Source organism: Paraburkholderia sp. PAMB 6770 (genome assembly GCF_057748135.1).
Window position 1 is genome coordinate 280,851 of sequence record NZ_CM173238.1, and the last position, 113,199, is coordinate 394,049.

General features: G+C 68.4%; 98 protein-coding genes, 1 other RNA gene and 1 pseudogene (2 of these 100 running past the window's edge). 44 read left to right on the plus strand and 56 right to left on the minus strand.

From position 1 onward, the window contains the following. From edd to AC3AP7_RS01430, 4 genes are all read left to right on the plus strand, one after another. A protein-coding gene (edd, locus tag AC3AP7_RS01415; protein ID WP_475766311.1) for a phosphogluconate dehydratase crosses the window boundary here: on the plus strand, positions 1-478 show its end. 1,394 nt of this gene lie to the left of the window's left edge; only the last 478 of its 1,872 coding nucleotides appear in the window; its start codon lies beyond the left edge, outside the window; the stop codon is at positions 476-478. Between the two features lies 1 nt (position 479). Further along, positions 480-1,121, plus strand: a complete 642-nt coding sequence (gene eda / locus AC3AP7_RS01420; RefSeq protein ID WP_475766309.1) for a bifunctional 4-hydroxy-2-oxoglutarate aldolase/2-dehydro-3-deoxy-phosphogluconate aldolase — start codon at positions 480-482, stop codon at positions 1,119-1,121. Positions 1,122-1,506: 385 nt separating this feature from the next. Next, positions 1,507-2,868 carry a GntP family permease gene (locus AC3AP7_RS01425; RefSeq protein WP_475766307.1) on the plus strand — a complete coding sequence of 454 codons (1,362 nt, stop codon included), beginning with the start codon at positions 1,507-1,509 and terminating at the stop codon, positions 2,866-2,868. 9 nt (positions 2,869-2,877) lie between these two features. Further along, entirely contained in the window at positions 2,878-3,372 is a 495-nt protein-coding gene (locus AC3AP7_RS01430) for a gluconokinase (protein ID WP_475766304.1), read from the plus strand. A gap of 103 nt (positions 3,373-3,475) precedes the next feature. Here the strand turns inward: AC3AP7_RS01430 and purB are convergent, their stop codons facing one another. Continuing rightward, positions 3,476-4,864 carry an adenylosuccinate lyase gene (gene purB, locus AC3AP7_RS01435; RefSeq protein WP_475766302.1) on the minus strand — a complete coding sequence of 463 codons (1,389 nt, stop codon included), beginning with the start codon at positions 4,862-4,864 and terminating at the stop codon, positions 3,476-3,478. Positions 4,865-5,031: 167 nt separating this feature from the next. Here purB and AC3AP7_RS01440 point away from each other — a divergent pair, with 167 nt between their 5' ends. The 3 genes from AC3AP7_RS01440 (at position 5,032) to AC3AP7_RS01450 (ending at position 8,518) form a co-directional block, all read left to right on the plus strand. Then, positions 5,032-5,988, plus strand: coding sequence for a LysR family transcriptional regulator (locus tag AC3AP7_RS01440; RefSeq protein ID WP_475766300.1), 957 nt, complete (start codon positions 5,032-5,034; stop codon positions 5,986-5,988). A gap of 194 nt (positions 5,989-6,182) precedes the next feature. Next, positions 6,183-7,487 carry a Glu/Leu/Phe/Val family dehydrogenase gene (locus AC3AP7_RS01445; RefSeq protein ID WP_475766297.1) on the plus strand — a complete coding sequence of 435 codons (1,305 nt, stop codon included), beginning with the start codon at positions 6,183-6,185 and terminating at the stop codon, positions 7,485-7,487. Positions 7,488-7,792: 305 nt separating this feature from the next. After that, complete coding sequence (locus AC3AP7_RS01450; RefSeq protein WP_475766295.1) at positions 7,793-8,518, plus strand: amino acid ABC transporter ATP-binding protein; 726 nt, start codon at positions 7,793-7,795, stop codon at positions 8,516-8,518. 111 nt (positions 8,519-8,629) lie between these two features. Here the strand turns inward: AC3AP7_RS01450 and AC3AP7_RS01455 are convergent, their stop codons facing one another. Beyond that, positions 8,630-9,553 carry a class II glutamine amidotransferase gene (locus AC3AP7_RS01455; protein ID WP_475766293.1) on the minus strand — a complete coding sequence of 308 codons (924 nt, stop codon included), beginning with the start codon at positions 9,551-9,553 and terminating at the stop codon, positions 8,630-8,632. Positions 9,554-9,594: 41 nt separating this feature from the next. Here AC3AP7_RS01455 and AC3AP7_RS01460 point away from each other — a divergent pair, with 41 nt between their 5' ends. From AC3AP7_RS01460 to rnpB, 4 genes are all read left to right on the plus strand, one after another. Further along, a complete protein-coding gene (locus tag AC3AP7_RS01460; RefSeq protein WP_475766291.1) occupies positions 9,595-9,786 on the plus strand; it encodes a hypothetical protein in 192 nt (63 codons plus the stop codon). Beyond that, positions 9,783-10,844: a dihydroorotase gene (gene pyrC / locus AC3AP7_RS01465; protein WP_475766289.1), complete on the plus strand. Its 1,062-nt coding sequence runs from the start codon at positions 9,783-9,785 to the stop codon at positions 10,842-10,844. Before AC3AP7_RS01460 ends, pyrC begins: the two co-directional genes overlap by 4 nt. 77 nt (positions 10,845-10,921) lie before the next feature. Next, complete coding sequence (locus AC3AP7_RS01470; protein WP_475767846.1) at positions 10,922-11,743, plus strand: DUF3025 domain-containing protein; 822 nt, start codon at positions 10,922-10,924, stop codon at positions 11,741-11,743. A gap of 69 nt (positions 11,744-11,812) precedes the next feature. Continuing rightward, positions 11,813-12,224, plus strand: an RNA gene (gene rnpB, locus AC3AP7_RS01475) — RNase P RNA component class A. Between the two features lie 65 nt (positions 12,225-12,289). Here the strand turns inward: rnpB and AC3AP7_RS01480 are convergent. Then, positions 12,290-12,712 (minus strand): OsmC family protein, encoded by a 423-nt coding sequence (locus AC3AP7_RS01480; RefSeq protein ID WP_475766287.1) that lies wholly within the window; start codon positions 12,710-12,712, stop codon positions 12,290-12,292. Between the two features lie 608 nt (positions 12,713-13,320). Between AC3AP7_RS01480 and rplM the strand changes: the two genes are divergently transcribed. The 3 genes from rplM (at position 13,321) to erpA (ending at position 14,741) form a co-directional block, all read left to right on the plus strand. Beyond that, entirely contained in the window at positions 13,321-13,749 is a 429-nt protein-coding gene (gene rplM / locus AC3AP7_RS01485; protein WP_475766284.1) for a 50S ribosomal protein L13, read from the plus strand. 11 nt (positions 13,750-13,760) lie between these two features. Then, complete coding sequence (gene rpsI / locus AC3AP7_RS01490; RefSeq protein ID WP_475766281.1) at positions 13,761-14,153, plus strand: 30S ribosomal protein S9; 393 nt, start codon at positions 13,761-13,763, stop codon at positions 14,151-14,153. 222 nt (positions 14,154-14,375) lie between these two features. Further along, entirely contained in the window at positions 14,376-14,741 is a 366-nt protein-coding gene (erpA, locus tag AC3AP7_RS01495) for an iron-sulfur cluster insertion protein ErpA (protein ID WP_475766279.1), read from the plus strand. 112 nt (positions 14,742-14,853) lie between these two features. Here erpA and AC3AP7_RS01500 read toward each other — a convergent pair whose 3' ends face one another. Then, positions 14,854-15,987, minus strand: coding sequence for an anhydro-N-acetylmuramic acid kinase (locus AC3AP7_RS01500; protein ID WP_475766277.1), 1,134 nt, complete (start codon positions 15,985-15,987; stop codon positions 14,854-14,856). Positions 15,988-16,212: 225 nt separating this feature from the next. Here AC3AP7_RS01500 and tyrS point away from each other — a divergent pair, with 225 nt between their 5' ends. Genes tyrS through AC3AP7_RS01515 form a run of 3 tightly spaced genes read left to right on the plus strand, consistent with a single transcriptional unit; the run spans position 16,213 to position 18,619 of the window. After that, entirely contained in the window at positions 16,213-17,460 is a 1,248-nt protein-coding gene (gene tyrS / locus AC3AP7_RS01505) for a tyrosine--tRNA ligase (protein ID WP_475766274.1), read from the plus strand. Further along, positions 17,457-17,915, plus strand: coding sequence for a D-aminoacyl-tRNA deacylase (dtd, locus tag AC3AP7_RS01510; protein ID WP_475766271.1), 459 nt, complete (start codon positions 17,457-17,459; stop codon positions 17,913-17,915). The genes tyrS and dtd overlap by 4 nt, the downstream gene beginning before the upstream one ends. Before the next feature lie 32 nt (positions 17,916-17,947). Continuing rightward, positions 17,948-18,619 carry a histidine phosphatase family protein gene (locus tag AC3AP7_RS01515; protein WP_475766269.1) on the plus strand — a complete coding sequence of 224 codons (672 nt, stop codon included), beginning with the start codon at positions 17,948-17,950 and terminating at the stop codon, positions 18,617-18,619. Positions 18,620-18,624: 5 nt separating this feature from the next. Here the strand turns inward: AC3AP7_RS01515 and AC3AP7_RS01520 are convergent, their stop codons facing one another. From AC3AP7_RS01520 to AC3AP7_RS01560, 9 genes are all read right to left on the minus strand, one after another. After that, complete coding sequence (locus AC3AP7_RS01520) at positions 18,625-19,557, minus strand: oxygenase MpaB family protein (RefSeq protein WP_475766266.1); 933 nt, start codon at positions 19,555-19,557, stop codon at positions 18,625-18,627. Positions 19,558-19,600: 43 nt separating this feature from the next. Continuing rightward, entirely contained in the window at positions 19,601-20,665 is a 1,065-nt protein-coding gene (ruvB, locus tag AC3AP7_RS01525; RefSeq protein WP_475766263.1) for a Holliday junction branch migration DNA helicase RuvB, read from the minus strand. Positions 20,666-20,787: 122 nt separating this feature from the next. Further along, positions 20,788-21,369, minus strand: a complete 582-nt coding sequence (gene ruvA / locus AC3AP7_RS01530) for a Holliday junction branch migration protein RuvA (protein WP_475766261.1) — start codon at positions 21,367-21,369, stop codon at positions 20,788-20,790. A gap of 115 nt (positions 21,370-21,484) precedes the next feature. Next, the gene (gene ruvC / locus AC3AP7_RS01535; RefSeq protein WP_475766259.1) at positions 21,485-22,027 is read right to left on the minus strand and encodes a crossover junction endodeoxyribonuclease RuvC; all 543 of its coding nucleotides are present in this window, start codon (positions 22,025-22,027) and stop codon (positions 21,485-21,487) included. 189 nt (positions 22,028-22,216) lie between these two features. Further along, positions 22,217-23,782 carry a bifunctional phosphoribosylaminoimidazolecarboxamide formyltransferase/IMP cyclohydrolase gene (gene purH / locus AC3AP7_RS01540; protein WP_475766256.1) on the minus strand — a complete coding sequence of 522 codons (1,566 nt, stop codon included), beginning with the start codon at positions 23,780-23,782 and terminating at the stop codon, positions 22,217-22,219. Positions 23,783-23,828: 46 nt separating this feature from the next. Then, a complete protein-coding gene (locus AC3AP7_RS01545) occupies positions 23,829-24,062 on the minus strand; it encodes a Fis family transcriptional regulator (protein WP_475766254.1) in 234 nt (77 codons plus the stop codon). After that, positions 24,059-25,123 carry a tRNA dihydrouridine synthase DusB gene (dusB, locus tag AC3AP7_RS01550; protein WP_475766250.1) on the minus strand — a complete coding sequence of 355 codons (1,065 nt, stop codon included), beginning with the start codon at positions 25,121-25,123 and terminating at the stop codon, positions 24,059-24,061. The genes AC3AP7_RS01545 and dusB overlap by 4 nt, the downstream gene beginning before the upstream one ends. A gap of 158 nt (positions 25,124-25,281) precedes the next feature. Further along, positions 25,282-26,502, minus strand: coding sequence for a UbiH/UbiF/VisC/COQ6 family ubiquinone biosynthesis hydroxylase (locus AC3AP7_RS01555; RefSeq protein ID WP_475766248.1), 1,221 nt, complete (start codon positions 26,500-26,502; stop codon positions 25,282-25,284). 20 nt (positions 26,503-26,522) lie between these two features. Then, on the minus strand, positions 26,523-27,929 hold the full coding sequence (locus AC3AP7_RS01560; protein ID WP_475766244.1) for an aminopeptidase P N-terminal domain-containing protein: 1,407 nt from the start codon (positions 27,927-27,929) through the stop codon (positions 26,523-26,525). A 228-nt stretch (positions 27,930-28,157) separates the two neighbouring features. Here AC3AP7_RS01560 and AC3AP7_RS01565 point away from each other — a divergent pair, with 228 nt between their 5' ends. Beyond that, on the plus strand, positions 28,158-28,769 hold the full coding sequence (locus tag AC3AP7_RS01565) for a glutathione S-transferase N-terminal domain-containing protein (protein WP_475766242.1): 612 nt from the start codon (positions 28,158-28,160) through the stop codon (positions 28,767-28,769). 160 nt (positions 28,770-28,929) lie between these two features. On the opposite strand, the gene AC3AP7_RS01570 is transcribed toward AC3AP7_RS01565, so the two are convergent. The 3 genes from AC3AP7_RS01570 to AC3AP7_RS01580 all read right to left on the minus strand — a co-directional run bounded on the left by AC3AP7_RS01570 (position 28,930) and on the right by AC3AP7_RS01580 (position 32,431). After that, positions 28,930-30,540, minus strand: coding sequence for an FMN-binding glutamate synthase family protein (locus AC3AP7_RS01570; protein WP_475766239.1), 1,611 nt, complete (start codon positions 30,538-30,540; stop codon positions 28,930-28,932). A 248-nt stretch (positions 30,541-30,788) separates the two neighbouring features. Beyond that, positions 30,789-31,934: a tRNA 2-thiouridine(34) synthase MnmA gene (gene mnmA, locus AC3AP7_RS01575; protein WP_475766237.1), complete on the minus strand. Its 1,146-nt coding sequence runs from the start codon at positions 31,932-31,934 to the stop codon at positions 30,789-30,791. Next, positions 31,931-32,431 (minus strand): NUDIX hydrolase, encoded by a 501-nt coding sequence (locus AC3AP7_RS01580; protein WP_475766235.1) that lies wholly within the window; start codon positions 32,429-32,431, stop codon positions 31,931-31,933. The genes mnmA and AC3AP7_RS01580 overlap by 4 nt, the downstream gene beginning before the upstream one ends. Before the next feature lie 225 nt (positions 32,432-32,656). On the opposite strand from AC3AP7_RS01580, the gene AC3AP7_RS01585 reads away from it, so the two are divergent. The 3 genes from AC3AP7_RS01585 to AC3AP7_RS01595 are packed head-to-tail and all read left to right on the plus strand — an operon-like array spanning position 32,657 to position 35,610. Next, positions 32,657-33,799, plus strand: a complete 1,143-nt coding sequence (locus AC3AP7_RS01585) for a Re/Si-specific NAD(P)(+) transhydrogenase subunit alpha (protein ID WP_475766233.1) — start codon at positions 32,657-32,659, stop codon at positions 33,797-33,799. 32 nt (positions 33,800-33,831) lie between these two features. Beyond that, the gene (locus AC3AP7_RS01590) at positions 33,832-34,158 is read left to right on the plus strand and encodes an NAD(P) transhydrogenase subunit alpha part 2 (RefSeq protein ID WP_475766230.1); all 327 of its coding nucleotides are present in this window, start codon (positions 33,832-33,834) and stop codon (positions 34,156-34,158) included. Further along, a complete protein-coding gene (locus tag AC3AP7_RS01595) occupies positions 34,159-35,610 on the plus strand; it encodes an NAD(P)(+) transhydrogenase (Re/Si-specific) subunit beta (protein WP_475766226.1) in 1,452 nt (483 codons plus the stop codon). It begins immediately after the preceding gene. Positions 35,611-35,714: 104 nt separating this feature from the next. On the opposite strand, the gene AC3AP7_RS01600 is transcribed toward AC3AP7_RS01595, so the two are convergent. From AC3AP7_RS01600 to AC3AP7_RS01635, 8 genes are all read right to left on the minus strand, one after another. Beyond that, positions 35,715-36,401, minus strand: a complete 687-nt coding sequence (locus AC3AP7_RS01600) for a helix-turn-helix transcriptional regulator (RefSeq protein WP_475766223.1) — start codon at positions 36,399-36,401, stop codon at positions 35,715-35,717. A 59-nt stretch (positions 36,402-36,460) separates the two neighbouring features. Then, a complete protein-coding gene (locus AC3AP7_RS01605; RefSeq protein ID WP_475766220.1) occupies positions 36,461-36,847 on the minus strand; it encodes a VOC family protein in 387 nt (128 codons plus the stop codon). A gap of 191 nt (positions 36,848-37,038) precedes the next feature. Then, on the minus strand, positions 37,039-38,370 hold the full coding sequence (locus AC3AP7_RS01610; protein ID WP_475766217.1) for a THUMP domain-containing class I SAM-dependent RNA methyltransferase: 1,332 nt from the start codon (positions 38,368-38,370) through the stop codon (positions 37,039-37,041). A gap of 76 nt (positions 38,371-38,446) precedes the next feature. Continuing rightward, positions 38,447-40,555, minus strand: a complete 2,109-nt coding sequence (locus AC3AP7_RS01615) for a site-specific recombinase (protein ID WP_475766214.1) — start codon at positions 40,553-40,555, stop codon at positions 38,447-38,449. A 133-nt stretch (positions 40,556-40,688) separates the two neighbouring features. Continuing rightward, the gene (locus tag AC3AP7_RS01620; RefSeq protein WP_475766212.1) at positions 40,689-41,408 is read right to left on the minus strand and encodes a PqiC family protein; all 720 of its coding nucleotides are present in this window, start codon (positions 41,406-41,408) and stop codon (positions 40,689-40,691) included. Next, positions 41,405-43,054 carry a PqiB family protein gene (locus AC3AP7_RS01625; RefSeq protein WP_475766210.1) on the minus strand — a complete coding sequence of 550 codons (1,650 nt, stop codon included), beginning with the start codon at positions 43,052-43,054 and terminating at the stop codon, positions 41,405-41,407. Before AC3AP7_RS01625 ends, AC3AP7_RS01620 begins: the two co-directional genes overlap by 4 nt. A 4-nt stretch (positions 43,055-43,058) precedes the next feature. Next, positions 43,059-43,736, minus strand: coding sequence for a paraquat-inducible protein A (locus tag AC3AP7_RS01630; protein WP_475766208.1), 678 nt, complete (start codon positions 43,734-43,736; stop codon positions 43,059-43,061). A gap of 6 nt (positions 43,737-43,742) precedes the next feature. Continuing rightward, a complete protein-coding gene (locus AC3AP7_RS01635; protein ID WP_475766206.1) occupies positions 43,743-44,426 on the minus strand; it encodes a paraquat-inducible protein A in 684 nt (227 codons plus the stop codon). A gap of 371 nt (positions 44,427-44,797) precedes the next feature. Between AC3AP7_RS01635 and AC3AP7_RS01640 the strand changes: the two genes are divergently transcribed. Next, positions 44,798-46,075, plus strand: a complete 1,278-nt coding sequence (locus AC3AP7_RS01640; protein WP_475766204.1) for an MFS transporter — start codon at positions 44,798-44,800, stop codon at positions 46,073-46,075. 218 nt (positions 46,076-46,293) lie between these two features. On the opposite strand, the pseudogene AC3AP7_RS01645 reads toward AC3AP7_RS01640, so the two are convergent. The 6 genes and pseudogenes from AC3AP7_RS01645 to queA form a co-directional block, all read right to left on the minus strand. Then, positions 46,294-46,512 (minus strand): annotated as a pseudogene (locus AC3AP7_RS01645) (carboxymuconolactone decarboxylase family protein); the annotation flags it as partial. A 160-nt stretch (positions 46,513-46,672) separates the two neighbouring features. Continuing rightward, positions 46,673-47,623, minus strand: a complete 951-nt coding sequence (gene secF / locus AC3AP7_RS01650; protein WP_475766202.1) for a protein translocase subunit SecF — start codon at positions 47,621-47,623, stop codon at positions 46,673-46,675. A gap of 18 nt (positions 47,624-47,641) precedes the next feature. Continuing rightward, positions 47,642-49,672, minus strand: coding sequence for a protein translocase subunit SecD (gene secD / locus AC3AP7_RS01655; protein WP_475766200.1), 2,031 nt, complete (start codon positions 49,670-49,672; stop codon positions 47,642-47,644). A gap of 142 nt (positions 49,673-49,814) precedes the next feature. Beyond that, a complete protein-coding gene (yajC, locus tag AC3AP7_RS01660) occupies positions 49,815-50,138 on the minus strand; it encodes a preprotein translocase subunit YajC (RefSeq protein ID WP_475766198.1) in 324 nt (107 codons plus the stop codon). A gap of 212 nt (positions 50,139-50,350) precedes the next feature. Beyond that, positions 50,351-51,574, minus strand: a complete 1,224-nt coding sequence (tgt, locus tag AC3AP7_RS01665; protein ID WP_475766197.1) for a tRNA guanosine(34) transglycosylase Tgt — start codon at positions 51,572-51,574, stop codon at positions 50,351-50,353. 423 nt (positions 51,575-51,997) lie between these two features. Next, positions 51,998-53,047: a tRNA preQ1(34) S-adenosylmethionine ribosyltransferase-isomerase QueA gene (queA, locus tag AC3AP7_RS01670; protein WP_475766195.1), complete on the minus strand. Its 1,050-nt coding sequence runs from the start codon at positions 53,045-53,047 to the stop codon at positions 51,998-52,000. 217 nt (positions 53,048-53,264) lie between these two features. Here queA and recG point away from each other — a divergent pair, with 217 nt between their 5' ends. The 5 genes from recG to ubiA all read left to right on the plus strand — a co-directional run bounded on the left by recG (position 53,265) and on the right by ubiA (position 58,822). Next, the gene (recG, locus tag AC3AP7_RS01675) at positions 53,265-55,727 is read left to right on the plus strand and encodes an ATP-dependent DNA helicase RecG (RefSeq protein ID WP_475766193.1); all 2,463 of its coding nucleotides are present in this window, start codon (positions 53,265-53,267) and stop codon (positions 55,725-55,727) included. 133 nt (positions 55,728-55,860) lie between these two features. Continuing rightward, a complete protein-coding gene (locus tag AC3AP7_RS01680) occupies positions 55,861-56,820 on the plus strand; it encodes a LysR substrate-binding domain-containing protein (RefSeq protein ID WP_475766191.1) in 960 nt (319 codons plus the stop codon). A 176-nt stretch (positions 56,821-56,996) separates the two neighbouring features. Then, positions 56,997-57,155 (plus strand): hypothetical protein, encoded by a 159-nt coding sequence (locus AC3AP7_RS01685; protein ID WP_475766189.1) that lies wholly within the window; start codon positions 56,997-56,999, stop codon positions 57,153-57,155. A gap of 154 nt (positions 57,156-57,309) precedes the next feature. Beyond that, complete coding sequence (locus tag AC3AP7_RS01690; protein WP_475766187.1) at positions 57,310-57,798, plus strand: Dps family protein; 489 nt, start codon at positions 57,310-57,312, stop codon at positions 57,796-57,798. A gap of 160 nt (positions 57,799-57,958) precedes the next feature. Next, a complete protein-coding gene (ubiA, locus tag AC3AP7_RS01695; RefSeq protein ID WP_475766185.1) occupies positions 57,959-58,822 on the plus strand; it encodes a 4-hydroxybenzoate octaprenyltransferase in 864 nt (287 codons plus the stop codon). 29 nt (positions 58,823-58,851) lie between these two features. Here ubiA and proC read toward each other — a convergent pair whose 3' ends face one another. The 6 genes from proC to AC3AP7_RS01725 form a co-directional block, all read right to left on the minus strand. Then, complete coding sequence (gene proC, locus AC3AP7_RS01700; RefSeq protein WP_475766183.1) at positions 58,852-59,667, minus strand: pyrroline-5-carboxylate reductase; 816 nt, start codon at positions 59,665-59,667, stop codon at positions 58,852-58,854. 16 nt (positions 59,668-59,683) lie between these two features. After that, positions 59,684-60,382 (minus strand): YggS family pyridoxal phosphate-dependent enzyme, encoded by a 699-nt coding sequence (locus AC3AP7_RS01705; RefSeq protein WP_475766181.1) that lies wholly within the window; start codon positions 60,380-60,382, stop codon positions 59,684-59,686. A gap of 75 nt (positions 60,383-60,457) precedes the next feature. Continuing rightward, a complete protein-coding gene (gene glcF / locus AC3AP7_RS01710; RefSeq protein WP_475766180.1) occupies positions 60,458-61,684 on the minus strand; it encodes a glycolate oxidase subunit GlcF in 1,227 nt (408 codons plus the stop codon). An 8-nt stretch (positions 61,685-61,692) separates the two neighbouring features. Continuing rightward, positions 61,693-62,781, minus strand: a complete 1,089-nt coding sequence (gene glcE / locus AC3AP7_RS01715) for a glycolate oxidase subunit GlcE (RefSeq protein ID WP_475766178.1) — start codon at positions 62,779-62,781, stop codon at positions 61,693-61,695. Positions 62,782-63,153: 372 nt separating this feature from the next. After that, entirely contained in the window at positions 63,154-64,647 is a 1,494-nt protein-coding gene (locus AC3AP7_RS01720; RefSeq protein ID WP_475766177.1) for an FAD-linked oxidase C-terminal domain-containing protein, read from the minus strand. A gap of 82 nt (positions 64,648-64,729) precedes the next feature. Next, positions 64,730-66,145, minus strand: coding sequence for an FAD-binding oxidoreductase (locus AC3AP7_RS01725; protein WP_475766175.1), 1,416 nt, complete (start codon positions 66,143-66,145; stop codon positions 64,730-64,732). Between the two features lie 203 nt (positions 66,146-66,348). On the opposite strand from AC3AP7_RS01725, the gene AC3AP7_RS01730 reads away from it, so the two are divergent. Continuing rightward, complete coding sequence (locus AC3AP7_RS01730; RefSeq protein ID WP_475766174.1) at positions 66,349-66,933, plus strand: cob(I)yrinic acid a,c-diamide adenosyltransferase; 585 nt, start codon at positions 66,349-66,351, stop codon at positions 66,931-66,933. 205 nt (positions 66,934-67,138) lie between these two features. Here AC3AP7_RS01730 and aroG read toward each other — a convergent pair whose 3' ends face one another. The 4 genes from aroG to AC3AP7_RS01750 form a co-directional block, all read right to left on the minus strand. Further along, the gene (gene aroG / locus AC3AP7_RS01735) at positions 67,139-68,212 is read right to left on the minus strand and encodes a 3-deoxy-7-phosphoheptulonate synthase AroG (RefSeq protein WP_475766172.1); all 1,074 of its coding nucleotides are present in this window, start codon (positions 68,210-68,212) and stop codon (positions 67,139-67,141) included. Positions 68,213-68,665: 453 nt separating this feature from the next. Beyond that, entirely contained in the window at positions 68,666-70,132 is a 1,467-nt protein-coding gene (gene tldD / locus AC3AP7_RS01740; RefSeq protein ID WP_475766170.1) for a metalloprotease TldD, read from the minus strand. A gap of 115 nt (positions 70,133-70,247) precedes the next feature. Continuing rightward, a complete protein-coding gene (locus AC3AP7_RS01745; RefSeq protein WP_475766168.1) occupies positions 70,248-71,087 on the minus strand; it encodes a carbon-nitrogen hydrolase family protein in 840 nt (279 codons plus the stop codon). Between the two features lie 143 nt (positions 71,088-71,230). Next, positions 71,231-75,484, minus strand: a complete 4,254-nt coding sequence (locus AC3AP7_RS01750) for a YhdP family protein (RefSeq protein ID WP_475766166.1) — start codon at positions 75,482-75,484, stop codon at positions 71,231-71,233. Between the two features lie 174 nt (positions 75,485-75,658). Between AC3AP7_RS01750 and glnE the strand changes: the two genes are divergently transcribed. Continuing rightward, complete coding sequence (gene glnE, locus AC3AP7_RS01755; protein ID WP_475766164.1) at positions 75,659-78,442, plus strand: bifunctional [glutamate--ammonia ligase]-adenylyl-L-tyrosine phosphorylase/[glutamate--ammonia-ligase] adenylyltransferase; 2,784 nt, start codon at positions 75,659-75,661, stop codon at positions 78,440-78,442. A 292-nt stretch (positions 78,443-78,734) separates the two neighbouring features. Here the strand turns inward: glnE and recN are convergent, their stop codons facing one another. Both recN and AC3AP7_RS01765 read right to left on the minus strand, forming a co-directional pair. Continuing rightward, positions 78,735-80,405 carry a DNA repair protein RecN gene (gene recN / locus AC3AP7_RS01760; RefSeq protein WP_475766163.1) on the minus strand — a complete coding sequence of 557 codons (1,671 nt, stop codon included), beginning with the start codon at positions 80,403-80,405 and terminating at the stop codon, positions 78,735-78,737. Between the two features lie 43 nt (positions 80,406-80,448). Beyond that, entirely contained in the window at positions 80,449-81,351 is a 903-nt protein-coding gene (locus AC3AP7_RS01765; RefSeq protein ID WP_475766161.1) for an NAD kinase, read from the minus strand. 247 nt (positions 81,352-81,598) lie between these two features. Here AC3AP7_RS01765 and hrcA point away from each other — a divergent pair, with 247 nt between their 5' ends. From hrcA to AC3AP7_RS01780, 3 genes are all read left to right on the plus strand, one after another. Then, a complete protein-coding gene (gene hrcA, locus AC3AP7_RS01770; protein ID WP_475766159.1) occupies positions 81,599-82,618 on the plus strand; it encodes a heat-inducible transcriptional repressor HrcA in 1,020 nt (339 codons plus the stop codon). A 142-nt stretch (positions 82,619-82,760) separates the two neighbouring features. After that, positions 82,761-83,828, plus strand: coding sequence for a ferrochelatase (hemH, locus tag AC3AP7_RS01775; protein ID WP_475766157.1), 1,068 nt, complete (start codon positions 82,761-82,763; stop codon positions 83,826-83,828). A 145-nt stretch (positions 83,829-83,973) separates the two neighbouring features. Then, positions 83,974-84,381, plus strand: a complete 408-nt coding sequence (locus AC3AP7_RS01780; RefSeq protein WP_475766155.1) for an RNA-binding S4 domain-containing protein — start codon at positions 83,974-83,976, stop codon at positions 84,379-84,381. Here the strand turns inward: AC3AP7_RS01780 and AC3AP7_RS01785 are convergent. Further along, positions 84,353-84,514 (minus strand): hypothetical protein, encoded by a 162-nt coding sequence (locus tag AC3AP7_RS01785; RefSeq protein ID WP_475766153.1) that lies wholly within the window; start codon positions 84,512-84,514, stop codon positions 84,353-84,355. The genes AC3AP7_RS01780 and AC3AP7_RS01785 overlap by 29 nt on opposite strands. Before the next feature lie 342 nt (positions 84,515-84,856). Here AC3AP7_RS01785 and grpE point away from each other — a divergent pair, with 342 nt between their 5' ends. The 4 genes from grpE to pabB all read left to right on the plus strand — a co-directional run bounded on the left by grpE (position 84,857) and on the right by pabB (position 91,049). After that, on the plus strand, positions 84,857-85,435 hold the full coding sequence (gene grpE / locus AC3AP7_RS01790) for a nucleotide exchange factor GrpE (RefSeq protein WP_475766152.1): 579 nt from the start codon (positions 84,857-84,859) through the stop codon (positions 85,433-85,435). Positions 85,436-85,732: 297 nt separating this feature from the next. After that, positions 85,733-87,697: a molecular chaperone DnaK gene (gene dnaK, locus AC3AP7_RS01795; RefSeq protein WP_475766150.1), complete on the plus strand. Its 1,965-nt coding sequence runs from the start codon at positions 85,733-85,735 to the stop codon at positions 87,695-87,697. A gap of 261 nt (positions 87,698-87,958) precedes the next feature. Next, complete coding sequence (gene dnaJ, locus AC3AP7_RS01800; protein ID WP_475766148.1) at positions 87,959-89,101, plus strand: molecular chaperone DnaJ; 1,143 nt, start codon at positions 87,959-87,961, stop codon at positions 89,099-89,101. 28 nt (positions 89,102-89,129) lie between these two features. Beyond that, positions 89,130-91,049: an aminodeoxychorismate synthase component I gene (gene pabB / locus AC3AP7_RS01805; protein WP_475766147.1), complete on the plus strand. Its 1,920-nt coding sequence runs from the start codon at positions 89,130-89,132 to the stop codon at positions 91,047-91,049. A gap of 101 nt (positions 91,050-91,150) precedes the next feature. Here the strand turns inward: pabB and panB are convergent, their stop codons facing one another. The 7 genes from panB to AC3AP7_RS01840 are packed head-to-tail and all read right to left on the minus strand — an operon-like array spanning position 91,151 to position 97,410. Continuing rightward, positions 91,151-91,966 carry a 3-methyl-2-oxobutanoate hydroxymethyltransferase gene (gene panB / locus AC3AP7_RS01810; RefSeq protein WP_475766145.1) on the minus strand — a complete coding sequence of 272 codons (816 nt, stop codon included), beginning with the start codon at positions 91,964-91,966 and terminating at the stop codon, positions 91,151-91,153. Positions 91,967-92,003: 37 nt separating this feature from the next. Then, positions 92,004-92,696 (minus strand): deoxynucleoside kinase, encoded by a 693-nt coding sequence (locus AC3AP7_RS01815; protein WP_475766144.1) that lies wholly within the window; start codon positions 92,694-92,696, stop codon positions 92,004-92,006. After that, entirely contained in the window at positions 92,693-93,250 is a 558-nt protein-coding gene (folK, locus tag AC3AP7_RS01820; RefSeq protein WP_475766142.1) for a 2-amino-4-hydroxy-6-hydroxymethyldihydropteridine diphosphokinase, read from the minus strand. The genes AC3AP7_RS01815 and folK overlap by 4 nt, the downstream gene beginning before the upstream one ends. Before the next feature lie 49 nt (positions 93,251-93,299). After that, on the minus strand, positions 93,300-94,856 hold the full coding sequence (gene pcnB, locus AC3AP7_RS01825; RefSeq protein ID WP_475766140.1) for a polynucleotide adenylyltransferase PcnB: 1,557 nt from the start codon (positions 94,854-94,856) through the stop codon (positions 93,300-93,302). After that, positions 94,853-95,539, minus strand: a complete 687-nt coding sequence (locus AC3AP7_RS01830) for a histidinol-phosphatase (RefSeq protein WP_475766138.1) — start codon at positions 95,537-95,539, stop codon at positions 94,853-94,855. The genes pcnB and AC3AP7_RS01830 overlap by 4 nt, the downstream gene beginning before the upstream one ends. After that, a complete protein-coding gene (gene hda / locus AC3AP7_RS01835; protein WP_475766136.1) occupies positions 95,532-96,281 on the minus strand; it encodes a DnaA regulatory inactivator Hda in 750 nt (249 codons plus the stop codon). The genes AC3AP7_RS01830 and hda overlap by 8 nt, the downstream gene beginning before the upstream one ends. A 52-nt stretch (positions 96,282-96,333) precedes the next feature. After that, on the minus strand, positions 96,334-97,410 hold the full coding sequence (locus tag AC3AP7_RS01840; protein WP_475767844.1) for an AI-2E family transporter: 1,077 nt from the start codon (positions 97,408-97,410) through the stop codon (positions 96,334-96,336). 104 nt (positions 97,411-97,514) lie between these two features. On the opposite strand from AC3AP7_RS01840, the gene purM reads away from it, so the two are divergent. Further along, entirely contained in the window at positions 97,515-98,570 is a 1,056-nt protein-coding gene (gene purM, locus AC3AP7_RS01845; protein WP_475766134.1) for a phosphoribosylformylglycinamidine cyclo-ligase, read from the plus strand. A gap of 206 nt (positions 98,571-98,776) precedes the next feature. Here purM and miaA read toward each other — a convergent pair whose 3' ends face one another. Together miaA and mutL are read right to left on the minus strand one after the other, a co-directional pair. Continuing rightward, complete coding sequence (miaA, locus tag AC3AP7_RS01850; RefSeq protein ID WP_475766132.1) at positions 98,777-99,736, minus strand: tRNA (adenosine(37)-N6)-dimethylallyltransferase MiaA; 960 nt, start codon at positions 99,734-99,736, stop codon at positions 98,777-98,779. Positions 99,737-99,787: 51 nt separating this feature from the next. Further along, positions 99,788-101,995 carry a DNA mismatch repair endonuclease MutL gene (gene mutL, locus AC3AP7_RS01855; RefSeq protein ID WP_475766130.1) on the minus strand — a complete coding sequence of 736 codons (2,208 nt, stop codon included), beginning with the start codon at positions 101,993-101,995 and terminating at the stop codon, positions 99,788-99,790. 329 nt (positions 101,996-102,324) lie between these two features. Here mutL and AC3AP7_RS01860 point away from each other — a divergent pair, with 329 nt between their 5' ends. Beyond that, positions 102,325-102,993 carry a VTT domain-containing protein gene (locus AC3AP7_RS01860; RefSeq protein ID WP_475766128.1) on the plus strand — a complete coding sequence of 223 codons (669 nt, stop codon included), beginning with the start codon at positions 102,325-102,327 and terminating at the stop codon, positions 102,991-102,993. Between the two features lie 83 nt (positions 102,994-103,076). Here the strand turns inward: AC3AP7_RS01860 and AC3AP7_RS01865 are convergent, their stop codons facing one another. The 3 genes from AC3AP7_RS01865 to AC3AP7_RS01875 all read right to left on the minus strand — a co-directional run bounded on the left by AC3AP7_RS01865 (position 103,077) and on the right by AC3AP7_RS01875 (position 106,029). After that, positions 103,077-104,033, minus strand: coding sequence for a PDR/VanB family oxidoreductase (locus tag AC3AP7_RS01865; RefSeq protein WP_475766126.1), 957 nt, complete (start codon positions 104,031-104,033; stop codon positions 103,077-103,079). Positions 104,034-104,130: 97 nt separating this feature from the next. Continuing rightward, positions 104,131-105,174 carry an aromatic ring-hydroxylating dioxygenase subunit alpha gene (locus AC3AP7_RS01870; protein WP_475766124.1) on the minus strand — a complete coding sequence of 348 codons (1,044 nt, stop codon included), beginning with the start codon at positions 105,172-105,174 and terminating at the stop codon, positions 104,131-104,133. An 84-nt stretch (positions 105,175-105,258) separates the two neighbouring features. Next, positions 105,259-106,029, minus strand: a complete 771-nt coding sequence (locus AC3AP7_RS01875) for a GntR family transcriptional regulator (protein WP_475766122.1) — start codon at positions 106,027-106,029, stop codon at positions 105,259-105,261. Positions 106,030-106,309: 280 nt separating this feature from the next. Between AC3AP7_RS01875 and AC3AP7_RS01880 the strand changes: the two genes are divergently transcribed. The 6 genes from AC3AP7_RS01880 to AC3AP7_RS01905 all read left to right on the plus strand — a co-directional run bounded on the left by AC3AP7_RS01880 (position 106,310) and on the right by AC3AP7_RS01905 (position 112,304). Further along, positions 106,310-107,560, plus strand: a complete 1,251-nt coding sequence (locus AC3AP7_RS01880) for an MFS transporter (protein WP_475767842.1) — start codon at positions 106,310-106,312, stop codon at positions 107,558-107,560. 110 nt (positions 107,561-107,670) lie between these two features. Next, the gene (locus AC3AP7_RS01885; RefSeq protein WP_475766120.1) at positions 107,671-108,777 is read left to right on the plus strand and encodes a porin; all 1,107 of its coding nucleotides are present in this window, start codon (positions 107,671-107,673) and stop codon (positions 108,775-108,777) included. Between the two features lie 456 nt (positions 108,778-109,233). After that, positions 109,234-110,007 carry an ABC transporter substrate-binding protein gene (locus AC3AP7_RS01890; protein ID WP_475766118.1) on the plus strand — a complete coding sequence of 258 codons (774 nt, stop codon included), beginning with the start codon at positions 109,234-109,236 and terminating at the stop codon, positions 110,005-110,007. Positions 110,008-110,097: 90 nt separating this feature from the next. Then, a complete protein-coding gene (locus AC3AP7_RS01895; protein WP_475766116.1) occupies positions 110,098-110,787 on the plus strand; it encodes an ABC transporter permease in 690 nt (229 codons plus the stop codon). Continuing rightward, entirely contained in the window at positions 110,784-111,497 is a 714-nt protein-coding gene (locus AC3AP7_RS01900; RefSeq protein WP_475766114.1) for an ABC transporter permease, read from the plus strand. The genes AC3AP7_RS01895 and AC3AP7_RS01900 overlap by 4 nt, the downstream gene beginning before the upstream one ends. Positions 111,498-111,536: 39 nt before the next feature. Beyond that, entirely contained in the window at positions 111,537-112,304 is a 768-nt protein-coding gene (locus AC3AP7_RS01905; protein ID WP_475766112.1) for an ABC transporter ATP-binding protein, read from the plus strand. A gap of 64 nt (positions 112,305-112,368) precedes the next feature. On the opposite strand, the gene AC3AP7_RS01910 is transcribed toward AC3AP7_RS01905, so the two are convergent. Further along, on the minus strand, positions 112,369-113,199 hold the 3' portion of the coding sequence (locus tag AC3AP7_RS01910; RefSeq protein ID WP_475766110.1) for an O-antigen ligase family protein. The gene runs 504 nt beyond the window's last position; 831 of the gene's 1,335 nt are visible here — the last part of the coding sequence; its start codon lies beyond the right edge, outside the window; it ends in the stop codon at positions 112,369-112,371.

A 113,199-nucleotide genomic window follows, 5' to 3' on the forward strand; every position in this document is an offset into this window, starting at 1 on the left:
CAACGGCGAGCTGAAGCGCGACTTCGTCGCGGTCGTGCGTTTCCAGGGCGCGCGCGCGAACGGCATGCCGGAGCTGCACCGTTTGACGCCGCTGCTCGGCGTGCTGCAGGATCAGGGTTTTCACGTCGCGCTCGTCACCGACGGGCGCATGTCCGGCGCCTCGGGCAAGGTGCCGGCGGTGATTCACGTGTCGCCCGAAGCGCTCCTGCAGGGGCCGCTCGGCAAGGTCGCGAGCGGCGACATGCTGGTGATCGACGCGGAAGCGGGCGTGCTCGACATCGAGATCGATGCGGCCGAATGGGCGAGCCGTCCGGTTGCGCAACCGCTGCATCAGGCGGCCAACGAAGTGGGCTTCGGCCGCGAGCTGTTCGGCGTATTCCGCGCGGCGGCAGCGCCCGCGGAGCAGGGTGCGTCGGTGTTCGGGCCGATGGTCGGTGAAACGCATGCGGACCACGCGCCGCAGCAACAAGGAGTCTGAAATGAGTGCATTGAAAGTGAGCGAGATCGTCCGCCTCGGCCCGGTGATTCCGGTGCTCGCGTTCGATTCGGTGGAGCAGGGCGAGCACGTGTCGCGCGCGCTGCATGCGGGCGGCGTCAAGGTGCTGGAAATCACGCTGCGCACCGCGGCGGGCCTGCAGGCGATCGAGCGCGCGAGCCAGCTGGCCGAGGACATCGTGGTCGGCGTCGGCACGATCACGAAGCCCGAGCACTGTGCGCTCGCGAGGAAAGCCGGCGCGCGCTTCGGCGTGTCGCCCGGTCTCACGAAGGAGATGCATCAGGCCGCGCAGGACGCCGGCCTGCCGTTGCTGCCGGGCGTGATGACGCCGACCGACATCATCGCCGCCCTCGAACTCGGCTACGAGATCGTCAAGTTCTTTCCGGCCCAGCAGGCGGGGGGCGTGGCGATGCTGCAGGCGTTCCACGGCCCGTTCCCGACGCTGCGGTTCTGCCCGACGGGCGGCATCACGCCCGAAACCGCGCCCAATTTCCTCGCGCAGCCGAACGTCGTCTGCGTCGGCGGCTCGTGGCTCACGCCGAAGTCGGCGCTCGCCGCGCAGAACTGGGACGAAGTGACGCGCCTCGCACGCGCGGCGAGTCAGCTGGCGTCGCCGACGCACTGAGTGCGATTGCGCGCGATTGCATGAGGCGCGCGCCGTGCGTTGCGGCGCTTGCCTCGTGCGGCGTGCGGCGTGCAACGTGCAACGTGCAACGCGCGACGTGCAACGTACAACGTACAACGTACAACGTGCAACGCGCGACGTGCAACGCGCGACGTGCAACGCGCGACGTGCAACGCGCGACGTGCAACGCGCGACGTGCAACATGCGGCGTGCAGCCCGTGCGGCCGCGCCATGCGCTGACTCCGGGCACGCACCGATCCAGACAAACAGTAGAATTCAGCGACCGCGCCGGCGCAGCGAATGCCACGCCGCACGCGTGCCACGATGACGGCCCGCCGTTCCTGGGGCCGTTGCGAATAATCCATATCGCATAAGGAGACGCTTCATGGGAGCTGACCACGGCAGCTTGCTGCTGATCGAGGCGCTAATCGCCGTCGCTGCGCTGATCCTGCTGATTACGCGCTTCAAGGTGTATCCGTTCCTCGTCCTGATCATCGTGTCGCTCGCGCTCGGCCTCGTGGCCGGCATGCCGATGGATGCGATCGTCAAGTCGTTCGAGACCGGCAACGGCGGCACGCTCGGGCACATCGCGATCGTGGTCGGTCTTGGCACGATGCTCGGCAAGATGATGGCCGAGTCCGGCGGCGCGGAGCGCATCGCGACCACGCTGATCGACTGGTTCGGCGAAAAGAACATTCACTGGGCGATGATGTGCGTCGCGATCATCGTCGGCTTGCCGGTGTTCTTCGAAGTGGGCTTCGTGCTGCTGATCCCGATTGCGTTCAACGTCGCGCGGCGCACCAACAAGTCGCTGCTGCTGATCGGCCTGCCGATGGTCGCGGGGCTGTCGGTGGTGCACGGGCTGATTCCGCCGCACCCGGCCGCGATGCTCGCGGTGCAGGCCTATCACGCGGATGTCGGCAAGACGATTGCGTATGGGCTGATCGTCGGCGTGCCGACCGCGATCATCGCCGGTCCGCTGTTCGCGCTGCTGGTGAGCCGCCAGATCAGATTGCCGCAGGAGAACGCGCTCGCCGCGCAGTTCATCGCGTCGGGCGCGGGGCAGGAAAAACGCGCGCTGCCGGGTTTCGGCGTGACGCTTTTCACGATCCTGCTGCCGGTGATCCTGATGCTGATCGGCAGTTGGGCGGACCTCGCGTTCGCGCCGGATACGGCGCCGAATCACGCGCTGCGTTTCATCGGCAACCCCGACGTCGCGCTGCTGATCGCGGTGCTGGTCAGCTTCTGGACCTTCGGCGCGCAACGCGGTTTCAACCGCGAGCAGATCCAGAAGTTCTGCGGCGAGTGTCTTGCGCCGATTGCCGGCATCACGCTGATCGTGGGCGCGGGCGGCGGCTTCGGGCGCGTGCTGATGGACAGCGGCGTGGCGAAGGAGATCGTGCACGCGGCGACCGCCGCGCATCTGTCGCCGCTGCTGTTCGGCTGGCTGGTGGCCGCGCTGATCCGGCTCGCGACCGGTTCCGCGACGGTGGCGATGACTACCGCGTGCGGCATCGTCGCGCCGATCGCGTCGGCGAGCGGCGTGCACGTCGAGCCGGAGATGCTGGTGCTCGCGACCGGCACCGGTTCGCTGATTTTCTCGCACGTCAATGACGGCGGTTTCTGGCTGATCAAGGAGTACTTCGGCATGACGGTCGGACAGACCTTCAAGACCTGGTCGTTGTGCGAAACGATCATCTCGGTGGTGGGCCTCGCGTTGACCTTCGCGCTCGCGACGCTGGTGTAAGGAGCAGGCATGATTCTGATCGCAATGGGCGTGTCGGGCGCCGGCAAATCGCTGGTCGGCGAGTTGCTGGCGCAGCGTCTCGGCTGCACGTTTACCGACGGCGACGCGTTCCACAGCGCGGCCAACAAGGACAAGATGCACCGCGGCATCCCGCTCACCGACGAAGACCGCTGGCCGTGGCTGCGCACGATCCGCGCGGCGATCGAGGAGCGGCAGCGCGCGCACGAGACCGCGGTGTTCACCTGCTCGTCGCTCAGGCGCGCGTATCGCGACGTGCTGCGCGGCGGCGATCGCGACGTGGTGTTCGTCTACCTGAAGGGCAGCGTCGAGACGCTGCATGCGCGTCTCGAACACCGGACCGGGCATTTCTTCGACCCGTCGCTGCTGCAGAGCCAGCTCGAGACGCTCGAAGAGCCGGGCGCGGACGAGGCGATCGTGGTCGGCATCGAGCAGACGCCGGAGCAGATCGTCGATGAGGTGCTGCGGCAGATGAAGCAGCGGTGACGCCGCGCGGCGTGCCCGCCCAATGAAAAATGGCGCTCCGGGGAGCGCCATTTTTCATGTCCGCCGCCGCAGAGCATGGCGGCGGCATCGGCGAGCGGAAGCGTCAGGCGATCCGCTGTGCGAGTTCGATCGCCTTGCCGACATACGAGCCCGGCGTCATCGCGAGCAGGCGCGCCTTCGCGTCGGCCGGAATGTTCAGCCCCGCGATGAAGGTCTGCAGCGCCTCGCGCGTGATGCCCTTGCCGCGCGTCAGTTCTTTCAGCTGCTCGTACGGATTCTCGATGCCGTAGCGGCGCATGACTGTCTGCACCGGCTCGGCGAGCACTTCCCAGCACGCGTCGAGGTCGTCGTTCAGGCGCTGGGCGTTCACTTCGAGCTTGTCGAGGCCGCGAATCAGCGCGTCATAGGCGAGCAGCGAGTAACCGAACGCCACGCCGATGTTGCGCAGCACCGTCGAGTCGGTCAGGTCGCGCTGCCAGCGCGATACCGGCAGCTTCTCCGACAGGTGGCGCAGCGTCGCGTTCGCGAGGCCGAGATTGCCCTCGGAGTTTTCGAAGTCGATCGGGTTGACCTTGTGCGGCATCGTCGACGAGCCGATTTCGCCTGCCTTCGTGCGCTGGCGGAAGTAGCCGAGCGAGATGTAGCCCCAGACGTCGCGGTCGAGATCGAGCAGGATCGTGTTCGCGCGCGCGAGCGCGTCGAACAGCTCGGCCATGTAGTCGTGCGGCTCGATCTGGATGGTGTACGGATTGAACGCGAGCTTCAGCCGCTTCTCGACGACTTCGCGCGCAAACGCTTCCCAGTCGAACTCCGGATACGCGGACAGATGCGCGTTGAAGTTGCCGACCGCGCCGTTCATCTTGCCAAGCAGTTCGACCTTCGCGATGCGCTCGATCGCGCGTGCGAGGCGCGCCGCGACATTGGCGATTTCCTTGCCGAGCGTGGTCGGGCTCGCGGGCTGGCCGTGCGTGCGCGAGAGCATCGGCTGGGCGGCGTTCGCATGGGCGAGCGCGACGAGGCGCTGGTGCACCGCGCGCAGCGCCGGCAGGATCACGTGCTCGCGCGCGCCGGCGAGCATCAGGCCGTGCGACGTGTTGTTGATGTCTTCCGACGTGCACGCGAAGTGGATGAACTCGCTCGCGCGCTCCAGCTCCGGCTGGCCCTTCACCGATTCCTTGAGCCAGTATTCGACTGCCTTCACGTCGTGATTCGTGACGCGCTCGATCTCCTTGATGCGCGCCGCGTCGTGCGCGGTGAAGCGCTCGGCGAGCTGCAGCAGGAACTGCTCGGATGCGGGCGAAAAGCGCGGCACTTCGGGGAAGCCGGCGTGCGACAGCGCGATCAGCCAGTGAATCTCGACCGTCACGCGATGGCGCATGAACGCCGCTTCCGATAGCCAGTCGCGCAGGGCTTCGGTTTTCGACGCGTAGCGGCCGTCGAGCGGGGAGAGCGCGGTGAGCGCAAACAGGGTATCGGGGCGGGTGTCGGACATGATCAACGATGACGGCTCGACGAGCCGATCGGGAAAAGGGGGAACCGCGCATTTTACCACCGCGCGCGGGCGCCATCCGCGCCGCAGCCGCTCGCGTGCGCGGCCCCGCGTGCCGCCGGCCCCGCTAGAATGCAGACTTCTCCTTCTGCGTCGGCGACAGGGTCCGCATGGAACTCAAATGGCTCGAAGACTTCGTTTCGCTCGCGGAGACGCACAGCTTTAGCCGGTCCGCGGAGCTGCGCCACGTCACGCAGCCGGCCTTCTCGCGGCGCATCCAGGCACTCGAAGCGTGGCTTGGCACCGAACTGATCGATCGTTCGGTTTATCCGACGCGGCTGACCGCGGCGGGCCAGGTGTTCTACGAGCAGGCGCTCGCGATGCTGTCGCAGTTCCACGAGGCCCGCACGCTGCTGCGGGGCCACACGGCCACGCCGGCCGCGACGATCGAATTCGCGGTGCCGCATACGCTGTCGCTCACCTATTTTCCGCGCTGGCTGCAGCGCATCGAGGCGAAGCTCGGCCCCGTGCACACCCGGCTGCGCGCGCTGAACGTGCACGACGCGGTGCTGTCGCTGGTCGAGGGCGGCTGCGATCTGGTGATGGGATATCACCACCCGAGCCACCCGGTCGCGCTCGATCCCGCGCGCTACGACATGCTGACGCTCGGCATCGAGTCGATCAGCCCGTTTTCGGCGCCGGGGCGCGGCGGGCGCGCCCGTCACACGCTGCCGGGCACGCCCGAAGCGCCGACGCCGTATCTGTCGTACACGCCGAACGCGTACCTCGGACGCATGACCGAGGTGATCTTCGCCAATGCGCCGGTGCGGCTGTCGCTCGACCGCGTCTACGAAACCGACATGGCCGAGGCGCTGAAGGCCATGGCGCTGGTCGGCCACGGGGTGGCGTTCCTGCCGCACAGCGCGGTCGAGGATACGGTCGCGGACGGCAAGCTGATCCGGCTCGACCGCGCGATGCGCGGCGGCGTCGAAGGCCAGTTCACGCTGACCATGGAGATCCGGCTGTATCGCGACAAGCTCGCCGTGCAGGGCGACGATCCGCGTCATCATCTGCTGCGCGGTCTGTGGGACGCGGTCGCGGGCGAACTCGCGCGCGAGGCCGCCTGACGCGTTCGCGTCCGCATCAGGCCCGGCGCCGAAAGTCTCGCGTAAGCCTGCCGCCGGCGGTGCCCGCTGCGACACGTTCTTGCGAGATTTCCGCGTTATGCAGAAAAAACATAATGGGATGATCAAACGGCATTGGATTTCGAATTCGCGATTTTCGACAATGGGGGCATCCGGTCAAAACGCTTGGAGCGTTCATGTCATCCCAACCGCAGTCCGCATCGATTTCGCCGTCCGTTCCGTCGTACCTGAATAGCGAGAACCTGGGCCCCTGGGGCAACTACCTGCGCCAGGTCGACCGCGTCGCGCCGTATCTCGGCCCGCTGTCGCGCTGGCTCGAAACCCTGAAGCGTCCGAAGCGCATTCTGATCGTCGACGTGCCGATCGAACTCGACAACGGCACGGTCGCGCACTTCGAGGGCTACCGGGTTCAGCACAACGTATCGCGCGGCCCGGGCAAGGGCGGCGTGCGTTACCACCAGGATGTCACGCTCTCCGAAGTGATGGCGCTGTCCGCGTGGATGTCGGTGAAGAACGCGGCCGTGAACGTGCCGTATGGCGGCGCGAAGGGCGGCATCCGGGTCGATCCGCGCAAGCTGTCGCGCGGCGAGCTCGAGCGCGTCACGCGCCGCTACACGAGCGAGATCGGCATCATCATCGGACCGAACACCGACATCCCCGCGCCGGACGTGAACACGAACGAGCAGATCATGGCGTGGATGATGGACACCTACTCGATGAACCAGGGCCAGACGGCCACGGGTGTCGTGACCGGCAAGCCGATCACGCTCGGCGGCTCGCTCGGCCGCCGCGAAGCCACCGGCCGCGGCGTGTTCGTGGTCGGCGCGGAAGCGGCACGCCGCACCGGTTTCGACGTCGCCGGCGCGCGCGTCGCGGTGCAGGGCTTCGGCAACGTCGGCGGGATCGCCGCGCGGCTCTTCCAGGAGGCCGGCGCGAAGGTCGTCGCGGTGCAGGATCACACCGGCACGCTGTACCGCGCGTCGGGCATCGACGCGGTCGCGCTGCTCGAACACGTCGCGAAGCACGGCGGGGTCGGCGGCTACGCGGAGGCGGACACGATCGCGAACGACGATTTCTGGTCCATCGAATCGGACATCCTGATTCCGGCGGCGCTCGAAAACCAGATCACCGAAGCCAACGCGAACCGGATCCGGACAAAGATCATCGTCGAGGGCGCGAACGGTCCGACCACGACCGCGGCGGACGACATCCTGCACGACAAGGGCATTCTCGTGATTCCCGACGTCGTTGCAAATGCGGGCGGCGTGACGGTGTCGTATTTCGAGTGGGTGCAGGACTTTTCGAGCTTCTTCTGGACCGAGGACGAGATCAACCAGCGTCTGGAGCGCGTGATGCGCGAGGCGTTCGCCGCGGTATGGCAGGTCGCGAGCGAACAGAACGTGTCGCTGCGTACCGCCGCGTTCATCGTCGCGTGCAAGCGCATCCTGCAGGCGCGCGAGCTGCGCGGCCTGTACCCCTGATCCGTCAGGTTCTCCTCTTTCCCTTGTGGCTCCGCGGCCCGCCAGGCTGCGAGTCTCACTCGGCGGACGTTACCCTTGCGGTATCGTCCGCTTTTTTTCTGCCGGACGCCCGCGGGATGGCCGCCGAATATTGACCGCCGTGACGGCTGGGGTGCCGAAATGGTACTGTTCGCGGGCAGGTTCCGTTTTGCGGGGCGCCGGCGCCGGGATGGCTCGGCCGGCAGCGGTCAAAGGCGGTCAAAGGCGGTCGAAGGCAGTCGAAGGCAGTCGAAGGCAGTCAAAGGTATAGAGAGGAAAGTCGCAACATGATTTCGATCCAGAACGTCTCGAAGTGGTATGGGCAGTTTCAGGTGCTGACCAATTGCACGACGGAGGTCAGCAAGGGCGAAGTGGTGGTCGTCTGCGGGCCGTCGGGCTCCGGCAAGTCCACGCTGATCAAGACGGTCAACGGTCTCGAACCGTTCCAGCAGGGCGAAATCGTCATCGACGGCCAGTCGGTCGGCGACCGCAAGACCAACCTGTCGAAGCTGCGCGCGAAGGTGGGTATGGTGTTCCAGCATTTCGAGCTGTTCCCGCACCTGTCGATCACGGACAATCTGACGCTCGCGCAGATCAAGGTGCTCGGCCGCTCGAAGGACGAGGCGGTCGCGAAGGCGCTCGGGTTGCTGGAGCGCGTCGGTCTGCGCGCGCATGCGGACAAGTTTCCCGGCCAGCTCTCCGGCGGCCAGCAGCAGCGCGTCGCGATTGCGCGCGCGCTGTCGATGGACCCGATCGCGATGCTGTTCGATGAGCCGACCTCGGCGCTCGACCCGGAGATGATCAACGAGGTGCTCGACGTCATGGTCGAACTCGCGCAGGAAGGCATGACGATGATGTGCGTGACGCACGAAATGGGCTTCGCGCGGAAGGTCGCGCACCGCGTGATCTTCATGGACCAGGGCGCGATCGTCGAGGACGACCGCAAGGACGCGTTCTTCGCGAATCCGAAGTCCGAGCGCGCCCGCGAGTTTCTCGCGAAGATTCTTCACTAGGCGCGGCGCGCTTTTCCGCCGCGCATCAACGCCCAGGCCGCTTCGGATCGAAGCGGCTTTTTCATGGGCAGCATGGGCAGGAGAGCGGGGCGGGCGGCGCGCCCCGTGGCGTCAGGATTCGAACGCCGCGGCGTCGTCGGCGGCTTCGGCGTCGAGCGGATCCCCGCCGGCCGCGGCGCACGCCAGCGTGGCCGGCGACGAAGCCGATGCGTCGCTCGCCGGATCGCGCAGCTTCGCGAGCACGCACGGCGGCACCGGCACCGCGAGGCGGCCGACCACCTCGCCGTGCTGGAACATCAGCAGGTCGCCGGGCGCGAAGGCGGTCCACACTTCATCGTCGGTGAGCGGCTGGGTGGCGATCACCGCGACCCGATCCTCGGGTGTCGTGTATTTCGCGAAGTCGATCGACACGTCCGCGTCGACCAGGTGCGCGGTCGAGAACGGCCAGCGGCGCACCAGATAGTGCAGGTTCGTCGAGCAGTGCGCGAACAGCGCCTGGCCGTTGGACATCAGAAAATTGAACACGCCGGACTGCGTGATGTCGCGTGTGAGCACGCCGAGCGCCGCGAACAGTTCGTCGAGGGGCGGCTGCGTGCTCGGGAACTCCTTGCGCAGACCTTGCAGCAACGCGCAGAACGCGAGTTCGCTGTCGGTCGTGCCGACCGGCTGGTAGACGCCGCTCAGGAACGGCGCGTAGCCTTGCAGGTCGCCGTTGTGCGCGAAGATCCAGTGGCGGCCCCACAGTTCGCGCATGAACGGATGGCAGTTCTCCAGCAGGATGTGCCCCTGGGTGGCCTTGCGGATGTGTGCGATCGTGTTCTTCGACTTGATCGGGTAGCGCTTGACCATGTCGGCGATCGGCGACGTGGCGGACGACTGGTGATCGATGAACAGGCGGCAGGCCTTGTCCTCGAAGAACGCGATGCCCCAGCCGTCGGCGTGATGATCGGTGACGCCGCCGCGCGCCGCAAAACCGGTGAAGGAGAACGTGACATCCGTCGGCGCGGCGCAGTTCATTCCGAGAAGTTGGCACATGGTGCAGATGCGGAGCGTGTGAACGGGAACGACCCGTTACAATGACGATTTCCAAGCATATCACCGAGCCCGGCGCGTCAAATAGCGAATTGACGGGCATGCGAGCCGCGGCGTTGCGGTTTGTCCACGTCTGCATCCGTGTCGTCGAGGCGCCGGCTGCGCTGGTTTGCGCGCGTTCCTGCTTTCCCGGCGCGTTCTTTTCCGTTTCCGTGTCTGTTCATTGCCTGCCATGACCGCTGCCCCTGCTGCTCCCGATTCCCTCACGCTCGCCCGCCCCGACGACTGGCATCTGCACGTGCGCGACGGCGCGATGCTCGCGGCGGTGCTGCCGCACACCGCGCGCCAGTTCGGCCGCGCGATCATCATGCCGAACCTGAAGCCGCCGGTCACGACGACCGCGATGGCGCACGCGTACCGCGAGCGCATTCTCGCCGCGCTGCCGGTCGGCATGACGTTCGAGCCGCTGATGACGCTCTACCTCACCGACAACACGCCGCCGGACGAAATCCGCCGCGCGCGCGACAGCGGCTTCGTGCACGGCGTGAAGCTGTATCCGGCCGGCGCGACGACGAACTCGGACGCGGGCGTGACCGATCTCGCGAAATGCGCGAAGACGCTCGAAGCGATGCAGGACGCCGGCATGCCGCTGCTCGTGCACGGCGAGGTGACGGACAGCGCGATCGATCTGTTCGATCGCGAGAAGGTGTTCATCGACCGCGTGATGACGCCGCTGCGGCGCATGTTCCCGGCGCTGAAGGTGGTGTTCGAGCACATCACGACGAAGGACGCCGCCGATTACGTGCGCGAGGCCGACGCCGCGCCCGGCCAGCTCGGCGCGACGATCACCGCGCACCATCTGCTGTACAACCGCAACGCGATCTTCCAGGGCGGCATTCGTCCGCACTACTACTGTTTGCCGGTGCTCAAGCGCGAAACCCACCGGGTTGCGCTCGTCGAGGCGGCGACGTCGGGCAATCCGCGCTTTTTCCTCGGCACCGACAGCGCGCCGCATCCGAAGGGGCTCAAGGAGCATGCGTGCGGCTGCGCGGGCTGCTACACCGCGCTGCATGCGCTCGAACTGTACGCCGAGGCGTTCGACGGCGCGGGGGCGCTCGATCGGCTCGAAGGGTTCGCGAGCTTCTTCGGCGCGGACTTCTACCGCTTGCCGCGCAGCACCGAACGCGTGACGCTGCGCCGCGAGGCGTGGACGCTGCCGGCCGAAGTATCGGCAGGCGATACGCCGGTCGTGCCGCTGCGCGGCGGCGAAACGATCGGCTGGCGCCTGGTTTGAGCGGCCGTCCGGGCGGCGTCCCGCGGCCGTCCGACGGGGCAGCTGCGCCGCCCGGCACGCGGGCCGGCTTTGCCGATATCGACTGGTCGGCGCCGTGGTTCGCGCCGTTTGCCGCGCGCGGCGAGCGCTGGCAGCGCGCGGCGTGTGCCGGCGCAGCCGAACTGCTCGCACGGATGAACGACGATGCGCGGCAGTCGGCGCATGTGACGGGCCGCGGCAAGCCGCTCGCGTTCATTGCACAGGACGCGCTGCCCGCGGGCAGCGCGTACGAGGCGCACATCGCGGCGACGGGTGGGGTGCCGACGCGCCACAACCTGCACGACTTCTTCAACGCATCGGTGTGGTTTGCGTTTCCGCGCATCAAGGCGGCGCTGAACGCGCGCCAGGCGCAGGCGCTCGATCGGCTCGGCGTCGGGCCGACGCGCGGCGACGTGCGCGATGCGCTGACGCTCTTCGACGAGAACGCGCTGCTGTTCGCGTGCGCCGATCCGGCGCTGTGCGCGGCGCTGCGCCGCTTCGACTGGACGACGCTATGCGTCGCGAACCGCGACGCGTGGGGAAGCCGGTGCGAAGCGCGCTGTTTCGGTCACGCGCTGCTCGAAAAGCTCATGACGCCCTACAAGGCCTGCACCGGGCACGCATGGATCGTCGACGTGCCCGCCGCCTATTTCGGCTGGGACCGCGTTGCGCGGGACGCCTGGCTCGACGCGACGGTCGGCGAGGCGCTCTGCGCGAATCCGGCGTTGACGCCGCGCCTGTTCGCGCCGCTGCCGGTGCTCGGGATTCCCGGCTGGTGGCCGGCGAACGCGTCGGCGTCGTTCTATGCGGATGCTGCGGTGTTTCGCGCCGGGCGCCGGGGGCGTGACGCCGGTCTGGCGGCCGGGCAGGGCGCGTCATGAGTCGGGAAGATCGCCGGTCGGACCGGCGAGGACGCTTCGCCGGCCGGGGATGGTAAAATCGCCGCCAGCAAAGCGGGCCAGGCAGTCGCGGCCCCGGCGGTTTCGGCCGGCGGGGGCGAGGAAAGTCCGGACTCCACAGGGCAGGGTGATGGCTAACGGCCATCCGTGGCGACACGCGGAACAGGGCAACAGAAAGCAAACCGCCGATGGCCCGGCGCAAGCCGGGATCAGGCAAGGGTGAAACGGTGCGGTAAGAGCGCACCGCGGCTGCGGCGACGCAGACCGGCACGGTAACCTCCACCCGGAGCAATTCCAAGTAGGCAGGCGCGCATCTTCGCGATGCAGGACGGGGCCCCCGTCTCGTCTGCGGGTAGGAAGCTTGAGCGCGTCAGCAATGGCGCGCCTAGAGGAATGGCTGCCACGCGCAGCGCGCTTTGGCGCGTTGCGTGCACAGAATCCGGCTTATCGGCCCGCTTTGCCGCTAAATGAACGAATGCCGGCGTCCGCAAGGACGCCGGCATTTTTTTTGGATGCGCGCTCGCGCGGTCAGCTTGCGACGATTTCGAACGAGTGCGTGAGTTCGGCCGTCTTCGCGATCATGATCGACGCCGAACAATACTTGTCGTGCGACAGGTTGATCGCCCGCTCGACCGTGGCCGGATTCAGGTTCTTGCCGGTGACCGTGAAGTGGAAGTGGACCTTCGTGAACACCTTCGGGTCTTCGCTCGCGCGTTCCGCCTTCAGCGTGACCGAGCAGCCGGCGATCTCCTGGCGGCTCTTCTTCAGGATCATCACGACGTCATAGGCGGTGCAGCCGCCGGTGCCGAGCAGCACCATTTCCATCGGCCGCGGGGCGAGGTTGCGGCCGCCGCCTTCGGGGGCGCCGTCCATCGCGACGAGGTGGCCGCTACCGGTTTCGGCCGCGAACGCCATGCCGTCCTGTCCCATCCAGCTTACTTTGCATTCCATGCGTGTACTCCCGCGTGCGCTTGAATTCGAGTCGGCATTGTAGCCCGCGGTCCGCGGGTTCGCCTGGGTGCGCGAGGCGCCGGCTCCGCGATCCCGCAGGGCTTGCGTGTTGCGCCGCCGCATGACACGGGGGATGCGGGATTGTCCTGGCGATTTTAGGGTAATCCCTCTAGACTTGGCTGGTGCCAGCCGGGTAGGTTATTTGTAACTCATTGATTGAGCAAACTTTTCTGCGTCTTGCGCATCGCGCCCAATTTTTCATATTGTGAATTGTCATTTCGCATCGCAAACATTCTTGCGATGCACAAGAAATAGTCTTATAATTTTTTCCATTGGTTGCGGATGTTCAGCGACCTCAGCATGTCTCCTCCACCCTCCTCCATAGGTGGATTAAACCCGAACAGCGCGTTCGGGTTTTTTTTCGCCCGCTCCGCCCGTCATCGCCTGTTTTGCGCATGCTTTGACTTCGTGGCCGAATTTCCTCTATAATTCAAGGCTTTTCCGCATCCGCCCGCCGGAAAAAGAACAGGGAGAGCCTGCACTGCGCCTCGATGCGCCATCGCCAAGCAGGAAACAATACAGGGCAAAGCATTTTTATTGGATCGATCATGAAGACGTTTTCCGCAAAAGCCCATGAGGTGGCGCGCGAATGGTACGTGATTGACGCGACGGATAAGGTTCTCGGCCGTGTCGCCAGCGAAGTGGCGCGCCGTCTTCGCGGCAAGCACAAGCCTGAGTTCACTCCGCACGTCGACACCGGTGATTTCATCATCGTCATCAACGCCGGCAAGCTGAAGGTCACGGGCAACAAGACCACGGACAAGAAGTACTATCGCCACTCGGGCTACCCGGGCGGTATCTATGAAACGACGTTCGGCAAGATGCAGGAACGCTTCCCGGGCCGCGCGCTCGAGAAGGCGGTCAAGGGCATGCTGCCGAAGGGCCCGCTCGGCTACGCGATGATCAAGAAGCTGAAGGTCTACGCCGACGCTACGCATCCGCATTCGGCGCAACAGCCGAAGGCGCTCGAGATCTAAGGGGAGCCCATATGATCGGTAACTGGAACTACGGTACGGGCCGCCGCAAGAGCGCAGTCGCCCGTGTCTTCATCAAGGCGGGCAAGGGCGAGATCGTCGTCAACGGCAAGCCTATCGCCGACTACTTCTCGCGCGAAACCTCGCTGATGATCGTGCGCCAGCCGCTCGAACTGACGAACCACGGCACCACGTTCGACATCAAGGTCAACGTGACGGGCGGCGGTGAAACGGGTCAGGCGGGCGCGGTGCGCCACGGCATCACGCGCGCGCTGATGGACTACGACGCGACGCTGAAGCCGGCACTGTCGAGCGCAGGCTTCGTCACGCGTGACGCGCGTGAAGTCGAGCGTAAGAAAGTGGGTTTCCACAAGGCACGCCGCCGCAAGCAGTTCTCGAAGCGTTAAGCGCTTCGGCGGGCCGCGGTATTGCCGCAGCCGCTGCGAAAGCCGCCCGCGCGCATGCGCCGGCGGCTTTTTTCGTTGGGGCGCCCGGGCGGCCGCGCCGGCGCTGCGGCAAAACCCGCCGAAGCGGCGCGTTCTGGATAGAACCCATTGATTTTGTGGGCTTCAGCACGATATCCGGATCAGCCCTACAATAGCGGCTAGAAGCTTTTTTGGAGAGTCCGAATGAACGCAGTCACCGACACCCCCGTGACCGAGATGCCTGCCCCGCTGGTTTTCACGGACGCGGCGGCCGACAAGGTCAAGCAGCTGATCGAAGAGGAAGGCAACCCGGAGCTGAAGCTGCGCGTGTTTGTGCAGGGCGGCGGCTGCTCGGGCTTTCAATACGGTTTCACCTTCGACGAAGCGATCAACGAAGACGACACCGTGATGGACAAGAGCGGCGTGCAGCTGCTGATCGACTCGATGAGCTACCAGTATCTGGTGGGCGCCGAGATCGACTACAAGGACGATATCAACGGCGCGCAGTTCGTGATCAAGAATCCGAACGCCACGACGACCTGCGGTTGCGGCTCGTCGTTCTCGGTCTGAGCAGCCGGCAGGTCCGGCAAGTTCGTCAAACGGGGCTTTCAGCCCCGTTTTTCATTGGTGCGGGTGTTTCGGCGCGTTCCTGCGGGTTCCCGCGCGTTTCGGCGGACGTGGGTCAGCGCGGATAGATCGCGCCGAGCACGCGCTCGCCCGCAGCGCCGGTGACCGCGCCGAGATTGCCGGGTTCGCGCGCGACACAGCGCATCGCGAGCCATGCAAAAGCGAGCGGCTCGACCTGATGGGGCGGCACCCCCAGCGCCTCGGTGGTCAGCACCGGGACGCCGCGCACGCCGCTTGCCTCGAGCGCATCCTGAATCCCCTTCATCAGCACAGGATTGCGCGCGCCGCCGCCGCACACGTAGACGGCCCGAACGTCGGAGGCGTGGCGCTCGATCTCCCGTGCGACCGTCACCGCGGTGAGCGCGACGAGCGTGGCCTGCACGTCGGCGGGCGACACGTCCGCGAACGGCTGCAGTTTTGCGTCGAGCCATGCCGGATTGAACAGGTCGCGGCCCGTGCTCTTCGGCGGCGGCGCCTCGAAAAACGGTTCGTCGAGCAACGCGTTCAGCAGGCGCTGGTTCAACTGGCCGCTGGCCGCGAAGTGCCCGTGCTCGTCATAGGGCTTGCCGAGATGCCGCTGCGCCCACTCGTCGAGCAGTGCGTTTGCCGGTCCGCAATCGAAGCCGCGCACGCTGCCGGCCGCATTCAGGATCGTGATGTTGCTGATGCCGCCGAGGTTGCAGACGACGCGCGTTTCGCCCCTCGCGCCGAACACCGTCGCGTGGAACGCCGGCACCAGCGGCGCACCCTGGCCGCCCGCGGCGACGTCGCGGCTGCGGAAATCGGCGACGATGTCCAGGTGGGTCATCTCGGCAAGCAGCGCCGGGTTGTTGATCTGCCGCGTGTAGCCTTTCTCCGGCCGGTGGCGCACGGTCTGGCCATGCACGCCGGCTGCGCGCACGTCGGCTGCGCTCAGCCGGCTCGCGCGCAGCAGTTCGTGGCAGCAGACCGTGTAGCGCGTCGCGAGCGCATTGGCGGCCAGCGCCTCGCGCTCGATTTCGTTCTCGCCCGGCTGCTGGAGCGCGAACAGCGCTTCGCGCAGTCCTTGCGCGAAGCCGACAAAGGCTTCCGCGAGCACGAGCGGGGGCTTGCCGGTGACGAATTCCACCGCGACGCCATCCACGCCGTCCATGCTGGTGCCCGACATCAGCCCGAAATAGATCCCGTCTGCGTGGGTGTCCTGCGTCACGATGCGGCTCCTGTCAGTCGTTGAAGTTGCGGTGTCCGTCCAGATTAGCAGCGCTTGCGGCGCGCAGGTAGTGATGCGTACACGCAAAACGGCGCGCGGCGCGGTGTCGGCGGCTGCCTGACGGCCGCTGCCACCCCGCTTGCCCCCCCGCTAGCCACCCGCTTGCCGGCCGCGTCGACGCGTATCTGTGGGAAAATCAGCTTTTTTGCGCATTCCCGTTCCCGCATGAGCCAAGAGTCCACGCCCCAGTCCCGTCCCGCCTACCCGATCACCGACGAAGTCCGGCACGCGCTGGCCGTCACCCGGCGCGGCGCCGATGAGTTGCTGATCGAAGAGGAGTTCGCGCAGAAGCTCGCGCGCAGCGCGGCCACGGGTACGCCGCTGCGCATCAAGCTCGGCCTCGATCCGACGGCGCCCGACATCCATATCGGCCACACCGTCGTGCTGAACAAGATGCGGCAGTTGCAGGACCTCGGCCACACGGTGATCTTCCTGATCGGCGACTTCACCTCGCTGATCGGCGATCCGTCCGGCCGCAACGCGACGCGGCCGCCGCTCACGCGCGAGCAGATCGAATCGAATGCGCGGACCTATTTCGAGCAGGCCTCGCTCGTGCTCGATCGCGAAAAGACCGAGATCCGCTACAACAGCGAGTGGTCGATGCCCCTCGGCGCCGACGGCATGATCAAGCTTGCGTCGCGCTACACGGTCGCGCGCATTCTGGAGCGCGAGGATTTCACGAAGCGTTTCCAGGGCGGCGTGCCGATCTCGATCCACGAGTTTCTCTATCCGCTGATGCAGGGTTACGACTCGGTTGCGCTGAACGCGGACCTCGAACTCGGCGGCACCGACCAGAAGTTCAACCTGCTCGTGGGCCGCGAACTGCAGAAGCAGTACGGGCAGGAGCAGCAATGCATCCTGACGATGCCGCTGCTGGAGGGGCTCGACGGGGTCGAAAAGATGTCGAAGTCGAAGCACAACTATGTCGGCATCAGCGAAAAGCCGTCGGAGATGTTCGGCAAGCTGATGAGCATTTCGGATACGCTGATGTGGCGTTACTTCGAACTGCTGTCGTTCCGCTCGATCGACGAGATCGCGCGCTTCCGTCAGGAGACGCAGACGGGCCGCAACCCGCGCGATTTCAAGGTGCTGCTCGCCCAGGAGATCGTCGCGCGGTTCCATTCGCCGGCAGACGCCGGGCGTGCGCTCGAGGACTTCAATCACCGCGCGAAGGGCGGGGTGCCGGACGACATTCCGGCGGTCACGCTCGCGGGGGCGCCGCTCGGTATCGGCCAGTTGCTCAAGCAGGCGAACCTCGTGCCGTCCACTAGCGAGGCGCTGCGCAACATCGAGCAGGGCGGGGTGAAAATCGACGGCGCGACGGTCTCCGACAAGGGGCTGAAGGTCGAGGCCGGCGAGTACGTCGTGCAGGTCGGCAAGCGGCGCTTCGCGCGCATCACGCTGACCGCATGATTGCGCTGATCCAGCGGGTGCTGCGCGCGGACGTGCGCGTCGGCGATCAGGTGTGCGGCGCGATTGGCCCGGGGCTGCTCGCGCTGGTCTGCGCCGAGCGCGGCGACACCGAAGCCGTCGCGCAGCGCCTGCTCGCCAGGATGCTGGGTTACCGCGTGTTCGGCGACGCGAACGGCAAGATGAACCTGTCCGTGCAGAACATGGACGGGGCGGGGCAGGCCGGCGGTCTGCTGCTCGTCTCGCAGTTCACGCTGGCTGCCGACACGAACAGCGGCCTGCGCCCGAGTTTCACGCCGGCGGCGTCCCCCGATGAAGGCCGCCGGCTGTTCGACTATTTTGTTGCCGCCGCGCGTGCGCAGCATCCGGTCGTCGAGACCGGCTCGTTTGGCGCGCACATGCAGGTGTCGCTCGTCAACGACGGGCCCGTCACGTTCTGGCTGCAGGCGCGGCCCTGACGCGCGGGCCCGGCGCGCCGGGAGTTCTATTCATGGCCACGCAGATTCTTTTCATTCGCCATGGCGAAACCGCCTGGAACCAGATCAGGCGCATTCAGGGACACCTCGACATTCCGCTTGCCGGGACCGGTGTCGAGCAGGCGCAGCGTCTGGCCGACCGGCTGTCGGCGGAGTCCGGCCAGGGTGTCCGTCTCGACGCGATCTATTCGAGCGACCTGCTGCGCGCGCAGCAAACCGCACAGCCGATTGCCGATGCGCTCGGCCTGCCGTTGCGGTTGAACGCCGGTTTGCGCGAGCGCCATTACGGTGCGTTTCAAGGCTACGACAAGGATGAAATCGAGGCGCGTTATCCGCTCGAATACGCGCACTGGCAGACCCGCGATGCCGGTTTTGCGCCACCGGACGGCGAGTCGATGCGCGCCTTTTACCATCGCGTGACGACGGCGGTGAAAGCGCTGGTTGCGGCGCACGCGCATCAGCGGATCGCCTGTGTCGCGCATGGCGGGGTGCTCGATTGCGTGTACCGGCTCGCGCGCGATCTGACGCTCGAAGTGCCGCGCGACTATCCGCTGCTCAACACGAGCGTCAACACGGTAGAGTTCGCGCAGGACGGGGCAAAGGTGCTGGCATGGGCCGACGTAGCGCACCTCGACGCGCCCAGCGACGACGATTCGCTCCAGCGCTTGCCCATGCCCGGGCGCTGAACGCGTCAGCCTTCGGACGCGGCGACCCGGCGCCGCGCGCGGCGGGACACGCCGTTTGTCAGCGCCCAGCGCAGCACGGGCGCAACCATGAGTTTCACGCCGGGCCTGACGAGCGCGCGGCGCACGCCCGCGAAGCCGCCGAAGCCGAGCATCTGCTGCGCCCACGGCGGCAGCAGGTCGATGCCCGCATTCAGCGTCAGGATGCCGGCCGGGCGCAGCGGCAGGCTCGCGGGCCGCGCATTCATCAGGACCCGGACGACTTCGCGCGTGCGCTCGCTGGTTTCCAGTTGAGGGCGCATCGCGAGCAGATAGGCGTCGATGGCCGCGCGCGTGCGAGGAATCTCGAGCGCGCCGAGCCGCTCGGCGATGCACGCGGTTTCGGCGAAGTAGCGGTCCTGCTCGGCGAGCGGCAGCGCCGGGTTCACGTAATGCAGATGCGCGTTCAGAAAGCTCGAGACCTCCGCGACATGCACCCAGGTGAGCAGCGCGGGATCGCTGGCGCGATAGGGTCGCCCGTCGGGCGCGACGCCGGTTACGCCCAGGTGAATCTGCTTGACCCGCTCGATCAGCGCGAGCGCGTCGCGGCGGTTGCCGTACGTGGTGCCGGCGATAAACGTGGCGGTGCGGCGCAGGCGCCCGAGGATGTCGGTGCGAAACGACGAGTGATCCCACACGCCCGCAAGCGCGAGCGGATGCAGCGTCTGTAGCAGCAATGCGCTGATGCCGCCCGTCATCATCGACGTGAAATCCGCGTGGATTTTCCAGCACACGGCGTCCGGCCCGAACAGCCCCGGATCGCCGGGCGGCGACGAATAATCGAGCGTCGGGCCGCTGCCGCTCGTCAGGTGGGTGACGCCGTCGGCGACCCTCGCGCGCAGATGCGCGGCGAGCCGGTCTGCGAGACCGGCGTGCGGCGGGTGGCGGGCGCGATCCTGCATGGGCGGGGGCTGGCGTGCGGGCAAGGCGCGGGCGGCGCGCGCCTCACGACGCGTTCGCGTCCCACAGGCCGCGCACGGGACTCGCGGCGTCCGGCGCGGCGAGGCCGAAGTGGCGGTAGGTCAGCAGCGTCGCGACGCGGCCGCGCGGCGTACGCTGCAGGAAGCCCTGCTGGATCAGATACGGTTCGAGCACGTCTTCGATCGTGTCGCGTTCCTCGCCGATTGCGGCAGCCAGGTTGTCGACGCCGACCGGGCCGCCATCGAACTTGTGCAGGATGGCTTCGAGCAGCTTGCGGTCCATCAGGTCGAAGCCGACCGGGTCGACGTCGAGCATGCGCAGCGCCGCGTCGGCCACTGCCGCGGTGATATGGCCGTCCGCCTTGACTTCCGCGTAGTCGCGCACCCGGCGCAGCAGCCGGTTGGCGATACGCGGCGTGCCGCGCGCGCGCCGCGCGATTTCAAACGCGCCTTCCGGGTGGATCTGCGCATTGAGCAGCGCCGCCGAGCGCGTGACGATGCGCGCAAGCTCCTCGGCGTTGTAGAACTCCAGCCTTGCGACAATGCCGAAGCGGTCGCGCAGCGGATTGGTGAGCATGCCCGCGCGGGTGGTGGCGCCGACCAGCGTGAACGGCTGCAGGTCGAGCTTGACGCTGCGCGCAGCCGGCCCTTCGCCGATCATGATGTCGATCTGGTAGTCCTCGAGCGCCGGGTACAGGATTTCCTCGACGACCGGCGAGAGCCGATGGATTTCGTCGATGAACAGCACGTCGTTCTTTTCGAGGTTCGTGAGCAGCGCGGCGAGGTCGCCCGCGCGTTCGAGCACCGGCCCGGACGTCTGCCGCAGATTGACCCCCATTTCCCGCGCGACGATGTGCGCGAGCGTGGTCTTGCCGAGCCCGGGTGGCCCGAACAGCAGCACGTGATCGAGCGATTCGGCGCGGCGTTTGGCCGCCTCGATGAAGATTTCCAGCTGCCCGCGCACCTTTTCCTGCCCGACGTACTCGTCGAGCTGGCGCGGACGCAGCGCGCGCTCGAACGCTTCCTCGTTCGGCGAAACGGGCGTGGCGGCGATGATGCGCTCGGCGGCGAGTTTGTCGGTTTCGATCATGCGGCCATTGTACCGCGCAGCGCCCGGTCCCGAAGCTGGCCGAACGGCCAGGGTGCGGGCGCCGGCACGCTGTGCGAAGCTTGATCACGGGGCGCTTGCTGCCGCCGCCCCGGCCGCCGGCATCAGGATTTCGAGAGCGCCTTCAGCGCGAGCTTGATGCCGTCGGACACGCTCGTGCCGGCCGGCACGTTCTTGACGGCGGCAAGCGCTTCCTTTTCGGAGTAACCCAATGCGAGCAGTGCGTTCAGGATATCGGTGGCGTGGCCGGATGCCGGCACGCCGCCCGCCGCCGCGCCCAGGTCGGCGCCGAGCTTGCCCTTCAGCTCCAGCAGCAGCCGCTCCGCCGTCTTCTTGCCGATCCCCGGCACGCGCGTGAGGCGCGTCGCATCCTGCAGCGTGACCGTCTGCGCGAGTTCGTGCACGCTCATGCCGGACAGCACCGCGAGCGCCATGCGCGCGCCGATCCCGCTGATCTTCAGCAGCTCGCGGAAGGTCGTGCGCTCCTGTGCGGTGCCGAAGCCGTACAGCAGATGCGCGTCTTCGCGCACGATCATCTGGGTCAGGAGGACGACCCGCTCGCCGGTGGCCGGGAGGTTGTAGAACGTGCTCATCGGCACGTCGACTTCGTAGCCGACGCCGTTGCAGTCGACGAGCAGATGCGGTGGGTTCTTTTCCAGCAGGACGCCGGCAATGCGACCGATCATGGTGGATTCAATCGTGGCAGAAAGCGCGAGTGTAGCGCAGCGCGTCTGCGCGCTGGGCAATGTTGGCGCCGACGGGCGCCGGGGTATCGGCCGGGCTTCGCGAGCGCGGCCCGGATCAGCCGACGAGCCGCCCGCGCCGCACCCGCAGGCCCTTGCGGGCGAGCGCCGGCGCGAGGCCGCCCAGCACGTCGAGCGTCGTGCCGCCGTGCGCGTGGCAGATCGCCATGCCGAGCGCGTCCGCGGCGTCGGTGCCGGGCACGCCAGTGAGGCTCAGCAGGCGCACGACCATCTGCTGCATCTGCTCTTTCGTTGCGCGTCCGTAGCCGACCACCGCCTGCTTCAGTTGCAGCGCGGTGTATTCGGCCACCGGCAGGCCATTGGCCACCATGGCGCAGATCGCCGCGCCGCGTGCCTGGCCGAGCAGCAGCGTCGATTGCGGATTGACGTTCACAAAGACCTTCTCGATCGCTGCCTGATCCGGGGCGTGCTGACGGATCAGCGTCGATACGCCTTCGAAGATGGTGCCGAGCCGCGACGGCAGGTCGGCATCCGCCGTCCTGATCGTGCCGCTTGCCACATACGTCAGCCGATGGCCGTGCTGTTCGATCACGCCGAAGCCTGTCACGCGCAAGCCGGGGTCGATGCCGAGAATTCTCATGAGGGAGCTACGAAGTCAGTGCCAGCGATACTACAACGAACTGGCGGCGGGACAAACGGCGAACCGGCCGCCGTGCGGCACGTGCCAGTAAAAAAGCCCGGCAGACGGGTCTGCCGGGCTTCGTGCGGTGCTTTCATGCCCCGCTGCACCTGCCGCGTGCGGCTGAGCGCCGCGCGCCGGCGCCGTGTGTCAGTGGCGGAAATGGCGGATGCCGGTCAGCACCATCGCGATGTTGTGCTCGTCGGCCGCGGCGATCACTTCGTCGTCGCGCATCGAGCCGCCCGGCTGGATCACGCAGCTCGCGCCCGCCGCCACCACGACGTCGAGGCCGTCGCGGAACGGGAAGAACGCGTCCGAGGCGACCGCCGAGCCGTTCAGCGTGAGCCCGGCGTTCTGCGCCTTGATGCTCGCGATGCGCGCCGAGTCCACCCGGCTCATCTGGCCCGCGCCGACGCCGAGCGTCATGCCGTTGCCGCAGAACACGATCGCGTTCGACTTCACGAATTTGGCGACGCGCCAGGCGAACAGCAGGTCGTCCATTTCCTTCGGTGTCGGATGGCGCTTCGTGACCACGCGCAGTTCGTGCGGCTGCACGTTGTGTGCATCGAGCGACTGCACCAGCAGCCCGCCGCCGACACGCTTCAGGTCGAACGCGTGATGGCCGTCGCCGAGCGCGATCTCCAGCAGCCGCACGTTCTGCTTGGCCGCGAACAGCTCGCGCGCCGCCTTGCTGAACGAAGGTGCGATCAGCACTTCGACGAACTGTTTCGCGACTGCCTGCGCGGCGGCCTCGTCCACTTCGCGGTTGAACGCGATGATGCCGCCAAATGCGGATGTCGGGTCGGTCTGGAATGCCTTTGCATACGCTTCGTGCGCGTCGATACCCACCGCGACGCCGCACGGATTCGCGTGCTTGACGATCACGCAGGCCGGCGCGTCGAAGGTTTTCACGCATTCCCACGCGGCGTCCGAATCCGCGATGTTGTTGTACGACAGCTCCTTGCCCTGCAGCTGGCGGTAATTCGCCAGCGCGCCGGCCGGCGTGTTCAGGTCGCGGTAGAACGCGGCGCTCTGGTGCGGGTTCTCGCCGTAGCGCAGGTCCTGCACTTTCTCGAACGAGAGGTTGAAGACCGCCGGATACGGGTTGCGCGACGTGTGTTCGAGCGTGTCGGTGAGGCTCGTCAGGTAGTTCGTGATCGCGCCGTCATATTGCGCGGTGTGCGCGAACACCTTGGTTGCGAGACGGAAGTTGGTCCAGTACGACACCGCGTTGCCGTTCGTGCGCATTTCGTCGAGCACGGCGGTGTAGTCGGCCGGGTCTACCACCACAGTGACATCGCGGTGGTTCTTCGCCGCCGAGCGCAGCATCGTCGGGCCGCCGATGTCGATGTTCTCGATCGCGTCTTCGAGCGTGCACTGCTCCTTCGCGACCGTCTGCACGAACGGGTACAGGTTCACGACCAGCAGGTCGATCGTCGGAATCCGGTGCTGTTCGAGCGCGGCCATGTGCTCCGGCAGGTCGCGGCGCGCGAGAATGCCGCCGTGTACCTTCGGGTGCAGCGTTTTCACGCGCCCGTCGAGCATTTCCGGAAAGCCCGTGTAGTCGGCGACTTCGGTGACGGCGAGGCCGGCGTCGGCCAGCAGCTTCGCGGTGCCGCCGGTCGACAGGATCCTGACGCCGAGGTCGGACAGCGATTTCGCGAAATCGACGATGCCGGACTTGTCGGAAACGGAGATGAGCGCTTGCTTGATCATGATGGGTTGTGAAAAAGCCGGTGGGGACGAGGTGGAGCGCGGAGCGCTACAGCAGGCCGTGCTGCTGCAGCTTCTTGCGCAGCGTGTTGCGGTTGATGCCGAGATACTCGGCGGCCAGCGACTGGTTGCCGCCGGCCCGCTCGAGCACCACCTCGAGCATCGGTTTCTCGACGCACGAAATCACCATGTCGTAGACGCCGTGCGGGTTGGAGCCGTCGAGGTCCTGGAAATAGATTCCCAGGCTCTCGCGGACGGAATGTTCAATGTTGTTCTTGCTCATGCTGCCAGTCGATCGGTATGGTCCGGCTCGCCGTTCGGGTTGACATCCTCTTCCACGTAGACGAGGCGGTCGGAGAGCGCCTTTTGGGCGTCGAAGAATGCGTTGACGGCAAGCAGTTGCTCGCGCGTCGTGTCCAGCGTGTTCATCCGGTGCCGGAACAGCGTGGCGCCGGAAAGGCCGCGAGTGTACCAGCCGATGTGTTTGCGCGCAGTACGCACGCCGGTAAATTCGCCGTAGAACGCGTAATGGTCTTCCAGATGCGCGTTCATCACCTGCTGGATTTCGTCGATGCGCGGCGGCGGCAGCAGCTCGCCGGTCTGCAGGAAATGCGCGATCTCGCGAAACAGCCACGGCCGCCCCTGCGCGGCGCGGCCGATCATGATCGCGTCGGCGCCGGTGGCGGCGAGCACCTCGCGCGCCTTGTGCGGCGACACGATGTCGCCGTTGGCCACGACCGGAATGCGCACCGCCGCCTTCACCGCGGCAATGGTGTCGTATTCGGCCTCGCCGTGGTACAGGTCGGCGCGCGTGCGCCCGTGCACGGTCAGCATCGCGATGCCGGCGTCTTCCGCGATGCGCGCCACCCGCAACGCGTTGCGGTTCTCGCGGTTCCAGCCGGTGCGGATCTTCAGCGTGACCGGCACCGCATGCGGGCCGCAGCCGACCGCGCCGACAACGGCCTGCACGATCCGCTGCACGAGCGGCTCGTTTTGCAGCAGCGCGGAACCGGCCGCGACGTTGCACACCTTCTTGGCCGGGCAACCCATGTTGATGTCGATGATCTGCGCGCCGTTGTCGACGTTGTAGCGGGCGGCTTCGGCCATCATGTCCGGGTCGGCGCCGGCGATCTGCACCGCGATCGGCTCCACCTCGCCCGCGTGGTTCGCGCGGCGCATCGTCTTCTCGCTCTTCCAGAGCTGCGCGTTCGACGCGACCATTTCCGACACCGCGTAGCCCGCGCCCAGCTGCTTGCAGAGCTGGCGGAACGGCCGGTCGGTCACGCCTGCCATGGGGGCGACGAACAGGTTGTTGCGCAGCGTGTGAGAGCCGAGAGTGAGCATCGCGAGCGGGCGTCCGCCCCGGATCAGCCTGACCGGGCGAGCGCGAATGACGAGGGAAAACCGCTATTTTAGCGTTAACGCCCGCGTATCAGCCGCGTACCGCGCCCGGGCCGCCTCGTGCGGTATTGGCGCCGCGCTCGCGCGGGCAGCGGCGCGCGCTAGCGGCGTTGTCCGAACATCATCTGCCGCGCCAGCGCGGTCTTGACGGGCGGCGCGCATTCGAGCGCGGTCAGCGCGAGCCCGCGCAGCATTGCGAGCGGTGCAAAGCCGACCGTGAAGACGCGTGCGAGCGTATCGGTCGCGCCGATCGTGAGCCGCCGGTCGAGGCCGCGCCGCTGCGCGAACATCGCGAGCGCGAGCGGCGTCGCGCCGTGCTGCGACAGCGCGTCGGCGAGCGCGTGAGCATCGCGCAGACCCAGATTCAACCCCTGGCCGGCGACCGGGTGCAGCGTCTGCGCCGCGTTGCCGATCGCCACGACACGACCCTTGACGAGCGTATCGAGCGCATTCAGCCCGAGCGGGAACGACGCGCGGCCGCCGATCCGCGTGAAGCGGCCCATCCGGTCGCCGAAGGCCGCGCCGAGCTCGCGCAGGAACGCGTCGTCGGCGAGCGCGGCGCGGCGCGCCGCTTCGCCGGGCGCGCAGCACCAGACGAGCGCATAGTCGGCGTCGCCCGCGCCGCCCATCGGCAGCAGCGCGATCGGTCCCTCGCCGGTGAAGCGCTCCCAGGCGACGTGCGGCTGCGGCGCGCTCACGCTCACGGTGCCCACGAGCGCGGTCTGGCCGTAGTCGCGCGAGCCGTCGCGGCGCGCGGGATCCGGCTGCGGCTGCGGCGCGGTCTGGAACAGCCCGCCCTCGGCGTTCACCAGCACGCGGGCGCGCAGCGTGCGCACCCCGTCGTCGTGCGCGACCGTCAGCGTGACGCCGTCATCCTGCTGCAGCGGCGCGTGCGCGCAGGTGCCGCGCAGCCACTGGACGGACGTCGGCGCCACCGCGGCGGCGAGCGCCTGCACGATCGAGCCGTAGCGCGCGACGTAGCCGAGCGCAGGCAGGCCGTGCTCGGCGCGGTCGATCAGCGTGCGGCCGAAGTGGCCGCGCTGCGATACGTGGATGCGGTGGATGTCGGTGGCGTCGGCGGGCCAGCGCAGCGGTTCGAGGATCATCCGGCTGCCCTGCGATACCGCGATGGCGCGCGGATCGGTGCTCGCCCGGGCGGGATCGCGCGCGTCGATCAGCGCGACCGACAGCGGCTGCGTCGCGCTGCGCCGCGCGAGCCAGCCGGCGAGCGCGAGCCCGACCGGCCCGGCGCCGACGATGGCCACGTCGAAATCGTATGGCGCGTCGGCGCGCGGATCGGCGGAGCGGGAAACGTCGTTCATCGGTAAGGGCCGGGCGCCGCTCAGGCGTGTGCGCGGCCGCCTGACGCGCCGTCGCGCATCAGCGCCTCGATCTCGTCCGCGTCGACCGGCACGCCGCGCGTGATCAGCTCGCAGCCGTCCTGCGTGACGACCGCGTCGTCCTCGATGCGGATGCCGATGTTCCAGTACTGCTGCGGTACGCGCTCGGCCGGGCGGACGTAGAGACCCGGCTCGACCGTCAGCACCATCGACGGCTGCAGTGTACGCGACGGCAGTACGCCGTCGGCGTTGCGCGGGGCGCCGCGCTCGCGGTAGTCGCCGCAGTCGTGCACGTCCATGCCGAGCCAGTGGCCGGTGCGGTGCATGTAGAACGGCGCGTACGCCCGCTCGGCGATCACGTCGTCCACCGACGCGAAGTGCGCACGGTCGACGATGCCGGTGTCGAGCAGCCCCTGCGACAGCACCTTCACCGCGGCATGATGCGGATCGTCGAACGCGACGCCGGCGCGCGTCGCGTCGATGGCCGCCTGCTGCGCGGCGAGCACGATGTCGTACAGCGCGCGCTGCGGGCCGGAGAAGCGGCCGTTGGCGGGAAACGTGCGGGTGATGTCGGACGCATAGCCGTCGAGCTCGCAGGCCGCGTCGATCAGGATCAGGTCGCCGTCGCGCGCGACCGCGTTGCCGGCCGGATAGTGCAGCACGCACGCGTTCGCGCCGGCCGCGACGATCGAGCCGTACGCGGGCCCTTGCGCGCCCTGCTGGCGGAACGTGTAGAGCAGCTCGGCCTCGAGCTCGTATTCGCGAATGCCGGGCCGGCAGGCCGCCATCGCGCGGCGGTGCGCGCGCGCCGAGATCGCGGCGGCGCGGCGCATCACCGACAGCTCGTGCGCATCCTTGACGAGCCGCATCTCGTCGAGCAGCGGCAGCAGATCGAGCGCGGCCGAGGGCGCCGCGACGCCGCTGCGCTCGCGTGCGCGCACCGCGTCGAGCCAGCCGCGCACCTGCGCGTCGAACGGCGCGGAGCGGCCGAGCGCGTAATGCAGCGACGGCGCATCGGCGAGCAGCGCGGGCAACTGCGTGTCGAGTTCGTCGACCGGATATGCGGCGTCGAAGCCGAACGTTTCGCACGCCGCTTCGGGGCCGAAGCGAAAGCCTTCCCAGATCTCGCGCTCGACGTGCTTCGCGCGGCAGAACAGGATCGACTCCGGTTCGCCGGCGCGCGCGCTCGCGTTCAGCACGAGCAGCGCCTCGGGCTCGGTGAAGCCGCTCAGGTAATAGAAGTAGCTGTCGTGCCGGTACGGATAGTCGGCGTCCCGGTTGCGCAGCGCCGGCGGCGCGGTGGGGACGATGGCGACGCCGCCGCCTGTCGCGCGCAGCGCCGCGAGCACGCGCTCGCGGCGCTGGCGATAGACGTCGAGCGCGAGGATGGGTTCGGTCGGCTGGTTCATCGTGCGATTGTAGCGCCCAATCGGGATGGCGTCGGGCGGCCGCCGCAGCGTCCGCGCACGGGGGCGGTCCCCCCGGCGCGGCGCCGGCTCGGACGCGGCGCCGCGCCGCCATGTTGCAGGCGACCCACAGCGAGCGACGCCCGCGTGGGTGAAGATGAGCCGGGAACGCATGAATGGCGGTCGATCAACGTATACTTGCGCCCAATTCCAGAAAAGGCAGGTGTGGGGATGAAACTCATCGGTTCGCTGACCAGCCCGTACGTCCGCAAGGCGCGGATCGTGCTGGCCGAAAAGAAGATCGACTACCGGCTGGTGCTCGAAAACGTCTGGGCGCCGGATACGGCGATTCACACGTTCAATCCGCTCGGCAAGGTGCCGTGTCTCGTCATGGAGGATGGCGAAGCAGTGTTCGATTCGCGCGTGATCTGCGAATACGTCGATACGCTGTCGCCGGTCGGCAAGCTGATTCCGCCGTCCGGGCGCGAGCGGGTCGAGGTGCGGTGCTGGGAGGCGCTCGCCGACGGGATGCTGGACGCCGCCGTGCTGATCCGCCTCGAAGACACGCTGCGGCAGCCGGGGCAGCGCTCGGACGCGTGGCTCGCCCGCCAGCACCACAAGATCGACGACGGTCTGAAAGCGATGTCGCAGGGACTTGCCGGCAAGACGTGGTGCGCCAGCAACCATTATTCGCTCGCCGACATCGCGATGGGCTGCGCGCTCGGCTACCTCGATTTCCGGATGCCGGCGCTGAACTGGCGCGAGACCTACCCGAACCTCGACAAGCATTTCCAGAAGCTGTCGCAGCGCGCCTCGTTCGTCGATACACTGCCTGCCGACTGAGCGTCGTCACCCGGCGCCCGGCGCCCGGCGCCCGGCGCCCGGATGCCCGGATGCCCGGATGCCCGGATGCCCGGATGCCCGGATGCCCGGATGCCCGGATGCCCGGGCCGCCGGTCGGCCCGGCCGGCGCCCGCGGTGGGCCGCCGGCCGCCGCCGGGGTTCAGGTTGCCAGCAGCTCGATTTGCGGCGCGAAGGTCTCGGCGCTCGCGACCGGCCAGTACTTTTCGTACAGCGAATAGCGGTAGCGGCGTTCGAGCAGGTCGTTCGGCTGCAGATACTTCAGCAGGTCCGACATCAGGCTCACCTCGTGGGACGACACGCGCCGCACGATGTGATGCGCGCGCAGTTCGGCCGGATGGTTCAGGCCCGCGGCCTGGATGATTTCCTGCAGCGCGTGCAGCGTGTTGCGGTGGAAGTTGTACACGCGTTCGGCCTTGTCCGGCACGACGAGCGCGCGCTGGCGCACCGGGTCCTGGGTCGCGACGCCGGTCGGGCAGCGGCCCGTATGGCAGGTCTGCGCCTGGATGCAGCCAATCGCGAACATGAAGCCGCGCGCCGCGTTGACCCAGTCGGCGCCGATCGCGAGCGTCTTCGCGATGTCGAACGCGGTGATCATCTTGCCGCTCGCGCCGATGCGGATGCGCTGGCGCAATCCGATGCCGACCAGCGTGTTGTGCACCAGCAGCAGCCCTTCCTGCAGCGGCACGCCGATGTGATCGGTGAACTCCAGCGGCGCCGCGCCGGTGCCGCCCTCGGCGCCGTCGACGACGATGAAGTCCGGCAGGATGCCCGTTTCGAGCATCGCCTTCGCAATGCCGAAGAATTCCCACGGATGGCCGATGCACAGCTTGAAGCCGGTCGGCTTGCCGCCCGAGAGCCGGCGCAGCCGCTCGACGAATTCGAGCAGCCCGCGCGGCGTCGAGAATTCCGAGTGGGTGGCGGGCGAGATGCAGTCGCGCCCCATCGGCACGCCGCGCGTCTCGGCGATTTCCGGCGTGATCTTCGCGGCCGGCAGCACGCCGCCGTGGCCGGGCTTCGCCCCCTGCGACAGCTTGATCTCGATCATCCTGACCTGCGGCTCGCTCGCCTGACGGGCGAACTTCTCCGGGTTGAACGTGCCGTCGTCGTTGCGGCAGCCGAAGTAGCCCGAGGCGATCTCCCAGATGATGTCGCCGCCATGCCGGCGGTGGTACTTCGACATCGAGCCTTCGCCGGTGTCGTGCGCGAAATTGCCCTTCTTCGCGCCGAGATTCAGCGCCATGATCGCGTTCGCCGACAGCGAGCCGAAGCTCATCGCGGATACGTTGAAGATCGACATCGAGTACGGCTGTTCGCGATCCGGGCCGACCACCACGCGAAAGTCGTGGCCGTCGAGGCGGGTCGGCGCGAGCGAGTGGCTGATCCATTCGTGCCCGACCGCTTTCACGTCGAGCTCGGTGCCGTATGGGCGGCTGTCGACGTCGTTCTTCGCGCGTTGATAAACGATGCTGCGCTGCTGGCGCGAGAACGGTTTTTCGTCGGTGTCGTCCTCGACGAAATACTGGCGGATTTCCGGGCGGATGAATTCGAACATGAAGCGCAAGTGCCCCCACAGCGGGTAATTGCGCAGGATCGCGTGACGCCGCTGGGTCAGATCGAACCCGCCGAGCGCGACGAGCAGCAGCGGCACGACCAGCCACGGCCACGCGAGACGGTGGCTCGCCGCGAGCGCCGCGCACGCGGCGAGCAGCAGAATGGCGCACCAGAGGGCCAGATAGCGTCGGGAAAGCATGAGGACTCCTTGACTAGGCGCGGCAAGCCGCGCGGGGGATACGCGACGGGATCGCGCGGCACGGCGGCACGCGCGGTATCCGCGGCGAATGATCGGGAATGCTAAGAGGTGTCGGCACGATCGCGCGCGGCGGGTTCAGCCGTGCGGCCGCACGCGGCGCGCGGCACCGAGGCGCGCGCGGCCGCACCGCGCGCCGCAGCCGGAGGCCGAGCCGCTGCACCGTGCGTCGCAGCCCGCGTGCGGCGGCTTCACCGCGCGCCCAGCAGCGCGGCGTCCCGCGCCCCGTGCGCAGCCGGCTGTGCGGTCGCCACATGCTCGATGATGCCGCCGCCGAGGCAGACGTCGCCATCGTAAAGCACCGCCGATTGCCCCGGTGTGACAGCCCACTGCGCTTCGTCGAAATGGAGCGCGAAACCGCCCGCGGGCTCGCCGGCGCTGCCGAACACGCAGCGCGCGTCGGTCTGGCGGTAGCGCGTCTTCGCGGCGCACGCGTGGCCGTCGGCCGGCGGCTCGCCCGCGACCCAGCTGACGTTGCCCGCGCTCAGCGTGCGGCTCAGCAGCCACGGGTGGTCGTGGCCCTGCGCGACGTACAGCGTGTTCGACGGGATGTCCTTGCCGGCCACGAACCACGGTTCGCCGCTGCCGTCCCGGCTGCCGCCGAGGCCGATGCCCTTGCGCTGGCCGAACGTATAGAACGCGAGACCGATGTGCTCGCCGACCACCTTGCCCTCGGGCGTTTTCATCGGGCCGGGGCGGGTCGGCAGGTAACGGTTCAGGAAGTCGCGGAACGGCCGCTCGCCGATGAAGCAGATCCCGGTCGAATCCTTTTTCTTCGCGTTCGGCAGGCCGATCTGCGCGGCGATCTCGCGCACGCGCGTCTTCGGAATCTCGCCGAGCGGGAACATCGTTTTCGACAGCTGCGCCTGATTCAGCCGGTGCAGGAAGTACGACTGGTCCTTCGTCAGATCGGCCGCCTTCAGCAGTTCGAAACGCCCGTTGCGCTCGCGCACCCGCGCGTAATGGCCGGTCGCGATGGTCTGCGCGCCAAGCGACATCGCGTGATCGAGAAACGCCTTGAACTTGATTTCCGCGTTGCAGAGCACGTCCGGATTCGGCGTGCGGCCGGCCGAGTATTCGCGCAGGAACTCGGCGAAGACGCGATCCTTGTATTCGGCCGCGAAGTTGACCGCCTCGACGTCGATGCCGATCAGGTCCGCGACCGACACGACGTCGATCCAGTCCTCGCGCGTCGAGCAGTATTCGCTGTCGTCGTCGTCTTCCCAGTTCTTCATGAACAGGCCGACGACGTCATAGCCCTGTTCCTTCAGCAGCCACGCGGTGACCGACGAATCGACGCCGCCCGACATGCCCACTACGACTTTTTGCTTGCTCATGGTGTATCCGGCCTGATCGCCCGCACGGGGGCGACCGAATGCGTGTGCACGACGTCGAGCGGAAAACGCCGCCCGGCGAGGTAATCGTCGATGCAGCGCAGGACGAGCGGCGTGCGGTGCCGGTCCTGGCAGGCGCGCAGTTCGTCCGCGCTCATCCACAGCGTGCGGACGATCTCCGGGTCGAGCGCGCGCGGCGGGACGGCTGCTTCGCTGCTGCCGCAAAAGGTGAAGCGCAGATAGGTGGCGCCGCTGCGCGCGGGGCGCTCGACATGCGTCATGTAGACGCCGACCAGCGCCTCGGGCGCGAAGTGCTCCGCGCTTTCTTCGAGCGTTTCGCGCACGACCGCGTCGACCAGCGTCTCGCCCGCCTCCAGGTGGCCGGCGGGCTGGTTCAGCCGCAGTCCGTCGTCGGTCTGTTCCTCGACGACGAGAAAGCGGCCGGCGCGCTCGATGATGGCGGCCACGGTGACATGCGCGGCCCAGGTTTCAGCGTTCATGGGCCGGTATTTTACCGTTACCGGCGCGCGGCTGCCGGCAGTCCGGCGGCTCGTGGCCGGGCAGCGGGCCGCGCGGGCGGCGCGCGCCACCCGGATTGTCCCTGATTCCGGCGCGGGCCCGGGTTTCGGGTAAAGTGGCGGCGTAGCCAGCCGTTGCATTCGCAAGCCGGCGTGCCTCGTCGGCAGATCTGTCGTACCCACAGCAAGGTCGAAGAGGAGTCAACGATGCACATCGGAGTGCCAGCCGAGACGCGCCCGCATGAGAACCGCGTCGCCGCGACGCCCGAGACGGTTCGCAAATACCTGTCGCAGGGGCACCGGGTCACGATCCAGCGCGGCGCCGGCGCCGCCGCGAGCTTCCCCGACGACGCGTATGCGGCGCTCGGCGCCGAGCTTGCCGACGCGAGCGCCGCGTTCGGCGCGGACCTCGTCCTGAAAGTCCAGTCTCCCACTGCCGCCGAGCTGCCGCTGATGAAGCGCGGCGCGGTGCTGGTCGGCATGCTCGATCCGTTCAGCGCGGAGAACGCTGCGCAACTGGCCGCTGCCGGGCTGACCGCGTTCGCGCTCGAAGCCGCGCCGCGCACGACGCGTGCGCAGAGCCTCGACGTGCTCTCCTCGCAGGCAAACATTGCCGGCTACAAGGCGGTGCTGGTCGCCGCCGACCTTTACCCGCGCTTCATGCCGATGCTGATGACCGCCGCCGGCACCGTGAAGGCCGCGCGCGTGCTGATTCTCGGCGCGGGCGTCGCGGGCCTGCAGGCGATCGCGACCGCGCGGCGCCTCGGCGCCGTCATCGAGGCCTCCGACGTGCGGCCGGCCGTGAAGGAGCAGATCGAGTCGCTCGGCGCGAAGTTTCTCGACGTGCCGTTCGAGACCGACGAGGAGCGCGAGGCCGCGCAGGGCGTGGGCGGCTACGCGCGGCCGATGCCGCCGTCGTGGCTCGCGCGCCAGGCCGCGCTCGTGCACGAGCGCGCGAAGCAGGCCGACATCGTGATCACGACCGCGCTGATTCCGGGCCGCGCAGCGCCGACGCTGATCTCGGCCGACACCGTGCAGGCCATGAAACCGGGCTCGGTGCTGGTCGATCTCGCGGCCGGCCGCGGCGCGGAGCACGAGGGCCGGCGCGGCGGCAACTGCCCGCTCACCGAGCCCGATGCGGTGGTGACGAAGCACGGCGTGACGCTCGTCGGCTACACGAACCTCGCGGCGCAGGTGCCGGCCGACGCGTCGGCGCTCTATGCGCGCAACCTGCTCGATTTCCTGAAGCTGATCGTCACGAAGGACGGTGCGCTGAACCTCGACATGACCGACGACATCGTCGCCGCGACGCTGCTCGCACGCGACGGCGACGTGGCGCGCAAGGCCTGAGCCCGCGCGCGGCTCGACAAAGGAGACGGACGATGGAACTCATCAATCACACGGTCATCAACCTGATCATCTTCGTGCTGGCGGTCTACGTCGGCTATCACGTGGTGTGGAACGTGACGCCCGCGCTGCACACGCCGCTGATGGCGGTCACCAATGCGATCTCGGCGATCGTGATCGTCGGCGCGATGCTCGCGGCGGGGCTCACCGTCGGCGGCGCGGGCAAGGTGTTCGGCACGGCGGCGGTCGCGCTCGCGGCGGTCAACGTGTTCGGCGGCTTTCTCGTGACAAGGCGCATGCTGGAGATGTTCCGTAAGAAGGAGCCGAAGAAGCTCGCCGGCGATGCGAAGGAGGGCGCGTAAATGAGCCTGAACGTCGTTACGCTGCTGTATCTGCTCGCGTCGGTGTGCTTCATCCAGGCGCTCAAGGGGCTCTCCAATCCGAAGACCGCGCGCACCGGCAACACGTTCGGCATGGTCGGGATGGCGATCGCGATCGTCACGACCGTGTCGCTGATCGTGCGGCAGGCGGCCGGTCTCGGCTCGGACCTGTCGCTCGGGCTCGGGCTGCTGTTCGCCGGGCTCGTGGCGGGCGGCGCGGTCGGCGCGTATGTCGCCGCGCGCGTCGAGATGACGAAGATGCCGGAACTGGTCGCCGCGATGCACTCGCTGATCGGTCTGGCGGCCGTGTGCATCGCGTATGCGGTGGTGTCGGAGCCGGCCGCATTCGGGCTCGTCGAGCCGGGCGCGCCGGCGGGCTTCCTGCCGTACGGCAACCGCGTCGAGCTGTTCATCGGCACGTTCGTCGGCGCGATCACGTTCAGCGGCTCGGTGATCGCGTTCGGCAAGCTGTCGGGCAAGTATAAGTTCCGCCTGTTCCAGGGGGCGCCGGTGGTCTATCCGGGGCAGCATCTGCTGAACCTGCTGCTCGCGCTCGGGATGATCGGCTTCGGCGCGATCTTCTTCCTCACGCAGTCGTGGCTGCCGTTCATCGTGATGACGCTGATCGCGTTCGCGCTCGGCGTGCTGATCATCATCCCGATCGGCGGCGCGGACATGCCCGTCGTGGTGTCGATGCTGAACTCGTATTCGGGCTGGGCGGCCGCGGGCATCGGCTTCTCGCTGAACAATCCGATGCTGATCATCGCGGGCTCGCTGGTCGGCTCGTCGGGCGCGATCCTGTCGTACATCATGTGCCACGCGATGAACCGCTCGTTCTTCAACGTGATCCTCGGCGGCTTCGGCGGCGAGTCCGGCGCGGCCGCGGCGGCCGGCGCGAAGGAGCAGCGGCCGGTGAAGTCGGGCTCGGCCGAGGACGCGTCGTTCCTGCTCGGCAACGCAGAGTCGGTGGTGATCGTGCCGGGCTACGGGCTGGCGGTGGCGCGCGCGCAGCACGCGCTGAAGGAGCTGACCGACAAGCTGGTCGAGAAGGGCATCGACGTGCGCTATGCGATCCATCCGGTGGCGGGGCGCATGCCGGGGCACATGAACGTGCTGCTGGCGGAAGCGGAGGTGCCGTACGACCTCGTCTACGAGATGGACGACATCAACAACGAGTTCGGCCGCACCGATGTCGTGCTGGTGCTGGGCGCGAACGACGTGGTGAACCCGGCGGCGAAGAACGATCCGAAATCGCCGATCGCGGGGATGCCGATCATCGAGGCGTACAAGGCGCGCACGGTGATCGTCAACAAGCGCTCGATGGCGGCCGGCTACGCGGGGCTCGACAACGAACTGTTCTACCTCGACAAGACGATGATGGTGTTCGGCGACGCGAAGAAGGTGATCGAGGAGATGGTGAAGTCGGTCGAGTGAGCGCGCGCCGGTCGGGCGGAAGCGGCGGGGCAGGTCGGATGCCGGCGGGGGCCGGGTCGGATGAAGGCGGGGGCCAGGTCCGATGAAGGCGGGAGGCCGCCCGCTCAGCGCGGCCGCGCCCCGACATGGCGCAGAAAATCCGCGAGCCGCCGGCCGTCGACGTCCGGAAACGGTTCGAGGGTCTGCAGCGCGCGGATCTGCGCGACGTCGAAATGGCGGAAGTCCTCGCGCAGTTCGCACCACGCGCCCATCGTCCAGCGCCCGCCCCAGTAAGCGAGGCAGAGCGGCCAGACGCGTCGCTCGGAGGCCGCGCCCGCGCGATCGCGGTACGCGAAGCACACGACGCGCCGGCCGTCGATTGCCTGATGCAGCGTATCGACGGTCTCGGCGAACGTCGCGTCGACGTGAAACGACGGCGCGAACACCGGCAGGCGTTCGAGCGTGGCCCGCTGCCCGGCGGGCATCGCCGACGCGATCTTCGCGAGCGCGCCGCGCGCCCCGCGCGCGAAGCTTGCGCCCCCCCAGCTTTCGAGCATCCGCGCGCCGGCGGCGAGCGCGGCCAGTTCGTCGGCGGTGAACGTGAGCGGCGGCAGGCTCGCGGCGCGGCTCAGCCGGTAGCCGATGCCGGCCTCGCCTTCGATCGGCACGCCCGAGAGCTGCAGGTCGCGCACGTCGCGATAGACGGTGCGCGGCGACACGTGCAGCCAGTCGGCCAGTTGCTGCGCGGTCGTCAGACGCCGGCCGCGCAGCAGCTCGGCGATCTGGAACAGGCGGTCGGCGCGACGGGTCATCGGGAGCTCGCGGGAAGGGGGCTGCGGCGATGATAGCGCCGCGGCGCCCGCAACGACGTCTAGCCGCGCGTGCGTGAATGCAGGCCGATGCGGTTGCCTTCGCTATCGATGAAAAAGCCGATGTAGCCGATCTCGCGTGGCAGTTCGACGATGGGCCCCTGCAGCGCGCCGCCCGCTTTCGCCACGCGCGCGAGCACGGCGTCGACATTCGGCTGCGCGTTCAGATACACGATCACGCCGTCCGCGGACGGCTTCTGCGCGGGATGCTGGACGAGCGCGCCGCCGGTCGCGGGCTCCGTGTACGGGAACAATGCGATCGGGATCCCGCCCATCTCCTCGCGGCGCAGCGTCACGCCGAGCGCGCTTTCATAGAAGCGCACCGCGCGTTCGAGGTCGGCGGTGGGGATTTCGAACCACGAAAGAACAGGGGAGGCAGCAGCGGACATGAGATTCTCCTGACAGGAAAGGATGGGTTGCGCGATGCGCCGGATCGCGTGGCAACCAGTGTGCAGCGGGGCTGCTGACACCGTCCTGTCAGGAACTTGATGAAGGGCGCCGATACGGCGCCGATGCGGCGGCGGGGCGGCGGCGGGGCGGCGGCGCGCGAGCGCTCCGGCAGCCCGCGCGCCCGCGCGCTTCACGCGGCCGGCGCGTCGCCGGCTGGGCGTTGCCGGACGCTGCCGGCCACCAGGTCGAAGCGGAATAGCCGGCATTCGAGCGCGCCGTTGAAGAGCGGCGTTTTTGCCGACTCGCGCAGGCGCAGCTGGCCCGGCAGCTTGCGGTCCGAGGTCAGGATGAACGCCTGCCAGCCGGTGAAGCGCTGTTTCAGCGCGTTGCCGAGCGCGAGAAAGAATTCGCTGTCGGGCATGTCCTCGTGGGCGCGGCGAAAGCCTTCGTCGTCGCGGCCTTCCCGACTGTCCCGACTGTCCCGACTCTCCCGGCCTTCCCGACTGCCCCGGCCCGGCGCGCGCGGCTCGCCGCGCGCGTTGCGCCCGCGCACTTCGATCCGCTCGCCATACGGCGGGTTCGCGACGAGGATGCCCGGCTGCGCGGACGGCGCGCTCATGTCGCGTGCGTCGAGCTGCTTGAGCGTGAGCGGCGGCAGGCCGGCGCGCTCGAAATTCGCGCGCGCCTTCACCAGCATGTCGCTGGAGATGTCGCTGCCGAAGATCGCCAGCCCGTCGCGCGGCGCGTGGGCCGCGCGCCTCGCATCCAGCGCGGCGGCCTTCAGCGCGCGCCATGCGCCGTTGTCATACTGCTTCAGCTTTTCGAAGCCGAAGCGCCGCTCGATGCCCGGCGCGATGCCGAGCGCGACTTGCGCGGCTTCCGCGAGAAACGTGCCGCTGCCGCACATCGGATCGTAGAGCGGGGTGCCGGCGCGCCAGCCGGTGAGCCGCAGGATCCCCGCCGCGAGGTTTTCGCGCAACGGCGCCGCGCCTTTGTCGAGCCGCCAGCCGCGCTTGAAGAGCGGCTCGCCGGAGGTGTCGAGGTACAGCGTGCAGTCGGTCGCGGTGAGGAACGCGAACACGCGCACGTCGGGCACGGCCGTATCGATGCTCGGCCGCGCGCCGGTCTTCTCGCGCAGGCGGTCGCAGATCGCGTCCTTCACGCGCAGCGTGGCGAATTCGAGGCTGCGCAGCGGCGACTTGATCGCGGTGATATCGACGCGCAGCGTCTCGCTGGCCGAGAACCACTGCTCCCAGCGCTGCTCGGACGCGAGCGCGTAGATGTCCTGTTCGTTGCGATAGGGCCGGTGCGCGATCTTCAGCAGGACCCGGCTGGCGATGCGCGAATGCAGGTTCGCGGCCATTCCGGCCGCCCAGCCGCCGTGCAGATGCACGCCGCCCGGCACTTGCGCGCCGGCGCTGAACGGCGCGCCGCCGGCGTGGCGTGCGCCGATTTCGGCGAGTTCGTCCGCGAGCGCGGCTTCGAGGCCGCGCGGGCAGGGGATGAAGAATTCGAAGGACATGGCGGTGGGCCGGCAGGCGTTGAGTAACCCGCTATTGTACGCGGTCGGCGCGTCGCATCCGGCGCGCGCACCGCGCTCAGTGCTGCCCGCGCGGCGCGTCGCGCACCGGCCAGAACAGCGCGAGCGGCCGTTGCATCACCCGGCGCCAGAACGCGCCGTGCAGCGAGCGGACGTCGCGGTAGCGCAGGTCGCGCGAGCGCGCAGCCATCTGGAACGCGAGCGCGAAGCTCACCGCGACGTTCAGGATCGCCATGCTGCACACGCCGGCCACTGCCCACCAGAGTTCGGACGAGTCGAGCCCGCCCGTGCCGAGCACCCCGAGCGCAATGCCGATCGAGCCGGCCGACAGCGTCACGTGCCGGACCTCGAACGTGAACGCGAGGGCGGTCAGCAGCGCGGGCACGAGCCCGAGCATCAGGCCGAGCGTGATGTTGCCCGCCACGCCGGCGACGTTGCTGCTGCAAAAGCGCGCGAGCCGCGCGGCGCCCGCGGCGCCGAGCGTCATGCGCAGGCGGCGGTTGTACGCGAGCGCGTCCTCGACGCGATGCAGCACGAACCAGTTGTCGGCCCAGCCGGCGAGCAGGCTGGACGACCACAGCAGCACGCCGGTGAGCGCCGCATAGAGCGGCGTGGGGCCGAGCAGCGAAAACGAGTGCAGCGTCGCGTGGGCCTTCTCGGGCGAGATCAGATCCGCGTGGAACAGCGTGCGCCACAGCAACTGGACCAGCAGGCACACCGGAAAGACGAGCGCGACATTGCCGAGCACGGCCGCTGCCTGGGTGCGGATCAGCGCGACGAGCGAGCTCACGAAGTGGTCGACGCCCTCCGGGGTGCCGGTGCCGTCGAGTTCGCGCGCGATGGTGGGCGCGGTCATGGCCGGCTGCTTGGTGGCGAGCGAGAAATGCAGGAAGTGCATCAGCAGGAAGCTCGCCGCGTAGTTGATGCCGGCGAGCAGCCCTTCGAGCACCGATTGCAGATGCGCGCCGGTGATCGCGAACTTCAGGCAGACCGTGACCACGGTCACGAGGCCGCCGCCCGCGGCCATGCGCAGCATCTTCAGGTATTCGGCGCGATCGCGCGCGATGTAGTGCTCGCCGGTGTCGGCGCTGTATTCGACCACCTTGCGCGCGAGCAGCGAGAAATTGCTGCGCAGCAAATGCGCGACGCTCTGGCTTGCGTGGTTGGCTTTCACGAGCTCGGCGGCCAGATGCGAACTGGTGTGCGGATCGTCGGCGGCCATCCATGCGTCGAGCAGCAGTTCGGCGCGCTCGATGCGCGTGCGCATGCGTTCGACCTGGAACACGATGTCGACGCTCACGCCGTTGCGGTACAGGTGCTGGAACACGTTGTCGGTGGCGGCGCGGCACTGGTCGAGCAGAACCCGCAGGTAGTTCACTTCGCGCAGTAGCGGGTCCGGCCCGGCACCCTGTTCGCGCGCGTCATGCGCGGCCTCGACCGCGAGCATCGCGCGGGTGAGCCGGTAGAACGGCTGCTGTTCCATCGCAATGCGCGCGTCGATCTCGCCGAGGCGGCTGCGCACCGTCTGCGACAGGCCGGTCGAACTGATCTGGCAGGTGAGGTTGTGCAGCGCCGCCAGCAGGTCGAGCGAGAACGGCGTCGCGTCCTTGCCCTCGTCCTCCTCCTGCGCGTAGCCGAAGAGCGCATGAATACGCGTGAGCAGGTCGGTCGGCAGCGTGGCGATCCACTCGGCGTCGCGCCCCGACGCGAACATCAGCGTGAAGATCGCGCTCAGGTCGCGGCGGTTCGGCGCCGGCGGGATCAGCGACGCCTCGACACGCTCGAACAGCGCGCCAAAAAACGCCGCGTGCACCGGCATGCCGGCGTCGCACAGCAGCGAAATGCCGTCGCTCTCGCGCAGCAGCCGGCGCAGGATGCCGGCGACGTTCGCTTTCCACTCGGGGTTGCGGTCGAGCACGTGCAGCAGGTAGCGCACGCGCGCGTGCTCCGGCGGCCGGCGCGCGTCGTCGACTTGCGCCGCGTCCTGAGCGGCGGCCGGCAGGAGGGTGCCGCCGCGGTGGATCCAGTGCGCGAGCTCGATCAGCCATTCGCTGCGCTCCGGGTAGGGCGCGCGCCGGTCGGCGATCGCGAGCAGCGCGTCGAGCTGCTGGCCACTGCTGCGCGATGCGCGCCATTTCTTGAGCAGGGTCGTAATCGAGCGGAACATGATCGGTCTGGAGCGTGAAAAAAAGGGCGTATGTACCGGTCAAATCGCGCCACGCCTGCCGCCGCACGGATTGGCCCGGCGGCGCACCGCGGCGCCGGGCCGACGCGGCTTCGATGACGGAGGCCTGGCGCGCTCAGCCGTGGGTTGCCGGCGCGGCGCCCTGCGCCTGCGCGGCGGACGGCGCCGGACAGGGCAGGGACGCCGCCTCCGTGCCGGCTTGCGCGGCCGGCGTCGCGGCGAGCGCGCGGATGGCCGCGGCGATCTGCGTGGCGATCTGCTGCACGGCCCGGCGGTGCCCGTCGACGAGCGCGTCATAGCCGGCCTGCACCGGTTCGTTGACGACGCTGCGGCAGGTCATGACCGCTTCCGTGCGCATCGCGCGCACGCTCCAGACCGCGTCGATCAGCGCGTGCGAGCCCGGCCACGATTCGAAGCGCTGCACGTTCACGCTGACCCGGTACACCGGCTTGTCCTTCGGGTAGGCGGTGCCGTACACGTCGATCGTATCGAGCTGCCGCGTGAGGTCGGCGGACAGGGCGTGGCGGATTTCGGCATCGGGCTGCGCGACCCAGCGCTGCTGTTCCAGCACGCGCACCTGGGTCGGGCTGTCCTGCACGACGAACTGATAGCGCGCGACCTGCGCCGGCACGTTGACCGGCGGCACCTCGACGAGCAGCGGCACGTTCGCCGCGCTGCGCTCGGCGGACGGCGCGTTGCCGCTGTCGAGCGTATAGAAATGGCTCGGCGGCGACGACGCGCAGGCGGCGAGCGCGAGCAGCGCGGCGCAGGCGGCGAGCCGCGCGGCCGCGCGAGCCCGTCCGGGCAGCAGGCGGGGGAGCCGGACAGGCGTCATGGTTGATCTCCTGGTTTGCCGCGCAGCAGCGATTCGGGGTGGCGCTCCAGATAGTCGGCCAGCGCATTGAGCGACTGCAGCGTGCGGGTGAGTTCCTGCAGCGCCTGGTGCACGTCGGACTGCAGCGGCGAATCCTGCTGCAGCGTGGCCTCGGCGGAGCCGAAGGTCTTTTGCGCGGCGGCGAGCGTGTCGCGCGCCTGCGGCACCACCTCGGTATTCAGGCGCGAGAACAGCGCGTCGGCGTGTTTGAGCGAACTGTTCAGATTCGTGCCGATCTGGTCGAACGGCACCTGATCGAGCTTCTTCGCGATGTCGGCGATCTGCACCTGCAACTCGTCGAGCGTATTCGGGATCGTCGGCAGTTCGATGGGATCGCGATGCACGTCGAGCGTGGCGGGCGCTGCCTTCGGGAAGATGTCGAGCGCCACGTAGAGTTGCCCGGTGATCAGATTGCCGGTACGCAACTGCCCGCGCAGCCCGCGCTTCACCAGATGTTCGAGCACCTGCTGGCCCGCGGCGACGCCTTCGCTCGAGACCTGTTCGCGGAAGCGCCTGCCGAGGCGGTCCGGGTAGATGTCCATCGCGACCGGCATGGTGAAGCTGTGGGTCTTCGGGTCGTAGTCGATGCCGATGTTGGTGACCTGGCCGAGCGCGATGCCGCGGAAGTCGACCTGCGCGCCGACGGACAGGCCGCGCAGCGACTGGTTGAAGTTCATCACGACGTGCAGCGCCGGGCCGTCCGGGGCACGCATCGCGTCGGCCTCGTCGGCGGCGAGCCGGAATTCGGCGTTGTTCGGTGCCTGCGTGCCGGCCGGCTGGCCGGGCGGCGACTGGAACGACAGGCCGCCCACCAGCACGGTGGCGAGGGATTGCGTGTTCAGCTTGAAGCCGCTCGAATCGAGCCGCAGATCGATGCCGCTCGCGTGCCACCAGCGGGTATTCGCCCGCACGTACTGGTCGTAGGGCGCGGCGACGAACACCTGCAGCGTGACGCCGGTGCCGTCCTTGTCGAGCGAGAAGCCGACGACCTGGCCGACCTGCACGCGCCGGTAGTAGATCGGCGAGCCGATGTCGAGCGAGCCGAGCGAGTCGCCGTGCAGCGTGTAGCGGTGGCCTTTCTGGTCGCCGGTGATCGGCGGCGGGGTTTCGAGGCCGACGAAGTGGGTCTGGGCCTCGGCCGAATGGCCCGCGTCGACGCCGATGTAGGCGCCCGAAAGCAGCGTGCCGAGCCCGGTCACGCCGGTCGCGCCGATGCGCGGCCGCACCACCCAGAAGCGCGTGTTCTTCACCGCGAAATTCTCGGCCTGCTTGGTGAGCTGCACCTCGACGAGCACGTGCGACAGGTCCTTCGACAGCGTGATGTTCTTCACGAGCCCGATGTCGACGTCCTTGTACTTGACCTGGGTTTTGCCCGGTTCGAGCCCTTCGGCGTTGTTGAAGCTGATCGTGATGGACGGCCCCCGGTCGGTGATCGACTTGACGACGAGCGCGATGCCGATCAGCGCGGCGATCAGCGGAATCACCCAGACGAGCGACGGCAGCCAGTGGCCGCGCTGCTCGATGTCGGGCTCGGGCAGGCGCGGGGGGCCGTTCGAATCGCTGCGCGGCGCGTCGGGAGCGGGCGTCGGTCCTTGCGGGCTGGTCATGTCTTCAATCCTGAGAGGGTGAGGTACGGTCTGCGATGCGCGGCGCGGGGCCGGACGCGCCGTCCGGGGCGTCGAACGGATCCCAGATCAGGCGCGGATCGAACTGCATCGATGCGAGCATCGTCAGGATCACGACGCTGCCGAACGCGATTGCGCCCGGCCCTGCCGTGATCACCGCGAGCGACTTGAAGCGCACCAGCGCGACCGTGAGCGTGATGACGAACACGTCGAGCATCGACCAGCGGCCGATGCGCTCGACCATCCGGTACAGCTTCACGCGCTGCAGCGGACGCCAGCGCGAGCGGCGCTGCGCCGTGACCGCGAGCAGCACGAGCACGACGAGCTTGAGCATCGGCACCAGGATGCTCGCGACGAACACGATGACCGCGAGCGGCCAGTCGCCCGAGGTCCAGAAGTAGACGACGCCGCTCATGATCGTATCGTCTTGCGACCCGAGCAGCGACGCGGTGTGCAGGATCGGCAGCAGGTTCGCGGGAATATACAGCAACGCGGCGGCGATCAGCAGCGCCCACGTGCGCATCAGGCTGTCCGGGATGCGGCGGTGCAGCCGCGCGCCGCAACGCGCGCAGTGCTGGCGGCGCAGCGTGCGCTCGCGCGGCTCCACATGGCCGCAGGCGTGGCAGGCCACCATGCCGGCGCGCGACGCGGTGAGATAGCGCATGCCGGCCTAGCTCCGCTGCGCCGCGGGCCGCCCGCGCGCGCCTGCGGGCCGCCCGCGCGCGCCTGCGGGCCGCGCGCGGCGGGCCCGCAGGTCGTCGGCGATGTCCCACAGCGTGCGGGGATCGAACGTGACGACCACGACGAACATCAGCGTGAGCGCGCCGAACGCGAACAGCGCGGCCTCCGGGATCACGCGCGCGAGACTGACCATCTTCACCATCGTGACGAGCACGCCGAGCATGAACACTTCGATCATGCCCCAGGGGCGGACGAACTGGATGGCGCGCAGCACGAGGTTGAAGCCGGCCGGCACGTGGCCTGCGCGCAGCGGCAGCAGCACGTACAGCAGCGCGACGAGTTCGGTGACCGGAAACAGCGCCGTGGCGCAAAACACGATCACCGCGACGACCTGCATGTCTTCGTTCCACAGTGCGACAAGCGCGCCGAACAGCGTGGTGCGGGAAATGATGCCGTTCGCTTCGAGCTCGACGATCGGATAGCCGAGTGCAATCAGGAAGGTGATCAGCGCGGCGAGCGCCATGGCGCTGATGCCGTCGAGCCGGCCCGCCACGCTGCGCGAGAGCGTGGCGCCGCAGCGCGGGCAGCGCGCGATGGCGCGGCGGCCCAGCAGGCGCGGCTTGCTGAACAGCGCATCGCATTCGTGGCACGCGATCAGGTTGTCATGTTCCATACGGCTGTGAGGCAAAACGACGTGAGCGGGCGCGTGCGCCGCCGGCTTGCACGGCAAGGATGGGCAGAAGGCTCCGGCAATAGTACCAAACGCGCCTGCGAGGCGCGTGCGCGGGCCTTCAGCATTGGCCGTTCGGGAGGGTGGACAGTTTCCCGCCCCAATTGTTCAATGTACGCCTGGCACGAACCACTGCCGGACAAGGCGCCCGCGGGCGGCGGGCGGTGCGAGGGTAAACGCGGAATTCGCGCACCGGCGCCTTTATTTCCGGGCATAGTGGCGCACAGGCAGCGGATGCGCCGGGCGCGCAGCCATCCGGCCAGACAAGGGCGCAGTGCGGGCCCGGACCAATGATTCGCGCAACGGAGATCTGCATGAATGCAACGATGTCTGCAAGCGTCGCGGCGAGCCGCACGCAGTCGTGGCGGGTGGTGGTGGCCGCATCGATCGGCAACGCCCTGGAGTGGTTCGATCTGGTGGTCTATGGCTTCTTCGCGGTCCTGATTTCGAAGCTGTTCTTTCCGACCGGCAACGACACCGTGTCGCTGCTGCTCACGCTGGGCACGTTCGGCGTGTCGTTCTTCATGCGGCCGCTCGGCGCGATCGTGCTCGGTGCGTACGCGGACCGGGCCGGACGCAAGGCGGCGCTCACGCTGTCGATCATGCTGATGATGGTGGGCACGCTGATCATCGCGGTGCTGCCGACTTACGCGCAGATCGGTCTCGCCGCGCCGCTCGTGCTGGTGGCCGCACGGCTGATGCAGGGCTTCTCCGCGGGCGGCGAGTTCGGCAGCGCCACCGCGTTTCTCGCCGAGCACGTGCCGGGCCGGCGCGGCTTCTACGCGAGCTGGCAGATCGCCAGCCAGGGGCTGACCACACTGCTCGCGGCGGGCTTCGGGGTGGTGCTGACGGGCAGCCTGTCGCACGCGCAGCTGACGGCGTGGGGCTGGCGCGTGCCGTTCTGGTTTGGTCTGCTGATCGGGCCGGTGGCTTGGTACATCCGCCGCCGGCTCGACGAAACGCCCGAGTTTCTCGCGGCCGAGACGACCGGCACGCCGGTGCGCGACACGTTCGCGAGCCAGAAGCTGCGGCTCGCGATCGCGATCGGCACGGTGGTGCTCGGCACGGTGTCGACGTACCTTGTGCTGTTCACGCCGACCTACGGCGTAAAGCAACTGGGGCTCGCGCCGTCGGTCACGTTCGGCGCGATTGCGCTGATCGGCGTGATCCAGATGGTGTTTTCGCCGGTGGTGGGCCATCTGTCGGACCGGGTCGGGCGCACGCGCATCATGTTCGCGAGCGCGGTGCTGCTGCTCGTGCTGATCTATCCGGCGTTCGCGTATCTGGTCGCGCATCCTTCGATCGGCACGCTGATCGTCATGGAGATCGTGCTCGGCTTTCTGATGACGGGCTACTTCGGCGCGCTGCCGGGGCTCCTGTCGGAACTCTTTCCGGTGCAGACACGCACGACCGGCATGTCGCTCGCGTATAACATCGCGGTGACGATTTTCGGCGGCTTCGGGCCGTTCATCATCGAGTGGCTGATCGCATCGACCGGCTCGAAGGTTGCGCCGAGCTACTACATGATTTTTGCGGCGCTCGTGAGTCTTGCCGCGCTGCTTGCCGCGCGGCGCAAGCTCGGTTTCCGCTGAGCGGGGCCGTGGAGCGGGCGGGCGCGGCGGGTGCTGCGCCCGCTGCGCCCGCTGCGCCCGCTGGATGCGGGTCGAAGGGATGTGTGCGGGCTCGCGGCTGGCCTGCGCAAACCGGTCATTGCCGCTTGCGGTGATTGTCGATTGTGAAGGTAGGGAATGGTCAGTTGCGGACTCTCATATCGAGGCTCTGTTTCGTCGACCATTAACCTTGCAGCACGCTAGCTGTGCCGCTCAACTGTGCTGCACGTTTTAGCAGCGAACACCGCTTGTGCGGTGAACGGCGCATTGAGTGCCGCCGGGAAGCCCGCGTAGAGCGCCATCTGCATCAACACTTCAACGATCTCGTCGCGCGTGCAGCCGACATTCAGCGCTGCCTCGATGTGGATCCTCAGTTGCGGTTGTGCGTTTCCGAGCGCAGCGAGTGCGGCGATCGTCGATCGTTAGCGATTTGGACATGACAGACCCGAGGTTAGGACCTGGAGTGCACTCCAGGTCGAGCGCCACTTGACCCGGCTACTCCAAAAGAAAAAGCCGGTTCGGCAGAACCGGCTTTCTCGCTGCGGCACGCAGGCAGACCTTGCCCGCCCGCCGCGGCGCTCAAACCTGTGCGCCCGCGTTCGGGTCGTTCGGGTCGTGGCGCTCCTTCTTGTCCTTGATCAGATCCTCGCGCTTCACGCCGAGCCACATCGCGAGCGCCGCCGCGACGAATACCGACGAGTAGATGCCGAACAGGATGCCGATCGTCAGCGCGAGCGAGAAGTAATGCAGCGTCGGGCCGCCGAACAGGAACATCGACAGCACCATCATCTGCGTCGAACCGTGCGTGATGATGGTGCGCGAGATCGTGCTGGTGATCCCGTGGTTGATGACCTCGACGACCGTCATCTTGCGTTCGCGGCGGAACGTTTCGCGGATCCGGTCGAAAATCACCACCGATTCGTTCACCGAGTAGCCGAGCACCGCGAGCACCGCGGCCAGCACGGACAGCGAGAACTCCCACTGGAAGAACGCGAAGAAGCCGAGAATGATCACCACGTCGTGCAGGTTCGCGATGATGCCGGCGATCGCGTACTTCCATTCGAAGCGGAACGACAGGTAGATCACGATGCCCGCCACCACGCAGGCGAGCGCGAGCAGGCCGTTGGTGACGAGCTCCTTGCCCACCTGCGGCCCGACGAACTCCACGCGCTGCAGCAGCACCCCGCTATCCTGCGCTTTCAGCGCGGCCATCACCTGGTCGCTCTGTTGCGATGACGACAGCCCGTGGCGGATCGGCAGGCGGATCATCACGTCGCGCGAGGTGCCGAAATTCTGCACCTGCGCGTCCGGGTAGCCGAGCTTCGAGAGCGCGCCGCGCACCGGTTCGAGCGGGACCGCGCCGGGGTATTGCACCTCGACCACGGTGCCGCCGGTGAACTCCACCGACAGATGCAGCCCCCGATGCACGAGGAAGAACACGGCCGCGATGAACGTCACCAGCGAGATCGCGTTGAAGATCAACGCGCGCTGCATGAACGGAATGTCTTTGCGAATACGGAAAAATTCCATGGCTCAGTGCTCCGGGGTTCAGCGGGACGAACCCGGTTTCTGCGGCGGATTGCCGGGGCTGTTGCGGCGGCGCAGCTGCGCCTTGCCGGCGCCCGCGCGCGGCGCGGCCTTCGCCTTCGGCGCGCCCGCGGCCATGCCGTGCGCGCCTGCCGGCGCGGTGTCGTCGTGGCCGAGCCACGCGGCGCCTTCCGCCGGGGCGGGACGCCACACCTGGCCGATTGCGAGCGACTTCAGCTTCTTCTTGCCGCCATACCAGAAATTCACGAGGCCGCGCGAGAAGAACACCGCGGAGAACATCGACGTCAGGATACCGATGCAGTGCACGACCGCGAAGCCGCGCACCGGACCCGAGCCGAACGCGAGCAGCGCGAGACCGGCGATCAGCGTGGTCACGTTCGAGTCGAGAATGGTCGCCCACGCGTGCGCATAGCCGTTCTGGATCGCGAGCTGCGCGGGCGCGCCGTTGCGCAGTTCCTCGCGGATGCGCTCGTTGATCAGCACGTTCGCGTCGATCGCCATACCGAGCGCGAGCGCGATAGCGGCGATGCCCGGCAACGTCAGCGTGGCCTGCAGCATCGACAGCACCGCGACCAGCAGCAGCAGGTTCACCGACAGGCCGATCACCGAGACGAGGCCGAACAGCAGGTAGTACGCGATCATGAACACCGCGATCGCGATGAAGCCGCCCACCACCGAGTGGAAGCCCTTCTTGATGTTGTCGGCGCCGAGGCTCGGCCCGATCGTGCGCTCCTCGATGATGTCCATCGGTGCGGCGAGCGAGCCCGCGCGCAGCAGCAGCGCGAGGTCGGCGGCTGCTTGCGGGGTCGGCATGCCGGTGATCTGGAAGCGGTCGCCGAGCTCGGACTGGATCGTCGCGACCGTCAGCACCTGGCCCTTGCCCTTTTCGAACAGCACCATCGCCATCGGCTTGCCGATGTTGTCGCGCGACACCACCGCGAGCGCGCGCCCGCCCGCCGAATCGAGGCGGATGTTGACCGACGGGCGCTGGTGGTCGTCGAAGCCGGCCGACGCGTCGATGATGCGGTCGCCGGTGAAGATGACCTGCTTGCGCAGCAGCACCGGCGTGTCGTTGCCCTGGGTGAACAGCTCGTCGCCCGGCGGCACCGCTTCGCCCGGCGCCGGGTGGGTGTTCACCGGGTCGGCGAGGCGCGCTTCGAGCGTCGCGGTGCGGCCGATGATGTCCTTCGCCTTGGCCGTGTCCTGCACGCCCGGCAGCTCGACGACGATACGGTCGGCCCCTTGCTGCTGGATCACCGGCTCGGCCACGCCGAGTTCGTTCACGCGGTTGTGCAGCGTCTGCATGTTCTGCTTCAGCGCCGCTTCCTCGACGGACTTCTGCATCGCCGGGGCGAACGTGCCGGTCAGCTGGTAGCTGCCGTCAGGCGCGCTCTGGGTGGCCCACTGGAGTTCCGTGATGTTGCGCGTGAGCAGCTGGCTGGCGGAGTCGGCCGTGGCCTTGTCCGCGAAGTTCGCGACCACTGACTGGTTCACGCGGTTCACGCCGCCGTCGCGGATGTAGTTGTCGCGCAGCAGCGTGCGCGCATCCGACGCGTCGGAATCGAGCTTCTTGTTCAGCGCGCCCGCCATGTCGACCTGCAGCAGGAAGTGCACGCCGCCGCGCAGGTCGAGGCCGAGGTACATCGGCAGCGCGTGCAGCGCGGTGAGCCAGCGCGGCGAAGCGGCTTCGAGGTTCAGCGCGACCACGTAGGTCGGATCGTTCGGGTCGGGGTTCAGCGCCTTCGACAGCAGGTCTTTCACGCGCAGTTGCGTGTCGGTGTCGGTCACGCGCACGCGGATGTTCGCGTTGCTCGACGAATTGTCGAACGTGATGTCCGTCGGCGTGATGTGATCGGTGGCGAGCGCGTCTTCGATCCGCGCCATCGTCGCCGCGTCGAGCTTGACCGTTGCCTTGCCGCTCAGCACCTGCACCGCCGGCGCCTCGCCGAAGAAATTCGGTAGCGTGTAGACGAAGCCGATGACGAGCGCCACGACCATCACGACATACTTCCAGAGGGGGTAACGATTCATGGGGTGGTCCAACGGGAAAGTTGGCTGGGGAGCAGGCGTCCGGCGGGGGCGGTGTCCCCCGGCGGGGCCGGGGGCATGGCGCGCTTGCGGGCGGGGTGTCCGCGGCTGCCGCAAGGCCGCGCCGGACGCGAAAGAGCTGGCCTTACAGCGACTTGATCGTACCCTTCGGGAGAATCGTCGTGACGGCGGACTTCTGCACGGTGATTTCCGTGCCTTCGGCGATTTCGACGCCGATATACGCATCGCTCACCTTCGTCACCTTGCCGACGATGCCGCCGTTGGTGACGACCTCGTCGCCCTTGGACATCGACGCGAGCATGTTGCGGTGGTCCTTCTGGCGCTTCATCTGCGGGCGGATCATGATGAAGTAAAGCACAGCGAACATCAGGATGAGCGGCAGAAAGCTCATCAGATTCGATTCAGCACCGCCGGAGCCTTGAGCGAAGGCGTTGGAAATGAACGACACGTTGGTCTCTCCGTTGTAGCGATTGAAAAAATCAGCCGGGTATTCTACCACCGGCATCCGGGGCTACGCCGCCGTAAATCGGCTTTCCGATCAAGCCGTTAATGCGATTCCGGAAGGTCTGGAAGGCAAAATGTAATTTTCCGCACGTTGCGCGGACGGAAATTTCGCCGCCCGCGACCGGTGTCCGCGCAGCCCCGGCCGCGTGCCGCGCGCTAGCCCGGCTGATCCGCGCCGCGCGCGCGCTGTTCGTGAAACCGGCGGCGAAACGCGTCGAAGGCGCGGGCTTCGATCGCGGCGCGGATGTCGCCCATCAGTTCGAGGTAGTAGTGCAGGTTGTGGATCGTGTTGAGCTGCGCGCCGAGGATTTCGCCGACCCGATGCAGGTGATGCAGGTAGCCGCGCGTGAAGTGGCGGCAGGTGTAGCAGCCGCAGTGCTCGTCGAGCGGGCGCAGCGAGTTGCGGTGCACCGCATTGCGGATCTTGACGTCGCCAAAGCGCGTGAAGAGCCAGCCGTTGCGCGCGTTGCGGGTCGGCATCACGCAGTCGAACATGTCGACGCCGGCCGCGACGCCCGCGACGAGATCCTCCGGCGTGCCGACGCCCATCAGGTAGTGCGGCTTGTGCGCGGGCAGACGGGGGCCGATGTGGTTCAGCACCCGCATCATGTCCTCTTTCGGCTCGCCGACCGACAGCCCGCCGATCGCGAGGCCGTGGAAGTCCATCTGCGCGAGGCCCGCGAGCGACTCGTCGCGCAGGTCCTCGTACATGCCGCCCTGCACGATGCCGAACAGCGCGTTCGGATTGCCGAGCGCGCGGAATTCGCCGATCGAGCGCTGGGCCCAGCGCATCGACATGCGCATCGACGCCGCCGCGTCGGCGTGCGAGGTCGGCACGTTGTCGGTGGCGTACGGCGTGCACTCGTCGAACTGCATCACGATGTCCGAGTTCAGCACCTTCTGGATCTGCATCGACACTTCGGGCGACAGGAACAGCTTGTCGCCGTTCACCGGCGACGCGAACGTGACGCCGTCCTCGGTGATCTTGCGCAGGTCGCCGAGCGAGAACACCTGGAAGCCGCCGGAGTCGGTCAGGATCGGGCGCTGCCAGCCCATGAAGCGGTGCAGTCCGCCGTGCGCGGCGATCGTTTCGAGCCCGGGGCGCAGCCACAGGTGAAACGTGTTGCCGAGGACGATCTGCGCGCGCATCTCTTCCAGTTCGCGCGGCTGGGTCGCCTTCACGGTGCCGTACGTGCCGACCGGCATGAAGATCGGCGTCTCGACCACGCCGTGGTTCAGCGTGAGGCGGCCGCGGCGCGCGGCGCCGTCGGTCGCCAGCAGCTCGAACTTCAGGCCGTTCGCGGGCGGCGCGTGCGGGGTGTCCGGGCTCGGACAGGCCGGACAGGGCGTGCCGGGCGTGGGGATAGGACCATCGGTCATGCTGCACTCCTGTGCCACCGGAAAACAGTCCGGCGCAAATGATGACGAAGGCCGTCGCGCGGCGCGCGGCGGCCGGGTAATGCCCGTGTGGGCAACGACAGGCGTAGCGTCGCCCGGAACGGCATGGACGACGGCTGGGGCACCTGCAGGGACATCCTTCGGGGGCAACCCCGGGGACAACCTTCGGGGACAGCCTGTAGGGACAGCCTTCAGGGACAACCTGTAGAGACAGCCTTCGGGGACAACCTGTAGGGACAACCTGCCGGGACAACTCCAAGGACGACCTGTCGGGACAACCTGCGGGGACGACGAGCAGCGACACCCCCAGGGACGATTTGCAGCGATAACCCGCGGGGACGGCGGCAGCGCCGCGGCACTGGCGCTCCGCGCACGCGCACCCGCCGCGCGCGGACAGCTCGCTGCTTACGCGTCGTGCCGCGTGAGCAGCATTGCGTCGCCGTAGCTGAAGAACCGGTAACGCTGCGCGATCGCGTGACGGTAGGCCGCGCGGATCGTTTCCACGCCGGCGAACGCGGACACCAGCATCATCAGCGTCGATTTCGGCAGGTGGAAGTTCGTCACGAGCCGGTCCACCACGCGGAACCGGTAGCCGGGCGTGATGAAGATGTCGGTGTCCGCGCTGGTGGCGGCGAGCGGCCGGCCGGCTGCTTCGGCGTCGCGCGCGGCGGCTTCGAGCGCGCGCATCGACGTGGTGCCCACCGCGATCACGCGGTTGCCGCGCGCGCGCGCCGCGGCGATCTGCTCGACCAGCGTCTGCGGCAACTGATACCACTCGCTGTGCATCCGGTGCTCGGCGATGTTCTCGACGCGCACCGGCTGGAACGTGCCCGCGCCGACGTGCAGCGTGAGCGTCGCGCGCTCGACGCCGTGCGCGTCGAGCCGGGCGAGCAGCGCCTCGTCGAAGTGCAGGCCGGCGGTGGGCGCTGCCACCGCGCCGGGGTTCTGCGCGAACACGGTCTGATAGCGGGCCTCGTCGGTCGCGTCCGGGTCGTGCGCGATATAAGGCGGCAGCGGTAGCCGGCCGAACTGTTCGATCAGCGTGAGACAGTCCTGCGGGAAGTGCAGCGTGTAGAACGGCTCGACCCGCTCGCCGACGGTCGCCTCGAACGCGTCGGCGAGGCGCAGCGTCGTGCCCGGCGCGGGGCTTTTGCTCGCGCGGATCTGCGCAAGCGCGGTCCGCTCGCCGGTGAGGCGCTCGACCAGCACCTCGATGCGCCCGCCGCTGGCCTTCTGGCCGAGGAAGCGCGCTTTCAGGACTTTGGTATCGTTGAACACGAGCAGGTCGCCTCGCGCGATGCACGCGGGCAGTTCGGCAAAGCGGCGGTCGACCAGCCGGGTGGGCGCCGCGAGGCTGTCCACCTCGAGCAGGCGGCTGGCGCTGCGCTCGGGCAGCGCGGTTTGCGCGATCAGCTCGGGCGGCAGGTCGAAATCGAAATCGGAAAGCGTAAACATGCGGAGTGGATCAGGTTGCGTTGCCGGCAGCGGCCGCGGATGCGCGCGCGCCGTGTGCCGCCGCGCCGGCTAACGGCGGCGTGCGGCTATGATGGCGGGACGCTGCGATGGCCCGGGCGGAACGTAACGGCTTCCCGACGACCGCCCGATGGCTGCAAGCATCGCGGCAAGGATGGCTGCGAAACCTCTTATTGTACTTGTACTGACGAAGCAACCCATGCCCGTGTCCGAACGCCGTGTGTCCCCTGCCGTCGACGAAGCGGATGCCGCGCCGCCGCGGCGCGCTGCCCGCCGCCGCGGCGGCGCGCTCGTGAAGCCGCCGCTGCACGGCGCGGGTGCGGCGGCGGGCGGAGCAGTGGCGGGCGAAGCGGCGGTGACGAGCGAAGCAACAGCAGCGGGCGAGGCAGCGGCGGCGGGCGGGGCAGCGGCGGGCGGAGCAGCGGCGACGGGCGGAGCAACAGCAGCGGGCGAGGCAGCGGCGACGGGCGGAGCAGCAGCGGGCGGCGCAGCAACGGCCAAAGCAGCGGCGCGCGAAGCCCCGGCGGGGGCGGCAGTGGAATCCGCAGGCGAGGCGCCGGCCGTCGGCCGGCAAGCCGCGAAGCCGGGCGCGAAGGCAGCCGCCAAGCCCGCCGACAAGCTCGCGAAGCTCGGACTCACGCGCTCGATCGACCTCGTGCTGCATCTGCCGATGCGCTACGAAGACGAAACCTCGCTCACGCCGATCGGGCATCTGCTGCCGGGCGGCGTCGCGCAGACAGAAGGGGTCGTGTTCGACAACGAGATCGCGTACCGGCCGCGTCGCCAGCTGCTCGTGAAGCTGCGCGACGACGCGGGCGACGAGCTGATCCTGCGCTTTCTGAACTTCTACGGCTCGCAGGTGAAGCAGATGGCGGTCGGCGCGCGGCTGCGCGTGCGCGGCGACGTGCGCGGGGGCTTCTTCGGCATGGAGATGGTGCATCCGGCCGTGCGTGTCGTCGACGCCGACACGCCGCTGCCGCAGGCGCTCACGCCGGTTTATCCGGGCACCGCGGGCGTGTCGCAGGCCTATCTGCGCAAGGCGATCGACAACGCGCTCGCGCGTACGCCGCTGCCCGAACTGCTGCCGGAGCCGGTCGCGCAGGCGTGTCTTGCGCCGCTCGGCGTGCCGTCGCTCACGGAGGCCGTGCGCATGCTGCATCATCCGGACGCGGCCGACGACGAAACCGCGCTGATGGACGGCACGCACCCGGCGTGGGTGCGCATCAAGTTCGAGGAACTGCTCGCGCAGCAGCTCTCGCTCAAGCGCGCGCACGAGGAGCGGCGCAGCCGCGCGGCGCCGGCGATGCCGCGGCGCCGCGCCGACGATCCGGCCGGCCTCGTCGCGCGGCTATTGCAGGCGTTGCCGTTTGTGCTGACCGGCGCGCAACAGCGCGTGTGCGGCGAGATCGCGCTCGATCTGACGCAGCCGCATCCGATGCAGCGGCTGCTGCAGGGCGACGTCGGCAGCGGCAAGACGATCGTCGCGGCGCTGGCCGCCGCGCAGGCGATCGACGCCGGCTACCAGGCCGCACTGATGGCGCCCACCGAAATCCTCGCCGAGCAGCACGCACGCAAGCTGCGCGGCTGGCTCGAACCGCTCGGCATCCAGGTGGCGTGGCTCGCGGGCAGCCTGAAGACGCGCGAGAAGCGCGCCGCGCTCGAAGCCGCGGCGCTCGGCACCGCGCAGCTCGTGATCGGCACGCACGCGATCATTCAGGACGTGGTCGAATTCGCGCGGCTCGGGCTCGTGATCGTCGACGAACAGCACCGCTTCGGCGTCGCGCAGCGGCTCGCGCTGCGCGCGAAGGCGCAGCGCGCGGCCGACGGCGCCGAGCGCTTCCAGCCGCACCAGCTGATGATGTCGGCCACGCCGATCCCGCGCACGCTGGCCATGACGTTTTACGCGGACCTTGATGTATCGACGATCGACGAACTGCCGCCCGGCCGCACCCCGATCCTCACGCGGCTCGTGTCCGACGCGCGTCGCGAAGAGGTGATCGGCCGCGTGCGCGAGGCCGCGCTGACCGGCCGTCAGGTGTACTGGGTGTGTCCGCTGATCGAGGAAAGCGAGACGCTGCAGCTGCAGACCGCGGTCGAAACCTGCGAGACGCTGGTGGCCGCGCTGCCCGAGCTGAAGGTGGGGCTCGTGCACGGGCGGCTTGCGCCCGCCGAGAAGGCCGCCGTGATGGACGCGTTCAGCCGCAACGAAGTGCAGCTGCTGGTCGCGACCACCGTGATCGAGGTGGGGGTCGACGTGCCGAATGCGTCGCTGATGGTGATCGAGCATGCGGAGCGCTTCGGCCTCGCGCAGTTGCATCAGTTGCGCGGCCGCGTCGGGCGCGGCAGCACTGCGTCGGTGTGCGTGCTGATGTACGCCGGGCCGCTATCGCTTACCGCGCGCGCGCGGCTGCAGACGATGCGCGAAACCACCGACGGCTTCGAGATCGCGCGGCGCGACCTCGACATCCGCGGCCCCGGCGAGTTTCTCGGCGCGCGCCAGTCGGGCGCCGCGATGCTGCGCTTCGCGGACCTGCAGCAGGACGGCTGGCTGATCGAGCCGGCACGCGAGGCAGCCGAGCGGCTGCTGCGCGATTATCCGGAGGTCGTCACGCAGCATCTGAACCGCTGGCTCGGCACCCGCGAGCAGTATCTGAAGGCGTGATCGCGGCGCGCGCCGGGGAGGCGGGGCCCTTGCGGGCCGTGGCGGACAATTCCTGTGCGGCGGGAGGTTGGCGAACCGGCCCCGTCGGTGTATAACTGAAACCTATCGAATTCAGGCATTGATTGGGCCCCCAATGACGCTCACTGAACTGAAATACATCGTTGCGGTTGCCCGGGAGCGGCATTTCGGCCGCGCGGCGGAGGCGTGCTTTGTGAGCCAGCCGACGCTGTCGGTGGCGATCAAGAAGCTTGAGGACGAGCTGAACGTGCAGATTTTCGAGCGCGGCACGAGCGAAGTGAGCGTGACGCCGATCGGCGAGCAGATCGTCACGCAGGCGCAGCGCGTGCTCGAACAGACGCTCGCGATCAAGGAAATCGCCAAGCAGGGCAAGGATCCGCTCGTCGGGCCGCTGCGTCTCGGCGTCATCTACACGATCGGGCCGTACCTGCTGCCGACGCTCGTCAAGCAGATGATCAGGCGCGTGCCGCAGATGCCGCTGATGCTGCAGGAAAACTACACGCTGAAGCTGATCGAACTGCTCAAGCAGGGCGAAATCGACGTCGCGATCATGGCGCTGCCGTTCCCGGAGACCGGGCTGATGCTGCGTCCGCTGTACGACGAGCCGTTCGTCGTCGCGCTGCCGTCGGGGCATGCGTGGGAGAGCCGTCCGAAGATCGATCCGGGCGACCTGAAGCAGGAGACCATGCTGCTGCTCGGCAGCGGCCATTGCTTCCGCGATCACGTGCTCGGCGTGTGTCCCGAGCTGATGCGCTTTTCCCAGAACGCGGACGGAATCCAGAAGACGTTCGAAGGGTCGTCGCTCGAGACGATTCGCCATATGGTCGCAAGCGGTGTCGGCATCACGGTGCTGCCGCGCATGTCGGTGCAGGAGGTCAAGCCGCATGCGGGCGGCGCTGACTCGGGTCTGCTCAGCTATGTGCCGTTCGACGAACCGGTGCCCGATCGCCGCGTGGTGCTCGCGTGGCGCAAGAGCTTCACGCGGATGCCGGCGATCGACGCGATCTGCGATGCCATCCACGCGTGCGACCTGCCCGGCGTGAGCAAGCTCGATCTCCCAGCCGCCGTGAGCTGAGCGCGCGCGGCGGCCCAAGGCTATCGAATAGATTAAATCAATCAAAAACATAAAATAGATAGCTGTTATATACTGCCTCTCATGGATCGGCCGATCCCGCCTGCCGTGCGCTGAGCGCGTCGTGTGCGCCGCATCGGCCGTTTGTCGAAACATCGCGGAGCCGAAGGAGAGCGATCATGATCCAGATGAGGACGAACACCGGTGCCCCGTCCGTCGCCGGACCGCTGGCGCGGCACGCGCATCGCGCGGCGCGCAGGATGATCGGCCTTGCGATCGTCGGCAGCGGCTACGCGGCGATCTTCGCGCACGGCCTGCCGCATCTGTTCGGCGGCTAGGCGCACGGCAAGATCCGGGGTGCGGGCGAGCCAGGCCGCGCCACTTGCAAGCATCCGGTAAGCTCTCAGTCATCGGGGTCATCGCAGTCATCGCGCGCGGACCCCTGTCGCGCGCCGTCCGTCGGTTCGCATCACGCCAACAAAAGGAGGCTCCATGCCCAGGAAGGAAACCGTTCAGCACGTCAACATCGGCATCGGCGACAAGGATCGCAAGAAAATCGCCGAAGGCCTGTCGCGCCTGCTCGCCGATACGTACACGCTGTACCTGAAGACCCACAACTTCCACTGGAACGTCACGGGTCCGATGTTCAACACGCTTCACCTGATGTTCGAGACGCAGTACACCGAGCTTGCGCTCGCGGTCGACGCGATCGCCGAACGCATCCGCGCGCTGGGTGTCCATGCGCCGGGCAGCTACAAGGATTTTGCGAAGCTGTCGTCGATCCCCGAGGCGGACGGCGTGCCGGCCGCGGAGGAGATGATCCGCCAGCTCGTCGAAGGGCAGGAGGCGGTCGTGCGCACCGCGCGCGCGATTTTCCCGCTCACCGAAGCGGCCCACGACGAGCCGACCGCCGACCTGCTGACGCAGCGCATGCAGACCCACGAGAAGACCGCGTGGATGCTGCGCTCGATGCTGGCCTGAGCGTTGCGCGGACCCGCGCGCCGGCAAGACGGATGGCGCACGAGGCCTCCCCTGGCGGGAGGCTTTTTTTACGCCCGGTGAAAACCGGCGGAGTCGGCACGGGTGCCGCCGGCCGATCCCGTAAAATGTCGCGACCCGTTGCCCGGAGTTCCGCCCGCCGATGTTTGCACGACTTCCGCTCTATCTGCGTCTGATCCGCATGGACAAGCCGATCGGCAGCCTGCTGCTGCTGTGGCCGACGCTCAACGCGCTGTGGATCGCCGCGGACGGCCGTCCGCGGCTCTCGCTGCTGGCGATCTTCGTGGTCGGCACCGTGCTGATGCGCTCGGCCGGCTGCGCGATCAACGACTACGCGGACCGCGATTTCGACCGACACGTGAAGCGCACCGCCGGAAGGCCGATCACGTCGGGGAAGATTCACGCGTGGGAAGCGGTCGCGCTGGCCGGGGTGCTCGCGCTGCTCGCGTTCCTGCTGATCCTGCCGCTCAATGGGTTGACGAAGGAACTGTCGGTGCTCGCGCTGTTCGTCGCGGTGTCGTATCCGTTCACGAAGCGCTTCTTTGCGATTCCGCAGGCCTATCTCGGGATCGCATTCGGCTTCGGCATTCCGATGGCGTTCGCGGCCGTGCAGGATCACGTGCCGCCGCTCGCGTGGCTGATGCTGCTGGCGAACGTATTCTGGTCGGTCGCGTACGACACCGAGTACGCGATGGTCGATCGCGACGACGACATTCGCATCGGCATCCGCACGTCGGCGCTGACCTTCGGGCGCTACGACGTGTTCGCGGTGATGCTGTGCTACGCGCTCACGCTCGGCATCTATCTGCGCATCGGGCTCGCGCTCGGCTTTGGCTGGCCGTACTGGCTCGGCTGGGCGGCCGCCGCCGGGTGCGCGATCTATCACTACACGCTGATTCGCGGCCGCGAGCGCATGCCGTGCTTCGCCGCGTTCCGCCACAACAACTGGCTGGGCGGCGCGCTGTTCGCGGGCATCGCCGCACACTACGCGCTCGCGTCGCTCTGACGCGGCGCCGCCCGCTCGCGGCTCGCGCGTTACAGCTTGCCGAACTCGTCGCCCATTTCGCGGGCGCGCGCATCCGCGGCCAGCACGCCGCGCACGATCGCCGCTTTCACGCCGCTCGCGTCGAACGAGGCGAGCGCCGCGGCCGTCGTGCCGCCCTTCGACGTGACGCGCTCGCGCAGCACGCCGGGCGGCTCGTCGGATTGGGCGGCAAGCTGTGCCGCGCCGGTGAACGTCGCGAGCGCGAGCGCGCGGGCCTGTGCGTCGTCCATGCCGAGCTGGCGGGCCGCGTCCTGCAACGCCTCGATGAAGTAGAACACGTAAGCGGGCCCGCTGCCCGAGAGGGCCGTGACCGCATCGATTTTCGCTTCGTCGTCGAACCAGACCGTGCTGCCGACCGCGGCCAGCACGTCGCTCGCCAGCTGGCGATCGGCCGCGTCGAGCGCGCCGGTAGCGGCCAGTCCGGCGACGCCCATGCCGATCAGCGCGGGCGTATTCGGCATCACGCGCACGATGCGCGGATGGCCGTTGAGCCAGCGCGACAGATCGGCCGCGCGAATGCCCGCGACAATGCTGATTACGACCTGGCGCGCGCCGAGATGCGGTGCGAGCGCTGCGGCCACGTCCTTCGCGACCTGCGGTTTGACGGCGAGCACGATGGCGTCGAACGGGGCGAGCGCCGCGTCGGCGCAGGCGCCGGTGCGGATGCCGAAGTGCGCTTCGTTGCGCCGGCGCACGTCGTCGTTCGGATCGATCGCGTACAGGTCGGCCGGCGCGACGCCGTGGCGGATCAGCCCGCCGATGATCGCAGCGGCCATGTTGCCGCCGCCAATGAAGGCAATTTTCATGATGTTTGCAAAAGGGTCAGTGTGAGTAGTCGCGTGTGCCGAAGATCGCCGTGCCGATGCGCACGAGCGTCGCGCCTTCGAGCACGGCGGCTTCGAGGTCGCTCGACATGCCCATCGACAGCGTGTCGAGCGCGAGTCCGTCGGCGCGCAACCGGTCGAACAGCGCGCGCAGCTGGCGATGCGGCGCGCGTTGCGCGTCCGATGTCGCAGCCGGTTCGGGAATCGACATCAGTCCGCGCAGGCGCAGCCGCGGCAGCGCCGCGATCGCGTGCGCGACCTCGGCGGCTTCGGCCGGCGCGACGCCGGACTTCGAGGCTTCGCCGCTCACGTTCACCTGCAGGCAGACGTTCAGCGGCGGCAGGGTTGCCGGCCGCTGCTCGGACAGGCGCTGGGCGATCTTCAGTCGATCGACCGAGTGCACCCAGTCGAAGTGTTCGGCGACCGGACGGGTCTTGTTCGATTGCAGCGGCCCGATGAAATGCCAGTCGAGCGCCGCGCGCAGATCCGCGAGCGCGGCGATCTTCGCGACGGCTTCCTGCACGTAGTTCTCGCCGAACGCGCGCTGGCCCGCCGCGTAGGCGGCGCGCACGGCTTCGGCGGGAAAGGTCTTCGATACCGCGAGCAGCATGACCGAATCGGGCGCGCGGCCGGCTTGCCGCGCGGCCGCCTCGATTCGCTGCCGCACGGCGGTGAGGTGGTGAGCGAGATCTGACATCGGGAATCGGTTGAGTCTGTACGACAGGCGATGGTGCGGATTATACGGACCGCGGACCGTGGACCGCGCTCCGCGCTACGCGTACAGCATGTGCTCGACGAGTTCGATCCAGTGCGCCACCGGCGTCGACGTGCCGCTTTGCAGATGCGCGATGCAGCCGACGTTCGCCGAGACGATCACTTGCGGCTCCTGGGCGGCGAGCTTCTCCAGCTTCTGCGTGCGCAGCGCATACGACAGCGACGGCTGCGTGAGCGAATAGGTGCCCGCCGAACCGCAGCACAGATGGCTGTCATCCGGCACGCGCACCTCGATGCCGAGCGCGGTGAGCAGGTGCTCGACCTTGCCGCGCAACTGCTGTCCGTGCTGCAGCGTGCAGGGCGAGTGAAACACGACCGTGTGCACGGCGCGGCGGTGCGCGAGCGCGGCGAGCGTCTCCTCGAATTGCGGCAGCACCTCGCAGATGTCGCGTGTCAGCGCGGCGATGCGTCGCGCCTTGTCCGCGTAGGCCGGATCTTCGCGCAGCAGATGCGCGTATTCCTTGACGGTCGCGCCGCAGCCCGACGCGTTCATCACGATCGCTTCGACGCCCTGCTCGACATACGGCCACCACGCGTCGATATTCGCGCGAATGTCGTCGAGCCCTTCGGCGTGGTAGCCCAGATGCAGGCGGATCGCGCCGCAGCAGCCGGCTTCGGGCGCAATCAGGGTTTCGACGCCGAGCGCGTCGAGCACGCGCGCCGTCGCGATGTTCACGTTCGGCATCATCGACGGCTGCACGCAGCCCGCGAGCATCAGCATCTTGCGCGCGTGCTTCGCGGTGGGCCATTCGAGCTGCCGGTGACGGGGCGGCACCTTGTCGCGCAGCTTCTTCGGCAGCAGCGGCCGCACGTGCTGGCCGATGCGCATGGCCGGCGCGAACAGCGCGCTGTTCGGCACCGTGCTCGCGAGCAGGCGGCGCAGCATCCGCTGGCCGAGCGGGCGCCTGACCTTGTCCTCGGCGATCTTGCGGCCGATCTCGACCAGCCGCCCGTACTGCACGCCCGACGGGCAGGTGGTCTCGCAGTTGCGGCAGGTGAGGCAGCGGTCCAGATGGGTTTGCGTGCTGCGCGTGACCGGCGCGCCCTCGACCATCTGCTTGACGAGGTAGATGCGGCCGCGCGGGCCGTCGAGCTCGTCGCCCAGCAACTGATAGGTCGGGCAGGTGGCGGTGCAGAAGCCGCAATGCACGCATTTGCGCAGGATCGCGTCGGCCTCTGCGCCGTCCGCGCTCTGGCGGATGAAGTCCGCGAGGTTGGTTTGCATCGCGTCGCTCAGAAATCGGAGTACAGGCGGCCGCGGTTGAACACGCGGGCGGGATCGAACGCGGTCTTCAGACCGCGGTGAATTTTCATCAATGGCGCGGGCAGCGGCGAGAATACGCCGGCGCTGCGGTCGTAGTTCGCGCCGGTGCGGAACATCGTTGCATGGCCGCCGGCCTGTTTCGCGCTGATGCGCACGGTCTGCGCGTCGGTGTCGGTGATCCACCAGCGCTGGCCGCCGCCCCATTCCATCAGCTGCGCGCCGGGCAGTTGCAGCGGCTCGGTGATCGACGGCAGGGCGAGCCGCCACAGCGCCGCGTTCGGCGCGATGCCGGAAAAGAACGGATCGGTCTGCTCGCGCAGGCCGGCCCAGAAGCGCTCGGCCTCGACCGCGTCGACGACCTCGCCGCCCAGCGCGGTGCGCGCGGTCTTGACGGCGGCTTCGGCGCCGCCCAGGCGCACCACCAGTGTGCCGTTGCGCCACGCGCTCGCGGTGATCGGCAGCGGCCGGCCGCCCCATTCGTTGAGCTTGCGGACGGCGTCGGTGCCGGTCATGTCGAACTTCAGCGTGGTCTCGGCCTTCGGCTGCGGCAGCACCTTCACCGACAGTTCGAGGATCAGCCCGAGCGTGCCGAGGGAGCCGGCCATCAGCCGCGAGACGTCGTAGCCGGCCACGTTCTTCACGACGCGGCCGCCGAAATTCAGCACTTCGCCCTTGCCGTTCATGACGAGCGTGCCGAGCACGAAGTCGCGCACCGCGCCGGCGGCCGGCCGGCGCGGCCCGGCGATACCGGCCGCGACGCAGCCGCCGAGCGTCGCGCCGGCGCCGAAGTGCGGCGGCTCGAACGGCAGCATCTGCGCATGCTCGCCGAGCACTGCTTCGATCTCGGCAAGCGGGGTGCCGGCGCGCGCGGTGATGACGAGTTCGGCCGGATCGTAGTCGACGATGCCGTGGTGCGCGCGCGTGTCGAGAATCTCGCCCTCGAGGGTCTGCCCGTACCAGTCCTTGGTGCCGCCGCCGCGAATGCGCAGCGCGCGGCCTTCGGCGGAGGCCGAACGGATCTGTTCGGCCCAGGCGGCGACGATCTCGCTCTCTTCCATGGTGTGATGTGTCGTTGTCTTCTGATCGATTTTACCGGGCGCCGCCTGTCTCGCAACCCGGAGCGGACCCGCATCGGCGGGGGCAGGGTTGGCACGCATGGACGCTGGCGCCGCGCGGTGTCAGCCCTCGCACGGCGCGTTCCGGCCATGCGCGGTCCGGCGGGCGAGGGCGTCGTCGCGCGCCCGGGCATCGGCCGGGACGCGGCGCCCGCGCCGCTCGGGCGCGGGCGCCACCGTGGCCGCCGCAGGCATGCTCCAGAGCGGCATCGACAGTGTGCCCGGAGGGCAGGTTCAGAAGCGGGTTATGAGCGGGTTATGAGCGGGTTCAGAAGCGGGTCAAGACGCGCGTTCGGAAGCGTGTTAGGCGCGTGCTCAGAACCGCGGCAGGTCGGGATGCGGCAGCAGACCGCCGCGCACGTGCATCTTGCCGTACTCGGCGCAGCGCGCGCGCGTCGGGATGCCCTTGTCCGGGTTGAGCAGCCCGGGCGCGTCAAACGCGCGCTTGACCGCGTGGAACGTGTCCCGCTCTTCAGGCGAGAACTGCACGCACATCGAATTGATCTTCTCGATGCCCACGCCGTGCTCGCCCGTCACCGTGCCGCCCAGCTCGACGCAACTCTCCAGGATGTCCGCGCCGAACGCCTCCGCGCGGTGCCACTCGTCCGGGTCGTTGCCGTTGAAGAGGATCAGCGGGTGCATGTTGCCGTCGCCGGCATGGAACACGTTGATGCAGCGCAGCCCGTAGGTCTTCTCCATCTGCTCGATGCGCGCGAGCAGCGGCCCGATGCTGCGGCGCGGCACCGTGCCGTCCATGCAGTAGTAGTCCGGCGAGATGCGGCCGGCCGCCGGGAACGCGTTCTTGCGCCCGGACCAGAAGCGCAGCCGCTCGGCTTCGGAGCGCGAGATCTGGATGCGCGTCGCGCCGTGCTCGCGCAGCACCGCGGTCATGCGGACGATTTCGTCCGCGACTTCCTCGGGCGTGCCGTCCGATTCGCACAGCAGGATCGCGGCGGCGTCGAGGTCGTAGCCCGCCCGCACGAACTCCTCGACTGCGCGCGTGGCGGGCTTGTCCATCATTTCGAGGCCGGCGGGGATGATGCCCGCCGCGATGATCCCGGCGACTGCCTCGCCGCCGCGCACGACGTCGTCGAAGCTCGCCATCACCACCTGGGCCGTCTGCGGCTTCGGGATCAGTTTCACGGTGATCTCGGTGACGATGGCGAACATGCCTTCGCTGCCGATCATCACCGCGAGCAGGTCGAGGCCGGGCGCGTCCGGCGCGCACGAGCCGAACTCGACGACTTCGCCTTCCATCGTGATGGCGCGCACGCGCAGCACGTTGTGCACGGTGAGGCCGTACTTCAGGCAATGCACGCCGCCCGAGTTCTCCGACACATTGCCGCCGATCGTGCAGGCGATCTGCGACGACGGGTCCGGCGCGTAGTAGAGCCCGAACGGCGCGGCCGCCTCGGAGATCGCGAGATTGCGCACGCCGGGCTGGACGGTGGCGGTGCGCGCGTACGGATCGACTTCGACGATCTTGCGAAAGCGCGCGAGCGACAGCACCACGCCATGCCGGATCGGCATCGCGCCGCCCGACAGGCCGGTGCCCGCGCCGCGCGGCACGATCGGCACCTGCAGCCGGTGGCAGATCTGCACGACGCGCTGGACCTGCGCCTCGGTTTCCGGCAGCGCGACCGCGAGCGGCAGGCGGCGATAGGCCGCGAGGCCGTCGCATTCGTAAGCGACCGTGTCTTCCGCGCGGTATAGCAGGCAATGATTCGGCAGCACGGCCATCAGCGCCTGCACGACCTCGCGCTGACGCTGCGCGAGCGCCTCGGCGGACAATTCCGCGGGTGCGTTCATTGTCGTTCTCCTCTGTTTTCCCGGTCTCCGCCGGCGCGGCGGCGCGGCCGCCGCTCACCGGCGGCCACGCGCCGCCGTGGGCTCACGCCGCCCACGAGAAAATCTTGCCCGGATTCATCAGGTTGCGCGGATCGAGCGCATGCTTGAGCGCGCGCATCACGTCGACGGCGACCTCGCCGTGCTCTTCGAGCAGAAAGCCCATTTTGTGCAGACCGACGCCGTGCTCGCCGGTGCAGGTGCCGTCCATGCGCAGCGCGCGCTGCACGATGCGGTGATTCAGCCGCTCGGCCTCGGCGAGTTCGTCGGGCCGGTTGGGATCGATCAGGATCGCGACGTGGAAATTGCCGTCGCCGACGTGGCCGACGATCGGACAGGGCAGCGGCGAGCCGGCGAGATCCTGCTCCGTCTCGGCGACGCACTCCGCGAGACGTGAAATCGGCACGCAGACGTCGGTGGTGACGGCCCGGCAGCCCGGCTTCAACTGCAGCATCGCGAAGTACGCGTTGTGCCGCGCGTTCCACAACCGCGTGCGGTCTTCCGGCCGCGTCGCCCACTCGAAACCTTCGCCGGCGTTCTGCGCGGCAATGTCCTGGACGAGTTCGGCCTGCTCTTTCACGCCGGCTGCGGTGCCGTGGAACTCGAAGAACAGCGTTGGCGCCTCGCGCAGCGCGAGGTTCGCGTGGCGGTTGATCGCACGGATCGCGAGCGGGTCGACGAACTCGACGCGCGCGACCGGCACGCCCATCTGGATCGTTTCGATCACCGCGCGCACCGCCTCGCCCATCGACGGGAACGCGCACACCGCGGCCGACACCGCTTCCGGCTGCGGATAGAGCCGCAGCGTGATCTCCGTGATCACGCCGAGCGTGCCTTCGGAGCCGACCATCAGGCGCGTGAGGTCGTAGCCGGCCGACGACTTGCGCGCGCGCGTGCCGGTGCGGATCGTGCGGCCGTCGGCGAGGACCACGGCGAGGCCGAGCACGTTCTCGCGCATCGTGCCGTAGCGCACCGCGTTGGTACCGGAGGCGCGCGTCGCGGTCATGCCGCCGATGCTCGCGTCCGCACCCGGATCGATCGGGAAGAACAGGCCCGTGTCGCGCAGCGCTTCGTTGAGCTGCTTGCGCGAGATGCCGGGCTCGACCGTGACGGTGAGGTCTTCGGCGTTGATCGACAGCACGCGGTTCATCTCCGACAGGTCGATCGACACGCCCCCCTGCACGGCCAGCAGATGCCCCTCCAGCGACGAGCCGTTGCCGTACGGAATGACCGGCACGTCATGCTGGCCGCACAGCCGCACGACGCTCTGCACGTCCGCGGCGCTGCGGGCGTACACGACGGCGTCGGGCAATTGCGGATCGAACGGGGACTCGTCGCGGCCATGATGCGCGCGGACGGCTTCGGCCACGGAGACGCGCTCGCCGAACGCGCTCTTGAGCGCCGCGAGCAGGTCGGCAGGGAAAGGGCGGCGCAGCGGCGCCGGCGGCGCGGGATGGTTCACACGTGTCTCCTGATTCCTGATGGTATCGGCGGGCGGATCGGGCGGCGTACCGTGCATGCGCACGCGGCGAACCGGCCGGTTCATTTTACGCCGATCGTGCAACGGCCGGCGCGCGGCGGCCACGGCTCCTATAATGGCGGCGGCCGGTTTGCCGCTTGTGGCCCGGCACGTCTGGATCGGCCCTATCGGGCATGGGATACATCATGGGCAACCGCTTGAGCAGGATTACGACGCGCACCGGCGACGACGGCACCACGGGCCTCGGCGACGGGAGCCGGGTGCGCAAGGACGACGCGCGCATCGCGGCGATGGGCGACGTCGACGAACTGAATTCGCAGGTAGGCGTGCTGCTGTGCGAGACGCTGCCGGACGACGTGCGGGCGGCGCTGGTAGCTGTGCAGCACGACCTGTTCGATCTCGGCGGCGAGCTGTGCATCCCGGGTCACACGATGATCACCGATGCGCATCTCGCGCGGCTCGACGGCTGGCTCGAGCAGTACAACGCGACGCTCTCGCCGCTGAAGGAGTTCATTTTGCCGGGCGGATCGCGCGCGGCGGCGCTGGCGCACGTGTGCCGGACGGTGTGCCGGCGCGCCGAGCGCAGCATCGTGACGCTCGGTGCAGACGAGGCGCTCGCGGCCGCGCCGCGCCGCTACGTGAACCGGCTGTCCGACCTGTTGTTCGTGCTGGCGCGCGTGCTGAACCGCGCGGACGGCGGCACGGACGTGCTGTGGCAGCACGAGCGCGGCGCGAAGCCGGCGAAGGAGGCAGGTGAAAGCGGCGGGTAGAAGCGGGCGGGGGCGGGGGTAACCGGCGCTGGCAGCGGAGAGCAGAAGGCAGCAGCACGATAAAAGCGGCGCTTGCTGCGTGTGAAATCGTGTGCCGAGCCGACCGGCGCGTGGGCGGGTTCCGTTGAATTCCGCCGGGTTCCCCGGCACGGCCGGGCGCCGCTGCGCCCGGCCGTGCCCGCAGTGGCTCAGTTCCCGCAGCGGCTCAGTTCCCGCTGCCGCGCGCGATGCGGCGCTGCCGGACCGCGTCGGCGAGCCCTTCGAGCACGCCGACGCTTTCGTCCCAGCCGATGCACGCGTCCGTGATGCTCTGCCCGTAAGCGAGCGCGCAGCCTTCCTTCAGGTCCTGACGGCCGGCAATCAGGTGCGACTCGACCATCACGCCGACGATCCGCTCGTCGCCGCTGCCGATCTGGCGGCCGATGTCGGCGCACACCGGAATCTGGTTCTCGTGCTTCTTCGAGCTGTTCGCGTGGCTCGCGTCGATCATCAGGCGGGCGGCGAGCCCGGCCTTGCCGATGTCCGCGCAGGCGGCGTCGACGCTCTGCGCATCGTAGTTCGGCGCCTTGCCGCCGCGCAGGATGACGTGGCAGTCCTCGTTGCCGGCGGTCGACACGATCGCCGAATGGCCGCCCTTCGTCACGGACAGGAAATGGTGCGGCTGCGACGCGGCCTTGATCGCATCGACGGCGATCTTCACGTTGCCGTCCGTGCCGTTCTTGAAGCCGACCGGGCACGAGAGGCCCGACGCCAGTTCGCGGTGCACCTGCGACTCGGTCGTGCGCGCGCCGATCGCGCCCCACGAGATCAGGTCGGCGATGTACTGCGGGCTGATCATGTCGAGGTACTCGGTGCCCGCCGGCAGGCCGAGCTCGTTGATGCGCAGCAGCAGTTCGCGTGCGGCGCGCAGGCCGTCGTTGATCTTGAAGCTGTTGTCCAGATGCGGGTCGTTGATGAGCCCCTTCCAGCCAACCGTCGTGCGCGGCTTCTCGAAGTACACGCGCATCACGATTTCGAGTTCGCCGGCGAAGCGCTTGCGCTGCTCGACGAGGCGCGCCGCGTAGTCGAGCGCGGCCTTCGGATCGTGGATCGAGCACGGCCCGATCACGACGATCAGCCGGTCTTCCATCCCGTGCAGGATCCGGTGCAGCGCCTGGCGCGCGTGGTAGATCAGGTCGGACACCGGCTCTTCGCACGGGAATTCGCGGATCAGGTGTGCGGGCGGCGTGAGTTCTTTCAATTCGCGAATACGGACATCGTCGGTGTTGTGCGGGGGCATGGCGGTTCTCCTTGTGCGGTGCCGCGGGTTTCGTCCGTCCGCGGGCAAGGGCGGGGGCGGAGCGAAACGCGCCCGGCATACGGCCGGTTTCGGGGTTGCGCGGCGAAACGGGTCAATGAAACGGGTCAATAAACGGGGTTAAAACCGGAGGGGCGAAAAAAAACCGCCAGACTCGCTGGCGGTTTTTCGGGAATTTCGGGTGGCTTACATGCGTTCACACCCCTCTCGATCCGCCAGCGGTCTGAGATGCCAGAAAAAGTAAAAATAAAACTTGGCGGACATGATGGGAGGAGGGAGCGAGTCGGCGCGAGCCAAAAAAAGTTAACCGTCTTTATACCCCGGCCGGTCGGCCGTTGACAACCCACCGCCATGCAAATTGCGGATTGTCCGCACCGGGATGCGGATAATCCGCATCCCGGTGCGAAATAATGCAAGAAATTTGCGCCTGATGCGTCAGGCCGTGCCGCCCACGGTCATTTTCTCGATGCGCAGCGTCGGCTGGCCGACCCCGACCGGCACACTCTGGCCTTCCTTGCCGCACACGCCGACGCCGGAGTCGAGCGCCATGTCGTTGCCGATCATCGTCACGTACTTCAGCGATTCCGGGCCGCTGCCGATCAGCGTTGCGCCCTTCACCGGGTAGGTGACCTTGCCGTTTTCGATCATGTAGGCCTCGGACGCCGAGAACACGAACTTGCCGTTCGTGATGTCGACCTGGCCGCCGCCGAAGTTCACCGCGTACAGGCCGTTCTTCACGGACGCGAGGATCTCCTGCGGGTCCTTGTCGCCGTTCAGCATGTAGGTGTTGGTCATGCGCGGCATCGGCAGCGCCGCGTACGATTCGCGGCGCGCGTTGCCGGTGACCGGCATCTTCATGAGCCGCGCGTTCAGCGAGTCCTGGATATAGCCCTTCAGGATGCCGTCCTCGATCAGCGTCGTGCACTGGGTTGCGTTGCCCTCGTCGTCGATGTTCAGCGAGCCGCGCCGGTTCGGCAGCGTGCCGTCGTCGACGACGGTGACGCCTTTCGCCGCGACCCGCTCGCCGATGCGCCCGGCAAAGGCCGACGAGCCCTTGCGGTTGAAATCGCCTTCGAGCCCGTGGCCGATCGCCTCGTGCAGCAGCACGCCCGGCCAGCCCGGTCCGAGCACGACGGTCATCGCGCCGGCGGGCGCCGGGCGCGCGTCGAGGTTCACGAGCGCCGCGTGCACCGCGTCGTCGACGTACTTCGCGAGCACCTCGTCGGTGAAGTAGCCGTAGTCGAAGCGGCCGCCGCCGCCGCTGTTGCCGATTTCGCGGCGGCCGTTCTGCTCGGCGATCACGGTGACGGACACGCGCACGAGCGGCCGGATGTCGGCGGCGAGCGCGCCGTCGCTGCGCGCGACCAGCACGACGTCGTACTCGCCCGCGAGCCCGGCCATCACCTGGGTAATGCGCGGGTCGCGGCCGCGCGCCATCTGCTCGACGCGTTCGAGCAGCTTGACCTTCGCGGTCGCGTCGAGCGAATGCAGCGGGTCGGCGGGCAGATACAGGTCGCGCCCGGCGATGCCCTTCAGCGACGAGGCGACCTTGATCTTCTGGCGACCGCCGCCCGCTTTCGCGATCGAGCGGGTCGCGAGCGCGGCCTGGCGGATCGCGTCGGGCGACAGGTCATCCGAGTACGCGAAGGCGGTCTTGTCGCCGCTCACCGCGCGCACGCCGACGCCCTGGTCGATGCTGAAGCTGCCCGATTTGACGATGCCTTCCTCGAGACTCCATGCCTCGCTGCGGGTGGCCTGGAAGTACAGGTCCGCATAGTCGACGCGATGCGTGAAGATGTCCGCGAGGGTGCGGGTGAGCAGGGCTTCGTCGAGGCCGTACGGGGTGAGGAGCACGTCCTTGGCGGTAACGAGATTGCGGATGCCGGGTTCGATGAGATTCATGCGAAGTATGTTCTGCTCGATACAGGGTGGTTCGGTCGCGGCCGGCGGTGCGCCCAGGGCGTCGCCGGTGCGCTAGCGGCAGTGTTGGCGCGCGCTCATGGCGGTGTCAACGGTTTCACGCGAGTACCCGGTGGCGCCACGCGGGCAGGCTTTGCCGGACTTCGTCGATGCGCGTGCGCTCGACGTTGCCGGCCACCACGCCCGCACCTTCGTCGCGCACCGCGACGATTTTGCCCCACGGGTCGACCAGCATGCTGTGTCCCCACGTGCGGCGGCCGTTTTCGTGCTTGCCGCCCTGCGCGGCGGCCAGCACGTAGCACTGGTTCTCCACGGCGCGGGCGCGCAGCAGCATCTCCCAGTGCGCGCGGCCGGTCGTGTAGGTGAACGCCGAGGGCACCACGATCAGCGCGCAGTCGCCCATGCGCCGGTACAGCTCCGGAAAGCGCAAATCGTAGCAGACCGACAGTCCGACCCGCCCGAACGGGGCGTCGAACGTGCGCACCGTGTCGCCGGGGCGGATCGTGCGGGCCTCGTCGAACGATTCGTCGCCTTTTTCGAAATTGAACAGATGGATCTTGTCGTAGCGCGCGGCCTCGCGGCCCTGCGGATCGAATACGAGCGTCGTGTTCAGCACGCGCGACGGCTCCGGCGCGGCGAGCGGCAGCGTGCCGCCGATCACCCAGAGCCGGTGGCGGCGCGCGGCGTCGGCGAGAAAGCGCTGGATCGGGCCGTCGCCGTGCGGCTCGCGCAGGCCCAGCTTGTCGGTGTCGCGCTGGCCCATGAAGCAGAAGTATTCGGGCAGCAGCACGAGTTGCGCGCCATCGGCGGCCGCCTCGGCGATCAGCCGGCCGGCTTCGGCGAGATTGCGTTCGCGCTCGGGCGTGCTGACCATCTGCAGCGCGGCGACGCGAAACGACGGCGGAACGGGACGGGAACTGGCGTGTGGTTCGCTCATGAGCGTGTCGAAAGACTCCCGGCTAGGCGGCGCGCGGGGCGCCGCGGATCGATCAGGGTGCAATGCCGGCGCGTCAGGCCGTGCGCCCGGCCCGCGCCGCGCCGGCTGCACGGCGGGCTCCGCGCGCGGCCGGTCGGCCGGGCTTACCGGGCTGGCACGGCGGAGGCCGGCAGATCCATCTTACCGCGATCGTCGTGCACCCGCTCGACATGCGGCTTCGACCATGAGCCGGTCACCGCGTAGTCGACCGCAAACGCCTTCGAGATCGATTTCGACAGCGCGAAATTGGCGGCCAGCGCGGCAAGGCCGAACAGCGGATTCACCACCGTCGCCGCGACCACGCCGGCGCCCGCGCTGATGGTCGGCACGATGTGCACGTGCAGGTCCTGGGTCTCCTGCGCGAGATCGACCGAGCCCTTCATCTCGGCGCGCGCGGGGGCGGTGACCATCCGGAAGTTGTCGGTGCTGCCGATGCCGTTGCTGATCTGGCCGGTGCCGGTCACGCTCTCGAATGGCAGGCCCTTGCCGATCACGTCGCGGAAATGCAGCGTCGCGAAGCGTTCGAGGCCTTGCAGGCTCAGCACGCCGAGCAGCTTCGCGACGCCCGGGTCCACCCGCAGGATCTGCCCGTGGTGCAGGTCGACCGACACGTTGCCGTTGAGGGTCGGATAGTCGATCTGGGTCGGGCCGCCGCGCCACACCACCTTGCCCGCGAGCGTGCCGCTGCCGCCTTCGACCGTGCGCGGCAGGCCGACGCGCGCGAGCAGCGCGCCGGCATCCTTGATGTCGAGCCTGAAGTCGAACACGGTACGCCGCGGCGTGTCCTCGTCGGTGTTCGCGCCGAACCGGGCGGCGGTGCGCCAGTTGCCGGTCGCGCTCAACGTGGCGGCCGGATTGCTGAGTTCGAGCTTGTCGAGTTGCCAGACCGGCACGCCGGCTTCGGTGATGTTGCGGGCGTCGACGTCGAGCTGGCCAGCGTCGTGGCCGTGTACGAACAGCTGGTTCACCTGCAGGTCGATGGCCGGCATGTTGCGCGCGGGCGCCGAGATGGCCCGGCCGAGCAGGTCGTTTTCGCTGGCGGCCGGAATCACGAGCCGCGCGAGGCGCGCCTGCACGGTGCCGGGCGAGCCCGGTGCATGCCCCGGCAGCCATGCGACGTGACCGGACACCTGGTTCGACGCGACGTTGGCCTGCCAGTTGCCGTCCTCGCGCGACGCGCCGACGATCACGCTCTCCCAGTGGCGCTTGAGCAGCGTCAGCATGCCGACGTGCAGCGCGAAGCGGGTCGGCAGGAATTGCGTGAAGAGCGGGCCCGGCGTCATCTCCGGCGCGCCGCTCGTGACGGCCGTGCTGTCCGCGCCGCTCGTACTATTCGTGCCGGCCGTGCCATCCGCGCTGTCCGCGCCGGCGTTCTTGCCGCGTAGCTTGTCGAACAGCGCGCGCCACGCGTCGGCGTCGAACGTGGGGATGTCGACTGCCGCGATCACGCCGTCGTTCGGCAGCACGGCCGGCCGGTTCACCCCGAGTGCGCCGACCACCACGTGCGGCGACCCGTGCGCCGTGTCGCGCAGCATGTAGGACGCGGAAACCGGGCCGAAGGTCAGCTCGGCGCGCTGCAGGTCGCCGGTGCCGCCCTCGGGGTCGGCGGGGCCGAGGGTAAAGCGCAGCGGCATCGGCGTGCCGGCGGGCTTGTCGAACGGCGCGGGGAAGTCGAGCGCCAGATCGCTCAGGTCGGAGCTTGCGGTGATGTCGGGCAGGCGGTCTTTCGCGCCGGTCACGCTCAGATCGTAGGGCGCGCTGCCTTTCATGCGGGCGAGGAGCTGCGCGGCCGGGCCCCGCAGACCGAGGCCGCGCGCGGCGTCGGCCGCGATGCGGCCTTGCAGGTCGAGCGAGTACGTGCCGTCCTTGACGAAGCCGCCGTTCGCGCGCACGTCCCCGCCGAGGAACTCGCCGGCGAGGTGATCGAGGCGCGCCGCCCGGTCGGTGAAGCGGACGGTGCCGGTCAGCTTCGACAGCGGCGGCACGTTGTCGACGGCGACGCGGTTGCCGCGGAAGCCGAGCGCGCCTTCGACCGCGATGTGCGGCCGCGGTGTGCGCGGCACCGTCAGCTTCAGCGCGAGCGACGCGGGCCCGTCGACGTGCAGCTTGCGGCCGGCGTGCTTCGATGCGCCGCCGAGCGCGCTCGCGTCGACGTACGCCAGCATGTCGGCAAGCGGTCCGCGGCCGTTGCCGCTGATCACGAGGTTCGACGCCTTCGTGCCGAGATCGGCGATGCGCCCGCTCACCTTCGTCAGCGCGACCCGCTTGTAGCGCGCATGCGTGATGTCGAAGCGCAGCACGTTCTGTGCGAGCGAGAACGTGCCGTCGATGCCGTCGAATGCCGGCCACACGTTCGGCGTCGTGCCGTCGCGCAGTGTGCGCGGCGGGTACGGCGACGGATCGAAGCGGCCGTGGGTGAACGGCGCGACGATCCGGAACACGCCTGCGTGCGGGTTGCGCGAGTAGGGGAACTGGGTCAGGTCGCCGTGCACCTCGATCGTCGCGCCGCGCGCGGTGCCGGCCTGCAGGCTGTGGCCGAGGTAGGTGCGCAGCTTCGCGCTGATGCTGGTGGGCAGGTAGCGCGGAATGCGCGCGACCTGCGCACGCTCGATGTAGGCCTTCAGGTCGAGCGTACCGCGTCCGTGCCCGGGATTGCTGTAGTTCGCGGTGACCCGCGCGGCGGTGTCCGCGTTGACCGCGCGCAGCTCCGGCACCGTGATCGTGAACGCCTTGTGCGCCTCGCCCGGCGCGGCGGGCTTGACGACCCAGCTGCCGCGGCCCTGCAGGCGGTCGAACAGCAGGCGCGGGTTGTCGAACAGGCCGGGCAGCGTGACGGCCGCATCGCGCGTGTCGATCGTCATCGAGCCGTGGGTCTGGTCGGCGTCGATGCTGCCCCACAGGTTCTCGACGCCGGGCAGCCCGGCGCGCGGGTGACCGAGCGGGGTGAGCCCCGGCGGCGGTTCCTGCGCGGCGATGCTGATGCCCTGCAGGTCGGCCTTGAGCCGGTAGCGCACGATCGGCTCGGCGCGGCTCGCGTCGCGCTCGGCCGCCGCCTCGCCCGATTCCGGGCGGGCGCGCTCGATTTCGATCAGGTAATGCGCAACCTGGCCGCGCGGATCGAAGTGCACCAGCGTGTTCAGGATGCGCCCGGAGAGCGGCAGCGCCCGGCTGAACTCCGCGAGCACGCCGAGGTCGACGCGGTCGCCGCTCACGCTGATCAACTGGCCGTGCTGCACGCTCGCGCGGCGATACCGGCCGGTCAGCGAAGCGAGCGACAGCGTGCGGGTGAGCGGCGTGCCGTCCGCGAGCGGCAACTGGCCGAGCTCCGCGTGCAGGTCGCGCAGATGCAGCGTGTAGTCGTCCGGCGCGAGGTCGAGCTGCCACGAGAAGCGCGCGACCGGCATGTCGAGGCGCGGCTGGCTCGGCCGCACGCGCAGCGAGACGTCGATGCCCGAGAGTTCGCCGCTCGCGGAGCTCATGCGGCCGTCCGCGAAGTCGATCCAGATCGCGTTGTCGACGCGGCCCGCGTAGGTCGCAATCGGGAAGTCCACGTAATGCGCGAGCGCCGGCAGGTCGACCGGACCGGTCGAGATGTACGCCTCGCCGCGCCAGTTGACCGGCTTGCCGGGCGCCGACAGCGGCGCATGGCGGAAGTGCGCGCGAAAGTCGAGCGGGCCGTGCAGCACGTTGCCGTCGGGCGGCGCCTGCAGCGCCACGCGGTGGTCGTAGCCGTCGTTGAGGATCGCGAGCCTGATCTGGTGCAGCGCGAGCTCCGGCGCGTCGTGGCGCGCGTCGCGCCAGCGCAGCGTGCCGCCGCGCAGCACGATGGCCTGCTGGCGCAGCAGCCACGTCGTGAACGTGTCGTTGCCGGTGTGGGTGTTCGGCACCGGCACGCCGGCCACCGTGAGCGAGCCGTCGCTCGCGCGCGCGACCAGCACGTCGGGCCGTTCGACGACGAGCGCCGAGAGGACCGGACGCAGCGTCCACAGCGAGCGCCACGATACGGTGGCGACCGCGTGCGGCACGCTGAGCGCGAGCTGGCCGTCGCGGCCGCGGATCGTCAGGCCGGTGATGTCGATGCCCGGCTGAAAGCCGCTCCAGTGCGGCGCGAGGTGCGCGATCCGCAGCTGTACGTGGAGCCTGTCGGAGACGAGCGCCTCGATGCGCGGACGCAGCGCGTCCACGTGCGGCAGCAGGCCGTAGCGCAGGCCGAGAAACAGCGCGGCGATGATGAAATAAAGAGACAGCGCCACCGCCAGCGCGACCCGCAATGCGTGCCGCAGGATCGCGTGGTCGTTGCCTGCAGGCTTGACGTGTCCGGTTGGGTGCGGCTCGACGGATTCGTTGCGCTCGGACATGCTGCGGCGGGGGTAGGCGTATGGTAGTTTTGCAGTCTAACGTCGAAATGTAACACAGGGGCCCGCGCCGGCGTTATTCGCCCGGAGCCAGCACCCGTGCCGCTTCGCGCCCGATTGCGGGGGCGCGGGGCCGCGCGTCGCGACAGATGCCGCCACTTGCAATCCTGACCTTTGATGACCGATACCTCACTCCTGAGTTCCGCTTATTCCTTCTATGCCGCCCGCGCGCTCGCCGCGCGTCCGGCCTCCGCTGAGCAGGTCCGCGCGCTTGCCGCCGCGCCGCTCACGCGCGCGCGCATCGACGCGCGGCTCGACGCGCTGTGCGCGACGCCCGCGGGCACGCCGCTTGCCGAGGACGCGCTCAGACGGGCGCTGCGCCAGTTGCGCACCGAGGTGTTCTGCGCGGTGATGGAGCGGGATCTGGCCGGCCGCGCCGATCTCGCGGAAGTGACCGGCGCGATGACGGACCTCGCCGAGGCGACGATCCAGCGCTCGCTCGCCGTGTTGTCCGCCGAGCTGGAGGGCCAGTTCGGCGAGCCGCGCGGCCCGCAGGGCGAGCGCCTCGCGCTGGGCGTGGTCGGCATGGGCAAGCTGGGCGGACGCGAGCTGAACGTGTCGTCGGACATCGACCTGATCTTCGTCTATGAAGACGACGGCGAAACCGCCGGCGGCGCGCGCGCGCCGATCGCGACGCAGGATTTCTTCACGCGGCTCGGCAAGCGGCTGATCGCCGCGCTCGCCGAGGTCACCGCCGACGGCTACGTGTTTCGGGTCGACATGCGCCTGCGTCCGAACGGCGACTCGGGCCCGCTCGTGTGCAGCCTCGGCATGCTCGAAGAGTATTTCTACGTGCAGGGCCGCGAGTGGGAGCGCTACGCGTGGATCAAGGGCCGGCTCGTGTCCGGCGGCGCGGACGAGGCGGCCGCGCGGCTCGCGAAGCAGCTCGACGCGATCGTCACGCCGTTCGTCTACCGGCGCTACCTCGACTTCGGCGTGATCGGCGCGATCCGGGCGCTGCATCTGCAGATTCGCCAGGAGGCGCAGCGCCGCGCGTCGATGCGTCCGGACAAGGCCGACGACATCAAGCTCGGCCGCGGCGGCATCCGCGAGATCGAATTCAGCGCGCAGGTGTTCCAGCTGATCCGCGGCGGCCAGGATGCCGGCTTCCGGGTGCGGCCGACGCTCGCCGTGCTGCGGCACGCGGCCGCGCACGGCCTGATTGCGCCGGCGGTGTGCGCGGGGCTGTCGCACGCGTACCGCTTTCTGCGCCAGCTCGAACACCGGCTGCAGTACCGCAACGACGCGCAGACGCATGCGATGCCGGTCGATCCCGACGAGCGCGCGGCGCTCGCGCAGTCGATGGGTTTCGACGACTATGCGGCGCTGATGGCGCAGCTCGATACGCACCGCGAGCTGGTCGAGCGGCAGTTCGACCAGATCTTCGCCGACAAGGTGAACGGGCGCGCCGGCTGCGGCGCGCCGGAAGACGGCGCGGCCGCGTGGGTGTGGAGCAGCGCGCTCGCCGACGAAAGCGCGGACGAGGCGCTCGCCGCGCGCCTCGTCGAGCTCGGCATCGGCGAGCCGGCCAGCCTGCTCGCGCGGCTGCGCGCGCTGTGGCAGTCGTCGCGTTATGCCGGGCTGCCCGAGCGCAGCCGCCAGCGCTTCGACAGCGTCGCGCAGCGCGCGCTCGAAGCCGCGCGCACGCTCGAGCCGGCGCAGCGGCGCGGCGACACCGTCGCGCGCTTTTTCGATCTGCTCGAAGCGGTGAGCCGCCGCGGCGCGTATCTCGCACTTTTGACCGAATATCCGCAGGCCTTGCATCGAGTGCTGTCAGTGCTGGGCGCAACGCACTGGGGGGCGGGTTATCTGATCCGACATCCGCAGTTGCTCGATGAACTGCTCGACGACGAAGCGATCGCGAGTCCGTTCGACTGGGCCGAGTTCAAGCGCGGTTTGCGCGCGCGCCTCGCGGCGGCCGACGGCGCCGAGCAGCAGATGGACCTGCTGCGCCACGCGCACCAGGCGGAAGTGTTCCGCATCCTGCTGATCGATCTGGCCGGCAGGTTGAGCGTCGAGCACGTGAGCGACCGGCTCTCGGAGCTCGCGGACGCGGTGCTCGACGTCACGCTCGAAACGGTGTGGAAGCAGTTCGCGCGGCGTCATCGCGATGCGCCGCGCTTTGCGGCGATCGCCTACGGCAAGCTCGGCGGCAAGGAACTGGGCTACGCGTCGGATCTCGATCTGATCTTTCTCTACGATGATCCCGACGAGAACGCGGCCGAAATCTACGCCATGTTCACCCGGCGTCTGATCACCTGGCTCACGATGGCGACCGGCGCCGGCACGCTGTTCGACGTCGATCTGCGCTTGCGGCCGAACGGCGAATCGGGCCTGCTCGTCACGGATCTCGACGCATTCCGGCGCTACCAGCTACGCGAGGGCGACGCGGCGAACACCGCGTGGGTCTGGGAGCATCAGGCCTTGACGCGGGCGCGCTACTGCGCGGGCGATGCGCAGATCGGCGCGAAGTTCGAGGCGATCCGCGAGCAGGTGCTGACGACGCCGCGCGAGGCCGGGCCGCTCGCGACGGAGATCGTCGAGATGCGTGCGCGGGTCGAGGCGGGGCACCCGAACCATACCGCGCTGTTCGATCTCAAGCACGACCGCGGCGGGATGGTCGACATCGAGTTCACGGTTCAGTACTGGGTGCTGCTGCACGCGACGCGCGATCCCGAACTGATCCGCAACACCGGCAATATCGCGCTGCTGCGCGAAGTGTCGCGCTTCGGGATGATGAGCGAGGCCGAGGCCGAGACGGTCGGCGCGGCCTACCGGACCTACCGGAAGCTGCAGCACAAGCTGCGGCTCGACGGCATGGAGAAGGCGCGCGTCGAGCCCGCTACCGTGGCGGCCGAGCGCGAGGCGGTGCAGGCGTTGTGGCGAAGGGTGTTCGGTTAGGCGCGCGAGCAGGGGGCGTGGCGGGCGCGCATGGGGGGCTCGCGCGGATCAGCGGAAGTGGCGGGCATGCGGTGCGTTGTGTGCGCCCAGCCTGCGCCCAGCCTGCGCCCAGCCTGCGCCCAGCCTGCGCCCAGCCTGCGCCCAGCCTGCGCCCAGCCCGCGCCCAGCCCGCGCCCAGCCCGCGCCCAGCCCGCGCCCAGCCCGCGCCCAGCCCGCGCCCAGCCCGCGCCCAGCCCGCGCCCAGCCCGCGCCCAGCCCGCGCCCAGCCCGCGCCGCGCTCACGCGGCGGCGCTCAGGCGGTCAGCATTTCCTTCGCGTGTTTGCGTGTCGTGGCGGTGATTTCGAGGCCGCCCAGCATCCGTGCGACTTCCTCGATGCGGCTCGCCCGGTCGAGCGGCGTGACCGTGCTGAGCGTGCCGCGCTTGCCGTCCGAGGCTTTCGCGACCTGGAAGTGATGGTCGCCGCGCGCAGCGACCTGCGGCAGGTGGGTGACGCACAGCACCTGGCGCGTTGCGCCGAGTTGATGCAGCAGCCGCCCGACCACTTCGGCGACGCCGCCGCCGATGCCGGTATCCACCTCGTCGAAGATCAGCGTCGGGGTGGGGCTCGCTGCGCTCGCAATCACCGCGAGCGCGAGGCTGATGCGCGCGAGTTCGCCGCCCGAGGCCACTTTCGCGAGCGGCCGCAGCGGCACCCCCGCATGGCCCGCGACGCGGAACTCCACCTGTTCGAGGCCATGCGCGCCGCCCTCGGGCAGCGCGACGAGCGCGGCCTCGAAACTGCCGCCCTTCATCGACAGTTCCTGCATGCCGGTCGTCACCGCGGCGCCCAGCGCTCTCGCGGCCTTCGCGCGCGCCTTCGACAACTGCTTCGCGTCGGCCAGGTAGGCGTCGCGCGCCCTGGCTTCGGCGGCGTGCAGGCTTTCGAGATCCGTCGCGGCGTCGAGCGCGGCGAGTTGCGCACGGCGGGCCGTGTGCTCGTCGGGGAGCGTGTGCGGTTGCAGGCGGAACTTGCGCGCCGCCGAATGCAGCGCGTCGACGCGCTTTTCGAGCTGCGCAAGCCGCTGCGGATCGAGTTCGAGCCGTTGCGCGTAGTGGCTGAGCGAATAGGCGGCTTCCTGGAGCTGGATTTCGGCCGGTTCGAGCGCGGCGAGCGCGTCGCTCAGCGCGGGATCGATGTCGGCCAGATCGCGCAGCTTCGAGATGACGGCCGCGAGCTGCGTGAGCATCGCCTCATCGGATTCCGACAGTGCCGCGAGCGCGCCCTGCACGCCGTCGATCAGGCTGGCCGAGTGCGACAAGCGGTTGTATTCCGCGTTGACCTCTTCCCACTCGCCCGGTTGCGGCGCGAGCCGGTCGAGCTCGGCGAGCTGCCATGCGAGCCGCTCGCGCTCGAGCTGCAGCTCGCGGTCGCGCGTCTTCGCCGTTTCGACCGCTTGCGCCGCGTCGCGCCACGTGCGCCATGCGCGTCCCACCGCGTCCGCGATGGCGCCGAGGCCCGCATGCGTGTCGAACAGCGTGCGTTGCGCGTCCGGCCGCATCAGCAGCTGATGGGCGTGCTGGCCGTGAATGTCGACGAGCATCTCGCCGAGCTCGCGCAGTTGCGCGAGCGTCGCGGCGGTGCCGTTGATGAATGCGCGCGAGCGTCCGCTCGCGTCGACTACGCGGCGCAGCATCACGGTGCCGCCGTGCGGGTCGTCGCTGCCGGCGGGGCCGAACGCTTGCGTGTCGAGCCATTGTTCGACGTGCGCGTGCGTGTCGAACTCGGCGGTGAGGTCCGCGCGCGCCTGGCCGGTGCGCACCACGCTCGCATCGGCGCGCGCGCCGAGCGTGAGCGCGAGCGCATCGATCAGGATCGATTTGCCGGCGCCGGTTTCGCCTGAGAAGACGGTGAAGCCGCTGTCGAACTCGAGATCGAGCGCGGCGACGATGACGAAGTCGCGTATCGAGAGGTGGCGGAGCATGGGCGTCGTCGGAGGGGCGTGGGGGCCGGTTGCGGCGGTGGGCTCAGAGTTTGCTGTCGTCTTCGTGAGACGGATATTCGTTCCAGTGCAGCTTCTTGCGCAGGGTCGCGTAATGGCTGTAGCCGACCGGGTGCAGCAGCGGCACCGTGTGGCGCGAGCGGCGCACCTCGATCGTGTCGTCGTGCTCCAGCGCGGTGAACGACTGCATGTCGAAATTCACATTGACGTCGCGCCCGGCGACGAAGCGCACGCTGACTTTCGAGTCGTCCGGCAGCACGATGGGGCGGTTCGACAGCGCGTGCGGCGCGATCGGCACCAGCACGATGCCCTGCAGCTGCGGATGCAGGATCGGTCCGGCCGACGACAGGGCGTACGCGGTCGAGCCGGTCGGCGTGGCGACGATCAGCCCGTCCGAGCGCTGGTTGTACATGAAGCGGCCGTCCACCTCGACGTGCAGCTCGACCATCCCGGAGAAACCGCTGCGGTTCACCACCACGTCGTTGAACGCGAGCGCGTGATAGATCGGGTTGCCGCCGCGCACGATGCGCGCTTCGAGCAGCGTGCGTTCCTCCCGCTCGAAATGGCCGCCGAGCATCTGCGGAACCAGCTCCTGCATCCGCGCGATCGGGATGTCGGTGATGAAGCCGACGCGCCCGTGGTTGATGCCGATCAGCGGCGTGCGGTAAGGCGCGAGCTGGCGGCCGATGCCGAGCATCGTGCCGTCGCCGCCCAGCACCACGGCGACGTCCGCGCGTGCGCCGATCTCCGCGGGCCGTAGCGCGGGATATTCGCTCACGCCGATTTCGCGCGCGGTCTCGGCTTCGAAAACGACGTCGAAGCCGCGTTTTGCGATGCAGGCGGCGAGCGCGGTCAGCGGCTCGCCGATGCCTGGCGTATGGCTGCGCCCGACGAGCGCGACGGTCCGGAACTGGCTGGTAGCGTGCATGCCGGCATTACACCATAGGTGGGGACCGAAAAGAACCGCCCGCGCCGACGGGGCGGCGCCCAGGCGGGGGAAGGGGGCGGCACCGGATTATCGTTAGAATGGTCTGGTTCCGATGGCAGGCGGCGGACGCGCGGCGCGACGCGCCCGCCGGCACCGGATGACGCACCGTGCCGCGCAATCCTGCCGCAACGGACGGCCGTATCGGGCCGCTCGCGGTCGCCGTGTCATTGAGCTAAAATTTTCACTCATGCTAGATCCTCGCGCACAAACCCTCCTCAAAACGTTGATCGAGCGATATATCGCTGAAGGTCAGCCGGTCGGCTCGCGCACGCTGTCGCGCTACTCGGGGCTGGAGCTGAGCCCGGCGACGATCCGCAACGTGATGTCCGATCTCGAGGAACTGGGACTCGTCGCGAGCCCGCATACGTCGGCCGGGCGCGTGCCGACGCCGCGCGGCTACCGGCTGTTCGTCGACACCATGCTGACGGTCGAGTCCGCGGAGGACGAGGCGGCGGTGACCCGCACCGTCAAGACCCGGCTGCAGGCGGGCGAGCCGCAGAAGATCGTCGCGGCCGCGGCAAGCGTGCTGTCCAACCTGTCGCAGTTCGCCGGCGTCGTGCTGACGCCGCGGCGCAGCCACGTGTTCAAGCAGGTCGAATTCATGCGCCTGTCCGACAAGCGCATCCTGCTGATCATCGTCACGCCGGAAGGCGATGTGCAGAACCGCATCATGGCGACCCAGCGCGATTTTTCGCCGGCCGAACTCGTCGAGGCGTCCAACTACATCAACGCGCACTTCGCCGGGCTGTCGTTCGACGAGGTGCGGCGACGCCTGCGCGAGGAAATCGACCAGCTGCGCGGCGACATGACCTCGCTGATGCATGCGGCCGTCACCGCCAGCACGGACGAGAGCGATACCGGCGAGACCGTGCTGATCTCGGGCGAGCGCAACCTGCTCGAAGTAGCCGACCTGTCGTCCGACATGGCGCGGCTGCGCAAACTGTTCGACGTGTTCGACCAAAAGACCAGCCTCCTTCAGTTGCTCGACGTGTCGAGCCACGCACAGGGCGTGCAGATTTTCATCGGCGGCGAGTCGAATCTCGTCCCGATCGAGGAAATGAGCGTCGTGACCGCGCCGTACGAGGTGAACGGCAAGATCGTCGGCACGCTGGGCGTGATCGGGCCGACGCGGATGGCGTACAACCGCGTGATTCCGATCGTCGACATCACGGCCCGGCTATTGTCGCTGTCGCTCAGCCAGCAGTAGCGCCGGCAACGCATTCCTGCATGATGCACGCTGCCGCGCGCGGCGACCATTGGCCGGATGGCCGGCTATGGGCGGTCGGCCGCGCCGCTATAATGGTCTCCACTGAACCGTTTGCCGCCGTGCGCGGCGCCTCTTCCCGCTTATGCGTTTCGATCTCGAGCGACCCTCCCAGCCTGCGGGTGCGCATCGCGTGGCGGTGCTGCTGATCAATCTCGGCACGCCCGACGCGCCCACGCCCCGCGCGGTGCGCCGCTACCTGGCGCAGTTCCTGTCGGACCCGCGGGTGGTCGAAATTCCGGCGCCGCTCTGGCAGGTGTTGCTGCGGCTCGTCATCCTGCCGCTGCGCGGCCGGTCGTCGGCGCGCAAATATGCGTCCGTGTGGACGCCCGAGGGCTCGCCGCTGCGCGTGCATACGGAAAAGCAGGTCGAAGCGCTGCGCCAGCTGCTGCATGCAAACGGCTACACCACGCTCGTCGATCACGCGATGCGCTACGGCGTGCCGGGCATTCCCGCGGTGCTGAACCAGCTGAAGCTCGCCGGCGCGGAGCGCGTGCTGCTGATGCCGATGTACCCGCAGTATTCGTCTTCGACCACGGCCACCGCGTTCGACGCCGCGTTTGCGGCGCTCGCCCGCATGCGCAACCAGCTCGAAATCCGCACGGTGCGCCACTACGCGGACCATCCTGCTTACATAGCCGCGCTCGCGGCGCAGGTGCGCCACTACTGGCATACGCACGGCGCGCCGGATTTCGCGGCCGGCGACAAGCTCGTGCTCAGCTTTCACGGCGTACCCAAACGCACGCTCGACCTGGGCGACCCGTACCACGACCAGTGCCAGCACAGCGCCGCAATGCTGATGCAGGCGCTCGGGCTGACGCCGGTCGAGTGCCGCGTGACGTTTCAGTCGCGCTTCGGCAAGGCCGAATGGCTGCAGCCCTATACCGAGCCGACGCTCAGGGAACTCGGCGCGGCCGGCGTGCGGCGCGCGGACGTGTTTTGCCCGGGCTTTACCGCCGACTGCCTCGAAACGATCGAGGAGATCGGCATGGAGGTGCGCGACGCGTTCCGGCAGGCGGGCGGCACCGAGTTTCACCGGATCCCGTGCCTGAACGCGTCGCCGGCGTGGATTGCCGCGCTGGGCGAGATCGTCGCGCAAAACCTGCAGGGCTGGCCCGCGCAGGTAGCGCTGGCCGGCGCCGCGGCGGCGTGACGCGCGGGCGCCCTGCCATCTGCTGGATGAACGCGCGGCGCCCCGGCCGGCGCCCCGGCGCCGCGGCGTCCGGGCCCGTCATGCGGCCGCATTCCGCTCGGGCTGTACGGGTTGTTTCGACGCGCGCACCGCGCAAGACAGAGTCATGAACTACAGGATTTCGACCGAACCGGGTGCGCGTCTGCGCATCGACAAATGGCTGTGGGCCGCGCGCTTCTTCAAGACGCGCTCGCTCGCGGCGGACGCCGTCGAGAAGGGGCGGGTGCGGATCGGCGGCGCGACGGTCAAGCCCGCCAAGGACGTGCGGGTCGGGGATCTCGTCGAGGTGGAGAGCGAAGGGCTCGTCTGGCAGATCGAGGTGCTGGGCGTGTGCGACGTGCGCGGCCCGGCGAGCGTCGCGCAGACGCTTTACGCGGAAACCGCGGAGAGCATCGCCAGGCGGCAGCAGGAACTCGAGCGGCGCCGGACGTTCCGCGAACCGGCCGCCGCGCTGCACGGACGGCCGACCAAGCGCGACCGCCGCATTATCGACAAACTTTCAGGTGGGGATTGAGCAGTTGCTCGAAGGTGGCGTGGATGCCCCCGTACTCCACGGTGCTGTCGTTGACGGCGCCCGACATGCAGATGGTGGTGGTCCCCGCGATGAGCACTAGCGCGATCCCCGCGATAGCAAAGGTCAGTTTCACGGTACTTCCTCGCAGGATTCGAATGTTGCACTGCGGCAAGCGGTGTTGCCCGACCCGGCGCCGCTCCGGGTAAACGCGGTTTTTCGCGTGTACGAGTCCAGTTTAGGTCAGTCTGCAGGGGCGCTCAATCCGAATCGGTTGAACGCGCGGTAATCGTTGTAACGGCGGATTTCGCCTGCACTGTTGCGGTGCAAAAAATTTGCCGAAGGCGCTTGAAATGGCGCCGCGAGCCACCATATGCGCTCGCGAGGAGTGATGGTCGTTGTGGTGTGCCGGCAACAGTGGCCTGTTGTCCGCGCGCCTGGCCATCCGGGCATCCACTTTTTGAAGACGTTCAGCGACATGGAAAATACGCAAGAGAACCCGACGAGCCAGAATCCCACGCCCGCCGACGAGGCCGCGCATCCGGCCGCTGAAGCGGCGCCGCACGACGCGCAGGCCGCCGCAGGCGCCGCGCCCGACTTCGCCGCCACCGAGGCCGCGCTGGCCGACGCGCGGGCGAAGCTCGTCGAGCTCCAGGAGAGCTTTCTGCGCGCGAAGGCCGAGACCGAGAACGTGCGCCGCCGCGCCCAGGAAGACGTCGCGAAGGCGCACAAGTTCGCGATCGAGAGCTTCGCCGAGCACCTGCTGCCGGTGGTCGACAGCCTGGAAGCCGCGCTCGCGCATTCGAGCGACGACCTGCAGAAAGTCCAGGAGGGCGTCGAGCTGACGCTGCGCCAGCTGAGCAACGCGCTGGAGAAAGGGCGCGTCGTGCCGCTGAACCCGGTCGGCGAGAAGTTCGACCCGCACCGCCACCAGGCCATTTCGATGGTGCCGGCCGACCAGGAGCCGAACACGGTCGTGTCCGTGCTGCAGAAGGGTTACGTGATCGCCGACCGCGTGCTGCGTCCGGCGCTCGTGACGGTCGCCCAGTCGAAGTAAGCGCCCGGCGCGTCATCCCGCCCGTGCGCGCCGCCGGCCGAACCGGGCGCGCTGCCCGTCGCCGGGGCCGCGCCGGTCGACCGGCAGCATGCGGGCGGATCGGGTCGGGAGCGGCGCTTCGCGCGGCGCAACGGGCCGGCGATTGAAAAAAATTAAAGACCGGATCGGGTAAAGGGTCTTGAAAACGATCCGGACGCTCTCATGTTGAGGGTAGGTCTGAATTGAAGGCAGTGTGCGTTGCTGCCAGACGCGTTCAGCGCACACCCCGCAGCGATCAAAGTCAGGAGATGGGTAAAAATGGGCAAAATCATCGGTATCGACCTCGGCACGACCAATTCGTGCGTGGCGATCATGGAAGGCAACCAGGTCAAGGTGATCGAGAATTCGGAAGGTGCGCGCACCACGCCGTCGATCATCGCGTACATGGAAGACGGCGAAATCCTCGTCGGCGCACCCGCGAAGCGTCAGTCGGTCACCAACCCGCGCAACACGCTGTATGCGGTCAAGCGGCTGATCGGCCGGCGCTTCGAGGAAAAGGAAGTGCAGAAGGACATCGGCCTGATGCCGTACAGCATCGTGAAGGCGGACAACGGCGACGCCTGGGTGGAAGTGCGCGGCCAGAAGCTCGCGCCGCCGCAAATCTCGGCTGAAGTGCTGCGCAAGATGAAGAAGACCGCCGAAGACTACCTCGGCGAAACGGTCAGCGAAGCCGTGATCACGGTGCCGGCCTACTTCAACGACAGCCAGCGTCAGGCGACCAAGGACGCGGGCCGCATCGCCGGCCTCGAAGTCAAGCGCATCATCAACGAGCCGACCGCGGCCGCGCTCGCGTTCGGCCTCGACAAGTCCGAGAAGGGCGACCGCAAGATCGCGGTGTTCGACCTCGGCGGCGGCACGTTCGACATCTCGATCATCGAAATCGCGGACGTGGACGGCGAGAAGCAGTTCGAAGTGCTGTCGACCAACGGCGACACGTTCCTCGGCGGCGAGGACTTCGACCAGCGCATCATCGACTACATCATCGGCGAGTTCAAGAAGGAGCAGGGCGTCGACCTGTCGAAGGACGTGCTCGCGCTGCAGCGCCTGAAGGAATCGGCCGAAAAGGCCAAGATCGAGCTGTCGTCGAGCCAGCAGACCGAAATCAACCTGCCGTACATCACGGCCGACGCGTCGGGTCCGAAGCACCTGAACCTGAAGATCACCCGCGCGAAGCTCGAGGCGCTCGTCGAGGAACTGATCGAGCGCACGATCGAGCCGTGCCGTATCGCGATCAAGGACGCGGGCGTGAAGGTCGGCGAAATCGACGACGTGATTCTCGTCGGCGGCATGACGCGCATGCCGAAGGTGCAGGAAAAGGTGAAGGAGTTCTTCGGCAAGGATCCGCGCCGCGACGTGAACCCGGACGAAGCGGTGGCCGTCGGTGCGGCGATCCAGGGCCAGGTGCTGTCGGGCGACCGCAAGGACGTGCTGCTGCTCGACGTGACCCCGCTGTCGCTCGGCATCGAGACGCTCGGCGGCGTGATGACGAAGATGATCAACAAGAACACCACGATCCCGACCAAGCACGCGCAGGTCTATTCGACCGCGGACGACAACCAGTCGGCGGTGACGATCAAGGTGTTCCAGGGCGAGCGCGAGATGGCGGCCGGCAACAAGCTGCTCGGCGAGTTCAACCTCGAAGGCATTCCGCCGGCGCCGCGCGGCGTGCCGCAGATCGAGGTGACGTTCGACATCGACGCGAACGGGATCCTGCACGTCGGCGCGAAGGACAAGGCGACCGGCAAGGAAAACCGCATCACGATCAAGGCGAACTCGGGCCTGTCCGAGGGCGAGATCGAGCGCATGGTGAAGGACGCCGAGGCGAACGCCGAGGAAGATCACAAGCTGCGCGAGCTGGCCGACGTGCGCAACCAGGGCGACGCGCTCGTGCATAGCACGAAGAAGGCGGTGACCGAGTACGGCGACAAGCTGGACGCGGGCGAGAAGGAAAAGATCGAGACCGCGCTGAAGGACCTCGAAGACACGCTGAAAAACAGCGCGAGCGAAAAGGCCACGATCGAGGCGAAGATCGAGGCGGTCGCCACCGCGTCGCAGAAGCTCGGCGAAAAGATGTACGCCGACATGCAGGCGGCCCAGGGTGCCGCGGGCGCGGCAGCGGCGGGGGCGGCCGGCGCGGCGGGTGCGGGCGCGTCGGCGGGCGGCGCGGGCGAGCCGCAGGACGACGTGGTGGACGCGGAGTTCAAGGAAGTGAAGAAGGACTAAAGCCAGGTCGCCGTCTGACCGTAAAGCCGCACACGGCAGCGTGTGCGGCCGGCTGCACGAGGTCCGGCTCGCTTCAGGGGCTGGCGCCTGCAAGGCAGTATCGCGCCTGGCGAGCCTTTCGGCTCTCCGGGCACGTTCGTTTTATGGAGGGCGTTGCCCGTTCGCGCTGGTCGCGGGCGAGCGGCGGCCGGACGAGTCGCTAGACTCCAGCATTCAAGAGGAGCCGTCGCGCCCACACCGCGCGGCGAGCGTTGAACCGATATGGCGAAACGGGATTACTACGAGGTTCTGGGCGTCGCCAAGAACGCAAGCGACGACGAAATCAAGAAGGCTTATCGCAAGCTCGCGATGAAGCACCACCCCGACCGCAATCCGGGCAACAAGGATGCGGAAGAGCATTTCAAGGAAGTGAAGGAAGCCTATGAAATGCTCTCGGACACGCAAAAGCGCGCGGCTTACGACCAGTACGGCCACGCGGGCGTCGACCCGAACATGGGCGGCGCCGGCGCGCAGGGTTTCGGCGGCTTTGCCGACGCGTTCGGCGACATCTTCGGCGACATCTTCGGCCAGGCCGCGGGTGGCGGTGGCGGTGGCGGTCGCGGCCGCGCGGGCCCGCAGGTGTATCGCGGCGCCGATCTGCGCTACAGCATGGAAATCACGCTGGAGCAGGCCGCGCACGGCTACGACACGCAGATCCGCGTGCCGAGCTGGGTGTCGTGCGAGATCTGCCACGGCTCGGGCGCGAAGCCCGGCACCAAGCCCGAGACCTGCCCGACCTGCAACGGCTCGGGTGCGGTGCGCATGTCGCAGGGCTTCTTCAGCATCCAGCAGACCTGCCCGAAGTGCCACGGCACCGGCAGCTACATTCCGGAGCCCTGCGTACACTGCCACGGCGCGGGCAAGGTGAAGGAAACCAAGACGCTGGAAGTGAAGATTCCGGCGGGTATCGACGACGGAATGCGCATCCGCTCGGCCGGCAACGGCGAGCCGGGCATCAACGGCGGACCGTCCGGCGACCTGTACGTCGAGATCCACATCAAGCCGCACACGGTGTTCGAGCGCGACGGCGACGACCTGCATTGCCAGATGCCGATTCCGTTCACCACCGCCGCGCTCGGCGGCGAGATCGAAGTGCCGACGCTCGCGGGCCGCGCGAGCTTCACGGTGCCCGAGGGCACCCAGTCGGGCAAGACGTTCCGGCTGCGCGGGAAGGGCATCAAGGGGCTGCGCTCGAGCATCGCCGGCGACCTGTACGTGCATGTGCAGGTGGAGACGCCGGTCAAGCTCACCGAGCCGCAGCGCGAACTGCTGCAGCAGTTCGAGCGCTCGCTGGTCGAAGGCGGCGCGCGCCACAGCCCGCAAAGCAAGAGCTGGTTCGACCGCGTGAAGAGCTTCTTCGACTGAGCGCGGGCGGAAGGTAGCGACAGGTCACATGATGGACGATCGCGGCGCCGTATTCGCGTTGCTCGACGACTGCGGCGCGACGGCGGCGCGGCGCGCGAGCCGTCTCTACACGGGCTTTCGGCACGAGCGGGTCTGCACCGACGCCACGCAGCTGGAGGCCGTGTGCGATGCGGTGAGCGCCGATCTGCGCGCCGGCCTGCATGCGGTCGTGCTCGCGGACTATGCGTTCGGGGCGCAAATCGTGTTCGGCCGCGCACCGTCGCATGCGGGCGTACCGCCGGGGGACGGCGCCGTGTCCGCCGACCCGCCGGCCTTGCCGCACGCCGCCGCGGCGCTGCGCATTTTGCTGTTCGCGCATTGCGCGCGACTCGCGGACGACGACGTGCGCGCGTGGCTGGCGGGCGTCGACAGCGGTACACACGAGCCCGGTGTCGCGGGCGCGGCGCGCGTGCGCGCCAGCGTCGACGCGCCGCAGTTCGGCGCGGCGATCGACGCGATTCACGCGGCGCTGCGCGAGGGCGATTCCTACCAGGTCAACTACACGTACCGGCTCGCGTTCGACGCATTCGGCTCGCCGCTCGCGCTCTACCGACGCCTGCGCGAGCGGCAGCCCGTGCCGTACGGCGCGCTGATCGCGCTGCCCGGCGACCACTGGGTGCTGTCGTGCTCGCCGGAGTTGTTTGTCGAAAAGCGCGGGACGCTGCTGCGCACCCGTCCGATGAAGGGCACGGCCCCGCGCCATCCGGACGACGCCCGGGCCGACCGGCAAGCGGCCGATTTTCTCGCGCGCGACCCGAAGAACCGTGCTGAAAACGTGATGATCGTCGACCTGCTGCGCAACGATCTGTCGCGCGTGGCCGAGACCGGCTCCGTCACGGTGCCGGCGCTGTTCGCGGTCGAGCCGTATGCGTCGGTCTGGCAGATGACGTCCACCGTCGAGGCCCGGCTTCCTGTATCGACGCCATTTGCCGAGGTGCTGCGCGCGCTGTTTCCGTGCGGCTCGATCACCGGCGCGCCGAAGCACCGCACGATGCAACTGATCGAGACGCTCGAAAGCACGCCGCGCGGCCTGTACACCGGCGCGATCGGCTGGCTCGACGCCCCGGCCGGCCACGAGCCGGCGGCCTGTGGCGACTTCTGCCTGTCGGTCGCGATCCGCACGCTGACGCTGCAGCCGGCCGCCGTGGATACGGCCTTGCGGCCCGGGACGCTGGGCGTCGGCGCGGGGATCGTGCTCGACAGCGTCGCCGCCGAAGAATATGCGGAGTGCCAATTGAAAGCGCGCTTTTTCACGGAAGCCGATCCTGGCTTTGCGCTGTTCGAAACGCTCTATGCAACCCGCGAAGCGGGCGTGCGCCACCTCGAACGGCATCTCGCGCGGCTCGCCGCCAGCGCGGCCTGGTTGGGCTTCAGGCATGACGAAGCGGCGCTGCGCGCGCAACTGGCGGCGCAGTGCGCCGCGTTGCCGGCGGGGCAGCCGCATCGCGTGAGGCTCGCGCTCGCGAAGGACGGCGCCGTGCAGATCGGCGCCGCGCCGCTTGCTGCGCTGGGCGATCCGGTCGCGGGCGTGCTGCTCGCGCCGGAGCACGGTTTCACCCCCACCGACGCGACCGACCCGCTGCTGCGGCACAAGACGACCCGCCGCGCGGACTACGATCGGGCGTGGCGCGCGGCGGAGGCGCAAGGCGGCTTCGACGTGCTGTTTTTCAACACGCGCGGAGAATTGACCGAAGGCGGCCGCTCGAACGTCTTCGTCCAGATCGACGGACGCTGGTGGACGCCACCCGTTGCGTCGGGGGCGCTGCCGGGCGTGATGCGCGCGGTGCTGCTCGACGACCCGGCGCTGGGCGCCGCCGAGCGGGTGCTGACACTGGACGACGTCCGCCGCGCGCAGGCGCTGATGATCTGCAACGCGCTGCGCGGCGCGCTGCCGGCGCGCGTTCTGTAACGCCGCACACGACGTCTTCGTCACCGGCGGCAGCACGCCGCGCGCGTGAGCACGCAGGCGCACACGCCTTTCGTGTCAGTCGAGGCGCACCGTGCGTCTGCTCAGAACGAATGCTCGGCGCCCGGGAACGAGCCGTCTCGCACCGCGCGCACGTACGCCTCGACCGCGGCGGCGATGCTCGGCTGGCCGTGCATGAAATCCTTCACGAAGCGCGGGCGTTTGCCGGGGAAAATGCCCAGCATGTCGTGCAGCACCAGCACCTGCCCCGAGCAATCAATGCCCGCGCCGATCCCGATGGTCGGAATCCGCAACTGCTTCGTCACCTCGGCGGCGAGCGCCGCCGGGACGGCTTCCAGCACGATCAGCTGGGCTCCGGCCTCCTGGACCGCGCGCGCATCGCGCAGCAACTGGCTCGCGGCGGCCTCGGTCTTGCCCTGCACCTTGAACCCGCCGAACGCATGTACCGACTGCGGGGTCAGCCCGATGTGCGCGCACACCGGCACGGCACGCTCGACGAGACTGCGGATCGTCCCGGCCAGCCATTCGCCGCCTTCGAGCTTCACCATCTGCGCGCCGGCGCGCATCAGCTCCACCGAACTCGCGAACGCGGCTTCCGGGGTGCCGTACGTGCCGAACGGCAGGTCCGCCACGACCAGCGCCGACGGACGCGCGCGCGCAACGCAGGCGGTATGGTAGGCGATCTCGGCGAGCGTGACCGGCAGCGTCGTCACCTGGCCTTGCAGCACGTTGCCGAGCGAGTCGCCGATCAGCAGCACGTCCACGCCGGCGCGGTCCAGCAGCGCCGCGAAGCTCGCGTCGTAGCAGGTGAGCATGACGATGCGCTCACCGGCGTCACGCATGGACTGCAGCTTCGGAACGGTCATCGCGCTGCGGCTCGGCTCCTGCAAATAAGTCATAAAGACATCCGTGGAAATGAGGGAGGGCGACGCCGCTTCAGCGCGGCATGCCTTTGACAAAGCTTTCCTTGCGCCCGCGCATCGTCTCGATGCGCTCGACCAGCAGCGCGAGGTCCGCGTCGGATTCGAGCGGATTCAGGTGTTCCGCGTTGACCGTCAAGACCGGCGTGCGGTCGTAGTGGTAGAAGAACGTGTTGTACGCGTCGCACAGCGCGCGCAGATACGCGTCTGGAATCTGCAGTTCCATCGGCAGCGCGCGGCGCTGGATGCGCGCGTACAGCGCCTCGGGGCTCGCCTGCAGGTAGACGACGAAGTCCGGCGCGGGCGCGCTCGCGCGCGCTTCGGCGGCGAGCTTTGCGGCGAGCACGCGATAGAGCTGCCATTCGTCGTCGGGCAGCGTGAGCCGCGCGAAGATGTCGTTCTTCTGCGTCATGAAGTCCGCGATCAGCGGCGTGCCGGCCGCGTGAACGGCGGCGACTTCCTCGGCCTGCTGCGCGCGCTGCAGCGCGAAGTGCAGCTGCGTGGGCAGCGCGTAGCGTGCGGTGTCGCGGTAGAAGCGTTCGAGGAACGGGTTGTCCTGCGGCCGTTCGAACAACGGATGCATCGACCAGCGTTCGGCGAGGCGCCGGGCGAGCGACGTCTTGCCGACGCCGATCGGGCCTTCGATCGCGATGTAGCGAAACGGCGGCCGCAACTGCGGTGCGCTGACCGTCAGGGGCGTTGCGTTCATGGGCAGGGGCCCCGCGCGGCGTCGGCCGGGACGCGCTCCTGCTCCGCCGCCGCGTTCAGCAGCGGGCACTGGCAGGGGGACCGGAGCTTTTCGATGCGCTGCGGGGCGACCGCGGCCAGATGCGCGTCGGCGCGGCCTCTCGACGGAATCACGAGATCCGGTGCGAGCTCGACGAGCGGCACGAGCGCGAACGCGCGCTCGGTGAGGCGCGGATGCGGGATGATCAGGTCGGGCTCTTCGACGGTGTGCTCGCCGTACAGCAGGATGTCGAGATCGAGCGTGCGCGGCGCGTTGCGGTAGGGCCGCTCGCGGCCGAAGTGCAACTCGATCTTGTGGCACAACGCGAGCAGATGCCGCGCCGACAGCGTCGTGTCGAGCTTCACGACGCAATTCAGGTAGTCGTCGCCGCCGGCGTCGATCGGGGCCGTGCGATACAGGCTCGACTTCGCGAGCACGGTGATGGCGTGCTGCTGGGCAAGGCAGACCACCGCGTCTTTCAGGGTCTGGCGCGCATCCCCGAGATTTGCGCCGAGACCGAGATAGGCAACCGTCATGGCATCACTTCCTGCGACTATTTTTCGACCGGCGGCTTGCCGGCGCGCGTCAGTCCTCGTGCGGGCCGGCGCGGTCCGCACCGGCGGCCGCGCGCTCGGCCGCCGTGCCGCCTTCGTCCGCGCCGTCGCCCGTCTGGCGGTTGCGGGCGCCGCCGCGCCGCCGCCGCTTGCGCGGACTGCGGTCCTTGCCGCCCTCGGCGAGCAGGCTCTCGCGCCCGGCGGGGTCGGCTTCGATGAAGGCTGTCCACCACGCGCCGGTCGACTCGTCGAGTTCGCCCGATTCGCAGCGTAGCAGGAGGAAATCATACCCCGCTCTGAATCTTTGGTGTTCCAGCAGCTTCAGCGCGCCGCGGCCCGCGTGTTTCTCGAGGCGCAGCTGCAATCCCCAGATCTCGCGCATGTCGGACGAGAAGCGCTTGTGGATCGCGAGCTTTTCGGTCTGCATGTCGAGCACGTCGTCCATCGCGCGGTGCAGTGCGGGCACCGGGAGCTCGCCTTCGGCGGCGTAGTTCTGCGAGCGCTGCTGCACGTCGTGCCACAGCAGCGTCGCGAACAGGAAGCCCGGCGACACCGGCTTGCCGGCCCGCACGCGCGCGTCGGTGCTGTTCAGCGCGAGCGTGATGAAGCGCTCGCCGTGCGGCTGCTCGAGCACCACGTCGAGCAGCGGCAGCAGGCCGTGATGCAGGCCTTCCGCGCGCAGACGCTGCAGGCACGCGAGCGCGTGGCCCGACAGCAGCAGCTTCAGCATTTCGTCGAACAGGCGGGCGGCGGGGACGTTGTTGATCAGGTCGGCCATCTCGCGGATCGGCGCGCGCGTCGCGGCTTCGATTTCGAAGCCGAGCTTGGCCGCAAAACGCACGACGCGCAGCATCCGCACCGGATCTTCGCGGTAGCGCGTGGCCGGGTCGCCGATCATCCGCAGCAGGCGGGCGCGCACGTCGGCCATGCCGTTGTGGTAATCCAGCACGGTTTGCGTGGCCGGATCGTAATACATCGCGTTGATCGTGAAGTCGCGCCGCGTGGCGTCTTCGTGCTGTTCGCCCCAGACGTTGTCGCGCAGCACGCGGCCGCTCGCGTCGACCGCGTGGGTGCGCCGGTCGAGCTCGTCGCGCTTCAGGCGCCGCGGCGGCGGCGCGTCGGCGACGGGGGCGTCGACGAGCGCGCGGAACGTCGAGGTTTCGATGATTTCCTGGCCGAACTGGACGTGCACGATCTGGAAGCGCCGGCCGATGATCCGCGCGCGGCGGAACAGCTTCTGCACCTGGTCGGGGGTCGCGTCGGTGGCGACGTCGAAGTCTTTCGGCGCGACGCCGAGCAGCAGGTCGCGCACCGCGCCGCCGACGATGAACGCGCGAAAGCCCGCTTTCTGCAGCCCCTCGGTGACGCGGATCGCGTTGCGCGATATCAGCGCGGGATCGATGCCGTGGATGTCGGCGGCAATGATGACCGGTGCATCCGGTTCCTGCGCGGCGCGGGCGGGCTTGCGGCGGGTCCGCGCGGGCCTGGCCGGCGCGCCGGCGGCGTCTGCTTCCCCGGCGGGATGCGCGGGCGCCTCGGCGGGCGCCGCTTCCTGTCCGAACAGCTTGCGAATGAGTTTTTTGATCACGTGGGTTGGAAGAGGTCGAGGATGCGCCAGCCGCGCGTCTGCGCATGCGCGCGCAGCGTGTCGTCCGGGTTGGTCGCGATCGGGTCGGTGACTTTTTCGAGCAGCGGAATGTCGTTGTGCGAGTCGCTGTAGAAATAGCTGCGCTCGAAATCCGGCCAGCTCTTGCCGAGCGACGCGAGCCAGGCTTCGGTGCGCACGATCTTGCCTTCCCGGTAGCTCGGCGTGCCGGTCGGGCGGCCCGTGTAGGCCGAATCCGGGTGACCGTCCACGGTCTGCGCTTCGCAGGCGATCAGCGTGTCGATGCCGAACGCCGTGGCGATCGGGCCGGTGATGAATGCATTGGTCGCGGTGACGAGGCAGCACAGGTCGCCGGCGTCGCGATGCCGGCGCACCAGGTCGAGCGCGACCGGCAGGATCGCGGGCCGGATCACCTCGTGCATGTACTGCTCGTGATACGCAGCGAGCTGCGCGCGCGTGTATTTCGACAGCGGCGTGAGCATGGCGACCAGATAGGCGTGAATGTCCAGCCTGCCGGCCTTGTAGTCGGCAAAGAAGCGGTCGTTTTCACGTGCGAAGCTTTCGGCTTCGACCATGCCGTGCCTGACCATGAAGCGGCCCCATTCGTGGTCGCTGTCGGTGGGAATGAGCGTGTGATCGAGGTCGAACAGAGCGAGATTAGCCATGGGGGCCTATTTTACTTGAAGCGGGTGAAGCGGTTGCCGTTCCCGGGTTGCCGCCGGCCGGCGCGGCGAGCAGCGCCCGCAGCAGCGGCAGCGTGACCGCGCGTTTCTGCTCGAGCGAGAAGCGGTCGAGCGCGTCGAGCAGCGCCATCAGGCTCGGCATGTCGCGCCGGTAGTGGGTGAGCAGGTAGGCGGGCACGTCGTCGGCGAGCACGATGCCGCGCTCGCGCGCGGCCTGCTTGAACACCGCGGCCTTCGCGTCGTCGGGCAGCGGCGCAACCTGGAACACGAGGCCCCAGCCGAGGCGCGTGCGCAGGTCTTCCCGCACGTGCAGCCCGATCGGGGCCGCATTGCCGGCGGCGACGAGCGCGCTCGACGGGTGCGCGCGCACCTCGTTGAACAGGTTGAACAGCGCGATCTGCTGCGCGCCGGACAGGCGGTCGCAGTCGTCGAGCGCGTAGAGCGCCACCTGCGGGTCGAAGGCGAACGCGGCAAGGCTGCTCTGCGGCCCGGCGAACCGCGCGTGACCGGGCGCGGCCTCGTGCACGAGCGCCTGCAGCAGATGCGTGCGGCCGCTGCCGGGCTCGCCCCAGATGTAGAACGTGCGGTCGGCGAGCGGGCCGGCCGCGAGCGCGCCCTCGAGCCCGCGCAGCCGCGCGAGCAGCTCGGCGTTCGCGCCGGCGAAGAAGTTGTCGAATGTCGAAGGCGGCGGCGTGCCGAGATCGAGCGTCAGTTGGCGAAGCACAGTGTCGAAAGCCGGATAGGTGAGCCGAGGCGTTGCGGGTCAGTTCCCGGGGTCAGTTTCTGTAGAGCGCGCTCGACAGATAGCTCTGGCGCAGTTCGCGCAGCGCCACCGACAGGATCGCGCTGACCGGCAGCGCCAGCAGCACGCCGAAAAAGCCGAACAGCTGCCCGAACGCGAGCAGCGCGAAGATCACCGCGAGCGGATGCAGGCCGATGCGCTCGCCGACGAGGCGCGGCGTGAGAAAGAAGCTCTCGAGTATCTGGCCGATCCCGTAGACGATGGCCACCGCGCCGAAGCCGTACCAGTCGCCGAACTGCAGCAGCGCGGCGACGAGGGCGAGCGCGAGCCCGGTTGCGTAGCCGATGTACGGAATGAACACCGCGACGCCCGTGAAGATGCCGACCGGCAGCGCGATCTCGAAGCCGGCGATCGTCAGCGCAACCGTATAGTAGGCCGCCAGCACGGCCATCACGAGGAGCTGGCCGCGCAGGTACTGCGACAGCATCTGGTTCATGTCGCGCGCGAGCTGCAGCGTCTTGTCGAGCCAGCGGCGCGGCACGAACACTTCGAGGCGCGCGACGAGGCTGTTCCAGTCGTACAGCAGGTAGAACAGCACGAGCGGCACCATCACGACGTTGCCGATCACCGTGATCATCACGTTGCTGCTGGTGCGGATCGACGTCCATGCGTAGAGCGCGATGGTTTGCGCGCTGCCTTCGAGCTGGTTCATCACGAGGTCGCGCAGGCTGCCGAAGTCGAGCGCGTTGGCGAGGCCGAAGCGCGCGAGCTTCGGCTGCAGCCATGCGTTCAGGTGCGCGAACATGGCCGGCACCTGCTCGCGCAACTGCGGCCCCTCTTTCTGCACGACCACCAGCACGAGCAGGATCAGCATGGTCAGCGCGAGCGTGAAGACGAGCATCATCAGCAGCGCCGCGAGGCCGCGCGGCACGCGCCGGCGGACCAGCGCGGCGACCCCCGGCTGCAGGATGTACGCGAGAATCGCGCCGAGCAGGAACGGCGTGAGCACGGCGCGCAGCAGCCACAACAGCAGGCCGAGGCTGAGCGCGATCGCGGCCCAGATGAGCGCGCGCCGCTGATAGGGCGTGAGAAGGGTGGGGTTCTGCTGCAAAATGGATTCCCAGGTGTCGTCGGAACGGGGAAAGTCCAGCCAACCGGCCGGCATCGGGTAAAATCGCATTTTACCGACCTTCTCGCTCCTCCCCATTCTTCCCCATGAATCGACCGAAATCCGCCCCTGACGCCAAAGGCCTGTCCTACCGCGATGCAGGCGTCGACATCGACGCGGGCGATGCCCTCGTCGACGCGATCAAGCCCTTTGCCAAAAAGACCTTGCGCGACGGCGTGCTGGGCGGCATCGGCGGGTTTGGCGCGCTGTTCGAGGTGCCGAAGAAGTATCGCGAGCCGGTGCTCGTGTCGGGCACGGACGGCGTCGGCACCAAGCTGAAGCTGGCGTTTCATCTGAACAAACACGACACGGTCGGCCAGGACCTCGTCGCGATGAGCGTGAACGACATCCTCGTGCAGGGCGCCGAGCCGCTGTTCTTCCTCGACTATTTCGCGTGCGGCAAGCTCGAAGTGGGCACCGCCGCGACGGTCGTCAAGGGCATCGCACAGGGCTGCGAGCTGGCTGGCTGCGCGCTCATCGGCGGCGAGACGGCGGAAATGCCGGGCATGTACCCGGACGGCGAATACGATCTGGCGGGGTTCGCGGTCGGCGCGGTCGAAAAGAGCAAGATCATCGACGGCAGCACGATCGCGCCGGGCGACGTGGTGCTCGGCCTTGCGTCGAGCGGGATCCATTCGAACGGTTTTTCGCTGGTGCGCAAGATCGTCGAGCGCGCGCAGCCCGATCTCGCGGCCGACTTCGACGGCCGCTCGCTCGCCGACGCGCTGATGGCGCCCACCCGCATCTACGTGAAGCCGCTGCTCGCGCTGATGGCGCAGCTCGCGGTGAAGGGGATGGCGCACATCACGGGCGGCGGGCTGGTCGAGAACATTCCGCGCGTGTTGCGCGCGGGCCTGACCGCCGAGCTGGACCACCGCGCGTGGCCGCTGCCGCCGCTTTTCTCGTGGCTGCAGAAGCACGGCGGCGTCGCGGATGCGGAGATGCACCGCGTGTTCAACTGCGGGATCGGCATGGCGGTGGTGGTCGGCGAGCAGGACGCGGACAAGGCGATCGGGCTGCTGTCGGCGGCAGGCGAGCAGGTGTGGCGGATCGGCACCGTGCGCGCAAGCCGCGAAGGCGAGGCGCAGACTGTGGTGGTGTGAGGCGGGCGCAGCCCGCGTCGGCGCCTGGCGTTTCTGGCGCTGCCAGAATTCATGCATGCATGACGGATTCCTGTCAAACCGCCCGGCTTCAGGCCGGGCGGTTTTTTTGCGTCCATCGGCAAGGAAAAGGACAAGAAGATCGGGGCAGACGTCCACGCCGGCGCGCCCCACACGATGCCGGTCGGCAGCCTGCTGCCCGAACCGGCTCACGCGTCGAGTACTCGCTCGATGGCAGCAAGCGCCAGGTGTGTCGCATCGGCCGCGCAGCAGTCGATCACGATGCGTTCCGGCATCGCGCGCAGCCACGTGAGTTGCCGTTTGCAAAGCTGGCGGGTCGCGAAGATGCCTTTGTCGCGCATCGTCGCGTAATCGGTTTCGCCGTCCAGATAGGCCCACGCTTGCCGGTAGCCGACGCAGCGCATCGACGGCAGCCCGGCGTGCAGGTCGCCGCGCGCGCGCAACCGCTCGACTTCGTCGATGAAACCCGCCGCCAGCATCGCATCGAAACGCTGTGCGATTCGCTCGTGCAGCACGCCGCGATCCGACGGTTCGAGTGCCACCGGCGCGAAGCGCCACGGCGGCGCGTTCGCGTCCGAGTCGACGCGCGGCGGCGCGGCGAGCAGCGCCGACATCGGCTGGCCGGTCAGCAGGTAGATTTCGAGCGCGCGCTGGATGCGCTGCGAATCGTTCGGCGCGAGCCGCGCGGCGCTCGCCGGGTCCACCGCGGCGAGCCGCGCATGCAGCGCCGGCCAGCCGTCGCGGGCGGCGTCGGCGTCGAGCGCGGCGCGTACGTCGGGGTCGGCGGGCGGCAGGTCGTTGAGCCCTTGCGTCAGCGCCTTGTAGTAGAGCATCGTGCCGCCGACGATCAGCGGCGTGCGGCCGCGCGCGTGGATCTCGCGTACGAGGCGCAGCGCGTCCGAGCGAAATTCGGCGGCCGAGTACGCGTCGGCCGGATCGATGACGTCGATCAGATGGTGCGGCACCTGCGCGCGCTCGGCGAGCGCGGGTTTCGCGGTGCCGATATCCATCTCGCGGTAGACGAGCGCCGAGTCGAGGCTCACGATCTCGACCGGCCGCCGCGCCGCGAATGCGAGCGCGGCGGCGGTCTTGCCGGAGGCGGTCGGGCCAAGCAGGCAGGCAACCGGCGGGCGTGGGGCGGACGTCATCGGCACACTATCGGAGCAAAGCATCGGAGCAAAGCATCGGGGCGCGCGCGATCATTGACCGCGCATGAACAGCCGGTCGAGATCCGCGAGCGTCAGCTGATACCAGGTCGGGCGGCCGTGATTGCACTGGTCCGCGCGCTCGGTGACCTCCATCTGGCGCAGCAGCGCGTTCATCTCGTCGAGCGTCAGGCGGCGGTTGGCGCGCACCGCGTGATGACAGGCGAGCGTGCCGAGCAGTTCGTGTTGCCGCTCGGTCAGCACGCGCGAGCTGCCGTATGCCTGCAGGTCGGCGAGGACCGCGCGGGCGAGCGCCGGCAGATCGGCGTCCTTCAGCAGTGCGGGGACCGCGCGGATCGCGAGCGTCGTCGGCGACAGCACCGCGAGGTCGAAGCCGAGCGCGTCGAGCGTGTCGCGCGCTTCGTCGACGAGACCGATTTCGACCGGACTGGCCGGCATCGTCGCGGGAATCAGCAGCGGCTGCACCGCGATCGCGCGGTCGGCGAGCGCATGCTTGAACTGCTCGTACAGGATGCGCTCGTGCGCGGCGTGCATGTCCACGAGCACCAGCCCGCGCGCGTTCTGCGCGAGCACGTAGATGCCGTGCAGCTGGCCGAGCGCGAAGCCGAGCGGCTGGGCGTCGCTGAAGTCGACGGATGCGGCATGGCCCGCCGGCGGCGCGAACAGCGATGGCGCCTCGGCTGCCGGATCGCGTGCTTCGAGCGTGGTGGCGCCGTCGGGCGTACCCGCGCCGCTGTCCTTGCGGCCGAACAGCGCATCGTAGAGCGCGAGCGGCTGCGCGACCGGCAGCGTGCCCTGGGTCATGCGGGCGTCGCGCAGCCACGTGGTGCCGCCGGGCGAGCCGCTTGCGCGCATGCTGTCGCGTCCCGGCTCGCCGGCGCGGCTGCCGCCCGCACCGGGCGAGCCGAATGCACCGCGCGCGCCGGACAAGCCGGGGCCGGAGCCAGAGCCGGGAGCAAAGCCGGAGCCGGGAGCAAAGCCAGAGCCGGAGCCGGGGCCGGAGCCGGAGCCGGAGCCGGAGCCGGAGCCGGAGCCGGAACCGGGGCCAAAGCCAGAGCCAGAGCCCGAAGTCCCGGCGCCCGGCACGGCGCCGAGCGTCGCGAGTCCGCCTGCGAGCGGCGCGAGGTGGGCGGCATGGCCGCCCGCCGTGGTGTCGGGCGAGGCGCCGGCGTGCCGCGCGAGCGCGCGCTGCACGGCATGGAACACGAATTGATGGATCGAGCGCGAGTCGCGAAACCGGACCTCGATCTTCGACGGATGGACGTTCACGTCGACCGCCTCGGGGGGCAGGTCGAGGAACAGCACGTAGGACGGGTAGCGTTCGCCATGCAGCACGTCCTCGTATGCGGCGCGCACCGCGTGCGTCAGCAGCTTGTCGCGCACGAAGCGGCCGTTCACGAAGAAGTACTGCTGGTCCGCGCGGCCGCGGCTCGCGGTCGGCAGTCCGGCGCAGCCGTAGACGGCGAGCGGGCCGGCCGATTCGTCGAGCGGCAGATGGGCGGTGGCGAAGGTGTCGCCGAGAATCTTCGCGACGCGCGTCGCGGGATCGGACGTGTTCCAGTGCTCGACCGCACGGCCGTTGTGCAGCACCGAAATCGCGATGTCGGGCCGCGCCAGCGCGACCCGGCGGATCATCTCCAGGCAATGGCCGAGTTCGGTCTGCTCGCTCTTCAGAAACTTGCGGCGCGCGGGGGTGTTGAAATACAGCTCGCGCACCTCGACCGTCGTGCCGCGCGTGCCGGCGGCAGGCGCGAGCACGCCGGTCTGCGCGTCGATGCGCACCGCGTGCGGCGCGTCTTCGGGGCGGCTCGTGATGAAGAGTTCCGACACCGATGCAATCGACGCGAGCGCTTCGCCGCGAAACCCGAGCGTGCCGACCGCTTCGAGTTCGGCCAGCGAGCGGATCTTGCTGGTCGCGTGGCGCATCAGCGCGAGCGTGAGCTCGCGCTCGGGGATCCCGCAGCCGTCGTCGGCGATCGAGATGCGTTTGATGCCGCCTTCGTCGAGCAGGATGCGCAGCGTCTGCGCGCCGGCGTCCACCGCGTTTTCGAGCAGCTCCTTGACGACCGATGCGGGTCGCTCGACGACCTCGCCGGCGGCGATCTGGCTGATCAGCAGATCCGGCAGCGGCTGAATCGCGCGCGGCGGGCGCAGGGCGGGGGCCGCAGCTGCGGCGTCGGCGGAAGCGGTGGCTTTGGCCGAAGCCGCGGCGTTGGCGGAGGAGTCGGAGAATTCGGACATGGCGAAATTATAGCGATTCGCCGCGCGCCGGCCGCCGGGTTGCCCGGCAACCCGGCTGCGCGGCAACCCGGCAACCCGGCAACCCGGCAACCCGGCAACCCGGCAACCCGGCAACCCGGCAACCCGGCAACCCGGCAACCCGGCAACCCGGCTGCGCGCGGGTCGCCGCACCCGGGCCGTCGCATCGAGACCGGCCGTGTGGGGTCGCGCGCGCGGTTTTCTTATCGCGTACGGGCACTTTCGGTATCATGGCGCGGTCAATTTCCACGCCACCCGCGCGCGCCATCGCGGCGCGCCGGTTCCGGTGACTCGCTCAATAAGGGACGCATTTGGACACGCTGCTGCAGTTCGTGAATCTTGTCTTGCACATCGACAAGTTCCTCGGCATTTTCATTCACCAGTACGGCGGATGGGTCTACGCGGTGCTGTTCATGATCGTGTTCTGCGAAACCGGGCTCGTCGTGCTGCCGTTCCTGCCGGGCGATTCGCTGCTGTTCATCGGCGGTGCGTTCAGCGCGAGCGGCGAAATGAACCTGTTGCTGCTGATCGTGCTGCTGCTCGTGGCGGCCATCGGCGGCAATACCGTCAACTACCTGATTGGCCGGGCGCTCGGGCCGAAGGTGTTCAACACCCATTTGCCGGTGCTCGAACGCTTTCTCGATCGCGCGGCGCTGCGCAAGACCCACAATTTCTACGAGCGCCACGGCGGCAAGACGATCGTGCTCGCGCGTTTCATTCCGGTCGTGCGCACCTTTGCGCCGTTCGTCGCGGGCGCGTCCGAGATGGGCGTGAGCCGCTTCCAGTTCTTCAACTTCATCGGCGCGCTGCTGTGGGTGCTGCTGCTGGTGCTGCTCGGCTACTTCTTCGGCAACATTCCATTTATCCGCCAGTACCTGAACGTGATCGTGCTGGTCGGCGCAGGCGCCGCGATCGTGCCGGTGGTGCTCGGCGCGCTGTGGAAGATGCTGCGCAAGCCGGCGGTGCAGCGCGGCCGCTGAACGGCATCAGGCGAGCGCGCCGGCTGGCGCGCTCGCCGACGCGCCGCCGCCAGCCGCGCGTCGGCCGCGTGTCGGCCGCAGATCTACAGATCGAGTACCAGCAGTGCGCTTTTCGCGCGTGAGCAGCAGGGCAGGAACTGGTCGTTGGCGGCGCGCTCGTCGTCGGTGAGATAGACGTCGCGGTGCTCGGGCTCGCCGTCCAGCACGCGCGTGAGGCAGGTTCCGCATACGCCCTGCTCGCAGGACGTCGCAACCTCCACGCCGTGCGCGCGCAGCGCGTCGATCACGCTCGTACCGGCGGGGACGTCGACGACGCGGCCAGAGTGCGCGAGCTTGACCTGGAACGCGTGGTCGTTCGGCTGCGCATCCTTTTTCTCCACGGGCGCCGCGCCGAAATATTCCCGATGCAGGTTCGCCGCGTGCCACCCGGCGGCGGTGGCCGTGCCGAGCACCGCGTCGATGAAGCCGGTCGGGCCGCAGACATAGGCATGCGTATCCGCCTGCGGACGGGCGAGCACGGCGCGCAAATCGAGGCGCGCGTGCGGTTCCGCAGTGTCGTGATAGATGCGCGCGTGCGCCGCGAATTCAGGCGCGGCGAGACGCTCGCGAAACGCGGTGCGCGCGGGTTCGCGGGTGCAGTAATGCAACTCGAACGAACGTCCCGCGAGCAGCAGGTGCTCGGCCATGCACAGGATCGGCGTGATGCCGATGCCGCCCGCGAGCAGGATCGTGTGGGAGGCCTGTGCTGCGAGCGGAAAATGATTCTTCGGGGTACTGATTTCCAGCGTGGTCCCTTCCTGCAGTGCATGCATGGCGATCGATCCGCCGCGCGACGCCGGATCGCGCAGCACGCCGATCCGGTAGTGTCCGGTTTCGGCAGGGCTGTTGCACAGCGAGTACTGGCGGATGCGGCCGTCCACGTGGACGTCGATATGCGCGCCCGCGCTGAACGGCGGCAGCGGCGCGGCGTCGGCCGACGCCAGTTCGAACAGGCAGATGTCGGTGGCAAGCGGCAGCTTGCGGGCAATGACGGCTTTCATGGGGTCTCGGCAAGGTCGGGCGCGGCGGGCAGGATTCCAGGCATGGCACACACATCGAACCGCGGCGGGCGCGTCGTGACGGCGCGCCCGCCGCCGGTCAATGCGCGGCGGCCAGCGTGTGTTCGTCGGCGGCGAGGCGTTCGAGCACGCGCCGGGCCTGCACGCCGCCCGCGTCGATATTGAGCTTCAGCAACGCGCGCTCCGGCCAGGTCAGCAGGTTGCGCTGCTGCGCTTCGAGCATGCCGAGGTCTTCGGCGAAGATTTTCCCCTGGCCGATGCGGATCGTGTCGGTGAGCGCGGCGTCGTCGACGGCGAAATTGCGCGCCATGCCCCAGAAATACCAGATCGAGGTCTCCGTTTCCGGCGTGATGAAATCGACGACGATGCTCGACACCTTGTGCGCGGGGTCCGCGTGGTAGCCCCCCTTGCCGGCATGCGCGACCCCCACTTCGATCATCACGTGGCTGGGCGGCGTGAAATGGCAGATTTGCCAGCGGTCGCACGGCACGTCGTCGGCGAGGCCGTTGCCGCGCAGCGCGGCGGCCCAGAACGGCGGCGCCACGATGTTCTCCATGAAGCGGCTGGTCGTCACGGTGTCGCCGTTCATGCGGGTGGCGGGCGCCGCTTCCTCGATCTCCGGCTGGCCGATGCTCGACGCGTGCACGTAGGTTTCGTGCGTGAGGTCCATCAGGTTGTCGATCATCAGGCGATAGTCGCACTGGATGTGATAAAGGCCGCCGCCATAGGCCCACGCCGGGTTTTCCGCCCATTCGAGCGGATGGATCTTCGCGGGGTCGGCGAGCGCGGCGTCGCCGGGCCACACCCAGATGAAGCCGTGGCGTTCGACCGCCGGGAACGTGCGGATCGACGGGATGCCGCCGACGCGCTGGCACGGCATGCTCACGCACTGGCCGTTGGCCCCCATCGTGAGGCCGTGATAGCCGCATACCAGATGGCCGTCGCGCACGGTGCCGAGCGACAGCGGCGCACCGCGATGCGGGCAGAAATCTTCGAGTGCCGCGACTGCGCCGGCGCCGTCGCGGTAGAACACGATGCGCTCGCCGCAGATCTGGCGGCCGAGCGGCCGCGCAGCGATTTCGTCCGGCGTGCAGGCGACGTACCACGCGTTTTTCAGGAACATCAGTCTCCTCCTGGCGCTTCGATGCGCCGTTTGTTCGGTTGAGCGAGTGCGGGCGGCGCGGCGTGCCGGCCTCGCGGGGTCCGGCTAGCGCGGATTGCGGCGGATCAGGTTGCCGCCGATCAGCTTCGCCATCGCACGCTGGTTGTCCAGCACGCGTTTGAGGTTCTGGTGAGCGATCTTCGCGTGCTCGCGCATCAGCGCTTCGGCGCGGGCGCCTTCGCGGTTCTCGATGGCCTCGATCACGGCGCGGTGCTGGGCCTGCGCGACCACCAGCGTCTCGCGTGCGCGCGGGTCGAGCGACTGCACGACGCTGAACGCGCTGGCCGATGCGAACGGCAGCGTCGCGACCTTTTCGATCTGCCGCCCGACGACCGCGCTGTCCGCGGCGGCGGCCAGCAGGCGGTGAAAGCGGGCGTTCGCGTCGACGTAGGCAGAGAACGTGTCGTCAGTGAGATCGCCGATCAGCACGGTGTCGATTTCGTCGACGCAGTCGCGCAGGTCCCGGTACATCGAATGCGTGATGCCGCGCTCGGCGGCCAGCCGCGCGGCGAGCCCTTCGAGCGTGCCGCGCAGCTCGATCGAATCCTGGATTTCGGTTTCGCTGAACGCGCGCACCGCGAAGCCGCCCGACGGGATCGGCTCGATCAGCCCCTCTTCCTGCAGCCGGATCAGCCCGGCGCGCACCGGCGTACGCGATACGCCGAGACGCTCGACGACCCATAGCTCCGAGATGCGCTCGCCGGGACCCAGTTCGCCGCCGAGGATCAGTTCGCGCAAGCCGAGCAGCGCGCGCACGGTTTGCGAGGCGCTGGCGGCGGATTTGCCGTCGACGGCGGAGGTGTCGGGATCGGACATGGAAAGGCTCGCTCAACAGTCGGGTGAGGCGGTCTGATTGGGTGGCCAGTCAGCCGTTCGTGGATACAAATTGTATACAACGAATCGCGTCAATCAATCGATTTGCAGCCAATTGCGGGTTTACGTGGACATTGGAGGCCGTATTTCGATGCTTTTTGTGTACATCAGGGCAAACTACGCATTGACCTGTCAGACGCATCTTCATAGAATTCGCGCAGAAAGTTCGTTAAGCGAAGCCGGGTTCTTTAGGCGAACAATAGGAGACATTATCGTGCCCCAGATTTCCCCGCAGCATGACACCCGTTACGAGCGCAAGACGCTCGTGCTGCTGGCCATCGGATTTGGCCTCGTCGGGCTCGACCGCTGGATCATCGCCCCGCTGTTCCCTCACATGATGAAAGACCTCCATCTGTCGTATCAGCAGCTCGGTTCGCTGATCGGCATTCTGAGTCTTGCCTGGGGGGTGTTCTCGATCACGATGGGCCGCCTGTCGGACCGCATCGGCCGGCGCCGCATCATGATCGGCGCGATGGTGATGTTCTCGCTGCTCTCGAGTTTCTCGGGCTTCGCCAGCGGCTTTCTCAGCCTGCTGCTGATCCGCGCGGTGATGGGCGTTGCCGAAGGCGCGTTCACGCCGACCAGCGTCGCCGCGGTCGGCGAGGCGTCGCATCCGTCGCGGCGCGGTTTCAACCAGGGGCTGCAACTCAGCATGTTTGCGCTGATGGGCCTCGGCCTCGCGCCGATCATCGCGACCCAGTTGCTGCGGGTGCTGCCGTCATGGCACTGGGTGTTCGCGGTGTCGGCGATTCCGGGGCTGATCGTCGCGGTGCTGATCGCCGCGCTGCTGCGCGACCATCCGCGCAGCGAACTCGCCCAGAGCGTCGCTGCCAGGACCTCGGAAAAGCCGCGCTGGAGTGCGTTGTTCCGCAGCCGCAACGTGGTCCTCGCGATGCTCGCGACACTGTGCGCGATGGCCGGCATCTTCGTGATCGGCGCGATGGTGCCGAACTATCTGGTCGATTACCTGCATCTCGATACCGAGCACATGGGCTTCGTCGTGTCGGCGATCGGTTTCGGCGGGTTCTTCGGCGAGTTTGGACTGGCAGGGGTATCGGACTTCATCGGCCGCCGCGCGACCGCGGTGGTGTCGTTCGTCGGCGCGGCGGTCTCGCTCTATCTGTTCGCGGGAGTCGGTGCGAATCCGACGCTGCTGTTCATCGTGCTGTTCGTCGTGTCGTTCTTCGCGCTCGGCCTGCTCGGGCTGTTCACCGGGCCCATCGCAACCGAAGCGGCGCCGCTCGGCCTGGTCGCGTCGGCGATCGGGATTACGTCGGGCACCGGCGAGATTTTCGGCGGGGGTGTCGCGCCGGCGGTAGCGGGCTACATCGCGCAGCACTATGGCATCCAGTTCACGCTGCAGTTTGCGCTCGGCGGCCTGATCTGCGGCGCGTTCGTCTCGCTCGCGCTGCTCGAAACCGCGCCGCGCCTCGTCGCGCGTCGCGCTGCGAACGCCGCCGCCGTCACCGAATAAGGCGCGGCGCGTCGCATTCCGGGTCGGACCTGTCATGACGGTCCGGTTCAGGCATCCTGAATATAACGTACTACTAATCAATAGTCAGACAACGACAAGGAGGCAGGCTCATGAAATACCGTGCAATGTGGTGTGTCGCGCTCGGCGCGTTCGCGGTCGGTCAGGCGCACGCGGAGGGCGCGGGCAGCAGCGTGACGCTGTACGGCCTGATCGATGCTGGCGTGTCGTACGTCAGCAACGAGGGGGGCAGCAAGAACGTGAAGTTCGACGACGGCATCATGGTGCCGAACCTGTGGGGGATCAAGGGCAGCGAGGATCTGGGCGGCGGCTTGCATGCGGTGTTCAACCTCGTCGACCAGTTCACGCTCGGCACCGGATCGATCCTGTCCGGCGAAGGCCTGTTCGGCCGCAACGCGTACGTGGGACTCACGAGCGACCGCTATGGCAGCGTCACGCTCGGCAACCAGTACGATTTCATGACCGATTCGCTCTTTTTCGGCGGCGACGATGCGGCGATGGGCGTAGGCGGCCTGTACAACTTCCGTGCGGGCCCGTTCGGCAAGATCGACATTCCCGGCAACCCGCCGTTCGCGTCGCAATTCGACTGGGACCGGATGGCCGGCGCGACGGTGGAGAACTCGATCAAGTATCAGTCGGCGTCGCTCGGCGGTTTCCGGTTCGGCGCGCTGTATGGGTTCGGCGGCGTGCCGGGATCGTTCGGCAGCGGCAACTCCGTGAGCGTCGGCGCGAATTTCGATCGCGGTCCGCTTGGCCTTGGCGCCGCGTATACCGAAGTCAAATATCTGAGCACCGGCGAGCCCGAGGTCGGCGTGCGCAACTGGGGTCTCGGTGCGCACTACCGGTTCGGCAACCTGACCACGACCGCCCTCGTGACGACCGTGCGCAACACGTACAACGGCGGTGCGATCGCGGAAGGGGAACTGGGCGCGACGTGGCTGTTCGATCCGCAATGGGAACTGGGTGCGGACTATATGTACATGAAGGGCGACGCGTACCTGAACAACAATCACGCGAACCAGTTGACCGCGGTGCTCGACCATATTCTGTCCAAGCGCACGATGGTCTATGTCGAGGGCGTGTACCAGCGCGCCAACAGCGGCGCGCAGGCGCTGATCAACGGCGTGCTCGATCCGACCGGTTCGTCGAGCGGACCGACTCAGGTGATTGCGCGCGTGGGCGTGCAGACCCGCTTCTGATCCGCCTCTAATCTACTTCTGATCCCATTCTGATCCGCGCCTGCGCGAGGCGGCCCGGTGGCCGCCTTGCCGCCACCCGCCGGCGCGGCCGCGCTGGCCGCGCGCCGACGTGTTCGCCGCGGCCCCCTTTTCCTCGCGTGACGCCCTCAAGCCGCACCCGCCGCAAGATCGCGGACCGGGTGTCGCGCAAACGCACGCGTTGTAAGCGAATCGAAATATGTCTAGACATTAGCGCGACGTATTACACGGACGGCGTGTCGCGCGGCCCATCGGAATGTGACCATATCCCTTCATTTAAGGGCATCCAGGTACTCACAAACCCTGATTGCTGGATCAGTCGTTCATCCTTTATCTTGTCTATACAAGCTAACGGCGACCTGATCTTGCCGCACCCTTGGCCGTCGTGTGTTCCATACGTTTCGGCAACGCTCATTCCCCTGTCACGGTAGACCCCTGATGAAGAAACTTGCGCTGTGCCTCGCGCTCGCCGCCGCTGCTGCCGGCGTGCAGGCGAAAGACTGGTCGACAATCCGCTTCGGCGTCGACGCCAGCTATCCCCCGTTCGAATCGAAGGGCGCGAGCGGCCAGCTCGTGGGTTTCGATATCGATCTCGGCAACGAGATCTGCCGCCGCCTGCACGCGAAGTGCGTGTGGGTTGAAAACGACTTCGACGGGATGATCCCCGCGCTGAAGGCGAAGAAATTCGACGGCGTGCTGTCGTCGATGTCGATGACGCCGCAGCGCGAGGAGCAGATCGCGTTCTCCGACAAGCTGTTCAACACGCCGACGCGCCTCGTCGCGAAGAAGGGCTCGGGCCTGCTGCCGACGGCCGCATCGCTGCAGGGCAAGGCGGTCGGCGTCGAACAGGGCACGATCCAGGAAACCTACGCCAAGACCTACTGGGCGCCGAAGGGCGTGAAGGTCGTGTCGTACCAGAACCAGGACGAGGTCTACACGGACCTGCTGTCGGGCCGCCTCGACGCGTCGCTGCAGGATGCGGTCGAAGCCAACCTGGGCTTTCTCGCGACGCCGCGCGGCGCGGGCTTCCAGTTCGCCGGCGCCGACATCGACGATCCGAAGACGCTCGGCAACGGCGCGGGCATCGGCTTGCGCAAGGACGACACCGACCTGAAGGAAAAGATCGACGGCGCGATCTCGTCGATGATCAAGGACGGCACCTACAGGAAGATCGAGCAGAAGTACTTCACGTTCGACGTGTACGGCAGCTAGACGGCCGGTGCCTGTCTGCGCGGCGTGTGCGGATGCGCGCGCTGCAGGTCCTGGCCGCCGCGCATCATGCTTTTTTCCGAGGGTTCTCCCATGCTCTTTCACGGCTTCGGTCCCATGCTCCTCGCGGGCACATGGGAAACCATCCGGCTCGCCGCGCTGTCGCTTGCTGCCGCTTTCGCGCTAGGACTCGCCGGCGCGGCAGCGAAGCTGTCGTCGAACCGCGTGCTGTCGCGGCTCGGCACGCTCTATACGACGCTGATCCGCGCAGTGCCGGATCTCGTGCTGATGCTGCTGCTCTTCTACGGTTTGCAGATCATGCTGAACCATGCCACCGACGCGCTCGGGATGGATCAGATCGACATCGATCCGTTCGTGGCCGGCGTGATCACGCTCGGGTTCATCTACGGCGCGTACTTCACCGAAACCTTCCGCGGCGCGTTCCTCGCGGTGCCGCGCGGCCAGCTCGAAGCGGGCTTCGCCTACGGCATGAGCGCGCGGCGCGTGTTCGCCCGGATCCTGTTTCCGCAAATGATGCGCTACGCGCTGCCGGGCATCGGCAACAACTGGCAGGTGCTCGTGAAGGCGACCGCGCTCGTGTCGATCATCGGCCTCGCCGACGTCGTGAAGGCTTCGCAGGACGCGGGCAAGAGCACGCTCGAATTCTTCTTTTTCACGCTGGTCACGGGCGCGATCTATCTGGCGATCACGACGGCATCGAACCTCGTGCTGCATCGTCTGGAGAAGCGCTATTCGACCGGGGTACGGAGGGTCGCGCTGTGATCGAAATCGTACGGCAATACTGGCAAAACTATCTGTACACGGACGGCTTCAACTACAGCGGCCTCGTGGTGACGCTGTGGCTGCTGGTCGTGTCGATCGGGCTCGGCTTTTGCCTCGCGGTGCCGCTCGCAATCGCGCGCGCGTCGTCGAACCGCTTCATCTCGCTGCCGGTGTGGCTTTACACGTATGTGTTCCGCGGCACGCCACTGTATGTGCAGCTGCTGCTCTGCTATACGGGCCTCTACAGCCTGCATTTCGTGCATGCGCATGCGCTGCTGAACGACTTTTTCCGCAATGCGATGAACTGTACGTTGCTCGCTTTCACGCTGAACGAGTGCGCGTACGCCACCGAAATCTTTGCCGGTTCGATCCGGCAGACCGCACACGGCGAAATCGAAGCGGCGCTCGCGTTCGGCATGTCGCGCTTCACGCTGTATCGACGGATCATCCTGCCGTCCGCGCTGCGGCGCGCGCTGCCTGCGTACAGCAACGAAGTAATCCTGATGCTGCACGCGACCACGCTGGCGTTTACCGCGACGGTGCCGGACATCCTGAAGGTCGCGCGCGACGTCAATTCGGCAACCTACGCGACTTTCCAGGCATACGGGATCGCCGCCGCGCTGTATGCGGTGATCGTGTTCGCGCTGATCGCGCTGTTTCGCCGCGTCGAAACGCGCCTGCTGGCTTTCCTGAAGCCTCAAGGTCACTGAACCCGTCTGCCTGCGCAGACGCGATGGAGCACACAGAGCATGTACAAGCTGATGGTCGAGGACCTGCACAAGAAGTTCGGCGACAACGCGGTCCTGAAGGGCGTGTCGCTAAAGGCGAAACCCGGCGATGTGATCAGCCTGATCGGGTCGAGCGGTTCGGGAAAGAGCACGTTCCTGCGCTGCATCAACTTTCTCGAATCGCCGTGCTCGGGGCGCGTGACGCTCAACGGCGAGCTCGTCGAAACCCGCGCCGATCGCAGCGGATCGCTGCGGGTGAGCGATCCGCGCCAGTTGCAGACGATGCGCACCCGGCTTTCGATGGTGTTTCAGCACTTCAATCTGTGGGCGCACATGACGGTGCTCGAAAACATCGTCGAAGCGCCGGTCAGCGTGCTCGGACTGAGCCGCGCGCAGGCGCAGGAGCGCGCCCGCAAGTACCTGACGAAGGTCGGCCTGCCTGCCTCGGTGGAGCAGAAATATCCGTCGCATCTTTCGGGCGGCCAGCAGCAGCGCGTCGCGATCGCGCGCGCGCTCGCGATGGAGCCGGACGTGATGCTGTTCGACGAGCCGACCTCGGCGCTCGATCCCGAACTGGTCGGCGAGGTGCTGAAAGTGATGCAGGCGCTGGCCGAAGAGGGCCGCACGATGATCGTCGTCACGCACGAGATGGGTTTCGCGCGCAACGTATCGAATCACGTCGTGTTCCTGCATCAGGGCAGGATCGAGGAAGAGGGCCATCCGCGCGACGTGCTGGTCAATCCGCGCAGCGAGCGGTTGCAGCAGTTCCTGGCGGGGCGGTTGAAATAGGCGGCCGCGCCTCGCGATGACGATGCGCGAGGCGGGCGCCGTCATGCGCCCTCCCGCGCGGAATTCAGACGACGGGGCCCGGCGCCTTGCGATAGCTGAACAGCACGATGCCGGACAACAGGACCAGCAGATTGCCTTCCGTGAAGTTCAGTAGCGACGAATTCGCAAAACAGCTCAGCACGAACGCGATCCAGTAGCCGTACACCGCGGAGCGCGCCGGTTCGTCCAGACGCCAGCCCTCGCGCGCGATCGCCCCGAGAAAGCACGCCAGCAGCACGATTCCGGGCAATCCGAGCTGCACGCCCATCAGCAGGATCTCGTTATGCGGATTGCTCGCCATGGCCGCCCGGCCGCCCGTGCTGTCCTCCGCAAAATACTCGAATTCCGTGCGCACGCTGCCCACACCGTAGCCGACGATCGGCCGGGCGCGCATCAGATCGAGGCTGCGCCGATAGAACTCGATGCGCACGCCCATCGACGTATTCTTGTTGTGCACCTCGAATTGCCGGATTTCCTGGCCCGTGCCGGCCAGCCGCGAGTGCTTGTCCGCGAATGCGTAAAACAGCACGAATACGCACAGCAGGATACTCAGCGCAATCGTGCCCCAGCGGGCCAGCGCGCCCCGCTGGCGGATTTTCAACAACTGGAGCGCGGCGAATCCGCCCATATAGGCGATGGCGACAACCTGGCCCGTGCGGCCTTGCAGCACGAACAGCACGTTGACGAGCGCCAGCGCGGCCACGGCGTACAGCGCACCGCGCGCGACCGCGCGCGGCTGAACCTTCGCGAGCGCGACGGACAGATAGACGAGGAACGCCATCATCAGTCCGCCGGAAATGTGGTCCTTGAAGACCCACGGCTTCGTGATCGGGTCGTTTCCGTGCATGGGGCCAAC

What these genes read in the sequence shown, in the direction of transcription:
- dtd (WP_475766271.1), top strand. Translation starts at nt 17,457, where the DNA reads ATGATTGCGCTGATCCAGCGGGTGCTGCGCGCGGACGTGCGCGTCGGC.
- AC3AP7_RS01705 (WP_475766181.1), bottom strand. Translation starts at nt 60,382, where the DNA reads ATGTCAGATCTCGCTCACCACCTCACCGCCGTGCGGCAGCGAATCGAG.
- AC3AP7_RS01480 (WP_475766287.1), bottom strand. Translation starts at nt 12,712, where the DNA reads ATGGAATGCAAAGTAAGCTGGATGGGACAGGACGGCATGGCGTTCGCG.
- AC3AP7_RS01895 (WP_475766116.1), top strand. Translation starts at nt 110,098, where the DNA reads ATGCTCTTTCACGGCTTCGGTCCCATGCTCCTCGCGGGCACATGGGAA.
- AC3AP7_RS01445 (WP_475766297.1), top strand. Translation starts at nt 6,183, where the DNA reads ATGTCATCCCAACCGCAGTCCGCATCGATTTCGCCGTCCGTTCCGTCG.
- AC3AP7_RS01455 (WP_475766293.1), bottom strand. Translation starts at nt 9,553, where the DNA reads ATGTGCCAACTTCTCGGAATGAACTGCGCCGCGCCGACGGATGTCACG.
- AC3AP7_RS01720 (WP_475766177.1), bottom strand. Translation starts at nt 64,647, where the DNA reads ATGAACGCACCCGCGGAATTGTCCGCCGAGGCGCTCGCGCAGCGTCAG.
- AC3AP7_RS01430 (WP_475766304.1), top strand. Translation starts at nt 2,878, where the DNA reads ATGATTCTGATCGCAATGGGCGTGTCGGGCGCCGGCAAATCGCTGGTC.
- glnE (WP_475766164.1), top strand. Translation starts at nt 75,659, where the DNA reads ATGACCGATACCTCACTCCTGAGTTCCGCTTATTCCTTCTATGCCGCC.
- AC3AP7_RS01865 (WP_475766126.1), bottom strand. Translation starts at nt 104,033, where the DNA reads ATGAAAGCCGTCATTGCCCGCAAGCTGCCGCTTGCCACCGACATCTGC.
- rpsI (WP_475766281.1), top strand. Translation starts at nt 13,761, where the DNA reads ATGATCGGTAACTGGAACTACGGTACGGGCCGCCGCAAGAGCGCAGTC.
- AC3AP7_RS01460 (WP_475766291.1), top strand. Translation starts at nt 9,595, where the DNA reads ATGACGATTTCCAAGCATATCACCGAGCCCGGCGCGTCAAATAGCGAA.
- AC3AP7_RS01545 (WP_475766254.1), bottom strand. Translation starts at nt 24,062, where the DNA reads ATGAGCAAGAACAACATTGAACATTCCGTCCGCGAGAGCCTGGGAATC.
- AC3AP7_RS01595 (WP_475766226.1), top strand. Translation starts at nt 34,159, where the DNA reads ATGAGCCTGAACGTCGTTACGCTGCTGTATCTGCTCGCGTCGGTGTGC.
- miaA (WP_475766132.1), bottom strand. Translation starts at nt 99,736, where the DNA reads ATGACGTCCGCCCCACGCCCGCCGGTTGCCTGCCTGCTTGGCCCGACC.
- AC3AP7_RS01450 (WP_475766295.1), top strand. Translation starts at nt 7,793, where the DNA reads ATGATTTCGATCCAGAACGTCTCGAAGTGGTATGGGCAGTTTCAGGTG.
- pabB (WP_475766147.1), top strand. Translation starts at nt 89,130, where the DNA reads ATGATGGACGATCGCGGCGCCGTATTCGCGTTGCTCGACGACTGCGGC.
- AC3AP7_RS01615 (WP_475766214.1), bottom strand. Translation starts at nt 40,555, where the DNA reads ATGTTCCGCTCGATTACGACCCTGCTCAAGAAATGGCGCGCATCGCGC.
- AC3AP7_RS01890 (WP_475766118.1), top strand. Translation starts at nt 109,234, where the DNA reads ATGAAGAAACTTGCGCTGTGCCTCGCGCTCGCCGCCGCTGCTGCCGGC.
- dnaJ (WP_475766148.1), top strand. Translation starts at nt 87,959, where the DNA reads ATGGCGAAACGGGATTACTACGAGGTTCTGGGCGTCGCCAAGAACGCA.
- AC3AP7_RS01515 (WP_475766269.1), top strand. Translation starts at nt 17,948, where the DNA reads ATGGCCACGCAGATTCTTTTCATTCGCCATGGCGAAACCGCCTGGAAC.
- recN (WP_475766163.1), bottom strand. Translation starts at nt 80,405, where the DNA reads ATGCTCCGCCACCTCTCGATACGCGACTTCGTCATCGTCGCCGCGCTC.
- AC3AP7_RS01625 (WP_475766210.1), bottom strand. Translation starts at nt 43,054, where the DNA reads ATGACCAGCCCGCAAGGACCGACGCCCGCTCCCGACGCGCCGCGCAGC.
- secF (WP_475766202.1), bottom strand. Translation starts at nt 47,623, where the DNA reads ATGGAATTTTTCCGTATTCGCAAAGACATTCCGTTCATGCAGCGCGCG.
- AC3AP7_RS01870 (WP_475766124.1), bottom strand. Translation starts at nt 105,174, where the DNA reads ATGTTCCTGAAAAACGCGTGGTACGTCGCCTGCACGCCGGACGAAATC.
- glcE (WP_475766178.1), bottom strand. Translation starts at nt 62,781, where the DNA reads ATGGAAGAGAGCGAGATCGTCGCCGCCTGGGCCGAACAGATCCGTTCG.
- AC3AP7_RS01585 (WP_475766233.1), top strand. Translation starts at nt 32,657, where the DNA reads ATGCACATCGGAGTGCCAGCCGAGACGCGCCCGCATGAGAACCGCGTC.
- AC3AP7_RS01690 (WP_475766187.1), top strand. Translation starts at nt 57,310, where the DNA reads ATGCCCAGGAAGGAAACCGTTCAGCACGTCAACATCGGCATCGGCGAC.
- AC3AP7_RS01620 (WP_475766212.1), bottom strand. Translation starts at nt 41,408, where the DNA reads ATGACGCCTGTCCGGCTCCCCCGCCTGCTGCCCGGACGGGCTCGCGCG.
- AC3AP7_RS01765 (WP_475766161.1), bottom strand. Translation starts at nt 81,351, where the DNA reads ATGCACGCTACCAGCCAGTTCCGGACCGTCGCGCTCGTCGGGCGCAGC.
- glcF (WP_475766180.1), bottom strand. Translation starts at nt 61,684, where the DNA reads ATGCAAACCAACCTCGCGGACTTCATCCGCCAGAGCGCGGACGGCGCA.
- mnmA (WP_475766237.1), bottom strand. Translation starts at nt 31,934, where the DNA reads ATGAGCAAGCAAAAAGTCGTAGTGGGCATGTCGGGCGGCGTCGATTCG.
- proC (WP_475766183.1), bottom strand. Translation starts at nt 59,667, where the DNA reads ATGAAAATTGCCTTCATTGGCGGCGGCAACATGGCCGCTGCGATCATC.
- AC3AP7_RS01605 (WP_475766220.1), bottom strand. Translation starts at nt 36,847, where the DNA reads ATGTCCGCTGCTGCCTCCCCTGTTCTTTCGTGGTTCGAAATCCCCACC.
- hemH (WP_475766157.1), top strand. Translation starts at nt 82,761, where the DNA reads ATGCGTTTCGATCTCGAGCGACCCTCCCAGCCTGCGGGTGCGCATCGC.
- tyrS (WP_475766274.1), top strand. Translation starts at nt 16,213, where the DNA reads ATGAGCCAAGAGTCCACGCCCCAGTCCCGTCCCGCCTACCCGATCACC.
- AC3AP7_RS01590 (WP_475766230.1), top strand. Translation starts at nt 33,832, where the DNA reads ATGGAACTCATCAATCACACGGTCATCAACCTGATCATCTTCGTGCTG.
- ruvC (WP_475766259.1), bottom strand. Translation starts at nt 22,027, where the DNA reads ATGAGAATTCTCGGCATCGACCCCGGCTTGCGCGTGACAGGCTTCGGC.
- AC3AP7_RS01565 (WP_475766242.1), top strand. Translation starts at nt 28,158, where the DNA reads ATGAAACTCATCGGTTCGCTGACCAGCCCGTACGTCCGCAAGGCGCGG.
- purM (WP_475766134.1), top strand. Translation starts at nt 97,515, where the DNA reads ATGAATCGACCGAAATCCGCCCCTGACGCCAAAGGCCTGTCCTACCGC.
- erpA (WP_475766279.1), top strand. Translation starts at nt 14,376, where the DNA reads ATGAACGCAGTCACCGACACCCCCGTGACCGAGATGCCTGCCCCGCTG.
- AC3AP7_RS01425 (WP_475766307.1), top strand. Translation starts at nt 1,507, where the DNA reads ATGGGAGCTGACCACGGCAGCTTGCTGCTGATCGAGGCGCTAATCGCC.
- AC3AP7_RS01885 (WP_475766120.1), top strand. Translation starts at nt 107,671, where the DNA reads ATGAAATACCGTGCAATGTGGTGTGTCGCGCTCGGCGCGTTCGCGGTC.
- aroG (WP_475766172.1), bottom strand. Translation starts at nt 68,212, where the DNA reads ATGCCCCCGCACAACACCGACGATGTCCGTATTCGCGAATTGAAAGAA.
- mutL (WP_475766130.1), bottom strand. Translation starts at nt 101,995, where the DNA reads ATGTCCGAATTCTCCGACTCCTCCGCCAACGCCGCGGCTTCGGCCAAA.
- AC3AP7_RS01685 (WP_475766189.1), top strand. Translation starts at nt 56,997, where the DNA reads ATGATCCAGATGAGGACGAACACCGGTGCCCCGTCCGTCGCCGGACCG.
- ruvA (WP_475766261.1), bottom strand. Translation starts at nt 21,369, where the DNA reads ATGATCGGTCGCATTGCCGGCGTCCTGCTGGAAAAGAACCCACCGCAT.
- AC3AP7_RS01640 (WP_475766204.1), top strand. Translation starts at nt 44,798, where the DNA reads ATGAATGCAACGATGTCTGCAAGCGTCGCGGCGAGCCGCACGCAGTCG.
- rplM (WP_475766284.1), top strand. Translation starts at nt 13,321, where the DNA reads ATGAAGACGTTTTCCGCAAAAGCCCATGAGGTGGCGCGCGAATGGTAC.
- eda (WP_475766309.1), top strand. Translation starts at nt 480, where the DNA reads ATGAGTGCATTGAAAGTGAGCGAGATCGTCCGCCTCGGCCCGGTGATT.
- AC3AP7_RS01830 (WP_475766138.1), bottom strand. Translation starts at nt 95,539, where the DNA reads ATGGCTAATCTCGCTCTGTTCGACCTCGATCACACGCTCATTCCCACC.
- pyrC (WP_475766289.1), top strand. Translation starts at nt 9,783, where the DNA reads ATGACCGCTGCCCCTGCTGCTCCCGATTCCCTCACGCTCGCCCGCCCC.
- grpE (WP_475766152.1), top strand. Translation starts at nt 84,857, where the DNA reads ATGGAAAATACGCAAGAGAACCCGACGAGCCAGAATCCCACGCCCGCC.
- dnaK (WP_475766150.1), top strand. Translation starts at nt 85,733, where the DNA reads ATGGGCAAAATCATCGGTATCGACCTCGGCACGACCAATTCGTGCGTG.
- AC3AP7_RS01875 (WP_475766122.1), bottom strand. Translation starts at nt 106,029, where the DNA reads ATGTCCGATCCCGACACCTCCGCCGTCGACGGCAAATCCGCCGCCAGC.
- AC3AP7_RS01610 (WP_475766217.1), bottom strand. Translation starts at nt 38,370, where the DNA reads ATGTCCTTCGAATTCTTCATCCCCTGCCCGCGCGGCCTCGAAGCCGCG.
- AC3AP7_RS01570 (WP_475766239.1), bottom strand. Translation starts at nt 30,540, where the DNA reads ATGCTTTCCCGACGCTATCTGGCCCTCTGGTGCGCCATTCTGCTGCTC.
- AC3AP7_RS01630 (WP_475766208.1), bottom strand. Translation starts at nt 43,736, where the DNA reads ATGCGCTATCTCACCGCGTCGCGCGCCGGCATGGTGGCCTGCCACGCC.
- AC3AP7_RS01520 (WP_475766266.1), bottom strand. Translation starts at nt 19,557, where the DNA reads ATGCAGGATCGCGCCCGCCACCCGCCGCACGCCGGTCTCGCAGACCGG.
- AC3AP7_RS01555 (WP_475766248.1), bottom strand. Translation starts at nt 26,502, where the DNA reads ATGAACGACGTTTCCCGCTCCGCCGATCCGCGCGCCGACGCGCCATAC.
- tgt (WP_475766197.1), bottom strand. Translation starts at nt 51,574, where the DNA reads ATGACCGATGGTCCTATCCCCACGCCCGGCACGCCCTGTCCGGCCTGT.
- hrcA (WP_475766159.1), top strand. Translation starts at nt 81,599, where the DNA reads ATGCTAGATCCTCGCGCACAAACCCTCCTCAAAACGTTGATCGAGCGA.
- secD (WP_475766200.1), bottom strand. Translation starts at nt 49,672, where the DNA reads ATGAATCGTTACCCCCTCTGGAAGTATGTCGTGATGGTCGTGGCGCTC.
- AC3AP7_RS01560 (WP_475766244.1), bottom strand. Translation starts at nt 27,929, where the DNA reads ATGAACCAGCCGACCGAACCCATCCTCGCGCTCGACGTCTATCGCCAG.
- ubiA (WP_475766185.1), top strand. Translation starts at nt 57,959, where the DNA reads ATGTTTGCACGACTTCCGCTCTATCTGCGTCTGATCCGCATGGACAAG.
- AC3AP7_RS01580 (WP_475766235.1), bottom strand. Translation starts at nt 32,431, where the DNA reads ATGAACGCTGAAACCTGGGCCGCGCATGTCACCGTGGCCGCCATCATC.
- AC3AP7_RS01745 (WP_475766168.1), bottom strand. Translation starts at nt 71,087, where the DNA reads ATGAGCGAACCACACGCCAGTTCCCGTCCCGTTCCGCCGTCGTTTCGC.
- AC3AP7_RS01680 (WP_475766191.1), top strand. Translation starts at nt 55,861, where the DNA reads ATGACGCTCACTGAACTGAAATACATCGTTGCGGTTGCCCGGGAGCGG.
- purH (WP_475766256.1), bottom strand. Translation starts at nt 23,782, where the DNA reads ATGATCAAGCAAGCGCTCATCTCCGTTTCCGACAAGTCCGGCATCGTC.
- recG (WP_475766193.1), top strand. Translation starts at nt 53,265, where the DNA reads ATGCCCGTGTCCGAACGCCGTGTGTCCCCTGCCGTCGACGAAGCGGAT.
- panB (WP_475766145.1), bottom strand. Translation starts at nt 91,966, where the DNA reads ATGACTTATTTGCAGGAGCCGAGCCGCAGCGCGATGACCGTTCCGAAG.
- AC3AP7_RS01905 (WP_475766112.1), top strand. Translation starts at nt 111,537, where the DNA reads ATGTACAAGCTGATGGTCGAGGACCTGCACAAGAAGTTCGGCGACAAC.
- purB (WP_475766302.1), bottom strand. Translation starts at nt 4,864, where the DNA reads ATGTCCGACACCCGCCCCGATACCCTGTTTGCGCTCACCGCGCTCTCC.
- AC3AP7_RS01440 (WP_475766300.1), top strand. Translation starts at nt 5,032, where the DNA reads ATGGAACTCAAATGGCTCGAAGACTTCGTTTCGCTCGCGGAGACGCAC.
- folK (WP_475766142.1), bottom strand. Translation starts at nt 93,250, where the DNA reads ATGACGGTTGCCTATCTCGGTCTCGGCGCAAATCTCGGGGATGCGCGC.
- ruvB (WP_475766263.1), bottom strand. Translation starts at nt 20,665, where the DNA reads ATGATCGAAACCGACAAACTCGCCGCCGAGCGCATCATCGCCGCCACG.
- queA (WP_475766195.1), bottom strand. Translation starts at nt 53,047, where the DNA reads ATGTTTACGCTTTCCGATTTCGATTTCGACCTGCCGCCCGAGCTGATC.
- AC3AP7_RS01815 (WP_475766144.1), bottom strand. Translation starts at nt 92,696, where the DNA reads ATGAACGCAACGCCCCTGACGGTCAGCGCACCGCAGTTGCGGCCGCCG.
- AC3AP7_RS01600 (WP_475766223.1), bottom strand. Translation starts at nt 36,401, where the DNA reads ATGACCCGTCGCGCCGACCGCCTGTTCCAGATCGCCGAGCTGCTGCGC.
- AC3AP7_RS01730 (WP_475766174.1), top strand. Translation starts at nt 66,349, where the DNA reads ATGGGCAACCGCTTGAGCAGGATTACGACGCGCACCGGCGACGACGGC.
- tldD (WP_475766170.1), bottom strand. Translation starts at nt 70,132, where the DNA reads ATGAATCTCATCGAACCCGGCATCCGCAATCTCGTTACCGCCAAGGAC.
- AC3AP7_RS01780 (WP_475766155.1), top strand. Translation starts at nt 83,974, where the DNA reads ATGAACTACAGGATTTCGACCGAACCGGGTGCGCGTCTGCGCATCGAC.
- AC3AP7_RS01750 (WP_475766166.1), bottom strand. Translation starts at nt 75,484, where the DNA reads ATGTCCGAGCGCAACGAATCCGTCGAGCCGCACCCAACCGGACACGTC.
- AC3AP7_RS01635 (WP_475766206.1), bottom strand. Translation starts at nt 44,426, where the DNA reads ATGGAACATGACAACCTGATCGCGTGCCACGAATGCGATGCGCTGTTC.
- dusB (WP_475766250.1), bottom strand. Translation starts at nt 25,123, where the DNA reads ATGCTCACTCTCGGCTCTCACACGCTGCGCAACAACCTGTTCGTCGCC.